Here is a 115,343-nt window from a genome sequence, read left to right as displayed (position 1 = left end):
GGCGACTTCCAGAAAACGTGCGCTGGAAAAGATCCAGCTCGATGAGATCAAACCGTCCAGCCGGAAGTACCCATATATTGATTTCCGCCCGAACCGTGAGATCGGAAACGAAGTCCTTTCCGTAGAGGGGCTTTCCAAGACGATCGACGGCGAAAAGATCCTCGACAACATCACTTTTACATTGAACCATGATGATAAAGTTGCTTTTGTCGGCGGAAACGAACTTGCCAAAACTGTGCTGTTCAAGATCCTGATCGGTGAGATGGAACCGGACGAGGGAACTTACAAATGGGGCATCACTACTTCTCAGGCATATTTTCCGAAAGATTTCGGCGGAGAATTTGACAACGACTATACGATCACCGAATGGCTGACCCAGTATTCCGAAAATAAAGACGCCACTTATGTGCGCGGTTTCCTCGGTCGGATGCTCTTCGGCGGCGAAGACGGAGTGAAACGTCTGACCGTACTTTCCGGTGGAGAAAAAGTACGTTGTCTTCTCTCCAAGATGATGATCTCCGGCGCCAATGTCCTGCTCTTTGACGAGCCGACCAACCACCTGGATATGGAATCGATCACGGCGCTGAACAACGGAATGATCAAATTCCCGGGTGTACTGCTGTTTACTTCCCGTGACCACCAGATCGTACAGACAACTGCCAACCGTATTATGGAGATCGTACCGGGCGGCAAACTGATCGACAAGATCACCACTTACGACGAATACCTCGAGAGTGATGAGATGGCAAGAAAGCGCCAGACATATACCGTCGAGACAGATGATGAAGATTAAATTTTAATTTCTATTAAAGAGCCAAAGGGGATTGCTGATCATTGCAATCCCCTTTTTGTATAATTTCCTTATCCTTCGGACTCCAACCGCTCTTTTCGTTTTAATACATCCGCCCACTGTCCGTCACTCAATAATTCAGGTTTCTTCATTTTCTCTAACACGGACAAGTCCATGTGAAGTTCTCTCTGTGCCATAACTGCCGCTTCATATAAAGAAAGATAGTCCTCCGTTGTCTGGGACATCACATTCTGATATGATCCAAATGTATGATCATGGTCGAACAACGGACAATATCCTATGATCTTTCCACTGGAATTTTCCATGAAAAATCCCCAATTCTGCTCATGCCTGTCATTATTATTCAGAATATAGTCTGCAATCTGCATCTTCAAATAGAACTCCCTGTCTATCTTTTTTGCTTCCTGATATGCATTCAATCCATAAAACTCACAAAAGATCTTAAATTCCTCGAATGTAACAAGCGAAGTCTCTTCTGATGTGAAAAGCTCTGAACAGACCATTTTCTCCCCGACACTTTCGATCCATTCACTCCGTTCTTTTGATAAATACAATGAAATATCGTCCTCTCTCGATACTTCATAAGAAATATGATCGATCTGAAGCGCCGTCAGAATCTCTGATGCCGGAATCTCATATTTTCCGACTTTATGGAGAAACATCCTCCCCTCTTTTCTGATCCAGCCTTTCGCACTCGTTCCCAGCGTCGTAAGCTCCGGTGTATGGATATTCCCCTGTTCTCTTGCTACGTTCTGGTGATAAATAGTCCGTCCCGATAAAGAAATTTCTGTCACAAACAATGACAGTGGATTTTGAAACAAATTAACCTCCGCCCAATTCTTTTCATCACCCTCGTCACAGATCCAATACGCATCCTCCAAGTTCAATCCCCGACAGGCTTTACAGACCGCATAACGATTACTCTGGGGAAGACGCATCGTGTTTAAAATCTCCTTTGCATAGCTTCGCCCGATCGATAACGTGCGGTTGGATGCCCATTCCATAAACTCAACAAACGTAACATTTTCCTTCCGCAGTGCAAAGGGAAGCCTGTCAAAATCCAAAATCCTGCATTCTCCGTTATCCCGGATCTGCAATACAGGTGCATCTTTCAATAACAGCAGCATCCTTTACTCCCCTTTCTGCTCCATCCTCTCATAAACTTCCCGGCGAAGTTCTTTATTCTGATGTGCAATAATTGTCGTACATACCGCATCGCCTGTAATATTCACCGCCGTCCTCGTCATATCCAAAATTCTGTCGATACCCATGATCAGCGCGATTCCCTCCACCGGAAGTCCCACCGAAGTAAATACCATAGACAATGTGATCAGACCGACACTCGGCACGCCCGCGGTTCCGATCGAAGCGATCGTTGCCGTTGCGATGACGGTCAGATAATCTGTCAATGTCAGAGGAATCCCGAATGCCTGGGATACAAATACAACCGCTACGCCCTGCATGATCGCAGTTCCATCCATATTGATCGTAGCACCAAGCGGAATTGTAAAGGAAGAGATCCGCTTTGACACTCCCATCTTTTTGTCCAGCGTCTCGATCGACAACGGGATCGTCGCATTTGAGGTCGCCGTAGAAAATGCAAATGCCATGACCGGGAAGAATTTCTTGATAAACTTGATCGGATTCAGTCCCGTCAGCAACTTCAATAAAATCTGGTATACTCCAAATCCCTGAAGCATCAATGCTAAGAAAACTGCCGCCATATATTTCAGCATCGGAAGAAATGCATCGAAACCAATCCCTGCAAATGTCTTTGCGATCAGGCAGAATACTCCGATCGGAGCCGCTTTCATCACAGCCATCGTCATATCCATCATCAGATCGTTAAACTGTGAGAAAAACTGAGCGACCGCCGCGCTTCTCTCTCCGCGCTTTGCAAGCAATATCCCGACGAAGATCGCGAAAAAGATGATCTGCAGCATATTTCCCTCTGCCAGTCCCTGAATCGGGTTTTTCGGGATAATATTCAGTAATGTATCCGCAAAACTTATATTCTCCGCCGCCTCTGCTACCTCCGCCGTCTCTAAACTGCTGACATCCATTCCCACACCCGGATCGATCAGATTTGCCACGCTTAAAGCAAGCGTGATCGCAAGCGCTGTCGTCACCAGATAAAATCCCATCGCTTTCACACCCACTTTTCCGAGTGTTTTTGTATCTCCGATTGACATACTTCCGCAGACGATCGAACAAAATACAAGCGGTACGACAAGCATCTGCATCGCACGCAAAAATCCGTTTCCTACCACATAAAATACGCCGTTGATGATCACCGTATCACGCACATATCCCTCCGGTATCCAGTAATGCAGAATGATTCCGAATCCGGCTCCCAGAAGAAGACTGATAAAAATCAACGTTGTCAACCCAAGTTTCTTTTTCTCCTGTTTTTTCTCCATCTCATTTCCTTTCTTTTTTCTCTTTACCGTTCCTGATCTTTTATATAATCCGCAAGCGCTTCTTTCCAGTCTTTCGGCTCTTCTATTTCACACATCCGAAGCATCATATTATCCAAAACCGTATAATCCGGTCCCTGTAATTTCGAATCCAGTTCCCGCAAAGCCGCCGGAATCAAAAGTGATTCGTCCTTTCCAAGCAAACGTACGATCTCTTTTGCGAGTTCATAGCGGCTGCACCGTACTCCGCCGCAGACTGCATGGTAAATTCCCTCCTGCTCTTTTTGGATCAGACGGATGATCACTTTGGAAAGTTCCGCCGCACTTGTCGGAAGCGCAAACTCATCATCCGGCACTTGGATCTGTTCCCCTTTTTTCGCTTTCTCTATGATCATATTGACAAAATTTGCTCCGCCTTTTCCATATACCCATGAACTGCGAATGATCAAATGCTTCGGCGCCAGTTCTTTCACAAAATTCTCACCGGCTAATTTTGACTTTCCATATACTGTCACCGGTTTTGGCGTGTCAAATTCATGAAATTTCCGGTCTTCGGAAGAACTGAACACATCATCCGTCGATAACTGGATGATCCTCGCATCCAATTTCCTCGCTACGGCGCTCAGATTTCTTGCACCAAGCGCATTAACCTTATAAGCTTCTTCCACGTTCCGTTCACAGAGTTCTGTATCCGTCAGTCCGGCACAGTTGATGATCGTATTCGGACGGTTACGAAGTCCGAACAACGTCACCTCCTCCGCCGACGTAATATCCAGATCTTCTTTATCTGTCTCAAACAGTTCCACATCCCGCATATCCAACATATTCCGGATCATACGTCCCACACGGCCGTTTGCTCCCGCCACCCATATCTTTCCGTAATCATAACTCATTTTCATTCCTCCTGCACATTTGTATACTGCCGCATTTTTACATCCTACTGCACGTTTTCTCTCTGCCGCCATAATCTCTGTTACAGCCTCTGATATAGTCTCCGCCATTCTCTCTGCCATTATAGCAGAACCCAAAATAAAAGTACAGAACGAGCTTGCAAACACTCGTTCTGTACTTGTTCTATCCATAGCGTCGGTGTACAAGGGGCAAAACGGTCGATGAAGAGCAAATCTAAGCCTCTTTGTTGTTACTTTCACTCCGCGTACGTCTCTGTACGCGTCGTTCAAGTGCCTAAAAGAGGCTTAGATTTGTCTCTTCTCGACTCACCGACCTCAACCGCAGATAATTCGGTGATTTTCAAGGCAGACGATTGAAGCGTACTGGACGTACGCTGATTGAGGATAACGCTGAAAATCACCGAAATTACGCGGTTTGAGGCGTGTTTCCCCTTGTACATCGACTCTATTCTGATTTTCTACTCTGCATCCGCGGCATCGTCATACTGATCGTCACTCTGCTTTGCCGTTACGCCCTGTTTCTCAAAATCGATCTTATTCCATACTTTCTTGTTTTCCGTGATCTCCGTCTCTTTTCTCCAATCTGCAAGAAGCGAATCATACTGTTCCTGTTTTCTCTGCGCAACGATATTCGTTTTCTCCGTATCCGTTGCTTCCCGATCCAGAAGACTCGTCAGTTTTCCGACATAGATTCCGTAGTCAGACTCGATCACATCGGTCACGTCGCCCTCCGTTGTCAGTGCATCCAATGCTTTGACAAGGTCTGCGTTCGGCGCTGTGGATTCACTGTCAAACGTCGTTGTTTTTACTTCATACCCGCTCTTTTGAGCCAGTGCATCGATATCTTTTGTCTCACTTGCTTTTAATGTATCCGCAAATGTCTGCGCCGTCTTTTTTAATTCTTTTTTCTCATCCTCGGTCAGATCTTTTGTATTTCCGTCCGCATCTGTCGTGCTGTACGGGAAATAGACATATTTCATACTTTTCTGTGCGGCTTCTTCATCCGACACATCCTCGTTCACGCCCTCTTTCATCTTTGGATCCATCCGGCTCTGGATCGTAACAAGTTCCAGATATTCTTCGATATATTTCTTATATCCGGACACGGCTTCTTTCTCTTCCAAAGCATTGTCTTCGTCGAATTTTTTTGCAACTTCCTCGATCGCTTTTGTATCCTCTTCCGTCAAGGCAACTTCGTATTCCTCCGCATGCTGTCTGATCAGATACAGATTTTCCAGATTCAGAAGAAGTGTTTCCTTTGTGCTTTCTTCATACGTCTTTCCCTCTTCCATCTCCTGCTGCCAGAGCGCCTCTCCCGTTGTGCCCATCATCGGCGCGTAATAAGTCTCATACTGCGCCTGCTGCATTCTCGCATAAAAGTTGGCAACCCCTGCCGGGATCTCTTCCTTTCCGACTGTTGCAACTGCATCATCATTATCAAAAGATGTACAGCCTGTCAGCGAAGTCAGTGCCAATGCTCCCGCCGCTATCAAAACTGCCATCCGTTTTACCGACTGTTTCATAACTCTTTTGTACGAAGCGTTTTCCTCCCCCGCTTCGTCTCTCCTTTCTTTTCCCGCTGTATCAAAAAATCAGCGCCTTGTTAATTTAACATTATAAGACGTTTCACTTATTCTAACAAGCTTTTTATATCATTTAATAGCTTTTTCACAAGTTCCAGAATATCCTCATCCTTTTCTTTTTTATTCCGGTATTTTTTCTCATAAAGGAAATATGGCGGATTTTCCATCTTAAAGACCAGGGAACCGCGATATGCCTCGATCAGCCCCGGAATCTTCTCCGGCTTCACCTTGGCTTTCTCATACATCTGGATCCGGAACGTATTCTCTTTCTGTTCCACCGACGTCACATATGCAGAATGCGCCAGCGCTTTTAATCCCGCAATATTCAAGAGCTGCTGTACTTTCCGCGGAATGTCTCCGAAACGGTCGATCAGCTCTTCCAGCATATCGTCCATCTCTTCTTCATTCTCAATTCCGGCGATCCGCTTGTAAATATCCAGTTTCTGATATTCATTCGGAATATAACTGTCCGGGATATACGCATCCAGATTCAAATCCATTGTCGTCGTGAAAATATCCTCATCCAGTTCGCCTTTTTCCTGACGCACCGCTTCCCCGAGCATCTTACAGTACAGATCATATCCGACAGCCTCCATATGACCGTGCTGTTCCGCACCAAGCAGATTTCCCGCGCCGCGTATCTCCAGATCCCGCATTGCGATCTTGATCCCCGAACCGAGATCGGTAAATTCCCGGATCGCTGCCAGCCGTTTTTCCGCCACTTCTTTTAACAGCTTATCTTTGCGGTACAATAAAAACGCGTACGCCATCCGGTTGGAGCGCCCTACCCGCCCGCGAAGCTGATACAACTGGGAAAGCCCCATCCGATCCGCATCGTGGATGATCATCGTATTTGCATTGGAAATATCAAGCCCCGTCTCTATGATCGTCGTCGATACCAGTACGTCAATATCTCCGTTGATAAAATCACACATGATATTTTCCAGCTGACGCTCGTTCATCTGCCCATGCGCATAGGAGACGACCGCATCCGGTACAAGCTGCTGTACCCTGCCTGCCACATCCGCAATGTCGTTGACCCGGTTGTACACATAATACACCTGACCGTCTCTGGAAAGTTCACGCTCGATCGCCTCACGCACCATTTCCTCATTGTATTCCATCACATACGTCTGGATCGGCATACGGTCGATCGGCGCTTCCTCCAATACACTCATATCCCGGATCCCGATCAGGCTCATATGCAGGGTCCGCGGGATCGGCGTCGCAGTAAGGGTCAGCACATCTACATTCTCTTTGAGTTTTTTGATCTTTTCTTTATGAGCGACACCGAAACGCTGCTCTTCATCTATGATCAGAAGTCCCAGATCTTTATATTCCACATCTTTGGACAACACGCGATGGGTTCCGATCACAACATCGACCAGCCCCTTTTTCAGATCTTCCACTGTCTTTTTCTGCTCTGCCGACGTCTTGAACCGGCACAGCAGATCGACCCGAACCGGAAAATCTTTCATCCGCTGCACAAACGTATTGTAATGCTGCTGTGCCAAAATCGTCGTCGGTACAAGGTAGACAACTTGTTTTCCCTCCTGCACCGCCTTAAACGCCGCGCGGATCGCGATCTCCGTCTTTCCGTATCCGACGTCTCCGCATACAAGCCGGTCCATGATCTTATGGCTTTCCATATCACGCTTTGTATCTTCGATCGCCTGTAATTGATCCTCCGTCTCCTCAAACGGAAACATTTCCTCAAATTCTTTCTGCCATACCGTATCCGGCTCATACATATATCCGTCTGCTTCCTGCCTTGCCGCATACAGTTCCACAAGATCTTTTGCGACCAGCTTGACCGCATGCTTCACCTGACTTTTCGTCTTCGTCCACTGGCTCGTGCCAAGCTTGTTGAGTTTTGGCTTTTTCGCATCGCTTCCCGCATATTTCTGGATCAGATCCAGCTGTGTCGCCAGAATGTAAAGCGCGCCGCCTCCGGCATAGCTGATCTTCATATAGTCTTTTGTCACTTTGTCGACCTGGATCTTTTCGATACCCTCATAAATACCGAGACCATGATTTTCATGGACTACATAATCTCCGACTTTTAATTCGCTGAAATCCTGTATTTTCTGTCCGCTGTATGTTTTATGCCGCTTTTTCTTTCTTTTTTTCCGACCGAAAATATCTGTCTCCGAAATGACCATGAATTTCAGCATCGGGTATTCGTACCCCTCTGTCACATGCCCGTAACTGACGAGGATCTCCCCGTCCTGAACTTCCCGGTCGGCATCTTCACTGTAAAAGCTGCTCAGATCATAATCCCGCAGATCTTCCGCAAGGCGCTTCGCCCGTGTCCTCGATCCGGAGAGCAGTACAACCCGGTAGCCGCTTCGTTTCAGACGCTTCAGATCTCTCGTAAGCATCTCGAAGCTGTTATTATACGGGTTGACGCTTTTCGTCTGGATCGAATACGTTTTCCGCAGATGAAAGTTCCCGCATTTGGATTCCAGCATCGTAAATGCGATTCCATACCTCTGATTGATCTTCGCCGTCACTTCTTCCACGGAAAAAACCTGCGAAAGCGCCGCGGTCTCCGCCTCCATCTCCATCGCTTCACGGTTCTTCAGGCTTTCCCGGTACTCTTCTTCCGCCTCATCCATCCGCTCTAAAAGCCGGATCGGCTCATCCAGAAACACCAGTGTTTCTTCTTTCGGAAAATAATCGAGAAACGATGCATGTTCTCCCTGTTCCAATTCCAGTTCCGCCGCCGGATAGATCACGGCGGACTGCAGATTCTCAATAGACCTTTGACTCTCCACATCGAAACTGCGGATCGAATCTACCTCATCTCCCCAGAGTTCCACACGGATCGGAAATTCCTCCGTCAGCGGATAAAGATCGAGAATCCCGCCCCGCACAGCAAACTGCCCGGGTCCCGCAATTTCCGCTTCCCGCTCGTACCCCATAGACACAAGCTCTTCCTGCAGTTCTGTAAAATCCAGTGTGTCACCGACAGCAATCTGTACTTTGTACTTTGCCAGTTTTTTCATCGGCGGAAGTCCGTCCAGCAGTGCATCCGCAGTTGTCAGAACGGTGATCTCCCGTCCCTCTTCCAGCTCCATCAGCGCGCGCACAACCTCCATCCGCTGACTGAGCAGATATTTGCCCTTGATGTCCGCATGATAAAACAGCAGATCTTTCGCCGGATAGTAATAAGTGTTTTCCTCCAGAAAACGATGCTCCTCATACGCCTGCTTTGCTTTTTCATCGGAAGAATAGATCCCCAGCCGAAAGCGGATTTCCTGACCAAGCGCATACATCAGATGTGTTTTCTGCGAATTCACACATCCCGTGATCTGCAATACCCCATATTCTTTTGTTCTTATCCGAATCATTTCCTGATAATCCGCCAGTTCGGTAAGCGGTACTGTCAATGCTTTCACGATCTTCCTACTTCCTTTTTGTCTGTTCTCTTTCTTTTTTATACTTCTTTCTTTTTCCGGTTATATTCGTTCATCGCCGCTGTGATCTCACCGTCTATGATCTGTTCTGCGGCGTGGAGCGCATGGTCATATCCCTCTTCCATCAATTCCTGCTCCGCTTTTGAAAAATGGCCGAGCACATAATCCGCCAGATCATAACGCGGCGGCTTTTCCCCTACGCCGACTTTGATCCGCGGGAAAACCTGTCCGTTCAGATGCGCAATGATATTTTTGATCCCGTTATGTCCGCCTGCGCTTCCTTTTGCACGGATCCGGATCTGCCCGTTTTCCATACTGATATCATCATAGATCACAAGCAATTCTTCAGTCTCGTCCACCTTATAATAATCCAAAAGACTTCGCACACTCTCCCCGCTCAGATTCATGTACGTCTGCGGTTTTGCAAGGATCACTTTTTGACCGCCGATCATCCCTTTTCCGATCAGAGCGCGGTGTTTTTTTCCATCCACAGCAATATTATATTTTTCTGCGATCCGGTCTATCACTTCAAATCCAACATTATGGCGTGTACCCTCATATTCCTTTCCCGGATTGCCCAAACCAACAATAATAAACAAATTCTTCACCTCATTTGATCTGTCGTTTTCATGACAGTTTTTCTGATCATTTTCATATAGCAATACGTTTCCATTGTACAGGAATCCCTCTGTTTTGTCACGAAAATCTTCTTCCGGTATATTTTCCGGTTCTGCATCATAGAATGATAAAAAACACATCGGGAGGTCTCTTTATGGGTTCCAAAACAAAAATTGTCGTTCTGCACATGAAAGAAATCATATATACTACGATTTTCGCCGCGCTCGGCATCCTGTTGATCCTTTTGCTTCTTTTTATGTTCCGTCCGGGGCGCGGAGATGCAAAATCCGCAGACAGGGAAAAATACACACCCGGCATCTACACTTCTACAATGACTCTCAACAACACCAATCTGGAAGTAGAAGTCACCGTGGACGAATCCCGCATCAATTCCATCCGCTTCTCCAATCTGGATGAAACAGTTACGACGATGTTTCCGCTCGTCCAGCCCGCTTTAGAAGAGATCGCGGATCAGATCTATGACTCGCAGTCCCTTGATCATATTGCGCTCTCGGATGAAACACCTTATACTTCTCAGGTGATCTTAAACGCTATCACCGAAGCCGTAGAAAAAGCCGCAGCTCAATAGGCCGCGGCTTTTCTTATTGCTCGCTCTCACATCCGCGTACGAGGGATAATCGCCCTTTGTACACCGATACGAAACGTTCCGAAGAACTTCCGTACTGCAATATGACTGTCCGGAATTATCTGCCGGATATACGTTATCCCTCTACGATCAGATACTGTCCGTTCGGCAGCGCGAATACTTCCGAAGCATCTTCCAGTTCTTCCTCGCTCATGGAATCCACATCGATGCCGTTCTCTTCAAAATATTCTCTTACTTCTCCAAGCGAATCGACAACAACCGCCATACAATCTTCCAAAAATGCTTCCGCCTCTTCCTGCGTCTCCGCAACCGGCTCGTCAAATAACTGTGACTGTTTCTCTAAGAAAGTCAACAGACACTCTTCACTGTACTCATTCATGTTTCTTAACCTCCTTATTCTTTGTCTTTTTTCAGCGTCAATGTAAAGGACAATGTCCCTTGTTCATCAATGCGAAAATCATCTCGGATCACATGCCATTGCAGCGATCTCTTCCGGTCTGTCGGCAATCCGTTCTGCTCCTGCAGCCCTCAGCGCTTCCCGGCTTCGAAATCCCCAGGTCACGCCGACCGTCTTCATATTTGCCGCATTGCCCGTAGCGACATCCACTTCCGAATCTCCCACATACAGAACTTCCTCCGGCTTCGCATGCAGGATTTCCGTGATCTGAAGAACCGCCGTCGGATCCGGTTTTCTCGGTATCCCCTCCTGCTGTCCCCGGATCTGCCGAAAATATCCGCTTCCAAAAATCGTCTCCACCACATGAACCGCCTGCTTATGCGGTTTATTGGAAAGCACTGCCAGTTCCACCCCGGCGTCTTTCAATGTATCGAGCATCTCCCGGATGCCCTCGTAAGGTATTACATGATATGTGCAGTTGGCATCAAATATACGTCCGTATACTTCCATCGCCTCTTCGATCCGTTCTTTGGGATCGGCTCCCGCTGCCGTCAATGCTTTTTCCATCAGCACCCGGGCGCCGTTCCCGACAAACATCCTGCACTGTTCTTCTGTGATCTTCGGAAGCTTCATCTCACAAAGTGATTCATTTACCGAAAAGGTCAGAGAATCCAGCGTATCTGTCAATGTCCCATCCAGATCAAATATACAAGCTTTATACATCGCTTCCCTTTACCTCCCTGTAAAATAAAAGATGTCAGAGTCAAAAAGCCCCAAAACCATACTGTCGTAAAACCGATCCTGCCGCTCCATGCCCCGCCTGTAATCTATAATAGTATGACCTTATGGAAATTTCAATATAAAAACGTTATTATTTTCCAAGCAGATAGCGGCGCATTGTTTTGAGCGCATTTTTTTCCAGTCTGCTGACCTGCGCCTGTGAGATCCGGATTTCCCTCGCCACTTCCATCTGTGTCTTTCCCTCAAAGAAACGAAGACGGATAATATACCTTTCCCGCTCATTCAGCCGTTCCATTGCAGCTTCCAGAGAAAGTTCTTCGATCCAGTTCTCCTCCCTGCTTTTCTTATCGCTGACCTGATCCATCACATACAGCGTGTCGCCGCCGTCGCTGTACACCGGTTCATAAAGACTGACCGGCGCCTGGATCGCATCCAGCGCATAGACGATATCTTCTTTCGAGATGCCGATCTCCTCCGCGATCTCCTGCACCGTAGGTTCTTTCATATGTTTCTTCATATACCCCTCTTTCGCATAAATCGCTTTATAGGCGGTATCCCGAAGAGAACGGCTGACCCGGATCGAATTATTATCCCTTAAATATCGGCGGATCTCACCGATGATCATCGGCACCGCATAAGTGGAGAATTTTACCTCTCTTCCCGGATCAAAATTATCCACAGCTTTCATAAGCCCCACACAACCGATCTGGAACAGATCGTCGGCATTTTCATTTCCCCCGGAAAATCGCTTGATCACGCTTAGCACAAGCCTCAGATTCCCTTTGATATATTCCTCCCGCGCTTCCTCGCTTCCCTCTTTGATACGCGCAAACAAAGCTTCCTTCTCTTCTTCTTTCAAGAGCGGAAGCTTTGCCGTATTTACCCCACATATTTCTACTTTGTTCAATGCCATAGCTCAAATCCTCCTGCCAGATGAATTTCCATCTAGTAGAATTCTTCTCACTATCACATTCTGTTATTCTGTCCGTGCCAAAATAAAAAAAGTTTTACTCCTTGACACTGATTTTATCTGTCCGCATTATCCGCGGGCAGCTTTTTCAAACTCGTCCAAAATTTCCTGCTGCGGCGGAGCCGTCAAAAGACTTACGACTACATTCAGCACGATCGCCACTAAAAATGCTGGAAGCAGTTCATAAATATCCCAGGCGCCTCCCATCGGACGTACAAGGTATTTCCACACAAAGATCATCACACCTCCGGAGATCATGCTCACGATCGCCCCATTTCGATTGGAACGTTTCCAGAACAGCGCCAGAAGCATAACCGGTCCGAATACTGCGCCGAATCCTGCCCATGCAAAGGATACGATCCCAAACACCGAGCTTTCCGGATCCATCGCCATAAATACACCGAGGATCGAAATCACAAGCACCGTCGCTCTTGCCGCCAGCAAAGAAGTCTTTTCTTTGATCTCCAAATGAAATACTTTCTTTAGCAAATCCTCGGAAATACTGGAGGATGCAGCCAGAAGCTGGGAATCTGCCGTTGACATCGTGCACGCCAGTATTCCGGACATGATCAGTCCCGCAACTAAAATTCCAAGGAATCCGCTTTTACTCATCAATGTTCCGAGCGTAATGATCAACTTTTCAGAATCGGATCCCTCCAATACCTGAAGCGCACCGTTTCGAGACAAATTATTTCCGACAATTCCGATGAAGATCGCCACACTCATAGAGATCACAACCCATACTGTCGCGATCCGTCTGGAAATCTTGATCTTCTTCTCATCTTCGATCGCCATAAACCGAAGCAAAATATGCGGCATTCCAAAATAACCAAGCCCCCATGCAAGCATAGACGCAATCTTGATCGCGCCATACTCTGTCGCTTCGCCGTTCATATAGGTCTGCGTCATCGACAGATACCCCGGAAGTTCCCCAGCCTGAGAGAGGATCACATCGGTTCCGCCCGCCGTTTTTACACCGAAAAGCACCACACAGATCAAAGCAAACGACATCACGATACTCTGGATCAGATCTGTCGTGCTCGCCGCGGAAAATCCGCCCAGCGCCGTATAAGCCACGATCACGATCGCACTGACGATCATCGCCGGAACGTAAGAGACGCCAAACAATGTGGAGAAGAGTTTTCCGCAGGCCGCGAATCCGGACGCCGTATACGGGATAAAGAAGATCACGATAAAAATCGCCGAAACCGCAACCAGGATCCGGCTCTTATCGTGATAACGGTTGGAAAAAAACTCCGGTATCGTGATCGAATTTCCTGCTACCACAGTATACCGACGCAGTCTTTTTGCCACGATCAGCCAGTTTAAGTAAGTTCCGATCGCCAGACCGATCGCCGTCCATGCCGCGTCTGCTACTCCGGTTAAATATGCAACTCCCGGAAGTCCCATCAAAAGCCAGCTGCTCATATCCGACGCCTCCGCACTCATCGCCGTTACGATCGGTCCCAGCTTACGTCCTCCAAGATAATAATCCCCCGTTGAGCTGTTTTTTTTCATATAATAGAGACCTACTGCGACCATCCCCAACAGATAAATGATGATGATCGCAAAGATCCCCCATGTCGTTCCATCCATTCGTATTCCTCACTTTTCTCTTATTCTTTTGTCTTTCCAGCAGGCGTCCGCCAATGATGTTCCGCTACAAGTGCCGGCAATCCAGACGGGTTCAGACAGAGCCGAAAACACTCTGTCTGAACCCGTCCTCTTTCCTTATGGCGATGAGAACTGATCTGTCATCCGTCAAATCGATCCCATCGATCCGCAAGATTGTTCACCTGAGATTCAAATTTTGCCTTATCCTTATTCGCAAGTCCCTGATTTCTGTAAATAACATCCAACAGACGTTTTCCTGCCGCCAGCAGGCGCTCAAATGCAGCATCTGCTTTCTTCTGTGCAGGTTTCTTCTCCTTGATCGGTATACGCGTTCCCTCGGATATGATCTCATTTGCCGCCAGATCCACACATCCGTCCGGGAATGGTGCAAATGCCGGACATCCGATCTCCGCTTCCACCGATGCTGCAAATTCTTCCGTCACCGTGTCTTCACCATGCACGACAAACACATGGGAGAGCGGCGTCCGGAAACCTTTCAGCCAATTTAAAAGTCCGTTCTTGTCCGCATGTCCGCTGATACCGTGAAGACTCTCGATCCTGGCATGTACTTCGATCGGCTCACCGAACAGTCTGACGTTCTTCTCGCCCTCCAAAAGTCTCCGTCCCAATGTTCCCACTGCCTGATATCCGACAAAGAGAACCGTACATTCCGCTCTCCAGAGATTGTGTTTCAAATGATGCCGGATCCGTCCTGCATCACACATCCCGGAAGCTGAGATGATGACTTTTGGTTTCTCGATAAAATTGATCATCTTCGAGTCGTCGCTTGTAGTCGATATTTTCAATCCCGGAAAGATCAGCGGATTCACCCCGGAATTGACAAGCTGAAGCGCTTCCTCGTCAAAGCATCCCTGCATATTTTTTGTAAAGACCCGTGTCGCTTCAATTGCAAGCGGGCTGTCCAGATATACTTCAAAATCCTGATACTCTTTTAAAAGTCCTTTTTCCTTGATCTCCCGGATAAAGTATAACAATTCCTGGGTACGTCCCACCGCAAATGACGGAATCACTACATTTCCGCCTTTATCAAAGGTCTCTCTCAGAATCCGTGTAAATTCGCCGACGTAATCCGGTCGCTGTTCCATATCATGGTAACGGTTTCCGTATGTAGACTCGATCACAACATAATCCGCAGACTCCGTTGTCTTCGGGTCTTTGATGATCGGCTGCTGTATATTTCCCACATCGCCGGAAAAGACGATCTTCTTACTGATCTCATCTTCTGTGATCCATACTTCAATGCTGGCAGATCCAAGCAGATGACCGATATCTGTAAAACGGATGTCGATTCCCTCACAGAGCTGAATCCTCACCCCGTAATCACAAGGCGCAAATAATTCGATCGCATCAAGAGCGTCCTGCATCACATACACCGGTTCAAATTCCGGCTGTCCGGCACGCCTGCCTTTCCTGTTGCGCCATTCCGCCTCAAACTCCTGAATGTGCGCACTGTCGCGAAGCATGATATTACACAGATCCGCCGTCGCAAATGTGGTTACGATCTCTCCTTTAAATCCGTTCTTCACCAACTTCGGAAGCATACCGGAGTGATCGATATGTGCATGTGTCAAAAGTACATAATCTACTTCATTTCCCGGGATCGGGAGTCCAAAATTCTCATACAGATCCGGTCCCTGCTCCATCCCGCAATCGATCAGGATGTTTTTCCCTGCAGCCTGGAGAAGATGGCAGCTTCCTGTCACTTCGTGCGCAGCCCCAACAAATGTCAATTTCATACTCTTCACCAACCTTTCGGCATATTCTGCACTACACAGAATCCTTCTTCTTTATTATAGCATTGCTTCACTTTTCCGTAAAGCAAAATGTTTCCTCTTACAGACCACTTACCGCCTTGCTATTCATAACGCACCATCTCCCGTTTCAGACGCTGCATGATCTTCTTCTCAAGGCGCGAAATATAAGACTGTGAGATCCCGAGATAATCTGCGACTTCCTTTTGCGTTTTCTCTTCTCCGTCCGGATGATCCAGCCCAAACCGCATTTTCACGATCAGTTTTTCTCTGCTGGAAAGCTGATTGATCGCCCGGTTCAACAGTCGGCGTTCCGCTTCGTTTTCCAGATCTTTATAAATGGTGTCTTCCTCAGTTCCTAAAATATCGGAAAGCAGCAATTCATTTCCATCCCAGTCCACATTCAGCGGTTCATCGATCGACACTTCCAATTTTGTCTTATTATTCCGCCGCAGATACATCAGAATTTCATTTTCAATACAACGTGACGCATACGTTGCCAGTTTGATCTTTTTGGTCGGATTAAACGTATTGATCGCCTTGATCAGACCGATCGTTCCGATGGAGATCAGATCTTCCACCCCGACGCCGGTATTGTCAAATTTTTTCGCTATGTATACAACCAGCCGGAGATTATGTTCGATCAAAATCTTTTTTGCTTCCTGATCATATTCTGTACCTATCTGCCGGATCACGTCCGCTTCCTGATCTGCTTCCAACGGAGCCGGAAGCACTTCCGATCCGCCGATATAATGGATTTCTCTTTGACTTGAAAAGAAAAAATTCCGAATATCCGGTACGATCTTCAATTTAAACTGTTCTGGCATTGCTACTTTTACAACCATCTTTCTTTCCTCCCACTATGTCCGGATTTAAAATCATCTGATAATCCTCCTCTTCCGAAAGTTTCCCTCTGCTGATCGCGAGCAGTGGATTTTCCACTTGTATCGTCTGCTTTTCTGTGATCTGCATCTGCCGGATCCTGATCACAGGCATCACGCCGTTTCCTCCGACTGACCGGAACGGAAGATAATGCAGTTTCAGACTTTCTTTGTCTATATTTTCCCCGAGAAATGCTGTGATCATCTGTGCATCCGCCACACAAACCGGTTCTTTTGTAACCGGATCCGTAAGCAGATTGCCCGTATCCAGCAATGCCCGCACCCTGCATTTTTTTTCATTCTGTATCAGAAGTACCTCGCAGATCCGCTTCTGTTCTCCCTGAATGTTTTCCCACAGGCTTTGTATTCCTTTCAGCACCGCATATGCGGCTGACGCAATTACAAAAAACAGACTCATCGTATCCATATACGGGCGGAACAGCTGCAGGATTCCACTCATCAGAAATGCAGAAATATACAAGAAAACAAATGCCTTTCTGTACATTCTGACCGGCTGCTTTCCAAAACCCACACGGATCATCACAAGCGCTGTCAAAATCCCTCCTGCAAAAAACCGTAAAAGCCCGGATAGCGGGAGTAAGACGATCAGGCAGGTCATCGTGCTCCCCACGATGCCACCCATAAAAATCCGCCCTTTTCCGACCGGACATTTCAGCATTTGCCTGACTGCAAACAAAAGCAGAGAATCCATCATAAAATTTGTCATCCAAAAAACATCTATGTATAATTCGTAGTACATATTTCACCTCTTTTAGCAGCTAAAAATGTACCCGGCTTTTCCAGCCAAAATCTATTATAGAAAATAACCTGTGGAAAGTTTGTCAGAAGTTGACGAGACGTCACAAATAAGTTTCGACAAAAAAAGCACCAGACGACATATTGTGACTGGTGCTCTGCTTATCATTCTTTTATTTACGGAAGAAATCCGGAATCTTAATGGACTGTTCTTTTACAGTGCCGGATGGTGTACGAGTCTGCTGCAATGACGGAATCGTGCCGCCTGCTTCTCTTGTCATCGTACTTCTCGGAGCCACACGGTCAGAAGCCATAGATGTTCTTCCCGTCATATCTCCGGATGGAAGAATCGATCCGACTTTCTGCTGTCCCTCCAGTCTTGCTTTAAGCTTCGATGAGCTTCCGCCCACATTATGCAGACCGGTTGCAATAACAGTGATCGTAGCTTCGTCTGATTTCGTATCATCGTACGTAGCACCGAAAATAATATTCGCATTCTCTCCGGCAAGTTCCTGTACATATTCTGCCGCATCGGAAGCATCCATAAGTGTGATGTCTCCGGATACATTGATGATAACATGGGAAGCGCCCTGGATCGTTGTTTCCAGAAGCGGACTGGCAACTGCCTGTTTGACTGCCTCAAGCGCCTTGTCGTCTCCGCGTCCGGCTCCGATACCGATATGAGCGATACCCTTGTCTTTCATAACAGTCTGTACATCCGCAAAGTCGAGGTTGATCAAAGACGGTACATTGATCAGGTCTGTAATACCCTGGATACCTTGCTGGAGCACTTCGTCAGCTTTCTTCAAAGCTTCCGGCATCGTTGTCCTTCTGTCTACTACTTCCAGAAGTTTATCATTCGGAATTACGATCAATGTGTCCACATTCTCTTTTAATTTGTCGATTCCCGCAAGAGCGTTCGCCATACGGGTTCTGGATTCAAAACGGAACGGCTTCGTAACAACGCCGACTGTCAGTGCGCCCTGTTCCTTTGCGATCCGTGCTACGACCGGTGTCGCACCGGTTCCTGTACCGCCACCCATTCCACAGGTAACGAATACCATGTCCGCACCTTTCAGTGCTGCGGAAATCTCCTCCGCGCTCTCTTCTGCTGCTTTCTCCCCTACCTCAGGCTGCGCTCCCGCACCCAGTCCCTTGGTCAGCTTTTCTCCGATCTGCATCAATGTCGGTGCCTTACATAACTGCAGTGCTTGTTTATCTGTATTAATCGCAATAAATTCTACACCTGCAATCTGCTCGTCGATCATCCGGTTCACAGCATTATTACCGCCGCCGCCGACTCCAATGACTATGATCCTTGCAGCTGCTTCTGATTCGTTGGTTTTAATTTCTAACAAGAGTATTTCCTCCTTTGTCATCCTATTAATTTTTTATACATCCCTTTAACATTGAATGATACACTCCAATGAATATATAATAAGGTTTTTCAATAAAATAATCAATAGATTTTTCTATATTTTCCTGTTTTTTTACACTTACAGTTCCCATTATCACTCTCTATTTTGCCGGAATCTTATGTTCCGCTCACTTCTGTCGGTATGGTCTGCTCCACGCCCCCGGCTTCCTCAGGCAGCGCTGTCTGTTCTGCTGTCCCGGTGTCCTCCGGCTGGTTCGTCTGATCCCCACTTTCCGTCCCCGACGGCGGCGCCGCACTGTCGGGTACGAACCGCACCGAAGCATCCGACGACGTATAATTCTCCAGATGAAGCACTCCCGGCTGATCGGCATACTGCTCCTGTAATTTTGCAAGGATCGGCGGAACCTGTGAAAGCTTGTCCGCAAAATTTCCGCTTCCCAGTTGTATACGGACATTGCCAAAATACAGGATCAGATTCTCTTCCTCACATGCAATCTTGTCCGGCGTAAGTTCTTTTTCATTCAAAACCTGCGTGATCTCACTGATTTCCTCGAAAATTTTCTTCTCTTTTACCGGAATGCTTTTTCCGATCTTTACTTTTTCTTTCTCAAGTTCGATTCCCTCAATATATGGCACACCTTCGATGTATTCCGTACTTTTCAGACATGCCGTTCCGCTTTCGTCAAAATACAGATAACCGCCGTCATAATCCATACATCCCTCAAATGTCTTCTCTTTCACTGTGACAACGACTTCCCATGGAGATTTCAAACTGACAGTTGTCCTTTCGATCGGAGGAAGCTGTTTTGTTTCTTTGCTTCCATATTTCCAGAGAATATAAAGGGAATTGGACGAATATTTGTCTTCCTGCACCCAATCCAGGACTTCCTGCTCGGAAGTATACACCGTGCCTTTGACTTCTATTTTCTTCACCTCAAACAGCAAGAGGATCAGATATCCCAGCAAAGCGGCCGCCAAGATCACTCCGATCATTCCCAATATCCATTTTACCGGGATCTTACGCTTTTTCTTTTTCGGTCCGGACCGCTTCTTTTTATATTTGATATTTTCCTGTCTCTGTCTTACCGATTCCTGCCGCCTTACCGTCTCCTGCGGTCTTGTTTGTCTTCCTGTTTTCCGCCTGACCGATTCTCTTTTGGATTGTTCTCTTTGAGTGGTCATGTGGGAATTTCTGTTCCGCTGTCGACTTTCCTCGACGCCGTTTGTCTGTCTCTGTTCCGGCAGCGTAACCTGACGCAAATAAACGCCCTCTCCCAGACGCGGAGTTTTCTGAGGCTGCCGTCCTTGATCCGGGCGGCTGCGCGCATTTGCTTCCGCTGCGCGCGAACGTGCTGCCGCCCGGGACCGCGCCGTCTGCTTTTGCTGACGATCGCGTTCATATGTATGATAACCTGTTTGGGCAGAACGTTTCTTCGGTGCCATTCAAGTTCCTCCTCGTATTTCTTCACTTCTTCCGGAAAAACCACGCGCCTGACACGCGCGTCCGTGGTACCGCCTTGACTTCAACCGGTCAAGCCGGAGCAGAAAGTTACGCGCCCAACACGCGCGTAACTTTCTTTCATTTTACCAGATTTGATACACTGAGCACAAGTCCCATTTCCAGAAGCAAAAACAAGACGGATGTTCCTCCGTAGCTGATAAACGGCAAAGTGATTCCTGTATTTGGGATCGAATTTGTCACGACCGCAATGTTTAAGATCACCTGGATCATCATATGCGCCATCGCCCCGGAAGCGATCAACGCGCCGAGCAGGTCTTTCGCGTGGACAGCGATCACAAAAAAGCGCCAGATCAGGATCAGAAACAACAGGATGATCAATCCAGCTCCGACAAGCCCCAATTCTTCACATACGATAGAAAAGATCATATCATTTTGCGCTTCCGGTAAAAATCCCAACTTCTGGACGCTTTCCCCCAAGCCTCTGCCGAACAATCCACCCGATCCAATCGCGTAAAGACCTTGAAGTGTCTGGTATCCTTTTTCATATTTTTCCGGATTTCTCCAAATTGCAAGACGCTCCAAACGATAGCTTTCCAATGCCAAAAAAATCGTCATAAATCCAACCGCCGCCACGCCCATCCAGATAAATTGTGCATACTTCGGACTCGCAACAAAGATCAGGACTGCGGCAATCCCCAAAATGATGATCGCTGTACTCAGATTACTTGCGCCTACAAGCGCAACGATCGGCAGCACCGGGATCATCACTTTTACAAGCGTGGACACTTTCCCCATTGCCTTTACATTTTTCGTCACAAGGCATGCCAGAAATAAGATCAACGCAACTTTCGCAAATTCAGACGGCTGAAAAGAAACCGGGCCCAAAGACAGCCATCTTTTAGACCCGTTGTATTCATCTCCCACCAGCATGACCGCAACCGACAATGCCACAGCTGTCAGATAACCGACATTTGCAAGCGGGACCCATGTATGATAATCGACCCTGGCTACCACGAACATTCCGACAAGTCCCAGCGCCGTCGCAAATCCCTGCTTTTTCAAATAATAATAGGGATCCTGAAATTTTACCATTCCATTATACGCACTGGTGCTGTATAAAAGGATCAGTCCGATCGTAACCAAAAGGAAAATAACAGTCAGCATTGTGTAATCATACCGCGGTTTCTTTGCGGAACGCTTCAATTCAAATCCACTCCTTATAACCGGTTTACAAGTTCTTTGAATTTATCTCCGCGTTCTTCATAATTTTTAAACATTCCCCAGCTCGCACAAGCCGGAGAAAGAAGTACCGCATCTCCCGGAACCGCTTCCTCCACACAGATCTGCACCGCCTCCTCAAAAGAATCGGCGAGTACCGTATCGTAAAAGCCTAATCGGTGCGCACACTCTGCGATCTTCTCCCGGGTCGCTCCGATCAGAACAAGTTTCTTCACTTTTCCGTCAAACGCCTCGATCCATTCCTCATATGTGGAATCTTTATCATATCCGCCGCCGATCAGATACGTCGGTCGGTTCATCGCCTGAATCCCCCGGATCGCCGCGTCCGGATTCGTTCCTTTGGAGTCGTTGTAATATGCGACGCCCCGTTTCTCCGCCACAAATTCGATCCGGTGTTCCACGCCGCCGAATGCTTTCACACTCCTGCGGATACTCTCCATCGGAACACCGAACGCTGCTGCCATCGCAACCGCCGCCATCACATTTTCATAATTGTGTGTTCCCAAAATCTGCAATTCGTCTACTTTGCAGACTTCCACCGGCTCTCCCACATGATAAATGATACTTCCGTCTTCCAGATAAATCCCTCTATCCAGTTTACGCTTGCTGCTGAAAAATAGAACCTGAGCTTTCGTTTCTTCTCCAAATGCACGCGTCACTTCATCTTCATAATTCAATACGCAGGTATCTTCTTCTGTCTGATTGACCGCTATATTTTTCTTCGCCGCAATATAAGCGTCCATCGTATGATGCCGGTTCAGATGATCCGGTGTAATATTGAGAAGCGCGCTTACTTTCGGACGAAATGTACGGATCGTCTCCAGCTGAAAACTGCTCATTTCCGCAACTGTGACTGAATCTTCCGGCATCTCTTCCACTACGCTTGTATATGGATTTCCGATATTTCCGACTACAAATGTATGCGGATGCCAGTCACCAATGATCTTGCCGAGCAGCGCCGTTGTCGTCGTCTTTCCATTTGTTCCGGTAATCGCAAGAACTTCCCCTTTTCCATATGTATAAGCAAGTTCGATCTCACCCCAGATCGGAAGATGTTTCGCCCGCATCGCTTCCACGATCGGGAGATCCGTAGGAACTCCCGGACTGATCACGACAAGAGTCAGCGTATCCAATACTTCATCCGGTAGTTCCCCGAGAAGTACCTGTACGTTTTCCGCATGTCTGCCCCCCGTAATATCCTGCAGGAGCTGTTCTTTGTCCAGTTTCGTGTTCCCGTCATACAGGATCACCCGGGCACCCTCCTGCAAAAGCAGACGTGCTGCCGCGATCCCACTGATCCCGGAACCGAATACCAATACGTGTTTTCCTTTTATATCCATCTTTTATACCCCCATCAGTGCGATCAGACACAAGATCGCAGTAGCGATCGAAAATACAGCCACAACTCGTGTCTCTGACCAGCCGCAAAGTTCAAAATGATGATGGATCGGAGCCATCTTAAAGAACCGCTTTCCACCTGTCACTTTAAAATAAGTCACCTGAATCATAACGGAGAGGACTTCCACCACATAGATCAGCCCGACGATGATCACAAACAACGGCATCTGCATCATATATGCGGCGCCGATCACAAATCCTCCAAGTGCGAGTGATCCGGTATCTCCCATAAATACACTTGCCGGATACACATTAAACAGAAGAAATCCCATCAATGCACCGACAACCGCACATGTGATCGGTTCGATCCCGCTCTTTGTTCCCACTGCGACCACGGTAAAAAACGTAGCGACCAGCACGGTAACGCTGGATGCAAGACCATCCAAACCATCGGTAAAATTCGTACCGTTGACTGTTCCGATCACGGCAACAAACAACAGCGGAACCGCAAAAATCCCAAGATCCAGATATTTCCCATCCGAGAACGGAATCAAAAGTGTCAGCGGGATTTTTGCAACCTTTACAATATAATATGCGAATATGGCGGTTACTACGATCTGCAGCCCCATTTTCTGTTTCGGATACAGACCGTCCGAACGTTTCATCACCACTTTCAGATAATCATCCAAAAATCCGATCAGACCGAATCCGACCGTCAAAAACAGAACCGGTATGATCTTCGGATTGTCTTTTACATAAAACAGGGAAGTAATGATCACACTTGCCAGAATGATCACCCCGCCCATTGTCGGTGTGCCTGCTTTCTTCAAATGGGACTGTACTCCCTCTACACGCTCCGTCTGTCCCATCTTCAATTTTCTCAAAAACGGAATCACAACTGGTCCCAGCACCAGACTGAGCACAAATGAAATCAACACCGGAATTACTACTTGATTCGCCATATTTACACCTCTTCATTTCTTTTGTCAACCAATACAGTATACCGCATACCTTACTCTTTTTCAAGTTGTGACGCGTCCAATTCACGCTCGATCCCGAGATACGGCAGCACATTGTCATAAATACTGCGCAGAACCGGCGCCGCGATCGTCCCGCCGTAATAGATTCCCTGCGGATCGTGGATCACAACCATCCCGATCACCTGCGGATCATCTGCCGGAGCAAATCCGATAAACGATGCGATATATCTGTTCGCACTTCTCGGCAGCGTCTGGGATGTCGCCGTCTTTCCGCCGATCCGGTATCCCTCTATATAAGCGTTGCTTCCCGATCCCTCTGCCACAACACTCTCCAAAAGTCCTCGCATGGTTGCTGACGTCTCTTCCGACACGATGCCGGATTTTTCTTCCCAGGAAAGCCGCTCCAACACCTCGCCGTCCCCATTCAGCACTTCCATCCCGAAATGCGGCGTCACCCTGCGTCCTCCGTTGATCATCGAACTGACCGTTGTGAGCATCTGGATCGGCGTGATCTGAAACGATTGTCCAAATGTCATCGTCGCCAGTTCCACGGTTCCGATATCTTCCCTTTTATGCATGATGGTCCCCGCTTCTCCCGGAAGATCCACGTTGGTCATCCCCAGCAGTCCGAATTGTGAAAAATAGTCGTAAAACCGATCTGCTCCAAGTCTCAGTCCTATCTCCATAAATACCGGATTGCAGGAATTCTGGATTCCCTGCACAAATGTTTCCGTTCCATGTCCGCCCACCTTATGACAGCGGATTTTCCGATCCTCGACGATTTTATATCCCGGACAGGAAAATGTATCGTTCAGTGTGACAACCCCCTCTTCCAGACAGGCTGCCGAGGTGATGATCTTAAAAGTCGATCCCGGCTCATAGGTATCATTGATACATCCGTTTCTCCACATTTGATTGAGAAGATCCTGCTTTTCCTCTTCATTTGCAGCATTCACGTCTTCCGGCAGGGTAAACGGATCATTTAAGTGAAACTCCGGTACATTGACCATCGCTAAGATTTCTCCATTCTGCGGATTCATCAACATCACCGAAACCGCATCCGCCTGCTTTTCTTCCATAACTTTCCATGCCGCCTGCTCGCAAAAAGACTGGATGTTATAATCCATCGTGATCTTCAGCGTGTTCCCCGCCACCGGTTCGATCCGATCTTCCGCCTTCCCCTCCAGTTCGATCCCCCGGGCGTCCGTCATCGTCAGGATCGTTCCGTTTGTCCCTTTCAAAACATCCTCATACTTTACTTCGAGACCGATGATCCCCTGATTATCCCCTCCGGTAAAACCGAGCACTTTCGATGCGATCTCATCATAAGGATAATATCTCCTGTAATCTTCATCTACTTTAACGCCTGCGAGATCATAGGCGCGGATCCGGTCTCCGACAGATTTTTCCACATTTGTTTTCACTTTTTCCATCGAGGAAACTTTTTCCACCCGTTTTCTCACTTCGCCCTCTTCCAGTTCCAACTCCCGGGCAAGTATCTCGATCACTTTCTCCGGATCTTTTACCTGGCTGTGGATCACAGAAATCGTACAGACTGTTTTATTTGTCGCAAGGACTGTCCCATTTCTGTCCACGATCTCGCCTCTTGCCGCTTTGATCTCCCTCTCCCTTTCGTGGAGCGCCTCCGCTTTTTTCTGATAATACTCGGCGTCAAACACCATAAGATAAACAAGACGCGCCGCCAGCCCCATGATCAGAATACACGCCGCCGAAAAAACAACGAGAATCTTTTTCTTATTATATGTTTTATTCTTCATATAAAAACCTTACAGAAGATATTTTTATAACATATTATATCTTCTGTAAGGTTATTCCAGCTATTTCTCCGATCGTTCTCCCCATCGGCAATCACTGCGTTATTCGGTCGGTGTTCCTGTTGCCCAGTCATCCAGATCCGGCGCATATGTTTCATCGATGTACGCACCATCCGGATTGTCGTATGTTTCTTCATATGCCTCATCATAATCGACATATTCTGCCGGCTGCCCAGCTGCCTGAGCTGCCGCCCCGGCTTCTTCATCCGCCGGAACCGGCATTGTCTCCGTCGGAACATAACCGTCCACCGTACTGATATTCAGATACGGGAACGCCTGCGCCATGATCTTCTGTGCCAGTTCCAGCACATAACGGCTGGTTGACTGGTCGGCAACATTCGGCTCATCGACTACGACATAGACGATCACCTCCGGATTTTCCTGTGGTGCATATCCGATATAGGATAGCAGATAATTTCCATTTCCCCGGGGAAGTTTTTCCGCCGTACCTGTCTTCGCTCCGATCTCATACCCGGGTATGTTCGCCGGGGTTCCCGTACCATATTCCATCGTGGCACGCATATATTCCTTGACCATCGCCGACGTTTCCGCTGAGATCGTCTTCCTAAGAAGCGTCGGGTCTTTCGTCTCGATGACACTGCCGTTCTCATCCTGGATCTGTTTTACTACATGAGGCTCGTAGTAATAACCGCCGTTAATCAGAGAGGCAAACGCCGCCACCATCTGCGTCATCGTCACATTGAAGTTCTGTCCGAATGAATTGGTTGCAAGATCCGTCTCCTGCATTGTTTCCGCGGTATAAAGAAGCGGAGCCGTAGATGCCTCTCCCGGCAGATCGATCCCGGTATATTCCCCGAAACCGAAAATATGCTGATAACGTGTAAAATTCTCGATCCCGATCGTCTCCGCCATATCCATCAAAGCCACATTGCAGGAATATGCGATTGCATCTTTGATCGTCTCCTGCCCATGTCCGGTACGGAGATGACAATAAATATCATAATCGCCTACATGTTTGTATCCTCCGCACACATACGTTTCATTTCCCGTAAGCGCTCCTGTTTCCAGACCGGCTGCCACCGTAAAAGGCTTCGCCGTAGATCCCGGTTCAAAGGCATCGCTCACGCAGAAATTTCTCCACAGCGTGTTCATCGCTTCCAGCTGCTCTTCTTCCGACATCGCTTTCCATTTTTCTTCTGTATACAGCGAGGACAAATCCCTCGGATCGTTCAAGTTAAAATTTGGATAGGATGCCTCCGCCAAAATTTCTCCGCTATTCGGATCCATAATGATCACTGCCGTATTTTTACTGCCGGGTTCTCCCTCCCGCACTTCTCCGGTATGAGCCTGATTAAATTCTAAAATACACTGCTCCACGATGCTCTGCAAGGTAACGTCAATCGTCGAGACAACCGTATTTCCGTTCTTCGCCTCCTTGACCGTCCGCTCCAGAGACGCATCTTCCGCGAAATATCCGTATTCTCTCCCATCCGTACCGTTCAGGATCTCATTGTAGGCACTTTCAATTCCGATCGCACCTACATTTCCGTCTGCCGAAAATCCGATCACATCGCTTGCCAGTGAATCATACGGATAGGTTCGCTTGTAGTCCTCTTCCAACCAGATTCCCTGCACATTTGCATAGTTCTTTTCGTCCTGCTCGATCTCGTCAAATTTCTTTTTCGTTTCATAAGGTACATTTGTTTTCAGGATCTCATATCTGCTTTCCGGACGTTCCTCAATAACTTTCTCAACTTCCTCCTCCGAAATCCCAAAACAATCTTCCAGCACTTCCATTGTCGGATCTTCATATTTTTCATCCGAAAGCATCACATATACATCCAAGATCACATTGTAGACTCGTTCACTCGTCGCCATCTTTGTCCCATTGCGGTCCACGATATCTCCCCGCTTATAAGGGATCACGCGGCTGTCATATGCCTGTTGATCCAGAACAATTTTTGTATATCCGCTTCCTTTTGATGCGTTGATATATGTGATTCTTCCGATAAGAACAACAAAAGCCAGTATAACTGCCATAAATAGCATTACCAGCTTTTTCTGCATTCGTTTTGGAAATTTTTTCGTTAAAAAATCAAATCTGTTTCTTTTCTTTCTTCTGCCTGCCATGATTCAATCCTTACTGATCTGCATCACCGGATTTCGCCAAAATGCCGCTCTCCGGTATTTCATTGTACTGCTTCACATAGTCTTCTGCCGGACTTTCATACTCCACTACGCTCCCCTGTGCCGCATATACCATGCCAAGATCATTGACTGCTCTGCGGCGTACTTCTTCCAGATCGACGGAATCTTCTGCCGCCTGGTATGCCGTATCATTCTCTTCCGTTAGTACATTCAGTTCTTCCTGAAGTGCCGTGACTGTCTCCGCACTGTTTACGATATCCGACTGAAGCCGTAAATAAAAAACACAAATAAAAACAGCTAAAACCGCTGCTGCACTCAGAAACACCGCGTAAGCCATATTGATCCCAAGCGCCCGGTTCCGGTTCTTTTTCACCTGACTGCTTGTCTGTTTCCATACCGGTCTTTCTTCTTTTCCTCTTTCCGGCAGTGCCTCCTGTTTCGGAACCGCACTTCCATACACATAAAACGAACTGCCCGCCATATTTCTGCCGGCTCGCGTCTGAGAATCTCTGCCTGTATATCTTCCGTGATCTGTTCTATATGATGCCGTGCGTCTTCCTGCCATGATTCATCTGCCCCTTTCTGTTCTGTCAGGCTCTCCCCTTCCTGACAGATCTATTTCTGACTCCCTTTTCCGTCCCCGCACCGCTCGAAAATCCGAAGTTTCGCGCTCTTGGAACGGCTGTTGTTTTCCAGTTCTTCCTCCCCTGGAAGAATTGGTTTTCTTGTGATTACTTTTCCTTTTGAAACATTTCCACAGACGCAGACCGGGAAATGACTCGGACAGGTACACGGATCTTCATTTTTCCGAAATGCGCTCTTCACGATCCTGTCCTCCAGAGAGTGAAATGTGATAATGCAGATCCTTCCTCCCGGATTCAGCATATCGATCATCTCATCCAACGATTCCCTCAAAACTTCCAGCTCCCGATTCAATTCAATCCGAATTGCCTGAAACGTCCTCTTCGACGGATGTCCTCCGTTCTTCTGGAACTTCATCGGAATCGCTCTCCTGATCACTTCATTCAGCTGTCCCGTAGTCTCAATGGGATTCTTTTCACGTTCCATCACAATATGCTTTGCAATGTTTTTCGCAAACTTGTCTTCCCCATAATCCCGGATCACCCGGTACAGCTCTGTTTCACTGTATGTGTTGACAATATCTTTTGCCGTTGTCTGCTGTCTCTGATCCATCCGCATATCCAAGGATGCATCTGCGCGATAGGAGAATCCCCGCTCTGCCGTATCCAACTGATAAGATGATACGCCCAGATCAAGCACGATCCCATCGACTTTCTCAACCCCTATGGAGCGAAGTACTGACTTCAGTTCACGATAATTGCTCCGGATTATCGTAACTTTCTCCCCGAAGTCTTTCAACCGTTCTCCCGCAGCTTCGATCGCCGCAGCATCCTGGTCTATCCCTATAAATCTCCCGTTGCCGTTTAAACGGCTGCACACTTCGAAAGCGTGTCCGCCTCCGCCAAGTGTTGCATCAACATAAATCCCGTCCGGCTTCACTGCCAGACCGTCAATCGTCTCTTCCAGTAATACTGATGTGTGCTGAAATGCCATATGTTCCTCCGTTCATGTTCTGCAAAAAATTCCGGAAATCTTTTTTGCTGCCGGATCAGATGCGAATACCGATCGCTTCCATACGTTCTGCAATTGCATCCAGATCTTCTTCGCTGACCATGCTCTTTTCTTCCCAAAGCTCTTTATCCCAGATTTCCACACGATCCTGAACTCCCACAAGGACAACGTCCTTTTCAAGATGTGCCGCTTTCCGAAGTGATGCCGGAACATTTACTCTCCCCTGTTTATCAAATGTTCCTTCTGAAGCGCTTCCAAAGAAATAACGTTTGAATATTCTGGCGTCTTTATTCATGCGTGGCAAGGTTTCCAGTTCTGCGACAAATTTGCTCCATTCTTCCTGGGAATACACAAACAAACAGCCCTCCAGTCCGTTACAGATCACGAAACTGTCTCCCAGATCGTCCCGTAACTTGGCTGGAATAATCAAACGGCCTTTTTCATCAATGCTGTGATTAAACTCCCCTAGTAACATTCAGAACTCCTTTGTAACAAGTGGGTCCCACTTTCTCCCCACTTTATTCCACAATTCACCACTTCCTACCACTTGAAACCATTGTACCCCACCTTTTTCCCTTTTTCAAGCACTTTTTCTCTGTTTTCAGAATTTTCACAGAAAAGTATTCACTTTCTTTTGTAAACGCAATGATTTCCCTATACAAAAAAAACGATACGTTCCCGGCAGGAGCATTTCCCACCGGTACGTATCGTTTTTATTTCTTCTATTTGTTATAATGGTCTCCGTGGACAAAGCACTCAGATCCTTTTTCCACTGACATTAACATCTTCTATTCTGCCAATCCGCCCAGATAAGTATTCAGCGCGTCATAGTTTACAGCCACTACTTCCCGCTCCTGGTTTGCAGTATAAGTATCATACGCCGAATATCCAAGCCATCCAACAAGCGCAAGCGCCGCAAGCGAGAGGACACATTTCCGCATCACATTCATGATACGCTGCTTTTTCATCGCCTGTTTCCGATTTGCTTTTTCTTTTTTATAACGTTCTACCTTTTCCTGACTCATCTTCTTTTCCTCCTAGATCACAACGATGATGCCGCCGTCATTGGCGTACATCGTACTGATTCCCGCCGTATCCACAATAAAGCTGGATTTCACTTCCATCTTTGCAAGAAGCTGCCGCTCGATATCCAATGCCCGCTCCCTGCAGTTACAATGTGCGATGGCAAGAATCTTGGTCTTTGTATTCTCGGCATCTGCCGCCACCTGTTCTACCATCCTTGCCAGTGCGCGCTTCATGCCTCTCGCCTGTCCGATCTGCCGGATCGTCCCCTCCGGAGTCGCTCCCATGACAGGTTTGATGTTCAGAGCCCCCGCAACCAGTGATTTGATGCCGGTAAGTCTTCCATTCTTCCGCAGCGTATCCAGATCTTCCAACACAAAATACGTATTCTGTGTTTCGATATATTCCTCCACGGTTTCAATGACTTTCTCAAACGACATTCCCGCCTCTTCACATTCCCGGATCTTCAATGCGATCAAGGTTTCCCCCACGGATGCGGATCTGGAATTAAAGATATATATGTCCTTATCTCCATACTCTTCCGCATACAAATTCTTCCCAAGCTCCGCACTGTTATAAGATCCGCTTAATTCCGCGGAAAGTGTAACGACGTAAACCCGCTTCGCATCTCCGGAATAACTCTCCATATATCGTTCCGGCGACGGACAGGAAGATTTCAGACATTCACTGCATGCCGCTACTTTTTTCAAAAAATCTGCCTGATCGAATCCGGCGTCATCCACGATCGTTTCCTCTCCCACCTGCATGCTGAGTGCAACAGATTCAAATATGCCTGTCGCTTTCATCTCCGGTGTCAATTCTCCGCAGCTGTCCAAAACGATTTTATATTCCATATCCTTACCTCCAAAACCATATATAATATAGTACACTTCTATTTCATGTAGTTTTTAATACCGCATACAAATATACCATACTTTTTTATTTCTGAAAAGAGTTTTTTTCCATGCCTTGGAGTTTGATCTTCCTCGATACACCCAATGCAATTCCCATCTCCGACATCAGAAACAAAATGGAAGTACCCCCATAACTGATAAACGGAAGTGTCACTCCCGTCGTTGGGATCAGGTTTGTCACAACCGAGATATTCAATACGACTTGAAGTGCAATATGGGCAAATATTCCGGTTGCCAAAAGCGATCCATACAGATCCGGAGCATTTCTTGCAATAAACATCAGACGATAAAGCAAAAGACCAAAAAGCAAAAGGATCACGATCGCTCCGAACACGCCTAATTCTTCACAGACGATCGAGAGGATCATATCATTTTGCACTTCGGGGATCACACCCAGCTTCTGGGTACTGTTTCCCAGACCCTTTCCGAAAAAACCGCCGGATCCGATCGCATACAGCCCCTGCATTACCTGAAATCCACCTGTGTCCGAATGATTTTCCGGATCCAGCCATGTAACGATACGTCGGATTCGGAAGTCATCACTGTTGAGCGCCGTCATCGCCAAAATCTGTACGCCGATCACAACCAGAACCGCTCCCGCCGCAATGATCGCCAAAAAAGGTTTCAGCTTCGGATGAACAACAAAATACAGCACACAGGTGATCGCCATAACGATCACCGCCGTACTTAAATTATCTGTCAGCACAAAAACACCGAGCGCCGCCATGATGCCAAACATAAAAATACGTATCGTACCGTCTTTCGTCTGTACTTTATTTCCCATACGGCATAATTCATAGGAGATAAACAGGATCACCGCGATCTTTGTGATCTCCGACGGCTGCAGTGTCATGTTAAACGGAAGCTGGATCCACCGCCTCGCCCCATAGATCGTCACTCCCAAAGGCGTCTGCACCAATCCCATCATGATCATTGCAAACACAAAAATTTCAAAGGAAAATGCTCCGTAAAAGTGATAATCGATCCGTGACACCAGAAGCATCACGCCGAAACTCACCACTCCGATAAACGCCTGTTTTGAAAAATAAAACATGTCATTGTTAAAATCTGCCTGTGCGCTGTAAGCACTTGTACTGTACAGCATGACAAGACCAAAACACATCAAAAAGATGATCACGAGCAGCAGGTCAAAATCAAAATATTGTGTATTTCCTCTGATAAATATTTTGTCCAGTCCCGATCTTTTCTTTCTCCGCTTCTTTTCCTCCCTGCCGTCTCTTTTATTTGCACGCCGCTGAATCGGCTGCACTGTTCTGCTTCTCATAGAATCTCCCCTGTCCGTTTGCCTACTTCACAGCCGCATTCGGATGTACCGGCTTTCCATGCCCGAAAAACCGGTCATACCATACAAGGAAGATATAGACTGCCCAGATCTTCCGGCTGTTGTCTGTTTTCTCATTGGAATTCTTCCCGTTTTTATGGTCATCAAGCATTTTCACAAGCAGCTCCGTATTAAAGTATTGCTTCGCCGCCTCCGATGTGAACATTTTTTTCACGATCTGATAATACTTTTCCTCCCGAAGCCATACACGGATCGGAATCGGAAATCCCAGCTTTTTCTTTTCCGCCGTTTTGCTTCGGATCACGCGCTCCGCAGCTCCCCGAAGCGCCACCTTCGTCTTCGGCGCGCGTACTTTATAGTCCAGCGGCAGTGTTTCCGCCAGTTCCAGTACTTTTTTATCCAGGAACGGCACGCGCACTTCCAGCGAATTGGCCATTCCCATCTTGTCGCCTTTCATCAGGATATCATGCACCAGCCAGAGATGCATATCCACATACTGCATCTTTGTCACCGGATCTTTCCCTTTTACCCGATCGTACAACGGCTTTGTCAGTTTTTGGATTCCCGGCTCACATCCTCTTTTCAGAATCCGGTTTGCCTCACGTTCCGTAAAAATATTCGTCGCATTTGCAAAATATCGTTCTTCCAATGTCTTACCGTGACGCATCAGGAAACCTCTGCCTTTCATCCCTCTCGGCAGACAGTATTCCGCAAACTTCCCGAGCATTCTCCGGATCCCCATCGGGATCTTATCAAATCCGGTATGCTGGAGCGGTTCACAGTAAATATTATAGCCGCCGAACAATTCATCCGAACCCTCTCCCGACAGCACGACTTTTACTTTCTTCGCCGCTTCCCTGCTCAAAAAATAAAGTGCGACCGCCGCCGGATCCGCCACCGGTTCATCCATATAATACTGTACATCCGACAGACTTGCCCAATATTCTTCCGGTGTGATCACTTTCGCATCATTCTGCATCCGGATACTCTCCGCAAATTCTTTCGCATCCTGTATCTCGCTATATTTTCCCTCTTCAAATCCCACAGTAAACGTATGATCGACCTGTCCTAAATATGTCAGATAACTGGAATCCACACCACTTGAAAGATAAGACGCAACTTCCACATCGCTGATCTTGTGCATCTCAACCGATTCTTTCATCACCTTTTCGATCTCGTCCACAACTTCCTCGAAACTTTTTGTACTATCCCCGGTAAACTCAGGCTCGAAATATCGCGTGATCTCCATTTTCCCGTTTTCATAGGTAAAATAATGTCCCGGCTGCAGGCAGAACACTCCCTTAAAAAATGTCTCATCAGACGGCACAAATTGAAACGAAAGATAATTCCCCAGCGCATCCTCATTAAAAATCTTATCAAATTTCGGATGCTCCAAAAAAGATTTAATCTCTGAACCAAACAGAAGCGTCTGGTTCATCTGCGCAAAATAAAGCGGTTTGATCCCGAAAATGTCCCGGGCTGCAAATAATTTTTTCTTTTTTATATCCCAGATCGCAAATGCATACATCCCACGCAAACGATCCACGAGTTTTTCGCCCCATTCTTCAAATCCGTGTACAAGCGTCTCGGAATCCGTATTGGACGCAAATACATGTCCCGCTTCCACAAGCTCTTTCCGAAGTTCCTGATAGTTATAAATCTCACCGTTGAACACAAGAACCAACGTTTTATCTTCATTATATAATGGCTGATCACCGACTTCCGAAAGATCAATAATACTCAGACGCCGAAATCCCAACGCTGCATCTTCATCCACATATCTCCCCTCACTGTCAGGTCCACGATGCACGATCGTATTCATCATATCTGTCAGCACCTGATTCCTGTTTTCAACTTCGCCGACAAATCCTGCAAATCCACACATAAAAAACTCCTTTTCCATATAATCAGTCGTTGTCATGTGCCCAGTATCTAATAATCCATCATTTCCACAGATACGAAAAGCACTTTTGTTGTACTAAAAAGGCAGGTTCTCTTCCCATAACATTCTCCGGGAAATAAAACCTGTCCTATATTATATCTGTTTTCCTGATTAAAAACAACGGTTTCGATGTATTTTAAATACGTCTGTTTTATTTCGTCCGTTTATCTGCAGACTATTTTGGCATGAATCGTTTGGTTTTCGGAAGCCAGAACTGTACAAGAGGTCCCGTCAAAAATACTGCCACGATCGTCCCAGCCCCGACAGTTCCGCCGAGGAAACAGCCGAGAAGAACAAAAAACAGGTCACATCCGACACGCACCCAACGGAATTCCACCGCCGGGATTTTATCCGATAAAATGATCGCGATCAGATCATTGGGACCGGTACCTGCATTACTGTTGATCACGATGGACATCCCGAGCGCCAAAACCACACAGCCGACCAGCATACTGCCGATCCGGATCGGCATTCCCGCATCCGCATTGATCCCCGCTCCCAGCATCCATGTAAACAGATCGATGATCGGTCCGCCTAAAAACGCACACACAACGGTTCCCGGCTTTACATATCCCTTGGTCGTCATCAACATGACTACCATCAAAATACAGAGAACGATCGCATGGACGGTCCCGACACTTAAATGCACCGTTCTGGAAAGCCCCTGTATAAAAACGGTAAATGTATCGGTTCCAAGATCGGACAATAAAAATAAAGTCACTCCCAAATGCGCCACTGCCAGTCCAAACAACAAAGCAAGAAGCGCCCTGATCCAGTCAGCCGCACTTCTTCCCGATGTATCCGCTGCAAATGTTTCCTTTTTACTTTCTTTATTCATATTTTGTCCGACTCCTTTTTTCTCGTACACTACCGCTATAATTTATTTTATTATAGTTGATAAAACAAAAAAAGAAAAGAGGACATCAGGAAATTGCTCGAAATTCAGGTTTACAGGTGATTTTCAATCGGGAACTTTACTTTTTCTGAAATGTCAGTTATAATGAATTCGTTATCGGGGTGTGGCTCAGTTTGGTTAGAGCGCACGGCTGGGGGCCGTGAGGTCGCAGGTTCGAATCCTGTCACCCCGATTTTCGGAAACTAAGAATAGCGTCGATGTGCAAGGGGAAACACGCCTCCTTGTACACCGACGCTAGAATATCTTTTTATCCTAAAGAAAAGGCATGCCTCATAGGAATTTGGCATGCCTTTTGCTATATTCTATCGGATTTTTTACTATTTATGCTGCGGGCAGTCACAGGTTTGGCGAATGTCAAATTCCGGGTTGATCGCATAGAAGTTTTTGCTGTCGAGATGCTCCTGTACGATTCTCAAACTTTCACCAAAACGCTGATAATGCACGATCTCACGTTTTCTAAGGAAGCGGATCGGATCACATATTTCAGGATCTTTCACAAGCCGCAGGATATTATCATAAGTGGTCCGGGCCTTTTGTTCCGCAGCCATATCTTCATGAAGATCTGTAATCGGATCTCCTTTGGATTGAAAATAGGTTGCCGTCCAAGGTGCACCGCTGGCAGCCTGTGGCCAGAGGGCAAGCGTATGGTCAACATAATATTTATCAAAACCGTATTTTTCGATTTCTTCCGGTGTCAGATTGCGTGTTAATTGATGAACGATCGCACATATCATTTCGAGGTGGGCTAATTCTTCCGTGCCGATATCGGTAAGTGTTCCGGTGACTTCGTTATATGGCATTGTATATCTTTGAGCCAGATAACGCATAGAGGCGGCAAGTTCGCCGTCAGGTCCGCCGAATTGCGTGATGATGATCTGCGCGATCTTTGGATTTGTCTGTGTGATTTTAACGGGATACTGTAAGCGTTTTTCATAATTCCACATAAATCAACATCCTCCTTCCTGCCACGGCCATGGTGCGTCAATCCAATCCCATTGTTCTTCACAGGACAGGGAGGCGGTATCGATTGTCAATGGTCCATAATGCTTTGCATATTCTTTTAAAGCTTCGTTACGAATACGGCTGTATTCCTGAAAATAAACCAATGCTTCATCATCCCAGGGATGAGTGTTGAGATATAGTTTTACATCATCAACGGCAAAACTGGCTTCGTTAATCTGATTTAACAATTCTTTTCTGCAAGGGCATTCACTCATCGATTGCATCCTCCTTTCCCATGGAACGGTTTATCCAGTTCACGGAAAATAGTTCCTCGTTGAAATCCGTCGCATACATCGTAGATTTCCTGCCATCTCTGCCAAGGAACATATGCCATAGCAAGAGGCATTTCCCATAATGGATCTTTGGAGCAGTGGCAGTGATGTTCTTTATGAACATGTACCTTACAATTTTCGGGAAGATGTTCCACACGATCGATACGTTCTCTGCAATCAGAGAAAGGACGTGTCACCTGAGATTCTTGCGGTCTTGGGCATTCCTGCTGAACCGGACGCGGATTCTGACGTACGGAACCACACGTATTACAGGTACTCCTCTGTGTATACATCGGAGTCTGGCGTCCATATCGCATAGGATTCTGACAATTTGCCATTCGATAAAAACTCCTTTCGGTATTGTTTACACTACTTATATTATGGAAAATATTGAGAAAGTGTTCCACTAAAAGCACCTCCCACACCCAAAAACAGGGCAGCCGACCGACTATCGGTCTGCTGCCCTGTTTTCTGTCCCACTTCTGCAAAATGGCTTTCTTTGTTTTTTTAACTTTTCACTACATTCTACTGAAATGTAGTCTTATCCGCATAATTCACTGCAATATAACTTTTACCACGGTTGATTGTTAATTCCTCTCCGTTCTCATCGTAGAATTTCAAACGGGAAGATTCTTTTCCTCCGTCTTTTTCCCAACTGATTTTCTGTACGGCGCCATTTGAAATATAATAACCTGTGGAATTTTTTCCGCCCATCACTTCAATTCTTTTATGCCCGATTTCATCCCTTACGGAAATTTCTGTTTCCAAAACAAATACATTTGTAAATGCAAGCTGATTCTGTGTATTGCCATCGACCTGCGCATTTCCATTGATCTGCTTCAGATATACATTTCTTTCCGGATCATATGTAAGCGTTGCGGTCTGTGCGCCAAAATTAATATCTACCTGATCACATGCTTCGCCATCCGGTTTTACCTGTTCATCCAAACCATGGAATTTGAATGCAGTATCTCGTTTATCTTCTTCGAGATCGGTTCGGATTCCGTTTTTCTGTACGACATCTGCAAACATCGTGCCGTCAAAGTATGCTGTATGCTCCAGGTCATATCCCGCATCCAAGCGAGCCTGATCTCTTCCGAACATTCCGTTTCCGTCAGACATTCCATCGAATTGATCCAGATCCAGCGTTTTCAAATAATCTCCGATACTGTCATCAATTCCCCAGTTTACATAAAATGCATCGAATCCCTCGGAAAATACCGGGAAATAATAACGACAACTCCGAACCGCACACACTTTCGGCACAGCAGTATAGTCGGCATACAACGCCATAAATCGTGTTACATCTCCCTCCACCGGGATTTCAAAGATCAGATCCGCTTCCTCCACACCATACTGCGGCATTGCCGGCATTACATTATTCACCATAACGGCTACCGGTCGTTTTCCGATCGCCGCATCTGACAAATCCGGGATTCCTGTCAAAAGGTTCTGATTCGCCGGAATCTCTTCCTCCGAAACCGGCTCGTCCTGTTTCGGCTCCTCTTTCGTCTCTTTCACTGCTTCTTGCTTCGTCTCCGGCTCGTTTGCAGGCTCTTCTTTTTTACATGCTGCGAGACTCAATGCTACGACCCCCAGCAGCACCAGTACTTTTAACTTCTTCATATTCTGCCTCCTCCTTGTACTCCAATACTACATTTATCGTATCACACCAAATTTTGAAATTCAATTCTTCACCGGAATTTTATTACAATTTTCCTACAATTTTGTTAAGGAATCCAAACACCTGAACTGTTCACATAACTTCCGTCAATCCATGTATCCGTCATCATCTTTCCGGATGCATCCATATAATAGCAGCTTCCGTCAATCCAATGCCAGCCCTTTGAAAGCATTGCTCCGCTTTCATTCAAATAGTACCATGCATCCCCGATAAATTTCCATCCGGTCTGCATCCAGCCGGATTCATCAAAATAATACCAGTCTCCGCCTATAATTTCCCACTGTGCTTTTGGAAATCCACCGGCATCGTACAGATACCACCATAAACTTCCTGACTGCATCCACTGTCCGATACTGTAATTGGGGATCCATATTCCCGATGCATTTACATAGGATTTCTCAATCCATGTATTAGCCGCCATCTGACCGGATCCATACATATAGTAACAGCTTCCATCGATCCAATACCAGCCATTCGAGAGCATTGCTCCGCTTTCGCTTAAGTAATACCAACTGTTATTTTGATTCAGCCATCCGGTCTGCATCCAGCCCGCCGCATCAAAATAATACCAACTTCCGTCGATCAGCCCCCATTCCGAAACCGGGTAGCTTCCGTCATCGTGACGATACCACCAGCTTCCGTTATCATTTACCCAATGTTTCGGTGCATATTCCGGTCTCCAAACGCCCGATTCATCCACATAAAAATCTCCGATCCATGTATCGGTGGCAAGCGCTCCGTGAAAATACATATAATAATAGTTTCCATCGATCTGATGCCATCCGCCAGGAAGCATCGCGCCGTCTTTTTCCATATAAAACCAACTGTCATCCACATAGATCCAGCCGGTTAAAATCTCTCCGCTCTTCCGGTCGGCATAATACCAATGTCCGTCTTGTAAAAACCATCCCTCCATTTGGATCCAACCGTTCTCATCCGCATAATATTTCTTATCATTTACCGTGATCCATTCCGATCGAACTGCACAGGAAGAATCGGAAAAATAGGCTTTCTTTTTATCATACCTCTCCGACCATCCCGTCATTTTTTCCGGAAATCCTTTCCGGTAATTGATAATTTCCCGCTTTTCCTGAAACCATGCCGGAACATTTATCTCTGCTGGAACATTATCCGAAAGCGCTTCATCCATAGAAATGACGATTGCATCCATATAAGGCTCATAAAGTGCCGTCGCATACATCGGAACACCATTTTGGCTTAATTCTTTCAAAATTGTATAAGTACTTCTTGTCCCGACAGTAGAAACCGCCTGAACGTTACCGGGAAGTATCAGAAGATCCGGACTCAGTGCGTCCATATATCCTGGTGTATTGGAACCATAAAATCCATGATGCCCCATACACAATAAATCCACATGACCTAACTGCCCTGCCAGTGTATTTTCAGCACCTAGTGTATTGTTAATATCTCCGGCAAGAAATGCCGTCTTTCCATTCGCGCTGACTTTTACTCCCAGACTCATATCATTCGCATTGGAGATCATCATATGACTGAAACCATAATTCATGATTTCCACCGTCATATCATTTCCCAGTGTAAACACAGGGGAATGAATGCCGGAAAGATCTTCTGTGGAAAAATCCTGAATCAATTCCGCGCCGACTTCCCTGGCAGCTGCCACTGCTCTGTCATAAATATATTGATTATCCATATATTGGATCGGACTCGAAATATATTGATCGCTATATTCCTGAAGATAAACCCTTTCCGGTCGGAATTCGCGGATCACTTCATCTGCTGTCCCGATATGATCGCTGTGTGCATGTGTTCCGATATAAAACTCGAAATTTTCTGTATTTACCCCGACCGAGTATAAATACGCAATCACATCGTCCTCCCATCCGTCTATCATTGAAATCCCCGGGTTCTGCGGATAATTTGGATCACTTCCGTCCGGATAATCACTGTCTTCACCGGAATCCACCATTCCAAATCTTCCGTTGCATTCGAGAAGTATCGCTGTCGTATTCTCCGGCAATGTCAAAAAATGAATTTTAGCATTCCCCCCTGCCGCCTGTACCGTTTGTGCGGCGCTATTCCACGCGAAAAAGCAAAATAATCCAATTAAAAAAATCCATTGGAAAAATTTATATTTCCGCCGTCTCTTTTGATTTTCTATTGCCAACGCATCTGCCACCTTTCTTTCAAATCGTATCTGTTTCTTTTCCCACTTTTCTTGAAAAGGAAAAAGGCAAGGCACTCCCGCCCTGCCTTTTTAATCTTTAATATACCCAGGCACCGCTGGAATTTACATAACATCCGTCAATCCATGTATCGACAGCCATATTCCCTGTGGAATCAAAATAATAACATTCTCCGTCAATCCATTTCCACATATTTTTTTGGATCACGCCGGCGTCATCTGCATAACACCAGGCGTCGCCTTTCCAGATCCAGCCGTACAAAGTTTCTCCGGACGGAGCCTGATAATAATCCGCATTGCCTACCGTGATCATTCCGGTCGCCATAGAGCCGTCCGAATACATGAAATACCACTTGTCACGAGCCCAAAGCCATCCCGTATACATCGCTCCGTTTCCGGACAAATAATACCAGCTGTTATTCTGATACAACCAACCGGTCTGCATTACGCCGCTGCCGTTCATATAATACCAGGTTCCGTTTTGATCCAGCCATCCTTTATACATGGAACCGTCATTCTGCATAAAATACCAACTGTGACCATCCAACACCCAGCCTACCTGCATTGCTCCGCTCTGCGAAAAATAGTACCACTGTCCGTTGATCCATCCCCAACCGGTCTGCATCGCTCCGTTTGGCTGCAGATAATACCAGGTACCATTTTGATTTACCCAGCCGGTTTGCATATAGCCGCGTTCATCAAACAGATACCATTTTCCTTTGATCATCTCCCATGTTCCTGCCGGATACGAGCCGTCGCTTCTTAACCACCACCAGCCGGAAGCGTCCTGGATCCACTGTCCGCTTTTTCCCAATTTGATCACCGTGATCGCATCACAAAATGCTCCCGGCGACACTTTACTTGTCAGATTACACATCCACGATTCTCCCGTATATGCATTGGATCCAAAGGAATGCCACCAACGGTTGGGAGACGCTTCGTCCACCCACGGATAAGCATGCGGCTGTCCGTCAAAATATGTGCCGATATAAATTCCGATATGATGATTCGGGCTGCTTCCCGCTGCGATTCCGGTGCCGGTCATACCTGCACTGTTGTCCCATAACCAGATCACATCCCCCGGCTCAATATACCCGTCATTTACAATATCCATCACAAACTGATCGAACTCCGCCGCCGTATTGTTATCTCCGTAATATGTCCGATATTCAACCTGATTATTCTGAAGATAACTGCCCCATGCTCCGGCTCCCATACCGCCAAGCGACGGGATTGTTGCATACGCGGTATCATGATCCATCCCACTCGCTTTGTACATCACATGCCAGACGAATCCTGTACAGTTCATCACAGCGCTTCCCGGTATATCTGTCTGTCCGTTCGCTCCCTGACAATCCCCTGCCGGATTTCGATTATCCCCGTCGTTCGGCGCCGCAACACTGTGGATCGTTCCAAGATAATAATTGTCATTGGTATGCTGTCCCAGCCATCCAAGCACTTCATTATATCCGGTTCCCCACAGATCTTCCAGATGATTTCCGCCCTCATTATATGTAACTCCGTAAGCCGCCTGTGCCACTGCTGCATCCATACCGGAAAACAGGCAAGCTGCTGCCATACCGATCACCGCACCGCCTGCAAACTTTAAACTTTTTCCTCTCATATTCTTTCCTGCACTCCATGTTTCTTATTTTTATACTTTTATTTTTCCGGAATCCAGAGTCCGTCTCCGCCGACATAGTATCCATCCGGAGTCCATCTGTCCGTATACATTGCTCCGTTGTCGCCGACATAATAATTGGAGATCCAGCAATTTTTCAGCATCGCCCCATTTTCCTGCAGATAGTACCAAGCTGCACCATCCCAGATCCAGCCGGTTTCCATATATCCCTGCGCATCAAAATGATACCAGTCATTTCCGATCATTTCCCAGCATGCTGCCGGATAACCGCCCGCAGGATAAGAATACCACCAGCCGTTTTCATTCAGATACCATGTACCGGGAACCTGCCATTTTCCGTCACTTTCCAGATAAAAACCATCTACCCATGTATCCGCTGCCATCGCACCGTTCGCATTCAAGTAATACCAGTCATTTCCAAGCTGTATCCAGCCGGTCGCCATACTTCCGTCCGCATTCAGATAATACCACTCACTTCCAAGCTGTACCCAACCGGTCGCCATGCTTCCGTCCGTTGTAAGATAATACCACTTTCCACCCAACTGCAGCCAAGTCAGACTCTCCATATATGTATCCGCTCCCACATAATACCATTTTCCGCTGTCTGATACCCATTGCGAAGTCAGAGCACGTCCATTCTGAAAATATTGCCATGACACACCGTCGTTATGCCATCCATCTGCAATATTGCCGCCTTCTCCGGCATTTTCATTTCCGGAGTGATTGCCCGAATTATTATTTTGATTATTATTTTGATCACTGTTTTCGGAATTTCCGTCTCCCGGATTTGACGGCTTGTCCTCTCCACCAAGCTGTGCTCCGTCTAAATAAACATATCCGATAAATGCTCCGGTACCTCCACGATCCGACTCCAATTCTTTCTGTGTCATTGTCTGGATGATCGTATATCCATGCTCTTTTCCTGCCGGTCCCCATCCGCCCTCGCTTATGGTGATCTCGTCTCCGTCAACCTGTTCCACAACAGCTACATGCCCCGTATAACATGCCAATGCTTTCGCATGCGGTTTCTGACCACGCGTATACCCATAATTGTCATACCATGTATGATACCAATTCATCCCGTCAAAAATCGGTGTATCGTTCCCCGTCAGCTCACTAGCCCGGGCTGATGCAAACCAGGCGCATCCCTCCGGTCCATACGCATAGCTTCCATAAGACTTCTTGGCGTAGTTCTTATAAACCGCTCCATGAATATCAATGGAAATCCCATTTGTTCCATTTCCCAAAATTCCTTTCGGCGCTTTTTCATCTTCTGTCTTTTCCGCCACAGCCTGCGGATCCGCCGCCATAACAATATTCATATTGGAAAATGTCAACGCACCTGCTGCCAACAGGCATACCATGCTTTTTCCGATTCGTTTATATTCCCACATTTTCTGCATTCGTTCCTCCTCGTGTACTTTTATCTTTCCACTTTCTGCAGCGTCAGCGTATAAATGGGAAAACAATCCATTGCATACTGACACCACTTGTCAAACATATCTATCATAACATAAAATGTTTTCTGCTTCAACAAATCAAATCAACACATCGCCGCTTGTCTTCCAGATTTGGATGTACATATAAATTCAATGTCAGATTTACCGAAGCATGCCCTAAAAGTTCACTCACTATTTTATAATCTGCTCCATTCTCAATACACCTTGTTGCAAACGTATGCCGCAGCGCATGAAATTTGATTGGTTTCACCTGATAACGTTCCATAAAATCCCGGTAATGCTTTCGATACAACCTCGGTTCGATATAGGTATCTTTTCCCGTCAACACATAACAATCCCCTCTTTTTTCTCCGATCTCGGAAAACAATCCAAACAAAATATTTGAGATCGGCACTTCTCGTATTGACTTTTCTGATTTTGGAGACGTGATGATCACCTTGGAAATCCCTCTTCCCGCATCTGTTTTCAGATAAATACGCTGCAGCGTCTTGTTGATCCGAATCATCCGGTTCTGCAGATCAATATCATTCCATTGAAGCGCGCACAGTTCTCCGATCCGTATTCCCGTACATAACGAAATCGCATATCCCAGTGTTTCATTCCCAAGATTTTCCCGGATCAGCCGCATCACAAAATCCTGCTGTTCTCTTGACCACACTTCAATCTCATTACTTCTGTTTTGTACCGGATATTTCACCGTTCTGCTTTTGCTGTCCAATTCGTAAAACTCTTCATAATCTTTCAGGCACATTTTTAAAATCACAACCATATCCTTGATCGTCTTTACTGCCAGTCCTCCGCACTGGTTTCTTCGACCGGATTTCGACCACATCAGTATTGTTTTTTGAATGACCCGATTTGAGATTTCTTCGATTTTCATTCCCTGAAATGCCGGAATAATGTGGTTCGCCATCGCCGTCAGATAATTCGCATATGTGGATTCCTTTACAAACTCTTTCTTGTAATTCAGCCAGATCGCTCCCCAATCTTCAAATTTTAACTCTTCCCTTTTCATTTTTCACACTCCTGTTTTTGCATTCCAGTATAACATCCCTGTACCCAATACATACAATGAGATCCGGCTGATTTTTTATGATAAAGATGAAACTTTCCGCATATACATATATATTATAATTAAGATTTCGCAGGAGGATCCTTATGGTTTTCAATAATTTTTATCACTATACACAGCGAGGCTGGACTGTTGTTATTTTACCGGATTTTCCAAAATGAGAGGGGAAAAATTTACAAAAGATAATGTAAGCAAAAGAATGCCGTTCCCGGCGTCAGTGTGCACCGACGTCAGGAACGGCTTTTCTCTCATAAAAATAAGCTTTACCTTTCAACTTGAACCTTACATTGTTTCTTATAACACGCAATTCCATATTTCAATATTTTCCGGATTCCGTTCTCCTTAAATCTCTCATCATACTTCTTAGACGAAATCTGTTCTATTGCTCTTTCACATGCAAAATCCAATTTTCCATCCCGGGCATATTTTATTTCAATAATAATCCCAGTCTCTCCATTTTCCGTTTCAATTACAATATCACCGTATCCCTCTCCCATCTCTTTATTCGACTCGACAATCCACTGATCTTTAACACCCAGAATTCCAAGAAGAATACCATGGTAAAAATTTTCTTTCATACCATTTTTAATGTAAGTGTCCCGAATACTGATCGTTTTTTTCAAATATTCCTCAAAGCAGGATTCAACAGTCATTGCATCTCCCTGCTCCAACGCCGCACAAAAACGTTGCAGAAGTATCCCGTCTTTTTGAATATTCTCTTTAAAATATTCCATAATCTGCGTTGCAAAAATTGCACCGATTTCTTTATTCGGTATTGCCAATTTATAACAATCTCCATCCCTTTTATCCCGCTGGGTCAGATAACCTGTTGTAAACAGCACGCTCCAAATATTTTCCATAGACTGATACATATTTTGATAAGTTAATTCCGGATGGATTTCTTTTACGATCACTTCGCCCTCTGTTAACTGTTCGATTTCTCGTTTAACCGTGTTATTTTCAGCTCCCTGTATAAATTTTCTTACAACATCATTACTGCTTGTATTGATCCAGTAATTTTCCGGCTGTGCATTTTTATCCTCCCTCAATTTGGCACAATAACAAACAACATCCCATGGACAATATACATCCACATTTCCAAATCTATAACCATCATACCATTCTTTTATTACATGGTATTTATCAGTACATCTATAATAAGAAAGAAGTTCTTGTACCTCTTCATCTGTAAACCCAAAGTATTCATCAAATTCAACATCGGAAACAGACAGCACCCGCAAATTGTTCAATCCTGTAAAGATGCTTTCTTTGGAAATACGCATACATCCGGTCAACACGGCAAACTTTAAATTTTCATTTCCTTTCAACACCTGATCAAATAAATTACGAATCAAAAAAACCATTTGCTCATAATAACCATTTTCATACGCTTTAGCCAATGGCACGTCATACTCGTCGATCAATAAAATCACAGGCATATCATAATGTCTGGAAAGCAGACGCGTCAATTTTTTCAAACTTCCAAACAACTCTGCTTCACTCATATCTTTCAATAACTTTTGATATTCATTTCTGTTGTACTCTGTAAGCTGTTCACTTTCCATAAGAAACTGCACCTTTTCGGCTGCTTCCGCAATAATCTGCGCAGTCAGTTGAAATGCACTCTCAAAAGAAGCTGCATTTACACTTTTTAAAGAGATCGAAATCACCGGATATTTTCCCATGTATTCTTCGCATAATGTTGTCTCTTTTGCAATCTTTAATCCATGAAATATATCCTGATTTTTTTCGATTGAAAAGAAATTTTCCAGCATACTCATATTCAATGATTTTCCAAATCGCCTCGGGCGTGTGAACAAATTCACTTCTCCCCAATTGTTCAGTAATTCTTTAATTAAACCTGTTTTATCTACATAATAAAAATCATTCAATCGTAACTTTTCAAAATTATCAATTCCAATTGGAAGTTTCTTTTTGTTTTGATGCAATGGGCTTCCCTCCTTTTTGATAAAAGTTTTATGTGTTTTATTCTGCCCCGATATAAATGTATCATAATACTTATAATAGCATACTTACACTTGATATTGGAATTTTTATTATTGGGATCAAGTGTTAATTTGGAATCGATCTATACAGGACAACGTGTCCCTATATATCAGTAACAGTATTATACAAGAATAATAATAAAAGCGAAAAGCTGATTTTATTCAAGCCTTTCGCCCATTTATTCATCTCATAAAAATTTTATTTTCTAACTTTTCTTTACAACCTCAAATAAAGAATTATTTGTTTTTATATTTTAAAATCCCATATATAAACAAAAGAACGAAGATAATGCAAAGTCCTCCCATTAATGCAGTATATAGTACAGATGCACCTAACATTCCATACATTTCTACAATCGGATTTGAAAATATAAAAGCTAAAATCGCAATAAGTACATACCCCCACATAATCCATTTTTGACAACGAATTATGGTGATAAATGCATTTAAAAGTCCTGAAAATCCTAAAAATCCACCACCTAATAACAAAATGATGAGCTCTGTTTTATATGGCGATAAATCTGTATTATACAACCAGGAAAGAACCGGTATTCCTAACAGATACGCTCCGCCAATACAGATTATTGTGATCACAAAAACAATTCCTGATTGCAGGATTGTCTGTGCAACAAATTTTTTTACTTTTCCAGAATCCCACAATTGAGTCATTTTATAAAGCATCGGATTAAAAATAAAACTATTTAACAACCCAATTACGAATACCGGCATAGCAATAAATCCATAACAAGCCTGTAATTCATCAGATAAAGTGGCATCAATTGCATATTTCGGTGCATTTCCAATATAGAAAGAAAGGAATGCACCTGCAAATAAAGGAAAACACAATTTCAAAAGCAATCTCACATTTTTTTTATTACATTTTACAGATGGACTATGGAATTCACCAATAGTCCATTTTGTAAAAATCAAAAAAAGAAACGCAGTTAAAATAGTTGATATTATCAGTGCTATTAACTGATTTTTAAAAAATATCAGTCCTAAACTAAAAACCAAAATTGTGCTGAGCATACGCAATGCAAGACATTTTGAAGCAATATCCAAGCGGTTTTCTTGTTGATAATATCCATGATATATATCTTCTGCCGCATCAACTATTTTAAAGAGACACATCCAGATTATGATTTGTGTCTTCTCAGCAGAATAGTCATTTTCATACGCTGTATATAACGTATATCCCACTGAGGTCAGAAGCATCGCTATAACAGTAATGATTCTTGAAATTTTATAATCAGCAAAAGAAAATTGTTTTTTCACATCAGACACTTGGAAATTACGCATTCCATATTTTCCAATGTTTAAAAATAAATTTGCATTGGCAAAAGCTATCGTAAAAATCCCCGCGTCTACAAGCCCCAATACTCTTGTTAGAATCATTAGCATAATGACAGACTGAAATGCCATTAACATGCTTCCGATCATGTTCCAGAGAAAACTATCACGGTCAATATGTTGATCATCCAAAAGAAATTCTTTTATTTTCATAAGTTCACTCGCTTTCTTTTGAAGTATCTATGAGTATAACCGTCGCTCACTTTTTTCTTACTTAAAATAAATAGTATTATTAAACCAAGAATACAAATTATTTCAATCAAACAATTTTTAAGTAAACCTACTATATACCCCCATATATAATATAAATATAACTTCTGGGAATCTAATCGATTTTGACAGTAATTTATGTCAATACGCTGCTGCGGATTTAAAACACAGTTTTCCCCCAATTCAATTAATAGTTTCGCTTTGAATTCCTTTCTTGATAATTCTTTATTTGAAAGTTCCGCTGTAGATATTTGAATTCCACTAAAATCATTTCCAAGAGCTTTCATGTTTGCAGAATATGAATGCATTACTTCTTTTGCAGAATAAGATGCTATTCCATACGCGCAATTCGTTTCAGAATAAATATTTCCGGTATTTATACAAAAAAGAATAGATCCATTAAAATTGTCGGCAATACCTCCAGCACGAACATTTCCATGTATGACTGCATTATTATAACAGTTAAAAATAACAGCATTTCCATCTGATGTCGCATGACTTGCAAAACTACCTACGCATTCCCCAGATATATTTCCACTCTCAATTTTTAAATTATGTATTTCACCTCCTAAAACTCCAAAAAGTGCACAATTATCCTCTCTATTGATATTTAAATTGGATATACTGTATCCTGCACCATCATAAATTCCATAAAAATATTTATCTGTTCCGAATATTCCAATAGGATCAAAATTTTCAATCGTACGTAGATCTAAATTACAGGTTTGCTCAAAATACTGCCCTTGAAAAGAAATTCCTGAATTTACCAAATCGCGAAATTCACAAAATTCCTCTTCCGAATTAATTAAATAAGGTTTTTTAACGGTGCCATCCCCTTCAAAAGGCATTGTATTTTCAGGTGTATTGTATTTGGCTCCCCAAGCTAAAAATATTAAAACTAAAATAATATATCCAACTCGCATTATTTTTACAGAATTTTTTCTTTGTCTCAAGTAGTTCCATAAGAAACAAATAGGAATGAAGACAATACACGTAATAAAAAAATATATAACTACTAAATAATTATTGAAATTATGCATGGGAACATATTCTATTCCCGTATAATAATTTAATACTTTATTAAGGAAAACAAATAGAATAGTATGACCTATATATACAATGATACTATGTTTTCCTAACATTTCTAATATATGGGTTATGCTTTTAACAGAATTTACTATTTTAAATGAAAGGCAACAAATTAACCAACACCAAAAGCAAGCATTCAAAACAAAAAACAACTGGCTTCTGCCAAATTTCATATCTGACACATTCACATATGTATCATTTTTTATAAATATTAGAGTACATAATATCAACGCATATACTAAATATTTTTGTACTCTATTTAAACTAAAATTAAATGATATATTATTGTTTCTAGCTTCAAAGCCTATGATAATAAATGCTAAGGCAATTAAAGAAGTATCTATTGGGAATGGAAAATGTTCTGGCTTGTAATGTAAACCACTTTCGCTCCACCATGTAGAAATATAAAACAATAATGCAGTACTAAAAGTTGAAAACAAAAGTCTGATTTTCGGAGTTGCAAATATTTTATAAATTTTGATATATCCCCAAAAAAGTAATCTTCCCAAAAATAAAGATGCAATAAACCATTCAGAGGGTTCAAGAAAAATTTTCAAGAGTTTTTGATTCAAGTTCATATTTTGAACATCACCAAATACTCCCGTCAACATATACAATATTCTGCAAGTTATAGCCATTAACAAAACGGATTTTATGCATTTTTTCAAATAATCAAAAAAAGATAATTCAAAGTTTTTACTATTGGTACAATAACCTGACACCAAGAAGAAAAATGGCATGTGAAAAGAAAATATCCATGACCATAAAAAATTGTCAAATGCAACTAGATGTCCTAGTACAACTAGCAATATTACTATTCCTCTTGCTACATCAATTTCTACAAAACGTTTCATTTATAAATTCTCCTACTTTTTCTGTTTTGGATAAACAGAAATATTTTAATTATTTGCTAAGAAGTTTTAATTCAAGTATCTCTAATGTCCAACCATTAAATGTTACAGGTTTATCCGAAATTATCTCGAAATTATCAAGATTCTCTTTCTCATCATATTCATAAGAATATGGATATCGGAAATAATAAAATGTCTTTTCTGTGTTTTCATACTCGTCAGAGTTTATAACTTCGTAAATATCTAAAAATTCTAATTTTATATTATCAGGATTATCCGTTATATTTTTTGTTTTTTCATCCCAATAAAACGTATCTCGATCCCCTCTTCCAAACATTGACAGAAGAGTATAATCTAAAGAATTTCCATATAAAGATGGAAAGATCACATTTTGTTTCCCATTATAGTTAATTTGTTCGAGTGCTTTTTCCGTAATTATTTCAAATCCCAATTGATCCTTATTATTCAATGTACTGTCAAAAAAAACTTGACTATATACATCAGAATCTTCTTTTCCCGTAAGTAGTTGTTGATTTTTGGAGATATATTTTTTAGTAGTAACAATATTTCGATTTCCAACATTAATAGTAGGGAATATCTTTTTGGAAACAGGGTCTAGGGTGTAAAATGATTGTAAGAAAAAACAAATACTGAGCAATAATGCTATACATATTTGCATGATCCTTTTGCTCACCAGCCAATGTATACAAGCTATAATAGCTAGTGAAAAATAAAAATTAAATAGCTGTAAATATCTGTAATGAGGGTAAGTAAAAAATAGTAAATTAAACATTAAAAATCCAATACTGCTCGAAACAACAGGTAAAAGTATTTTTTTCTGAACGTTGAAATCTAAATTATTTTTATTGACAATTTTATAAATTAATTTTATCATTCCAATCAAAAATAATAAACTTGCCATCCAGGAAAAATTTAAGAGAAACATTTCTTTAAGTTTATATAAAATAAAATCAAAATTAAATAATATTTTATTTTCTGCATTATTAGTTAAAATAGTAGAAAGACTGTTTTTTGCATTTTCTCCCCATCCTGATCCCCCATAAATTAATAGGAACAGAAAAAAAATTATTGCAATACCAGAAGTCCATCTATATGACAAAAAATATAATTTAATTTTTTGGAAAAAAGATTTATTCTTTTTGAGTAGAAAATATATAAAATCTCCAACAATATACATTCCTAAGACAACAACTCCAACTTCTTTGGAAAAGCATAATAAAAAAGCACAAAAATTCTTTAATATTTTTTTATCGTAGCAATCGCAACAAACAAACCAAACAAAAAAGCATGTCATAGGAAAGTCTGAATTGATTCCGTGCAGAATCCCTAAAAATAAAGGCGAAAAGGAAAAAATCGAAACACCTATATATTTAAAAATAGTTGGATATGAAGGGAAAAAATAGCATACCACTTTATAAAAACAAAATATAGTAATTGAAGCTAAGATTAAGTGAATAAATTTTATTCCAATAGTGTCAAATAATAATAGCCCTATATCACAAAAAACAGTATATCCAATTGTCAAATGTCCTGCCATCTGAAGTGGCGCAAGATTTAGCGTAAAATCCCATTCTCCTAATAATTTTTTTGCTCCGATATAATAACTATATGAATCCGGTGTAAATCCAGTAGTTAATATATGTAAATTAAGTATTATAAAAATTGTAATAAAAATAAAGATTTTCCAATTTTTTTCGATATATTTTTTTATTTTCCCAAATCTAAATTGTGCGAAAAAAAAGGTTAATATTAAATTTAAATTAATGCAAATTAAACTAATTAATAAAATTTTTGAGATTGGTCCGTAGTTATTTATTACCCAAACTCGATAAGCATATAAATCATAGAAAATCGCTAATAAAGTAAAAATAAAAAAAGCTTCTCTTATATAGGTAATACCATTTTTGAATTTTAAAATTATAACCCCCAATACTGTAATTACCCAAAAACTTACAAGGCATAGTTTACTGAGCGTATTCAAATTTAGAGAATTGAATACCATTCCAACAAGCATAAGAATCAAGCAAACAAAATAGATTATTTTGTTACTTATATTCGTAAATTTAGAAAAGACACATTTCATTTTTAATCTGTATATTGTTTTCAATGGTAAAACAACATTTTCCTCTCTGTATATTTTTATTTAAAAAGCTAATTGTAATTATCTCATAATCAACTGGAACCATTAAGTAAGGGAAACGATACACTTTATAAACAATCTACTTTTATTCTATCTGGATTGTTAATATTGTGAATTTCGTTTCCCATATTTTTACCTTAAGATATGTTTTATTGTATTGAGATATTTGAGTTACTGATCAAAATATTTAAATTTAGTCATTAAATGATAGCCAAACAAACCTAATTTCATCAAATGTAATTTTTCAAGCAACGTACAAAGACGAATGGCTTTCATGGGATATTCTCTCAAAACAATTTCTGAACTTTTTGAAAGGCACTGAGTTTGCCTATAATTTTTATCAAGACCGTTTATACATCTGTGTAATTGATTATAATATTTAATTTTATCTTTATAAGTTTCATTCTGAAATACAAATAAAATATAAAAGTAATATAATTTTAATCTTACCAGTTTTAATTCCTGAATATCCTCTTGTTTCTTTAAATTTGATTTTTCTAAATTGTCTATTATTTTCGTTACATGTTTCAACACTTCACAAAAAGTAGCTTGCACATATGTTTCATTAAAATTGATTTTTTTTCTGCCTTCAGAATCTGTATGAACCAACCAATAATATAACGTTTTATGTATAATAGATAATTTAGAACTATGTTGAGCAAAATCTACCGTTAAATATACATCATCTGGCATCTGTTTTATAAAAATATTGTTCTCTTTTAAAATATCAGTTTTATAAACACTTCCATGATGCAGATTCCACCCCCATTTTGTCTGATTGGAAGGAATATATTCAATTTGCAAAATATTGTTGTTTTGATCAATATGAGCTACCTGCGAAATTACTCTATCAGGTTTTTCAATCTCAATTTTTTGAGCCATTTCTGCAAGACAATCTTTACTCATCCAATCATCTGCATCACACAGCATTAAATATTTTCCTTTACAATTTTCTATTAATTTATTTTTATTTGCGACAAGTCCTTCATTTTTCTCAGCTACGATTAGTCTGACACAAATATCAGGATTTTCATCTATAAATTCATTAATCACTTGAAGAGAATTATCTGTTGAAAAATCATCCGAAATTAATATCTCATAATCCTTGAAAGTTTGTTCTTTTATAGAAGAAAGCAATCTTTTTATATAATTTGCATAATTATAAGATGCAATACCTATTGTAAATAATGGTTTTTCATTCATTTTTTTATAAAATGTAAAAAGTACATTTTTCCTTTCTCTACTATTTTTTAGATTAAAACAGAATTAATTATGCTTCCCACATAGGAATAATCATAATTTTTTCCAATTCCTCTCTTGGTAAAAATGGAGCTAAGTCTTCCAATGGCGGACTTACAAGTGTTCCATCTTCTAAGCGTTTTGTTGCACTCTTTGGTTCAAATTTCTGTTCTGTTGTCGCAAATATTTCACACATTGCATACCCTTCTGTATTAAGAGTATTTTCGATAGCAGATCCCAACTCTTTATTATTTGCTGCTGAACAGTATGGAATACCATACGCATTTGCAATCTTTTTCATATCCGGAAAACTTAGATCGCCACTTTCTGGTCCTACACCAATCTTTGTATATTCAGGGAAAAGATTTCCCTCTGTCTGTCTCATAGAATGGTATCCCTGATTATTTACAATGAAAATTTTAATTGGAAGCTTATGGAAAACAATAGTTTGTAATTCCTGTAAATTCATCTGAATACTTCCATCGCCGGTAAGACAAACTGTATTCTTTTTTCCAGTAGCAAAACATGCACCAATTGCCGCCGGAAGATCATATCCCATACTAGCTGCACCACTATTAGATATCAGTCTTGTATGTTCTTTTATAAAAATTGCATGAAGGCATGCTTCTACTGTTCCATTGCCAAGTACAATTAATTGATTCTCTGAAACTCTATGACTGATTTCATTTAAAAAACAATATGCATTGACCAAACCGGTTCCCGCGTAATGTTTTTCTGTTACAACCGGATATTTTTTCTTCCAATCCTGACAAATTCCAAGCCATTCTGTATGAGGTTCTAAATCATAGGATAATGCTTCATCTAATTTTTCTAAAAATTCTTTTGCATCTGCCTGAATTGGCATCTCTACATGGATACTCGGCTTCTGTAATTCATATTTATCAATATCAACCATAATGACAAAAGCTTCCCTTGCCCAGCTATGCACATTGTATCCAACTTGTCTGCAACTCAAGCGACATCCAATAGAAAGGACTAAATCTGCATTCTGTATTGCCCAGTTTCCTGACCGGTCTCCAAGTAATCCGCCCTGACCGACATAAAATTCATTCTCCGTAGGCATCAAGTCAGTTGCATCATATGCAACCGTTACGGGAATTTTTAATTTTTCTGCAACTTGTCTTGCCAGATCTACACAATCTGCGATATGAATACCATTACCGAAGATCAATACCGGTCGTTTTGCATCCTTTACTTTTTCAATAACAACCTCTATTTGTTCATCATTTACTTTAGGCGGAAGTTCTTGCTTAACTTCTTCAGGATCAAAAGAAATAAATTCCTCTGTATCGATATATCCTCCCTGAATATCTAATGGAACATCTAACCATACCGGTCCTGGTCTTCCATGAGTAGCTAAATATAATGCTTTTTCAATATGATATTTTACAGTTCTTGGATCGGTAATCATCTCTGCATACTTTGTCATATGTGCGACCATAGGAGTAATATCAAATTCCTGATCCCCCATTGCACGAACGGGTATACCTGCAGCACGGGCAGTTGTTGCATACCGAACCTGTCCACTTACGATAAGCATCGGAATACTATCCAACCAGGCACCTAACACTCCGGTTAATGTATTAGTTCCCCCTGGTCCGGTAGTACAGCATACAAGTGGTATTTCATTTGTAGCTCGGAAATACCCCTCAGCAGCAATTGCAGCGCTTTGTTCGTGCTGAACAAAAATATTTTCCAATCCTTCTTGATGTCCAAATGATACATTTAAATGCATCGCACCTCCACCTGGAACTGTAAAATTATGGCGGATTCCCTGTTTCACAAGAAATTCAGCAATCCAATCTGAAATTTTTACTCTCATATTCGTCCTCCTCACGACTAGCGATTACTATTTTTAGAATCATCCTCAAAATTAATTCTTTCCTCTTCAACTACCATAGGTCTTTTTGTAACCCGTGTTAAAATAGCACCGATGTACTCTCCAATCACTCCAATGAAAGCTAATTGTACCGATGCTAATAAAAACATTCCGATTAGAACCGGAGCAGTTCCCATAGAGAAAGAATCCCATTTCACTAATTTCATAACTAAATATACAATAGCTAAAAGAAAACTAATGGCAGACATTCCCATTCCGATCATTGTTGCTATTCTCAAAGGTTTTTTAGATACATGTGTTACTCCGGTAATCGCAAAATCAAAATAGCTATTAAAATTGTAACTAGATTTTCCATATTCTCGTTTATTTTGAGTATATTGTAAAAGATAAGTTTTATATCCAAGATCTGGAACCAATCCACGAATATACGGATCCGGATCGTCCATCCATCGCATAGTATCTAAAAATTCCTTATCAAATAATCCATATCCTGTTACCCCTTCATATTGAGGGGTTTCTGATAACCAATTGATAATTCGATAATAAAGTTTTCTTACTTGAAACATAATCGGATTTTCTTTACTTTTTAATTTTTGTCCCAAAACAACTTTATATCCCTCTTCCCATTTTTGAAGAAATTGAGGAATCATTTCCGGTGGATCCTGTAAATCGCATACAATACAGATCAAAGCATCTCCCGTTGCCTGAAGCATTCCATAACTCCCCGATCGATTTGGTCCAAAATTGCGTGCATTCAGAATCACTTTTACTTTTTTATCTTTTTGGGCTAATTCTCGTAAAATATCCCGTGATTTATCAGTGGAAAAATTATCTATAAAAATATGCTCATATGTGTATTGAGGTAAATTTTCAAACTGTTTCTTCACTTCATTGTATAGATTTAAAATATTATCTTCCTCGTTATAACAAGGAGTCATAACTGAAATATGTTTACACATTGTCATTGCTCCTATACCACTCTATTGTATTTTTTATTCCCTCTTCAAAAGATATAGTCGGCTTAAATCCTGTATCATTCGTAAGTTCTGTTATATCCGCCTCCAAATGCATAACTTGATTAGGATAATAATCTAGTTCTCCGATTCCAACTTCAAGTTCTGGATTAATTATGTTCCGGATAATCTGAATATAATCTCTTAAGAGTTTAGTTTCTCCTGATCCGATAGTATACGCTTTGCCATGTTTCCCATATTTTCCAATCAAATAAAATGCCCGTGAACAATCCCCACCATACAAATAATCCCAAATTTGATCACCTTTAGTAAATTGCATCCGTTCTCCGTTCAACATACGGATAATACTTGACATTACCATTGTGTACGTATTATCCCTTGGACCATAGGTGCTGACAATCCGCCCCCAGTTATGTCGAATGCCATATTGTTCACAAAGCAGTTTTCCCATTCTGCACGCATCTAATTTAGCAATTCCATATCCCGTCACAGGATTTTTAGGCAGTGCATCGGAAATTACGCCCTGAACATGTCCGAATTCTGCCTGTGAACCTGCTCCGATAAAAGATTTACACCCAATAAAATGAGCCAATTCAACAGCATCTAAAGTATCTTTCACATTGCATACTTGCAAACGAATATCATCTCTGCTGGCACCATATGTACCATTCCATGCGAAATGATAGAATGTATCATAATCTTTTGACAACACATTTTTCAAACTAAGAAGATTATCAATGTCGCACTCGATCACATGAAAATTTTCACTTTTCACTAAGTTTTTTGTTTTAGCTGATGATGGTCGGATAATTCCTGTCACTTCTATTCCATCTGCAAGCATCTGTTCGATCATGGTAGCTCCAACCATTCCTGTAGCACCTGTAACAATTACTTTTTTCATAACTTTCGTTCTCTCCATTAAGTATCAAATGTATTTAAACAAAATAAGCTGATATATCTTCTGCACTATCTACGCTTCCAATTGCAGGATATTGTTTCACATCATTCAGATTTTTAAATCCAAATCCATAAGTAACACCTAAAAAGTTCATCCCAATCTCATCTGCACCTATTGCATCGTTATCAGTGTCCCCTATCATCACCGCTTTTGAATAATCTGTAACCCCTAAATCTTCCATGCATTTAATAATAATGTCCTTTTTTTTGAGTTTATTAAAATTATCCGCGCCATACATAATGTCAGTATATTTATCAAACTGGAAATGCTTTAATAATTTGATCGCATAATCTTGACGTTTATAAGTAGCGACCGCTATTTTAATATCATTTTGATACAGAACATCTATTGCATCGAAAATTCCCGGATAAGGAACTGCCTTTAATAGATCAAAGTTTTTATATCTGTCTCTAAAGCATTCTGCTAACCTTTGATTTTCTTTTTCATTTAACTGATAATATTTTTGGAAAGAATCTTGTATCGGAGGACCTATAAATGTTTTTAGCTGTTCTTCTGATAAAGAAGGTAAATTATAATTTTTTATAGTGTAACGAACAGCCGATAAAACACCTTCTGTAGTGTCTAAAAGTGTTCCATCTACATCAAATACTGCAATATCATATTTTTTCATTATTCTTTTTCCTTATAGAGTGTAGTCGTTATAAAGCTGACTTTCATATCAGATTCAATGCTGTTTAGAAATTCTGTTACATATCGATTTAACAGAGCAGCATTTCGTTTTGCAAACCAATATTCCATATCCTTTGAAGCATAATTAGATTGTTCTTCACTATATCCATCTAATCCGGCACAAGTCACTTTGTTTACGCCGATACTTCTTAAAGCTTTTAAAAGCATCACAAATGAATAATCCATCACAACAGCATCTTTATCTAGTAAAGAACTATTATTTAACGTATAAGAAAATTTCCCCTTAGCCCTTGTTACATTTGATGTAGCAATAATCTCAACATTCCCATTTCTTTTTTCTTTTAAAGCATGCATCAAACGAATATAGCGGCGCGGATTACTTAAGAATACATAATCAACATCAAACTCATCTGGTATAAAGTTGATTGATAACAACAATGGTTTTTTTTCTTTGATGTACTGCGAAATTTTGGAAGATTCTGACTTGAGTGTACTTCCCGGTCCCAAAATCAAAATGTCTTTATCTTTTAATGCAGACACAAGTTTTCTTTTGTCCTCACTATCATCACATTGTTCTTTTTGATATTCGTAATACAATTCTTCAATATATTTTTGGTCAAAAAGTAATTTCTTTTCATCTTCAATTTTATCCAATATTTCATTGATAGATTTTATTGAAAGGGTGTGATGATCCATTAATGCTTGTACATAATTCGGATGACAATGGTTTGAGGCTGCAACATAATAGAACATACTGTAACCCCACGGTGTTTTTAGATGCCATTGCATAATATTTCCATCGATAGCTTCTAACATCTGACTAATATCGTAATTTTTCTCATATTGCTCATTTAAATGCATTGCAAGCAATTCAATCGGTGCATTTCCGGCACTTTTCCCCATACCATAAAGCGTCCCATCAACAATAACCGGTCGTTTTGTTTCATATCTAAGTACTTCCATGCAGTTAGAATAAGCTAGTTGGAAATTATTATGTGAATGATATCCGAGACCAATTCCTTCTTTTAAATGTTTATCTAATTGTATAAAATAGTGCATTAAGTTCTCCTTATAAAGAAGACCATAAGTATCCACCATAGACATTGCATATGGATCTAATTGATTTACCAATTCAACCAATTCCATAAGTTCTTCATCGTTATAACTCGTAATCGATACTGCCTGTGCAAAAACTTTATATCCGAGATTTTTCACTTGTTTACAAAATTCAATCGCTTCATGCATCAAATGTTTTTTAAAAATTACACGAATTCCATCCAAATAACTATCTTCACATTTCTCAAGTTGACCGATACTACATGTGCCATAATCGATCATACCAACGATGATCGCATTTTTCTTATCAACTTTCCCATAAATTTTCCTTGCTGATTCTGAATCTGGCATAATACTTCTATTGACATCAAACTCTCTCCGTTCATCAAGAAAACCGATTTCAATAATTTCTGTATTAGTATTTACTAAACGTTCAAAAGTGGAGATAAGATTAGAATGACCAAATTCCCAATCATTTAAATAACCTCCATCTCTAAGTGTACAATCTAATAATTTAATATCTTTCACGTAAATATTCCTCACTTTTAATTAAAGAATTCTTCGATCTGCCGATCCATGATTTCTGAAATATTTTCTCCAGCCGCCCAGGCTTTTGCCCACTCCACGGTATACCGGACAGCTTCTTCCACATGCCATCTCGGACTCCAGCCAAACACCTGCTTGATCTTGGAACAATCCAGTTTTAAGAAATTAGCTTCATGAGGTCCCCCCATAAAGCGGTTTTCCCAAGTCTGATCTTCTCCCCAGGCATTACAAAACAAATCTACTAATTCCCCGGTAGTCACGCAATCGCAGTCATCCGGACCCACATTATAAAATCCGGCATATTTAGGATCTTCATACTGCTCTTTTGCGATTTGCAGATAGACAACCAATGGTTCCAATACATGCTGATAAGGACGGGTCGAATGAGGATTTCGCACAATAATACGTTCTCCTTTGATCGCCGCCCTGATGCAGTCCGGTATGATCCGGTCATTTGCAAAATCTCCTCCGCCGATCACATTACCTGCTCTGGCTGTTGAAACCGCAATGCCGTTTTCTTTAAAAAATGAATTAATATAACTATGTGTCACCAACTCCGAGCAGGATTTACTGTTGGAATAAGGATCATATCCATCCAACGGATCGTTCTCCCGATATCCCCATTCCCACTCATTATTGTGATATACCTTATCTGTCGTTACATTCAGAAACGATTTTACACAAGGATTCAATCGCACACATTCACAAATATTTACCGTTCCCATCACATTTGTCTCATAAGTGTAAACCGGATCTTTATATGAATCCCGTACGATCGGCTGTGCTGCCAGATGAAGAACAATCTCCGGCTGTACTTCCGCAAACACCTGTTTCAAATGTTCCAGATCGCGGATATCGCCAATGATCGAATTAATCTCATTCTCAATTCCTGAAAGTTCAAATAAATTTGGATTTGTCGGAGCTTCTAATGAATAACCTGTTACCTTAGCTCCTGCATTCACAAGAATTTTACAAAGCCATGTACCTTTAAACCCAGTATGCCCTGTGACTAATATCTTTTTTCCTTTATAAAAACTCAATTCCCTCATAGATCAGTCCCACACTTTCCATGGAGCATTTCCGGAATTCCACAGTTCTTCTAATTTTTCTTTTTCACGCTGTGTATCCATACACTGCCAGTAGCCATTGTGTTTGTACGCATTCAATTGTCTGTCTCGTACAAGCTGTTCCAACGGCTCTTTCTCAAAAACTGTTTTATCTCCCTCGATATAATCGAACACTTCCGGTTCCAGCACCATATACCCGGCGCTGATACGGCTTCCGTCCGCGCTGGATTTTTCTCGGAACGCCCGGATATCCCTGCTTTCCCGATCAATATCAAGCACGCCGAATCTTTGTCCCACATGAACAGCCGTTAATGTAGCAAGCTGTCCCTTTTCCTGGTGAAACTTTACTAATTCGTTGATATCAATATCAGCCACTCCATCTCCGTATGTCATCAAGAACGGCTCGTTTCCGATATATTTCTGGATTCTTTTGATCCGTCCGCCGGTCATTGTATTCAGCCCTGTATCCACGAGGGTTACTTTCCAAGGCTCTGATACATTATTGTGAACGATCATTTTATTTTCATTTCCAAAATCAAATGTAACATCACCATTGTACAAATAATAATCTGCAAAATACTCTTTGATCATATGCTGCTTATATCCGCAGCAGATCACAAATTCATTGTAACCATAATGTGAATACTCTTTCATAATGTGCCAGAGTATCGGTTTATCTCCGATCTCGATCATCGGCTTTGGTTTCAGGTGACTTTCTTCGCTGATTCGGGTACCGAATCCACCTGCCAAAATAACAACCTTCATAACTTTTCCTCCTCATGTATTTTATTCCTCAAGTTGGAAACTTAAGGATTTCCCCTCCTTTCCTCTCGCTTCGCACAACAAAAAGCAGGGAAAAACACCAATTTATATTTTTTGGTATTTCTCCCTGCTTTACAGTTCTGTTCACAGTGTCAGTATACATTGACACTGTGGTCCTTTATTCACTTTTTCTTTATTTCCTTACTTCTCCGTCAACCGTCCATACAGCTTCGTCACTTTATGAATTTTTCTTACCAGCGCTTCATCCAACTGCCCTTTTTTCATCCTCCAAACCCAATTTCCGCCAAGAGTAGATGGCGTGTTGATCCGCGCTTCCGCTCCCAGACAGAGATAATCCTGCAATGGAATGATGCAAAGATCCGCTACGCTTCCCATTGCCATTGCAATGAAATCCCATGCCAGCTGATCCTCATCCAGAGCCGACTTGCAAAGATATTCTTTTGCAAAATCACGGCATTCCTTAGAAACGGTATGATACCAGTCTCTTGTCGTCGTATTATCATGTGTTCCCGTATAAACGACGCAGTTCTGCGTATAAGTATGCGGCAGATAGTTCGCAGCCTCCCGGGAATCAAACGCAAACTGTACCACTTTCATCCCCGGAAAACCGGTGTCTGAAAGCAGGTTCAACACTGTATCCGTCAAAAAGCCTAAATCTTCCGCAATGATATCCAGATGCCCCAATTTTTCCTCCACCGTGCGGAAAAATTCGATTCCCGGTCCCGGCATCCACGTTCCATTGACCGCAGTTTTTTCTCCATACGGAATCGCATAATATTCGTCAAACCCCCGAAAATGGTCAATACGCACGGCGTCGTATAATTGGAAACTATAAGCGATCCGCTTCATCCACCAGTCGTATCCTGTTTTCTTATGGTATTCCCAACGATAAAGCGGATTTCCCCACAACTGCCCTGTTGCGGAAAATCCATCCGGCGGGCATCCTGCCACGCCTGTCGGCAGATTATTTTCATCAAATTGGAACAATTCCGGATTCGCCCATGTATCCGCGCTGTCAAACGCAACATAGATCGGAATATCTCCGATGATCCGGATTCCATGTTCATTGGCATATCGGTGCAGCTTTTTCCACTGCTTGTCAAATTCATATTGTTGAAAACGGTAGAAACGGATTTCCTCCGCTAATTCAAGCCGTGCACATTTTAATGCCTGTTCTTCGCGGTCCCGCAATTCTTTTGACCACTCGATCCAACTGATCCCGCCCAGACTGTCTTTGATCGCCATATAGAGACAATAGTCTTCCAGCCAGTCCCGATTTGTCCTGACAAAGTTCTCGTAATCTTTTTCCTGTTTTTCTTTACTTTTTTCAAACCGCACAAATGCTTTTTTCAGCACATGAAACCGCTGTTTGTACAGTTTTTCATAATCAATCTCCTCTTTTTTTTCTCCGAAATCTGCCTGCGTACATTCTGTCTCCGTTAAGAGCCCCTCCTCAGCCAGCATTTCCAGATCGATAAAATATGGATTTCCCGCAAATGTCGAAAATGACTGATAGGGTGAATCTCCATATCCGGTCGGTCCAAGCGGTAAAATCTGCCATCTGCTCTGTCCTGCTTTTTCAAGCTGATCGACAAATTCATACGCTTCTTTTGAAAAACACCCGATTCCAAACCTGGACGGCAATGAAAATATCGGCAAAAGCACTCCGCTCTCTCTCATAACTTCCACTCCTTTGTTTTCTTTTTTGCTTTTCTAAATACCTGACTTCTCTAAATGCCAAATATCACGGTTATATTCTTCAATCGTACGATCCGATGAAAAATATCCGGCTTTCGCAATATTGATCAGCATCTTCTTCGCCCACGCCTTTTGATCTGTCCAGTCTGCAAATGCCTCTTCTTTTGCTTTTGTGTAGGCTTTCAGATCCAAAAGTGTCATAAACCAGTCTTTATTCAGCAATTCTGCCTGCAGACGCTTCAGATTTTCTTCCTGACCGACTGCGAGCATTTTCTCACTCGTAATAAAATCAACCGCCGCTTTGATTCTTTCATCTGCTTCATAAAATTCCTTTGACTTATAATCTGCCTTTTCATAATGTGCGATCACTTCATCGCTGGACGCACCGAATACATAAATATTCTCATCTCCGACAAGTTCATGGATCTCCACATTTGCACCGTCTTCCGTTCCGAGCGTTACTGCGCCGTTCAGCATGAATTTCATATTTCCTGTTCCGCTTGCTTCTTTCGATGCAAGAGAGATCTGTTCGGAAATGTCACACGCCGGAATCAGCTTCTCTGCTTTTGTCACATTATAGTTTTCCACCATTACAACTTTCAAATATGGACTTACTTCTGGATCATTGTTCACTATTTCCTGCAGACAGAGGATGAGATGAATAATATCCTTGGCGATCACATACGCCGGAGCGGCTTTCGCTCCGAAAAGAACCGTGATCGGCGTTTTCGGAATTTTTCCCGCTTTGATATCCAGATATTTTCCGATCACATACAGGGCGTTCATTTGCTGTCTCTTATATTCATGCAGACGTTTGATCTGTATATCAAAAATGGAATCCGGATCCACGTCAATCTGTTCCGTCTCTTTTAAATAAGTACATAATGCCCGTTTATTTTCTTTTTTGATCGACAGGATCCGCTCCAGGACCTGTTCGTCTTCCGCATGATCGAGCAGCTTCTCCAGTTTGGACGCATCTGTCCGGTAATCCTCTCCGATCACTTCATCCAATAATGCCGCAAGCTTCGGATTGCAGTGCAGAAGCCATCTGCGGAATGTGATTCCATTCGTCTTATTATTGAATTTTTCCGGATAAATCTTATAAAAATGATTCAGCTCGTTTTCTTTCAAAATCTCCGTGTGCAGTGACGCAACGCCATTGACGCTGAATCCGTAGTGGATATCGATATGCGCCATGTGCACAACATCGTTCCGGTCGATGATCGCCACACGCTCGTCCTCATATTTTCTGCGGACTTTATCATCCAGTATTTCGATGATCGGCATTAGCTGTGGAACTACTTTCTTTAAATAAGAAACCGGCCATTTTTCCAACGCTTCCGCAAGGATCGTGTGATTAGTGTAAGCGCAGGTTTTCGATACGACGTCGATCGCCTCGTCCATCTTCAATCCGCGCTCCGTCAGAAGACGGATCAGTTCCGGAATCACCATCGTCGGATGCGTATCATTGATCTGGATCACGGCATAGTCCGGAAGATCATACAGCGTACATCCTTTCGCCGTACATTCATCCAGAATCAGCTGCGCTGCATTGCTCACCATAAAATACTGCTGATAAATACGCAGCAGACACCCATTCTCATCACTGTCATCCGGATATAAGAACAACGTCAGATTTTTCCGGATTTCTTCTTTATCAAATGTGATCCCCTCTTCTACGATTTCCTCATCCACCGTCTCCACATCAAACAAATGCAGTTTATTCGTGCGGTTCCGGTATCCGGTCACCGCGATCTCATACATTCTGGATTTAAGCGTCATGCCGCGAAAAGAAACCGGATAAGACACATCCGTCCTGACAAGCCAGCTCTCCGGCTCGATCCACGGATTCGGCTCTTCTTTCTGCAAATGATCTTCAAATTTCTGACGGAACAGTCCAAGGTGATAGTTCAGTCCGATCCCCGCTCCGCAAAGCCCCAATGTTGCCATCGAATCCAAAAAACACGCCGCAAGTCTTCCGAGTCCGCCGTTTCCAAGCGACGGCTCCGGTTCGATCTCCTCGATCCGGCTCAGTTCTTTTCCGTTTTCAGCCAATACCTTACGCGTCTCTTCATAAAGACCGAGATTGATCAGGTTGTTGGATAATAATTTTCCGATCAAAAACTCTGCCGAAATATAATAAACTTTTTTCTTTGTCTCGTCCGCTTCTTTTTCTTTTGCAAGCCCCTGCACGATTTCAAGCAGCGCCACATAGATTTCTTCATCGCCTACCTGAGCAATTTCTTTTCCAAGCTTTTCCCGAAGCATTTCTTCCATTTTCATATTTCCAAAACTCCTCTTCCCATTCTTATGAAATTCATTCTTATTAAACTGTATTTTAATACACCTCTTGAGAATTTTCTTGCAGCATGATATTCTTTTATTGCACGATCCTATCATTTTTCATCTGTTTTAGAAAGGGAGATTTCCATGGACAATCTGGAATATCAACGATATCACGAAGCAAAAAACCACACATCCGCAGAATTCCCATACAATACTTATCTTTGTTCTATTCCGCGGGATTTCACCGAAGTTCCGCTTCACTGGCACGATGAAATGGAACTTGTCGTGATCCACAAGGGACGCGGACGCGTTTCGGTCAACTTTCAGACAGAAACTGTTTTTGCGGGTGATATTGTCATGATCCTCCCCGGACAGCTCCACAGTATTTCCGGTCTGGATACCTATGCTATGGAGTACGAAAATATTCTTTTTCTCCCCTCCATGCTGATTTCGGGAGCACCGGATCTGTGTGCCGAAAACTACATTCTTCCGCTGACAAAAGCAGAACTTTCCGCGGATACATTTCTGACGCCGGCACGCTCCTATTATCCGGAAATTTCTTCCTGTATCCGTGAAATAGACCATCTTTGCTCCGCCAGACCGACCGGTTATCAGCTTGCTGTCAAAGGATGGCTGTTTCAATTTCTTTTTCATCTTGTCTGTCATCAAAAAGAACAGACTTCTTTTACCAGATCGCAGACAAAGCATCTTGAAAAAATGAAACGCATCCTCTCTTATATAGAAGCGCATTTTTCCGAGCCGATCTCCGTGGAAAAAGTCGCAGAGCTGACTTATTACAGTAAATCGCATTTTATGAAATTTTTTAAAACCTATACCGGAAAAGGCTTTACCGAATATCTGAACGATTACCGGCTCGCCCGCGCAGCGGAAATGCTTCGTGCCACCGATCTTTCCCTGCTGGAAATTGCCGCCCGGTCCGGATTCGAGAATCTTTCTTATTTTAACCGCATGTTCAAACGGAAATACGGCATTTCCCCGGGAAAGTACCGGGATATCAAATCATCGTAAGTGCCAAAAGGCACATTCCGGGATTGTAAGCAGTCGCCAAGGTCTCGGGCAAGCCCGGACTTTGATAAAAATAAAAAAAACGGATGAGATCTGCCCCCCTATACCGATGCAGATCCATCCGCTGTTTTCATTTTTGCGTCTGCTTCTCATAAATCGCCATGTCCTGTATAATACAATTCGATCGGGTCGATCGGATCCACCGGATTTTCCAGATCCATTTTCGCATTGCGACCGTGCCGCCTCAGCAGTTCTCCTCCTTTATTATAGAGCCAGAAAGAATAGACAAGGATCTTGTTCACTTTTCCCATCCGTTCTTTCGTCGTCTTGTCGTAATAAGTTCCGCCGGTCTCAAACACCGTTTTCTTATGGATCATAGAAATAAGTTCCGTCTCACAGGTTACCGGTTCCGGCAGGATCGTATATGCTTTTCCGACACAATTCGTCTTATGCGAATCACTGCCTCCCACCGTCACTTTCCCATACTTCTTTGCGAGCCGCAGTGCTTTTTCATTAGCCGCAGCAGGCTCACAGCAGTTATATGCCTCCACAAAATCAAACCGTTTGATCAATTCCGGAGACTTATAAAACCTCTTTGTGTTGGCAAAACTCTGATATTTCTCCCCATAAGGATGTGCCGGTCCGATCACACCGCCGTTCCGGTGCACAAGATCGATCAACACCGACGCGCGCATTCCCCGCAGCTCCAACAGCCGCATCTTCACTCCCTCCGGCATGATCACAAGCATATGCCCCGCATCTCTTGTATCGTACTCGATTCCTTTCAGAACGACAAAATCCGTATGCCGCTTCCCTTTGATATGATCTTTCCAATACCGATACCCATTATAAGTATTGTGGTCTGTGATCACCATTCCCTGAAAACCTTTTTTCTTCAAAAGGGTAATGTACTCATCCACGCTGACCCTGCTGTCGATCGACCCTTCCTTTACATGGCAATGCATATCTATCTTCATATGCAGGCTCCTTTCCGCTCCAAGCATTTCTTCCTTTACAGACTCGCTGTCATTCTTCGATTTCTTCTTTTGATTCTTGTTCCAGCGCTTCCATCATTGCTCTTGCTTTTTCCACTTCATTCTCGGTGGAATACTTCTGCCGGATCTCCTCCGCTTTCTTTAAATGTATTCTTTTCCTTTTTCTTGATTCCAGTAAAAACTGTGCGACAATTCCAAGCACTGCAAATACGGCAGTCAGCGCCGGAGCCATCCATGCAGCTTCAAGTGAAGCAAAAAATGAAACCACATCTGCCAGCACAATCGCACCATACAGTCCGGTCATCACCATCGTCACCGGTTCCGCAAACCGGACAGCTATCACGCCGATCACAAGCCCGACTACGCCGCAAAGCACCGCATATAGGAAATTCTCCGGTCGGACAACTGTCAGACTGACCGAAATCCCTGCTGCCCACACGACGAGAAATACACCGACATGGTAAAGCCACGCCGACAAAACCGCCAGCAGGATACCGACCACACCGCCGATCACCAGACTGACTGTCATCGTAAGGTTCAACGCCATCGCCGCACCACATCCCAACACAAATCCCATAAAAAATCCGAGCAGTGCCGCCCATAGCCGCACCAGTTTCAATCCCAAAAAACACCACAGAAATCCGATCACTCCCGTCAAAAGAAAAAGGAATGTTACGGTTTCATTGCCTTGTGCAAGCTGTGTCTGTAATCGCTCCGCCTGATCCATGATCTGATCCGCTTCTAATAAAAACTCCATATTTATTTACCTGTTCCCTCTTTTGAATTTGTCCGGTCTTCTCCCCTCGGACAATCTTATTATACCAATTTTACACCGTACATACAAGTTTTTCACCGCTTTGTGAATGACGTTTCTGCCAGTGTTCCTTCCATCGTTTCTGCTATCACCGTAAAAGCATTTGACTTTTTGAATGCTTCTCTTTAAAATAGGAATATCTATGGATCAATACATAACTATCAAATCAAAAAGGAGTCTTACTATGGAACATTTAATCATCCCAGACGGCTATGCCTCTCCGCTGACGATCCGCGAGACAGAAGTTGCGATCAAGGAGATCAAAGATCATTTTGAGCGGTCACTTGCAAAATCATTGCACCTTACCCGTGTATCCGCTCCATTATTTGTCACCCCGAAGTCCGGTCTCAACGACAACTTAAATGGTGTGGAACGCCCTGTTTCTTTTGGTATCAAAGAACAGGAGGACGCACCTGCCGAGATCGTACACTCTCTCGCCAAATGGAAACGATACGCTCTGAAACACTACGGCTTCCACTCCGGCGAGGGACTTTACACCGATATGAGCGCGATCCGCCGGGATGAAGATACCGATAATATCCATTCTATTTATGTCGATCAATGGGATTGGGAAAAAGTAATCTCCAAAGAAGAACGGAATATGGAAACATTGGAATACACAGTCCGCAAAGTATTCAGTGCGCTGAAAGAGACCGAAGATTTCATCTCCAGAAGATACAACTACATCGAACCGCTTCTGCCCGATGATATTTTCTTCATTACTTCCCAGGAACTGGAAGAGCTCTTTCCGGAATGCACACCGAAAGAGCGGGAGTATCGTATCGCCAAATCCAAAGGCGCGGTATTCATTTCCCAGATCGGCAAGACACTCGCCTCCGGCAAACCGCATGACGGACGTGCGCCGGACTACGATGACTGGGAATTGAACGGTGATATCATCGTCTACTATCCGGTTCTCGATATTTCTCTGGAACTATCCTCCATGGGAATCCGTGTAGACGAAGATGCTCTCCGCCGTCAGTTAAAACTTGCCGGATGCGAAGATCGTGCCGAACTGGATTTCCAGAAAGCTCTCCTGAACTGTGAACTGCCTTACACAGTCGGCGGCGGAATCGGCCAGTCCCGTATCTGTATGTATTATTTACGCAAGGCTCACATCGGAGAAGTCCAGTCTTCTCTCTGGCCGGAAGATATTTTGACCTACGCGCGCGAACATGGTATTCATCTTCTTTAGATGTCAATATTGACCTAATTATTTGTCAAATACATATCTAAACTCTCGTAAAACTACGTGCTATTATAATACACGTAGCAAGGAAAACATAAAACATAAAGAAAACGAAAAGGAGAGATCGATATGTATACATTAACAATCAGACCGGAAGATGCAAAATATTTCATGGAAGCACAGGAAAAATTAGGTGAAGCTATCATCAACGCATTCAAAAAATACTGGAATGAAAATGGTGAAATGGTGATCAACGGACTTCTGGCTATGAGCGGTAATTTCTCAGCACTCCGCAAATAAGACCGGAGGTTCATACCGACCATGGAAACTGACAAAAGAAAAATAAAAAAAAGATAAGCAGCAGAATTTCATTTTACTTTTTCTGCTGCTTATTTTTTATCTGTAAACTTTTTATTTCATAAAGATCAGTTCATACTCTCTTGTCCCGAGACCGATCTTCTCCGCATGTGCAAGACACGTCTTATATTCGGAATTTGGCGTTGTATTTTCAAAATGATCGTGGTGATCACAGAAATGTTCCGCTGCCATCCGATCCGAAAGCTGACTGTTCGGAAGCGGAGTCATTTTCAGACAGGCATCCACACAGGCCTGATCCAGCGCGAGCGGGTCAAACGATGCAAACATTCCGATATTCGGGAGGATCGGCGCATCATTTTCCGGATGACAGTCGCAGTTCGGAGACACGTCCACCACAAGTGAAATATGGAAGTTCGGTCTTCCGTCGAGCACCGCTTTTGTGTACTCTGCCATTCTGCTGTTCAGTACTTTCGTCGCCGCACTGTCCTCAAAACTGATCGCATCGAAGTTACATGCTCCGATACAACGTCCGCACCCGACACAATTCTCAGCGTTCACTGTCATTTTTCGGCTCGCTTCATCGAAAGATAATCCATCATTTGCACATTCTCTCAGACACTGCTTACAGCCACTGCATGCTTCTGCGTCGATCGTCGGCTTTCCGTTGGCATGCTGATCTTTCTTTCCCGCACGGGAACCACATCCCATTCCGATGTTCTTGATCGCACCGCCGAATCCGGTCGCCTCATGTCCTTTGAAATGGGTCAGGCTGATGAAAATATCCGCGTCCATCACTGCACGTCCGATTTTCGCTTTTTCGATATACTCGCCGCCCTGCACCGGAACTTCAATATCATCGGTTCCTTTCAGACCGTCGCCGATCAGGATCGGACACCCAACTGTCATCGGGGTAAATCCGTTTTCCCATGCACAATACAAGTGTTCCAGCGCATTTTTCCGGCTTCCCGGATACAGCGTATTACAATCCGTCAGAAACGGCTTTCCGCCAAGTTCTTTCACAACGTCCGCCACCGCTTTCGCATAATTCGGACGCAGGAAGCTCAAATTGCCAAGCTCCCCGAAATGCATCTTGATCGCCACGAATTTATTCTCCATGTCGATTTCTGAGATCCCCGCTTTTTTCATCAGGCGCTGAAGCTTCGTCGGAAGCCCCTCCCCTAACTTTGCACGAAAATCGGTGTAATATACTTTTGCTTTTTCCATCTGAACCGCCTCCTTTTCTTTTGTTGATTCTGCATTTTTATTCTGCATCATTTGTCAAATGGAATTTGTCCAATATATAAAATGCAAGACTTAAGACCATACCGACTACACTGGCAAGCACCATACCTTTCAGTTCAATATCTCCGAACTTTACCGCAATTCCCGAAAGTCCCGTCACAAAAATAACCGAGGTCAGAGCTAAGTTTCTTGACTTTCCATAATCGACTTTAGAATCTACAAGAATACGGATTCCGGATGTTCCGATCATTCCGTAGAGCAGGAATGAAATTCCGCCGATCACAGGTCCCGGGATCGTACTGATCAGCGTAGACAATTTTCCCACGAATGAGCAGATGATCGAAAGCACCGCCGCGCCCGCAATGACACGCACACTGTATACGCCGGTCACTGCCATCACACCGATATTCTCTCCATATGTCGTTGTCGGAACCGATCCGATCATTCCCGAGAGCATCGTGGAAAAGTTGTCCGCAAACAACGTTCGGTGAAGTCCCGGATCTTTGATCAGATCCCGACCGACGATCTTGCTCGTCACGATCTGATGTCCGATGTGTTCCGAAGCAATGACCAGGATCACCGGGAGCATGATCAGAATCGCCTCCATACTGAACTTCGGCGATGAGAAGTTCGGAAGCGCAAAGAACGAAGCCGCCTTTACTTCCGTAAAATCAACAATTCCACACGCCAGCGCTGCCGCATATCCGGCGATCACGGCGATCAGGATCGGGATAACGGACAGAAACTTCCGAAACATGATCGAACCAAATACCGCAACTCCCAACGTCACAAAAAATACGATCGCATTTTCCGGCTGGATCTTTTCCTCCAGAAGTCCCGCATTGCTTGCCGCCGTACCGGATAATTCCAGTCCAATCAAAGCGACGACCGGTCCCATTGCAGCCGGAGGCAGTACCACGTCGATCCAGTCCGATCCGAACTTGTAAATAAGCAGCGCCAGAATACAGCCGCAGAAACCGACTGCCACAAAACTTCCCAGCGCATATTCATAACCAAATTTTGTGATCACAATTCCCGCAGGCGCTAAAAACGCAAAACTGGATCCCAGATATGCCGGAGCTTTTCCTTTCGTGATCAGGATAAACAGCAATGTACCGACGCCATTCATAAACAGTACGATCGCCGGATTGATCCCGAACACAAATGGAACGAGAACCGATGCCCCGAACATCGCAAACATATGCTGGATACTCAAAGGGATCAGCAGCTTTGCCGGCACCTTTTCCTCAACCTGAATGATTCTTTTTTCCATAATCTTCCTCTCATTTCTCCTGTATTTTTCTTTCTTACCTACTATATCATACAACGCCCCGGAGGTAAACCGGTTATGTTTTACACAGGCTTAACAAACACTTCACCCCGATTTGGTTGCATAAAAAAACCGGAAAATCTTTATAAGGATTCCTGCATCCGATAAGGATACCGATCCTGCATCTCAAGAAAGGAGTTTACATAAAATGCTTGAACTGAAAAAATCAGAAAATCATTTGGCGGAAAGACTATTTTAAACGGTATCGATCTTCAAATTGAAGATGGAGAGATCATTTCCATTCTCGGTCCATCCGGAAGCGGAAAGACCACATTGCTGAATCTGATTCTCGGCATCACCGAGATCGACAGCGGCAAACTGATCTTCAATGGAAAAGATCTCACCGATGTCCCGATGGAAAAGCGCGGATTCAACATCGTCTTTCAGGATTATGCGCTGTTTCCGAACTTAAACACTTACGAAAATATCGTTTACGGGCTGAAAAACAATCCGGATCGTTCCACAAAAGAAGAAGTTGGAGAAATGATACGGCTTTTGAATCTGGAAGAACATTTAGACAAGAAGATCGAGCAGCTTTCCGGAGGGCAAAAGCAGCGTGTTGCCCTTGCCAGAACCATGATCATGAAACCGAAAGTTCTTCTTATGGACGAACCTTTAAGCGCTTTGGACGGCGTGATCAAGGAGTCCATCAAAGAACGGATCAAAATGATCGCGAGAGAATTTCATCTGACAACGATCATCGTCACCCATGATCCGGAGGAAGCGCTCACATTATCCGACCGTGTCCTGATCATCAACAACGGAAAGATCTCACAGTTTGCCAGACCGGAAGAGATCATCCACCATCCGGACAATCCGGGAATTTATTTTAAACCAGCTTGAGATCAAACGAAGTAATATTTTCACCTTATTTCAAAGTGAGGTCCGCGCATGAAGAAAGAAGCTCTCCTCCCAAAGCTCAAACGTATGATCAGATCGCATATAGAACTGAAACTGATTTTTTTTGCGGTTCTGACGCTCTTTCTCTTTTTTCTTGCGGCGCCGATCGCCATGCTGCTTTTAAAATCGTTCCAAAGTTCCGGCGGCGCTTTCTGGACACATTATATTGAAGTATTTACCCGCAGCGGATTTTGGAGCGCCGTCGGAAACAGTTTTCTCGCTGCCGGAGGCAGCGCGCTGATCACGACAGTCCTCGCATTTTTGCTTGCGTACACGATCCATTACACGAACCTCCCTCACGGATTTCTGAAGATCATCCGCACCGGAGCCGTTCTCCCGATGCTGCTGCCGACGATCACATACGGTTTTGCTCTGATCTACACATTTGGAAAGCAGGGGCTGCTCACCCGCATCCTCGGGCATCAATTGTTTCCGATCTACGGACTTCCGGGACTGCTGATCGGCTATGTGATCTATACACTGCCGGTTGCATTTCTCCTGATCCACAACACGATGGGGTATATCGACAAGAAATTTATGGTCGTATCTGCTCTGATGGGAGACAAGAAAAGCGAAACCTTTTTTATCACAATCCTGCGTCCGCTGACCGGAACGCTTGCCGCCTCCTTTATCCAGAGTTTTTTCCTCGCCTTTACCGATTTCGGTATTCCGGCATCCGTCGGCGGGCAATACGAAGTGCTGGCATCTCTTCTCTATGATGAAATGCTTGGAAGCATTCCGGATTTCAACAAAGGCGCCGTGATCGCCATGGTGATGCTCGTACCATCCGTGCTCAGTATTTTACTCCTGCATTATCTGGAGCGGTACAATGTGCGATACAACAAGATCTCCGCTGTCGAAAATGAGAAAAACCGGATACGGGACGTCTTCTGCGGGATTTTCTGCGGCATACTCCTCGTTGTGATGCTTCTGATCTTCGCCGTCATTTTCCTTGTGCCTTTTGTGCAGGAATGGCCCTATCAGCTTACATTTACAACGGAACATGTGCGGGAAGTATTTCAGGACCGGGTTCTTGCAGACGTCTTTAAAAACTCGCTTCTCGTCGCATTTTTGACCGCATGTAAAACTCGCTTCTCGTCGCATTTTTGACCGCATGTGCCGGCTCTCTGACCGCATACGGCGCTGCGCTTGTCACGGCGCGGAGCAAGCTGCCGCAAAACATGAAGAATATACTCGAGAGCATTGCGCTTGTGACAAATACGGTTCCCAGAATGGTCATTGGTATCGCATTTCTCCTGACGTTCTCCGGAACTTCCCTGCAGAATACGTTTCTTCTGATGATCCTGTGCAACGTGGTGCATTATTTTTCCACGCCATATCTGATGATGAAAAGTTCGCTGGAAAAGATGAACGCCTCCTGGGAGACGACTGCGATGCTGATGGGCGACAACTGGATGAAAACGATCTTCCGGGTCGTAACTCCCAACGCCCTGCCAACGCTTCTGGAAGTGTTCAGCTACTACTTTATCAACGCAATGGTGACTGTCAGCGCCGTCATCTTTATTGCCGGAGCCAGGACAATGGTCATCACAACGAAGATCAAAGAACTGCAGCATTTTGCGGGATTCAATAAAATTTTCGTGTTGTCGCTCTGCATTCTTTTTACGAATCTTGCCGCCAAAGGAATCTTTTCCCTGATCACGGTCTGGAGAGAGAATGCAAAGAAGAAAAATACCGATTCAAAAAAGACCGGCGTCTTTATACGGCGCGCCGCACTTGCGGTCATGGCGCTGATCATCTGCTTTTTTGGCGTAAACGCGCTGTCCGGAAAATCCGAAGCCGAGCAGCCGGTCGTGATCTACTCCAATGCAGATGACGAAGCTGTCACCGCGATCAAACATGCACTGGACGAAAACGGATACAAAGACCAATATCTCTTCCAGACATTCGGTACATCCGAACTGGGCGGAAAACTGATGGCAGAGGGAACTGCGATCGAAGCCGATCTTGTCACTATGAGTTCTTTCTATCTCGACAGCGCCCAGAGCACCAACGAAATGTTTGCAGAACTGGATTTTTCTACGCCGACACTGGAACCGATGCCGTCCTATTATCGACCGCTCACTTCGCAGGAGGGCGCGATCTTTATCAACACAGAAGAAATGGATCGTCTTGGACTTCCGGTCCCGACATCGATCAAAGATCTTGCGGATCCGGTCTATGCAAATGAGATCTCTGTCACAGACATTAAGAGTTCTTCCACTGCATGGCTTCTGATCCAGGCTCTATTAGGCGCCTATGCAGAGGATGAGGCTCAGGAAATATTAAGCGGTATCTACAAAAATGCGGGACCTCATCTGGAAGATTCCGGATCCGGTCCGATCAAAAAAGTACGCTCCGGAGAAGTCGCCGTCGGTTTCGGTCTGCGCCATCAGGCTGTGGCAGATCAAAAAGACGGAATGCCGATCCTGGCGATCGATCCGGTCGAAGGGAATTATGCGCTGACCGAATCTGTTGCCGTGATTGACAAAAAGGAGAAAACAAACCCGCTCGCCATGGAAATGGCAGAATGCATCGTCAAATATGTGCGGGAAGAATTACAAGAGACCTATCCGAACCCACTCTACGAGGGTGAGACGGTAAATGAAGCTAACCAATCAGCCTATCCGAGCAAATTTCCGGAACCATTGACGACAGATCTGCTTACCGGACATCAGGAATTTTCGGAGCGCTGTAAAAAGAGAGATGATGGCTGACCACTGCACATGGGATGACGATTACAAACAGATCACCCAGAAGATCCGTGCAAAACTGCTGGAACTTGCCCATGTATCAGAGAAAGACTACACGGTAGTCTTGATGCAGGGCAGCGGAAGCTTCGGCGTGGAATCCATTCTGACCAGCGCCGTCGGAGAAGACGACACGCTGCTGATCATCGCCAACGGCGCATACGGAGAGCGTATGGCTGATATCGCCGAGCACGCAAAATTAAACTATCTGATGTACCGTGTGAAGTATGACCGGATCCCATCCGCCGATGAAGTTGCCCATCTCCTCTCCCAACACCCGGAGATCACTCATGTTGCGATGGTACACAGTGAAACAACTTCCGGTATTTTAAATGATATTGCGTCTGTAACAAACGTTGTAAAATCTGCCGAAAAAACAATGATCGTAGACGCTATGTCCAGTTTCGGCGGCGTGGACATCCCGGTAGGCGAACTTGGGATCGATTTCATCGTGAGCAGCGCCAATAAATGTATTCAAGGCGTTCCCGGCTTCTCGTTTATCATCTGTCGGCACGACAGTCTGGCTGCATGTGAGGGGAAAGCACGGAGTCTCTCCCTGGATCTCTACGACCAGTGGAAAACAATGGAAAAAGACGGCAAATGGAGATTCACTTCCCCGACCCACACCGTACTCGCATTTGCAAAAGCACTGGAGGAACTGGACGAAGAGGGAGGGATCCCAGCGCGCTCCAAACGCTACTATGACAACAACCGTCTTTTGATCTCTGAAATGAAAAAAATGGGGATCCGTCCGTATATCGATAACGAATATCAGGGACCGATCATCACGACATTTTTCTATCCGGAACATCACCAGTTCTCGTTTCAGGAAATGTACGAGTATATCAAAGACCGCGGCTATGCGATCTATCCGGGAAAAGTGACAGACGCCGATACATTCCGGATTGGAAATATCGGAGAGATCTACGAGGAGGACATTCTGAAACTGACAGCGATCCTCAAAGACTTCTTCGCGCAGATGAATGCCGACTGACAACCACACAAACCGCCCGCAGTTTGAACATAACTGGCCGGCAAAAAAAGACTTAGAAAGAGAGAACATTTTATGCAGACACATAATCATATTGAAGCTGTTATTTTTGACTGAGCCGGAACAACGGTAGATTACGGATGCTTTGCACCGGTTCAGGTATTTACCGAAGTATTTACAAACGCCGGAGTTGCCCCGACGCCGCAGGAAGTGCGCGAGCCGATGGGGATGCTGAAATGGGATCACATCCGCACGATGCTGGAAATGCCACGTATCAAACGGGAATGGATCCGTCTCTACGGGCAGACCCCCACTGACACAGACGCTGACAAATTGTATGCAAGTTATGAACCGGCGCTCTTACATATCCTCACACGATACGCCGATCCGAAACCATATGTAGTTGAGACCATCGAAAAGCTCCGTGCTCTTGGCATCAAAATCGGATCCACTACCGGATATACAGACATTATGATGGAGATTGTCGCTCCCCAGGCTGCCAAAGCCGGTTATGCACCGGACTGCTGGTTCAGCCCGGACTCCTGCAATAAGAAAGGAAGACCTTATCCGTATATGATCTTTAAAAATATGGAAGCTCTTCAGATCGATTCCGTATCGAAAGTGATCAAAGCCAGAGATACCGTCGCAGACATTCTGGAGGGAAAGAATGCCGGCGTATTCACGATCGGTATTCTCGACGGAAGTTCGGTCATCGGTCTGTCCGAGGCTGAATTTGAAGCATTGAGCGAAGACGAAAAAAATGCGCTCCGAAAACATGCAGAACAGAAATATCTGGATGCCGGAGCCGATGCGGTTGTCCAAGATATCCGCGGGATCCTGGAATATCTGTAATCACAAAAGAACAATCACCGGCGTCAGTGTACAAGAGGAAATGCGCTTTGTACGCTGACGCTAAAAATCTTATTTGCCAAAGGGATGTCGGTTCCGGTTCCGTCATCCCATTTTGCTGCTTTGCCCGAAAGAGGATTCCCTGATCATGCAATCTCACAGACCAGTCTGGTAACGGCATCCCGCTCCTCCTGTACGACCAACCCGTCAAACAGCGTATCTTCATAGCAATGCGCTCCCAGTACGATTTCCTGTGCCGATGCATACTGTACGAGCTGACGATACGTTTCCCCCAGATCTTTCCAATGTCCTTTATGGCACACAGTCAGATACTTTCCTTGCGGGCGTACTGTATACACACCACTTCTCGGCTTCTGATCCAACAATTGATAGCAGACGGAATACCGCTCATATTCTTCCTCTAAAATGTTCGCCGTCTCCTGCCGGTATCCGATGGAATATGCGCTTCGGATCTTATGTTCCTCACAGTAATCCCATAATTTTCCGACGGCTTCCGCCCATCCCCGCTCATCGGATTTCTCCGCCCGGATCATGACCATATACCGCTCCGGCTCCTCGGTCACCCGGATTACTCCCGTCTCTTCCGTAAGCGTTCTCCGGATGATACCGCTTTTCTTTTTGATCCACTCTTTCATATGCTTCAGACGTTTCATCTGCTGATCGATCAGCTTTTCTTCCTCTCCGAAAAGCAGAAGCAAATGCCTGGGGCTTCTCTTACTCATATAACTGCGTATCTCCTCCAGCGGCATGTCCAATTCCCGCAAAATCTGGATCACCTCAAACACTTCCAACTGGTCGAACGAATAAAACCGGTATCCGTTTTCCCTCTTGATCTCCGGGGAAAACAATCCGATCTTATCATAATAAAATAAAGTATGTTTTGTCACTCCGGACAATTTTGCAAACTCTCCGGTTGTAATGTACCGTTCCTGATTCACTTTTTTCAACTCCCTCTTGACTATCGAGTTACCCTATACTTTATGATAGCAGTTATGTAGAAAAATAGCAACAAATCAGGAGGCTCACAATGTCATATTCCATAGCAAAAGACTTTCGATTTTTTTCATTACTGAGGTTCGCACTGCCGACTATGATCATGATGGTATTCATGTCGCTCTACACGATCGTGGACGGAATCTTCATTTCCCGCCTTGTAGGAACCGACGCACTTTCCGCAACCAATATTGTATATCCGGTGCTGAACCTCGTGATCGCCATCGGCGTCATGCTCGCAACCGGAGGAAGTGCGATCATCGCGAAAAAGATGGGGGAGGGAAAGACGCAGGAAGCGCGGGAAGACTTCTCTTTCCTGATCGTTATCGGAATCATCCTCGGATTCCTTGTGATGTTTCTCGGAAACATATTTATAACTCCGCTCGTACGACTGCTCGGCGCAACCGATCTGATCCTGGATCATTGCATCGGATATTTAAGCGTATCCCTTTTTTTGGCGCCTGCCTGTATCTTACAACTGCTCTTTCAGGCATTTTTTGTCACTGCCGGAAAACCGACCATCGGACTGATCCTCACGATCAGCGGCGGCGTTGCCAATATGATCCTTGATTATCTGTTTATGGGACCGCTTGAAATGGGTGTCCGCGGCGCTGCACTTGCCACCGGGATCGGTCAGTTGATCCCTGCCGTTTTCGGGATACTGTACTTCCTTTTTGTAAGAAAGGAGCTTTACCTTGTCCGCCCGAAACATCATCCGGGCGTACTGCTCGGAAGCTGCTCCAACGGTTCCTCCGAGATGGTAACAAACCTCTCCACCGCGATCGTAACCTACCTGTTCAATATTATGATGTTAAAATATGTCGGTGAAGCAGGCGTCGCTGCCATCACGATCGTACTGTATGGACAATTTTTATTTAACGCAATGTACATGGGCTTTTCCATGGGCGTCGCTCCGGTGATCAGTTATAATCACGGGAGTAAGAATGTTGTGCTGCTCCGGCGTATTTTCAAAATCTGCGTCTGGTTTATCAGCATTTCCTCAGTTGTGATCACCGCATTTGCATTGATTTCTTCCCCGATCATCGTGGAAATATTTACCCCAAAGGGAACGGATACATATACGCTTGCACGGACCGGATTTTTCCTTTTTTCAATAAACTACATTTTTGCCGGAATCAATATTTTTGCATCCTCAATGTTTACTGCGTTCTCCGATGGAAAAACATCCGCGATCATTTCCTTTGTCCGGACCTTTGTGCTGATCGTCATCAATATCCTGCTGCTTCCTCTGCTGATCGGCGTCAACGGGATCTGGCTGTCCGTGCCGGTCGCGGAGGGGATGACACTGTTTCTGTCGATCTACTTTTTCTGGAAGAAAAAAGGTTATTATCATTATATAAAATTGAAAAAAACAATGTAAGGGTCATGTCCCCGGACAGAAAAATCGCCCAGATCGTAAGATCTGAGCGATTTTTGACATACTGAATCAACTCGGTATAAAATCTTATCTTTTTCTTCTCCGGAACATCCGCACAAGGACTGTCCCGCTCCCCAAAAGCAAAAGCAGTCGCACTGCCCCGGAATAACGATCCAGATAGATCAATATCTTCTCCCAGGATGCGCCGAGTGCTGCGCCCAGTGAAACAAGCAGTATATTCCACACGGTACTTCCAATCGTTGTATAAAAAAGAAATACACTCAACTTCATTTCCGCCATTCCTGCCGGAACAGAGACCAGACTTCGGATGATCGGAATACACCGCCCGAAAAGAACCGCTTTTTTCCCATGCTTGTCAAATGCGGCGATCGTCTTTTCCACATCCGACTTTTCAAAACCAAGCCTTTGAAACATCCGGCTTTCCATCACACGCCCCAGCCGTTCCCGGTTTAATTCCAACCCGACCCGATAGAGGATCAGCGCTCCGATCAGGGAACCGATCGTCGAAAATACGATCACCCCGGGAACCGTCAGCCTTGTATATGTAGTCATAAAACCCCCGAACGTCAGAATCACTTCCGACGGAATCGGGGGAAATATATTTTCAATCGCGATCAGAAAACAGACTCCGAGATACCCAAATGTATTCATCATGTAAGTCAGAACTTCCTGCATATCCGTTCTTCCTTTTGTCTCTTTCTGAAAGTATATGCAATTTACTTCAAAAAATGTCCTGCTGATTTTTTCTAGTAATTTTCCGCATGCACTTCAAAATAGCTCTGCGGATGTGCACAGGTCGGACATACTTCCGGCGCCACTGTTCCGACTACAATATGCCCGCAGTTTCTGCATTCCCAAACTTTTACATCGCTCTTTGCGAATACTTCCGCTGTCTCGACATTCTTTAACAATGCACGGTAACGTTCTTCATGATGTTTCTCGATCGCTGCCACAAGACGAAATTTCTCTGCCAGTTCCGGAAATCCCTCTTCCTCTGCTGTCTTGGCAAATCCCTCATACATATCAGTCCACTCGTAGTTCTCGCCGTCTGCCGCCGCTTTCAGATTCTGTGCGGTGTCTCCGATTCCGTTCAGTTCTTTGAACCACATCTTCGCATGCTCTTTTTCATTGTCTGCCGTCTTCTGGAACAATGCCGCAATCTGCTCATATCCGTCCTTTTTTGCTCTGGACGCAAAATAAGTGTATTTATTTCTCGCTTGGGATTCCCCTGAAAATGCCTCCAACAAATTTTTTTCTGTCTGTGTTCCTGCGTATTTGCTCATAAACGCACTCCTCCTTTTCATCATTTCATTTGTTTCTCTTTTATGTTAATACACTCTTGTATTGTAACATATCTTCATCTCCAAAACACTACAACTTAGGTCAAAAAACTTCCATAGCGTCGATGTACAAGGGGTAAAACGCTGAAACTCACCGAAATTACACAGTTTAAGGCGTATTTCCATTTATATACGAACGCTAACTGTAATCAGGAGTCATATAAAAACTGAACCGCATCATAAATCACTTTAAAATCTATTTCACACATTCCATCAAATATACCAACCGGCACAAAACTGTCAAATCCATACACCGTCGGTAATTCTTCTTGTTCCAGATCATAAACAACAACTTTTTTCTTTTCCGGATCGATCATCCAATATTCCCGCACGCCTGCCGCCGCATATTTTGCATGTTTCAAGTTCATATCCCGCCATCTGGTTGACGGATACAGAATCTCAATAATAAAATCCGGAGCCCCATATACGTGCGTCTTTAAAATTTTACTTCTGTCACATATAACGAACAGATCCGGCTGGATCATTGTCTTTTCATCACAATCCAGCTGCACATCCGTAGGCGCTGCTGCAACCTTGCATTGTCCATTTCTCTTTCGGATAAATGTATGAAGCTGCGCTACGATCTCCATGCTGATCTGTTGATGAAGATTATTCGGTGCAGCCATATCATAAATCACACCATCGATCAGTTCTGCCCGACGCCCATCCGGAAGCGCATAATAATCGTTCAGTGTACATTCCCCTTGCATTGTCCGTAACTGATATGCAGCAGACGACTCTTTTAACACCATAGAATCTTTCTTTTCTTCCTCATTACTTTTCTGTCCGGATTTCCTTTCTTCTTCCATCTTGTTTTCCATCCCCCTGCACGCTTTACACTTGTTCCAATTTTTCTTCCCGTATCTTCCAAAGAATCAATCCTACGACCAATCCGATCGCAGCCGGAGCGATCCATCCGAACCCGATCTTTGAGAATGGAAGTATGCGATCCGCCTCTTCCACGATCCATCCGGCATGCAGAAACGCTTTCGCAGCATCCGGTAATGCCCGGATAAAATCAGCGACTGCCGCGATCGCAGTAAATCCGGTCACACATCGATACACGATCGGATCATTTTGAAAGCACACTCCAAAGAGCGTCAATAAGATCAATGTGATCGCGAGCGGATATAAGAACATCAATACCGGAAGCGAATAAGCAATGATCACATTCAATCCTAAATTTGCGATCAAAAGAGACACCGCTGTAAACCCAATCGCCCAGACACGGTATGAAAATGCTTTCGGAAATATTTTTTCAAAGGTTTCTCCGCAGCTTGTGATCAAGCCGACCGCCGTTTTCAGACATGCCAATGTGACCGTGACCGCAAGGATCAGCGCTCCTGCTTTTCCAAAATAATGTTCCGCGATCTGTGCCAGCGCAATTCCTCCGTTTTCCGAGATCCCGATCACTGCCCGGCTCTGTGCTCCCACTACGGTCACCAACAGATAGATCACCGCCATCAAAATTGAACTGAACACTCCTGCTTTGACCGTATTTTTTGCCACATCCCCGGACTCTTCTACACCGAGTCCCCGAACGACCTGCACAACAATGATACCGAATGCCAGACCAGCCAGCGCATCCATTGTATTATACCCCTCCAGCACACCGGTAAAAAATGCCTGTGTTTCATACGCTCCGGTCGGTTCCAACGCCCCGATCGCTCCCATTGGAGACAGCAGTGCCCGCACGATCAAAATTGCTAAAAAACACAAAAATAACGGATTTAATATTTTACCAATCCAAACAAGTATCTTTCCCGGACGCAGTGAAAAAAACAAAACCACCGCAAAGAAAAGAACGGAAAATACGGCAAGCGCCATTGTATGGTCATTTTCCGGAAACATCTGCTCTACGCCTACTGAAAATGCAACCGTCGCACAGCGTGGGATCGCGAAAAAAGGTCCTATTGTCAAATATAAAACACTTGTAAAACAGATGCCGTAACGTTTTCCCACCTGACTGCTTACTTCCAACAGTCCGTCTTTACGGCTGATCCCCAGTGCTGCCACGCCTAATAACGGCAGTCCGACTCCCGTGATCAAAAATCCAACTGCCGCCAGCCACATACGCTCACCTGCAAGCTGTCCCATCGATGCAGGAAAAATCAGATTTCCTGCACCAAAGAACATTCCGAACAACATACTGGCAACAAAAATCGTTTTCTTTTAAAGTTAAATTCTTTTTCATAGATTTTGCAACACTTTCCATCAAGTCATTTTCTACAATAACATTCCGATCTGATATACGACAAATGCCGCAATCCAGGCGATCACACACTGTCCTACAACCATACCTGCCGCCATCTTACCGCCAAGTTCCCGTTTGACGGAAGCAATCGCAGCGACACATGGGGTATACAAAAGACAGAATACAAGCAGTGACGCCGCGCCTGCTGACGTCAGACCTGCCTGTAATGCCGCTGTGCTTCCGAACAAGACTGTCAGCGAAGACACCACGCTCTCTTTTGCCAAAAATCCGGAGATCAACGCCGTTACGATCCGCCAGTCGCCAAATCCCACAGGCAGGAAAATCGGCGCAAGCAATCCGGCCGCCATGGCAAGGATACTATTCTGGGAATCCGATACCATATTCAATCCCATGTCAAAATTCTGCAAAAACCAGATTACGATCGTCGCAAGAAAAATCACCGTAAAGGCACGCTGAAGAAAATCTTTCGCCTTGTCCCACAGAAGATGAACGACATTTTTTGCTCCCGGCATCCGGTAATTCGGAAGTTCCATCACAAATGGAACAGCCTCTCCTTTGAACGCCGTTTTCTTAAAGAACAGCGCCATCAAAATCCCCATTACGATTCCAAACACATAGAGACCGATCATCACAACCGCTCCATGCCCCGGGAAAAACGCCGCTGTAAAAAACGCATAGATCGGAAGTTTCGCAGTACAGCTCATAAACGGTGTCAAAAGGATCGTCATCTTTCTGTCACGCTCCGACGGCAGCGTCCGGCTTGCCATCACCCCCGGCACCGTACATCCGAATCCGATCAGCATCGGTACGATGCTCCGACCGGAAAGTCCGAGTTTCCGCAGCAGTTTATCCATAATAAATGCGACTCTCGCCATATAGCCGCTGTCCTCCAGAATCGACAGGAAAAAGAAGAGTGTCACGATGATCGGGAGGAAACTCAACACGCCGCCGACTCCGTTAAAAATCCCGTCGATCACAAGCGAGTGGACGACGCTGTTCACATGTGCCGCCGCCATGGCATGATCGACCAAATCTGTCACTGCTGTGATCCCGGATTCCAAAATTCCCTGCAAAAAAGCACCGATCACATTGAACGTCAGCCAGAATACGATTCCCATGATCCCGATAAACGCCGGAATCCCAGTATATTTTCCGGTCAGGAACTGATCCATCTTCCGGCTCCGGATCCGCTCCTTACTTTCCCGGGGCTTGATCACGGTTCCCCGACAGACATCTTCTATGTAATCAAAACGCATCTGAGCAACTGCTGCCGCCCGATCCATTCCGGTCTCCTCTTCCGTCTGTCTGGCGATCTCTTCCAGAATATTCTGTTCTTTCTCCGTCAGTTCCAGCTGGCTTACGATCTTCGCATCGCCCTCCATGATCTTGCTCGCCGCAAATCGTACCGGGATCTCCGCTCGTTTTGCATGATCTTCGATCAGGTGCATCACCGCATGGATTCCGCGGTGGATTCCCTCTTCTTTTTTACAAAAGTCACTGTCCAACGGACATTCCTGATATTTTGCCACATGGATCGCATGGCGGATCAGTTCTTCAATCCCCTCTCCTTTTGCCGCAGAAATCGGGATCACCGGAACTCCCAGCGCCTCTTCCATCTCATTCACCAACACAGAACCGCCGTTTACTCTCAGTTCGTCCATCATATTCAATGCGACGACCATCGGGAATCCCAATTCCAAAAGCTGCATCGTCAAATACAGGTTTCGTTCAATATTCGTAGCGTCAACGATATTGATGATCCCTTTCGGTTTCTCCTGGATCACAAATTCCCTTGTCACGATCTCCTCGCTACTGTATGGCGACATGGAATAAATCCCCGGCAAGTCCGTGATCAATGTGTTGTCATGTCCTCTGATCACTCCGTCTTTCCGGTCCACAGTGACCCCCGGGAAATTCCCGACATGCTGCTTCGATCCGGTCAGCTGATTAAACAGCGTTGTCTTCCCGCAGTTCTGGTTTCCGACAAGCGCAAACGTCAGCGTCTCGCTTTCCGGAAGCGGATTCTCTTCCTTGCGGTCATGGAATTTCCCTCCCTCACCATATCCCGGATGATGTTTCTCCGACCGCCCGTTCTTCTCCTGCATCTGTGCATGCTCTTTCGTCTCCTCATGCTTCGGTCTGTGAGGCTCACTGATCTCTATATTCTTTGCATCCTCCAGACGGATCGTCAGCTCATACCCGTGGATCCGCAGCTCGATCGGATCTCCCATCGGCGCATACTTGATCACGGTCACTTCCGTCCCCTGGATCAGACCCATATCCAAAAAATGCTGGCGCAGCGCTCCCGATCCGCCCACCGCTCTGATCGTTGCTGTGCTTCCTATTGATAACTCATTCAATCTCATGACTGTATCATTCCCCATTCTTCCCGGCATTTGCCGTCTTTTCTTCTGCATATTTCCTGCAAAACATTTTGTGTAAGTATACACTAACTCTTCTATATTCTAAAACCATTCCCCCAAAATGTCAACTCAAAGAACCGCAAAAGAAACTGCTCAAAAAATACCTACTTAAAGCCAGTCTATATGATCCCAATCACCGGAAGTTCCAAAAGGCACATTCCGGGATTGTAAGCAGTCTCCAAGGTCTCGGGCAAGCCCGGACTTTGGCTCGTCGCCTATACAAAAAAACAGATCTGAGGCTCTCATCTATAAGAGACACCCCAAACCTGTTTTGTTGCATTCCGTTCTTCTTTTTTCTAAAATTTTATGATTCCTTAGAAAGGCTTCCTTTTTTCGAACGTGTTTTGCTGTAAAGTACAAGCAGAACCGATCCGATCACACCGGCAGAAATCGCATTCATGATCGTAGCTACGATTCCCTGTGTGAAAACAAGATTTACAGGCTCTGCGTAAACAACGATATCAAGGATCGGTGCAACTACCGCCCAGGAAATTGCATTGGCTACGATCTGATATACGTTAAAACGGATAATGTCTTTTTTTCCAAACACGCCCTCTTCCACTCTCATTTTCGGATAAACAAATCCGATCAAAAAGCAGCTCAGACCGCTGGCGATCACCCAGCTCCACCATGCAGAACCGTACTGAATAGAATCAGAAAGCGCATGTCCGATGAACGCGATCAATCCTCCGGCGATCGGTCCGAACAATGCCGCAAAAAATGCGCCGATGCCGTATGCCGTCTGGATATCCGTCTCCGGGATTCCTGTCGGGATCTTCACATACATGAACAGCAGTGTAAATAATGCTGCTCCCAAACCTGTTGCGACGATTGTCTTTGTCTTGAACTCAAAAAGTTTTTTCTCCATTTTCTCTTCCTCCTTTGATAACTGCCGTTATACGAAATACTACCTTATGTATTCTACCTTATCAAGTACTATTTTGTAAACTCGATCGTCCACTCCGGACCGTAGCTTAAATTATATTTGTCGCAGAAGCTTCCCTGACTTACAGCCATTGCGACTTTCATCATCTCATTGTTGTAGATCATCGGATCACCTTTCTGCGCAAATCCAAAACTCTGATGGAACAGTACCTTTTCTTCAAATCCTTTCTCACCCTCATGTCTTACCGTCACATTAATGTGATCGCCATATGCGAATCCCGCTTCCTGGAATGCTTTCAACGGGATATTGGTCCACAGGTTTCCGAAGTTCGGATCGTTGATCTCAAAAATTCCCTGTGCTTTTCCCGGCTCTACAACCGGCTCGTGCATCTCATGTTCTACAATTTCTTCTACCGGGTACTCCGGTCCTACGCCCTCAAAATCAATGATTCCGCTTGCAAGACGTGCTGCAGTATATCCGAACAGGTCTCTTCCGTGGAAAATCGCAACATCCTCTGTTCCTTTTCCGCGCAGACGGTTTACGGATTCGTCGATCTCGCGAACCGCTTCGATTCCGATCAGACGTTTTACATGTGTCAGAGAACCGTTATCCGGTGTCACAATGTAGTATCCGTCCACTGTTTTCGCCACGCAGGCACGACGGCTTGTTCCGACTCCCGGATCAACTACGGATACATAGATCGTTCCCTCCGGCCAGAACTGAAGACTCTGATACAGACGGTAACTTGCACTCCATGTATCATACTGCGGCAGTTCATGGGTTCCGTCCATGATCTCCAACTCACGGTCTACCGTCTTTACCACTCCGTACATGGAGCTGACCGCACCCTCTTTGTAAGTAAAATCTGTCTGAAAAACTAAAATTGGTTTCATTTTATTTCCTCCTTATATTTTGTTTTCTATTTTCTTTATACAAATGGATTCCAGAATCTGGATCCGTTTACAAATATCGTCAGTGCAAGAGAACCTGCCAGCACGACTGCTCCAAAGAGCATCGAGAACCAGTCGCCTTTTTTCAGCGGCTTTGCAACGTACCATGTACGTTTTTTGTGCTTTCCGAAGCCACGAAGTTCCATCGCGTTACTGATCAGTTCGATCCGGTCAAGCGTGGAAAAAATAAGCGGAACACAGATGTTCATGATATTTTTTACGCGCACTCCCAGTTTTTCTTTCTTTGAAAGATCCAGACCACGGCTCTGCTGTGCAAGAGCAATATCCTGATAATCACGGATCATATCCGGGAAATAACGCAACGTCAGAGACAACGCATACGCTCCTTTGTAATTGATTCCCACACGGTTTAATGATGCTGCGAATTCACTCGGATTCGTTGTCAAAAGAAAGATCATTCCCATCGGGACAACCGATGCATATTTTGTGATCTTTGTCACCTGATAGAGCAGCTGCTCCAACGTCACCGTATACCGTCCGCTGAACCGGAACAATTCATGATTGGTTCCGTAAATCTCAATCCCATATTGCGGGCTGAACAAATAAGTCAGAAAAAAGTTCATTGCCAAAAAGATGATCACATAGATCGTCATTAGTTTGATCTGTTTGAATTGCAGCCCCGACATTTTAAAGAAGATAAGCGACAACAGCATCACCAGTAAAATATATCGGATATCATAGGAGAACATCACGGAAAATGTCATACAGATGAAACATACTAATTTTGTCAGACCGGACAAATTAAAAATAAAATTATCCCGGTCAATATAGTCAAATAATTTTGCTTTCATCAGCGGTATGTCCCCCTTTCATAATCAATAAAATTCTGTACAAATACAGACGGATCTTCGATTCCGATCTTCACTGCCAGATCATACAGCGATGTCGTCTTTAAGTTTGCTCTTCCCGCGATCTCCTCATTTGTAAGGATCTCAACCGCGCTCGCATCTCCGATCTTCTTTCCATCGGAAATTACGATCGCATGCGGTGTGTATTCCAGCATCAGATGCATATCATGTGTGATCATGATGATCGTAACGCCCTCTTCATTTAACTTTTTCAGAAATTCCATGATTTCCGTGTAATGGTGATAATCCTGTCCGGCAGTCGGCTCGTCAAGGATCAGTACTTTCGGATCCAGGGCAAGCATGGACGCGATCGTCACACGTTTCTTCTGTCCGAAACTCAATGCGGATACCGGCCACTTTTTAAACGGTGCAAGTCCGCAGATCTGCAGCGCCTTATCTACTTTCGGCTCGATCTCTTCCTCCGCAACGCCGCGGATACGAAGTCCCAGCGCCACCTCGTCGTAGATCATCGGTTTACAGATCATCTGGTTCGGGTTCTGCATCACAAATCCGATCAAATGAGAACGTTCTTTGATCGTCTGCCCTTTCAGATCCTGATCTTTATATAAGATCCGTCCCTCATCTTCGGTCACAAACCCACAGATTACTTTTGCAAGCGTACTTTTTCCCGCCCCATTGGTTCCGACGATGCTGACCATCTCTCCCTCGTGGATCTGAAAACTTACATCCTGCAAAATCTTTCTTTTTTTCGTATACTGAAAACTCAAATGCTCTGCTTCCAAAATCACCGGGCGCTCTGCCTTTGGCTCTTTTTTCGTCTGTTCCAGATTCCATTTCAAAAGCGGTTCTTTCACTTTTTCAATATCCAGCGTTGCCAGTCTTCCGGCATGCATATCCGGCGTCACCTGAATGCCGGCATATTTCATTGCCGTAACATGAAGCGGCTCACGGATTCCGAGTTTGGAAAGGATATCCGCCGACATCAGTTCATCCGGACTCATATCCGCCGCGATCCGCCCGTCGCTGACCACGATGATCCTGTCTACATCCCGGTACAATACGTCTTCCAGACGATGTTCAACGATCACAACCGTCTTTCTGGAATTTTTCCATACACGGTCGATCAGATCGATCGCCGTCTTCCCGGTTGCCGGATCCAGGTTAGCAAGCGGTTCGTCGAACAGCAGAATATCCACATCATCCACCATAACGCCTGCAAACGATACGCGCTGCTTCTGACCACCTGACAACTCAAACGGTGAGGATTTCAACAGTTTTCCCATATCGACAATTTCTGCAACTTTCTGCACCTGCGCTTTCATCTGCTCCTGTTTCACACAATCGTTTTCCAGAGCAAATGCCACGTCCTCTCCTACCGTCAGACCGATGAACTGTCCGTCGGCGTCCTGAAGAACGGTTCCGACTTTTTTGGAAAGTTCAAAAATGTTCATTTCTTTTGTTTCTTTTCCGCCGATTTTCAGGCTTCCTTTGATCTCGCCCTTATACGCAAACGGAATCAATCCGTTCAGACAGTTGCCAAGCGTACTTTTTCCGCTTCCGCTCGGTCCGACGAGCAATACTTTTTCGCCCTCATAAATCGTCAGATTAATATCATGCAGTGTCGGCTCTGCCTGACTGAAATACTGAAAGCTGAAATCTTTGAATTCGATCACAGGTTTTCGTTCTGTATAATTCATTGTCTCCTCCCGTTCCTACCATCTGAACTGGATCTGATATTTCCCGGAACAGAAATAATATTTGATCCTTGCATATGGTTTTTGTTTTTTATCAAAAAGCAACTGTTCAAAATGAAGCACCGGCGTTCCCGGCTCGATTTTCAAAAACGGAACGACCTGCTCGTCCGCCTCCATCAGCTGAACGCTCATCTCCGATCCGGCAGCCAGCCGATAAAGCCCCTTGTTCATAAATTCCAGTAACTGCTCTTCATTTCCCGTGTCGATCTGATTTTCCGCCAGCACATCCAACGGAATCTGCAGAAAACTCTGCCCGATCGGGTCGTTCTCTCCCACATAGACATTATTGCTTGCCAGAACTTCTTCCCCATCCGCCAGATGAAGTTTGATCTGTGCGATCTTTGTCGGAAGCCCCATATTATAATCTATCCGAATATCGGTAATCTTTTCCAACGCATCTTCCGAAAGGAAATTATAAATCTTATCCGCCTGCTTCTTCGCCCGATCATACGAAACAAAAGTCCCTTTTCCCTGCTTTTTATAAATATATCCATCCTGATTCAGGATCGTCAATGCCTGACGCAATGTATTTCTGCTCACATGATATTTCTCAGCAAGAAGATGTTCGGACGGAAGAAGGCTTCCTTTTTCATACACTCCGTTTACAATATCTTCATACAGCTGATTGTAAATCGGAATATACGACGGCATTCCTTTTTTATGCGGATTTACCTTCTCCGCTCCCGAATCTTTCTCCTGCTCTTTCTGCACATTTTCCTGCTGACCGCCATTTGCCGGCTTTGTCAATGTACCCCATTCTCCAATCTTCCGAAATCCGATCCGATGGTAGAGATTGTGTTCCTCACCCTGAATGCTGAACAGACATGGGGTCTTTCCTTTCGCAAGGATATCCCTGCACAGTTTGCTCACAACCTGTCCGCCGAGTCCCTGCCCTCTTGCTTCCGGAGCTGTCGACACACCGCCGATCATCGTCGTGGCTTCGCATTGTGCCGCACTGTTCGCATGTGCGATGATTTTCCCGTCTCTTCTTATTATATAGTGAACTCCGCAATTCTTCCCGATCCGGTCCGCGATCATCTGTTTCGATGTGTACAAATGCCGCAATTCGTCAATGCTCTGCAAAAATGCAAAAATATCATCCACATCTTCCATACCTGCCGCATGGATTTCCGGATTTTCCTTTTCCAGGCATGTCTCATCCGCAAATAAATACAAACCTCTCGACTCCAGGACATGCTCGGTTAAAATCCGTTGTACGATCTGTACAGTCTGCGTTTTTCCCATCACAACATCCGGGATATAGCTGGAAAATAACTGTTCCAGAAATGAGATATTCACTTCATTTTCCCGGCAGTACAAAAGAAAATTCTGGTAGAAGCAAAGATAAACACCTTTTATCTCTCCTTGCTCCTCATCCATATACACGGTCTGAAACGACTCTTCAAATCCGAAATCTTCAATGTCTGCCAGCAAAAATGTATTATATACCGCCTCTTCTTTTAAATATGCCAGAAGCCATTCTTTATCTTTCTCGGTACATTCTCTGACCATCGTGTTCCCTTTCTAATCTTCGTAAATAATCTTCGGCGCTTTGCGGATCGTGATCCTCCAGTTCGTTCCGGTGCCGATATTATAAGCACGCGCAAAACTTCCCTGGTTGATCGCCACTGCCATACAGTCCAGACTGTTGACATAGACAAGCGGCTCTCCTACATACACATCCGCAAAACTCTTTGCGTAAACCAGAATATTCTTGTAAAGCGTTCTGGTTTCATTTTCTATACTGATCTCCACTCTTCCGCCATGACCAACGCCGAGCTTTTTAAACAGTTCTCTGGAAATGTTCGTCCAGAGGCTTCCGAAACGTACGTCCAGTACGTCGATCGTACCGCTCACTTTTTCTCCGTCGTAAACCGGCTCTACGATCGGCAGCTCGATCACACTGTCCACATCAACCTCCGGTCCGACTTCCTCAAAGCTGATCACACCGGCTGCAAGCTTCGCTCCGGTATAAGCGTAGATGTCTCTTCCGTGGAACGTATAGCTCTCTCCGGAATTCGGCAGTCTGTTCACACTCTCGTCAATCACTCTTGCTCCGTCCAGCCCAATGATCCGTTTTACATGGGTCAGAGTTCCGTTGTCCGGAGATACGATATACTGTCCGCCTTTTGTCTTTACGACGATGCTCCGTCTTGTGGATCCGACTCCCGGATCTACCACGCTCACGAACACCGAACCCTCCGGCCAGTAGCTCACTGTCTGAATCAGCCGGTAAGATGCCTCCCAAATGTCATACTGCGGGATCTCATGTGTCAGATCAGAAATTCTCAGTTCCTGATCAACTCCATAGGCAACTCCGTACATTGCACTTACGGCTCCGTCTGCTGTTCCAAAATCCGATTGCAAAATAAGTGGTTTTTTCATAGTTTTCCTTTCCTTTTCGGCTAAGGGTTTTCGAAAATGCCCTTGCAAACACAGTATAGTTCGACAATGTTTCCACTGTCAATAGCAACTTGTTGAACAACTGGTTTTTGGATATGATATTATCTTATCTTTATTTATTAGTATTTTTAATAAACTGATTTTCTCTGTGTTTTTCCTGTGAGATATGGTATGATTTGATTAGTCTGAAATACAAGAAAACGATTGGAAAGGAATATAATTACCAATGCCTGATATTGAAACATTTGAAAAAATCTCAGATCTTTTTAAACAGTTGGGAGATCCCACAAGAATGCGGATTTTCTGGATTTTATGCCACCATGAAGAATGTGTGATCCATATTTCCGCCAGAATGGATATGAGCAGTCCCGCCGTCGCGCACCATCTCCGCCTGTTGAAAACAAGCGGTCTGGTCACTTCCAGACGGCAGGGAAAAGAAACCTATTACCGCGCCAGTGATTCCGACAAAACACAGGCGCTCCATCAGATGATCGAATATCTGATGGGACTCACCTGACAGCGCTTACCGACAGATCAGACGCTCTGCCCACTGCTGAAACTCTGTTTCGATTTCTCTCCAGTTTCGCTCCGATACGTCTGGTTCGGAATACAATTCTTGCGCTTCCATTTCCAGACTTCCCGTCATCAGATGGCGAAACTCGTAGACAAGAACCGCGTCATCAATTTCTTTCCAGGTTTGCTGTTCTTCCTCGGTCAGATTTTCCAGATGAAAGTGTTTCCAGATAACCGACATGATCTTCGCTTCGATTTCCAGATAATTGTTCAAGTGCTCTTTCACCGGTCGGATGATATCGGAAATATAAGCCTCGCTGGCATCGTGCAAAAGACAAGCCAGCTGCATCCTCTCCGGCAGTTCTCTCGCTTTCGCTTCTTTTGCACAGTTGATCGAATGCTGTGCAACCGAATAAAAATGCCGGATATGTCCGCCGCCCCTACATAAGAGACTTAACGCGCGGGCAATATCCTCCAGCGCAACATTTTCTTCCGTCATCCCCATCGGATCGAATGTTCTCCCGTAAAATGTGTTCATGACGCTCATTTTTCATTCCCCTGTCTATTTGATATACTCCTACAATAAAACGCTGAAAAAGTTATGTCAAATATTTTTCACTGCATCTTTCATTTCTTTTATATAGCTTCCGATGTATTGAGGCGCCGTTTTCCCATAGTTTTCCAACAATTTTACAATTGCAGAACCGACAATCACGCCATCCGCAACCCCTGCCATCTTTTTTGCCTGTTCCGGAGTAGAAATGCCAAATCCGATCGCACACGGGATTTTTGTGTACGTTCGGATAATCCGGACAATCGACTCCAGATCCGTATTGATCTCATTTCTCATTCCGGTAACTCCAAGGCTGGATACAAGATACAAAAATCCCTCTGCCTCTTTCGCGATCATTCCTATACGCTCCTCGGAAGTCGGAGCAATCAATGAAATCAAATCTACCTGATACTTTCTGCTTATTGGAAGAAATTCCTCTCTTTCTTCAAAAGGCAGATCCGGTAAAATAATCCCATCGACTCCGATTTCTCCACACAATGCGAAAAAACGATCTGCGCCATAAGTAAAAACAACATTTGCGTAAGTCATGAATACGAATGGTATCGTAATCTCTTTTCGCAATTCCCGTACCATATCAAACACCCGATCTGTCGTAATCCCTCCTGACAACGCTCTGATATTTGCTCCCTGAATCACAGGTCCTTCCGCCGTCGGATCCGAAAACGGAATACCAAGTTCGATCAGATCCGCCCCGTTTCTCACAGCTTCCCGAACTGCTTTTTTTGTTGTCTCAAGATCCGGATCCCCACATGTTATAAACGGAATAAACGCCTTTCCTTTTTGAAATGCCAGTTCGATCTTACTCATAAATATCCTCCCCCCTATATCGTGCGATCGCCACACAATCTTTGTCTCCTCGTCCGGAAATCGTTATCACAATACTTTGATCTTTTTTCATTCCCGGCGCCAGTTTCATCGCATATGCAACCGCATGAGCAGACTCGATTGCAGGAATGATCCCTTCGGTCTTGGCAAGATATTCAAATGCATCTACCGCCTCCTCATCTGTAACCGGAACATATTCTGCCCTTCCGATATCATAAAGATGTGCATGCTCCGGTCCGATCCCCGGATAATCTAAGCCTGCCGAAATCGAATAGACCGGTGCGATCTGTCCATATTCATCCTGACAAAAATAGGATTTCATCCCGTGAAATATCCCGACTTTTCCTGTATTTATCGTTGCCGCAGTTTCAAATGTTCCGATTCCTCTGCCTGCCGCCTCACATCCGATCAGCCGTACAGACGGAACATCGATAAAATGATAAAAACTTCCGATCGCGTTTGAACCTCCGCCGACACAGGCAATGACCGTATCCGGAAGTTTTCCTTCTTTTTCCAACATCTGCAAACGGATTTCTTTGGAGATCACTGACTGAAAATCACGCACGATCATCGGAAATGGGTGCGGTCCCATGACCGATCCCAAACAATAATGTGTATCACTGATTCGGGAAGTCCATTCTCTCATCGCCTCAGACACTGCGTCTTTCAACGTTGCCGTCCCCGATGTGACAGGAATAACTTTCGCCCCAAGAAGACGCATCCGATATACATTCAACGCCTGCCGGATCGTATCTTCTTCTCCCATAAATACAACGCATTCCATTCCGAACAATGCGGCAGCGGTCGCTGTTGCCACACCGTGCTGTCCGGCCCCGGTCTCCGCGATCAAACGTGTCTTTCCCATTTTCTTTGCCAAAAGCGCCTGTCCTAATACGTTGTTGATCTTATGTGCCCCCGTATGGTTTAAGTCTTCCCGTTTCAAATAAATCCTGGCTCCGCCCAGATCTTCTGTCATTTTTTTTGCAAAATACAATCTCGACGGTCTTCCCGCATATTCATTGAACAATCCTGTCAATTCTCTGTTAAATTCCGGATCTGCCTTATAGACATTATATGCATTCTCCAATTCGATCACCGCATTCATCAATGTCTCCGGAATATATTGTCCGCCATGGATTCCAAAACGTCCCTTTTGATTCGTCATATATTTACCTCCTTTTGTTGTCGTACCGCCCGGATAAACGCCTCTATTTTTTCCGGATCCTTTTTCCCGTCCGTCTCAATTCCCGAACTGACGTCTACCGCAAACGGATGCAGTTCCTTAATTGCCACGCCGACATTTTTTTCGTCCAATCCTCCTGCCAGAAAATAAGGTCTCCGTATTTCTGAAAGGATCTTCCAATCAAACGTCTTACCTGTTCCTGCCCCGGAATCTGCCATAATGTAATCTGCCGTGCTTTGTTCTGCCGCTTTCAACACCATTCGATCGACAGCACGAACCGCTTGGATCAACGGTTTTTTCGTCTTTTCTCTCAGCTTTTTCAAGTAAGAAGCATCTTCGTTTCCGTGGAGCTGTGCAAGATCGATCACCCCGGATTCCAACAGTGAAACGACCTTATCTGCATCCTCATTTACAAATACTCCGACCGCCCGAATCGCTGGATCCAAATTTCTTTTCAATAATGCCGCTGTTTCCGGATCAACGTATCTTTTACTTTCTCTTGCAAATACAAAGCCGATCATATCCGGTTTCCATTGATTGACTATTTTTATCTCTTCCACCTTTCTCAATCCGCACAATTTAATTTTTGTCACTTTGCCTCATTCTCCTCGCAGTTCTTTTAATTTTTCCTTTTTATTGCCGGCCCGCATCAAAGTTTCCCCTACGAGGACAGCGTCAGCACCTATTTGAAACAAGTCAGAAACATCTTTTGCACAACGAATCCCGCTTTCTGCCACGAATAATACATCCCCCGGTACTTGTCCGCGAAGTCTTTTGCTATTTGACGTATCCACCGTAAAATCTTTCAAATTCCTGTTGTTTACACCGATTACGCGACACCCCGACCGAAGCGCCCTTTCTATTTCCCGTTCATCATGTACTTCTACCAATGCCGAAAGACCAAGTTCTTCACATATTTCAAGATATTTTTTGATTTCTTTTTCTGTCAGCAAAGAACAAATAAGAAGAATCGCCGATGCTCCTAAAAGTTTTGCCTCATAGATCATATATTCATCCACGGTAAAATCTTTTCGCAGGCAAGGGATTTTCACCTGTTCTGCAATTTCTTTCAAATACTGATCCCGTCCCAAAAACCATTTCGGTTCTGTCAGTACAGAAATACAATCCGCACCTGCCGCTTCATAATCTTTTGCAATTTGTATATACGGGAAATCCGGTGCGATCACTCCTTTTGACGGCGACGCTTTCTTACACTCACAGATAAATGAAACTCCCGGATTTTTTAGGGCTTTTTCAAATGCAAATGTTCCTTTCGGCAGTTCATATGCCCTTTTTCTGATTTCTTCTGACGGCACTTTTCGTTTTGCCATATCCACTCTTTCTCTTGCAAAATCTGCCAGCTTTTTTAAAATATAGTCCTTTTCTTCCACTCCATCCTGCATGTTTCCCTCCTAATTCCACTATTCCTGACTAAACCGGATTAATTTTTCCAGGATCTCCATCGCTTTTCCGGAATCGATCAGCTCTGCTGCCAATCGGATACCGTCTTTCAAGTTCTCTGCTTTGCCGCCGATATAAAGCGACGCTCCTGCATTCATTAACACTGCATCCCGCTTCGGACCCTTTTCCCCTCTTAAGATTTTTCTTGTGATTTCTGCATTTTCTTCCGGCGTTCCCCCTTTCAATTCTTCTTTTCTGCAACGTTTCAGTCCAAACTCTTCCGGTGTGATCACAGTAGAACGAAACCATCCGTCACGGATTTCACATATTTTTGTCGGTGCACTTAAAGAGATCTCATCTAATTTATCCTGCCCATATACAACCATCCCCCGCCGGACACCAAGATTCACAAGAACTTGCGCAAGCGGCTCCACCAGATAATCATCGTAAACTCCTAAGAGCTGCATACGAGGTGATCCCGGATTCGTCAACGGTCCCAGAATATTAAATACTGTCCGAAATCCCAATTCTTTTCGAATGGATGCCACATATTTCATGGAGGTATGGTATTTCTGCGCAAAAAAGAAACACATTCCCACTTCTTCCAACAGTTCCCTGCATTTCTCCGGACTTTGCTGAATTTGAACCCCTAGTGCTTCCAGACAATCGGCAGTTCCGCATTTCGAAGACGCCGCACGATTTCCGTGTTTTGCAACTTTCATTCCTCCGGCGGCTGCAACCAATGCCGCCGTTGTTGAAATATTAAAGCTTTGCGCATTATCACCACCTGTCCCCACAATTTCAAACAATTCCATGTTTGTATCTACTTGTATCGCATGCTCACGCATTGCAGCCGCACAGCCTGCAATTTCATCGGTTGTCTCAGCTCTTGCACTTTTCGTTGACAGCGCTGCAAGAAATGCAGCATTCTGCGTCGAAGTCGTTTTCCCGCTCATGATTTCATTCATCACTTCATAAGCCTCTTCATACGTCAGATCTTGTTTATTGACAATTTTTACAATCGCTTCTTTGATCATCTCATTCACCTCTCCTTTTTCGTAGCAATAATTTATATACAAAAAACGCCCTTGACAGAAAATACCTATATTTTCTGTCAAGGGCGAATCTCATATACTTACATTGTATACCACTCATCCGCGGTGCCACCTTGATTCATGGGGAGTCCCCCATGCACTTAGCAAAGATACCAACATATCCCCGGCAACTAACGTATGCCTTCACGTTACAGAATACTCTGCTGCATATCACTTAAACTAATCTGATTTACAACATTTGACTGTACCCTCAGCAGTCCATTTGACAACTTGTTTCTCACCCGGCTCTCAGCTCCCCAGGCTCTCTGTAAAGGCATCATTGCCGTTATCTCTGCTTCATCGGTTTGATGTGTTAAATTATTAAATTAATTTAGACTGAATTATAGCACTCACTTTTTCATGTGTCAATGGTGTGATTTTAACCTGTTTTTATTTCCTCTTCTGTTTCTCACTCAATAAACATTTTCATTCTCCCGATAACTTCTCCAGACATTTTCAAAGAAATCATCCTCTTTCGGGATCGGTCTTACTTGCCTCCATTCAAACTGACAGTATGCTCCCTTATACTGTACTTCCTGAACCCATTCTCCTTTGCTTCCATCATCCATTTTAAAGGTAAATACATCCGGTAATTGCGCAAATGGTTTTGTTCCATTCGGATCCGTATATAATGCGCTTCCTCTGCTTTTTCCGCCATTGGAAATATAATCTAACATCGCAGATAAATATACAAACTGAGCGATCAACTCATCCCGCAATCGGAAAGCCCATTTCAGTTCTTTTACAGAGGAAATTTTCACACGGTCAGACAGACTTTCTATCACTTCCGGCAACTTTTTACAATAAGCTTCGATTTCCTCTTTATTCCGGATTGCAGCGCCGCACATGCTCATGTTTTTTGCGGCATGCATATGTAAATTTCTTACATTTGACTCCGTCGATTTCACATTCTCTGCAAACCGGTTCATTTGTACCAACGCTTTTTGGGCTATGTCTGAAAATAAAGTTTCCTCTTCCGGCATGCCTTTTCCAGTTTTTGCAATATACTGCGCCGCGCGCATGCTTCCAACCTGTCCCGCATTTAAAGCAGTCCCTCCCGGACGATATACCCCGTGACTTGCAGCGACTTCCCCTACTGCAAAAAAACCTTTTACATTTGTCTGCCACCAATGATCGATCGCAAGTCCGCCATTATTATGCTGAGCACAAAGAGAGATTTCAAGCGGTTCCGTTTCCAGATCAACACCTTTGTCCCGATAAAACTCAACAGCAGGAAGATTCATATGCTTTAACCGCTCGATCGGCGTTCCAAAACAAGCTCCGGCACTTTTCAGATATTCCTGCGCTTCCTTTTCCAGTTTCTCATAAGAAAAGCCTCCCCGAACCGGATTTTCTCGATAGTCCAAAAATACACGCCTTCCTTTACAAGTTTCCAGGTAAACCAGAATATCGATAATGGAACTTCCTGATGTCACTTTTCTCACATCAAACGGCCACTGATAACCTTTTAAAAATAGTTTGCTTAACATTTCCTCTGGATTTTCAAAAAAATCCATCAGGAATTCGCGCTCATCTGTTCCATCTTGATTTATGGAATACATACGTGGCAATACCTGCATATATGTCCCTGATACATTCCACCGTGGATTTAGGGAAGCCATACCATATTGCCACTCTGTAAGGTTTTTCCCTTTCGCACCTGCTTCCAATGCCACACCTGTTGCGCCGTATTGTGAACCCGGATATACACTGTTAGCATACATACCCGCTGGTCCCCCGGTTGCATACACAACATTTCTGCACTGAATCACTACAAACAGTTCCTCATTCACAACTGCTTCCGTATTCAAACATAACAAACCATACACTTTTTTCCCATCACTCAGAATCTGGATGACCTGCATATGATCCAGCATCGGGATTCCTTTACTCAGGACTGACCGTTCCAATTTTTCTGTCATCTGTTTACTGGTATACGGTCCTACACTGGTCGCACGGCGTCTTGGATCATGATCTGTCTTATATCCTACATATTCACCGTATCGATTTTTCGGAAACGGGACTCCTAATTCTACCAATCGCATAAAGCTCTGTACGGAAAGCGCAGCCTCACATAATGCCAGATCTCCATCTACACATTGTCCTGTAAAAAGATTTTCTGCCATCTCCATCACACTATCCGGAATTTCTCCTGATAACGTCAATTTATAATAAGTCTGCTTATCACTTCCTGTATTCCTGCTCGTCCCCGCCATACGATTTTCTGTTACAATTAAAATATCTTGCTGTCCTAACTCCCATAGCCGATCCGCTGCATTATATCCTGCGGCTCCGGTTCCGACGATCACCGTATTACAAGATAAAAGCCTCGCTGAAATTTCTTCTGTTTTTAAAATCTGCTCTCTCATACATCCTCCTATAAACGGCTGATGTGAAACCCTCCATCGACATCAATATAATTTCCTGTTGTATATTGAAATTTATCACTGCAGAATGCACTCACAACATTTGCCACATCTTCCGGTCTTCCCCAACGTGCGATCGGGAATGCCCCGTCTTGAATCAACTGGTCATATTTCTCTGTCACCGTGCTCGTCATATCTGTCGCGATCACTCCCGGACGCACCTCGTGTACCAGAATTCCCTCTGCTGCCAATCTGTCAGCATACAATGTTGTAAGCATAGATACTCCGGCTTTTGAAATACAATACTCTCCACGGCTTACACTTGACACTGCTGCGCTGCAACTGGATACATTCACAATAATACCTCTTCGCCCGTCGACCGGTTCCTGACTGATCATCTGCTTTGCAACAGCCTGAGTTAAAAACATGGTTCCTTTTGTATTCACGCTGATCACTCGATCAAAACTTTCCTCTGTCATATCAAGTAAATCTGCCCGAATCAAAGGCGCAACGCCTGCATTATTCACAAGGATATCAATCCTTTCAAATTTTTCTGCCGTTTCTCTTACGATTTTCAGTCTATCATCATGACTCCCAATATTGGCCTGCACATACATGCATTCAATGCCAAGTGACTCCAGTTCATCCAATGCCGCCTGATTTTTCCCCTGCGTACCAGTTGCCACCATTACAATCCGATTCCCGTCCAGCCCAAGCCGCCGTGCGATTGCGAATCCTATTCCACGACTTGAGCCGGTAATAATTGCTGTTTTTTTCATATATTTTCATACTCCTTTAATCATCCGATCTGCTTTTATGGTTTTACAATCACTTTTATACTATTGCTCTCTCTATCTAGCGCCGTATCTAAAGCTTCCTGAAGTCGATCGAGTGGAAATATATGCGTAATAAACTTTTCCAGTGGAATTTCTTTTGCAGCCGCAATTGCTACCGGAAAATCCCAACAATATCCTTGCGCCCCTTGAATTTTAATTTCATGGGTCACAAGACGACTTGCCATAAATTGAATCTGCGGGTGCTCATAAATTCCTACAATCGTAGCCACTCCATTGCGCTTCAATGTCATAATCGCCTGGTTGAAGCAACTTTCTCTTCCTACACATTCAAAACTTTTATCGACCCCTCTATGCTCCGTAAGCCGCATCACTTCTACTTCCAGATCTGTCTTTTTACTGTTGATCACTCTGGTCGCACCAACTTTCAGTGCCATTTCGAGCCGACTTTCGGAGAAATCAGCGACAATGACTTCTGCTGCTCCGCTTCTGCGGCACATAGCAGCTGTCATCATCCCAATTGCACCTGCTCCGATGATCAATACTTGTTCTCCCAACCTGACATCCGCTCTTCTGACCGCATGAGTCGCCACTGCCAACGGTTCGATCAACGCTCCGGTCTCATAAGAAAGATAATCCGGCAGTGAATACACATATGGTGATTTTACAACAACATAGTCAGCCATTGCGCCGTCTCCGTTTCGATATGTAAACGTAATATGTTCACAATATCCGTAATCCCCATGTCTGCATGCCTCACATTCTCCACAAACGATACACGGTTCTACCGTGACTCTCTCTCCAAGTCCTATATTATGAACATTCTTCCCAATTGCCACAACATCTCCTGAAAATTCATGTCCGATCGTAACCGGAAGTGGGGCAGACGGATGCATTCCTCTTGCAATATGCAGATCGCTCCCGCAGATTGCGCTCGCTCTTACTTTGATCAAGACCTCATCTTCCTGCAGCTTTTCTATCCTTTTTGTCAGAAAATGTACCTTAAAAGGCTCATAAACTTCTCCTACCCGATTCATAATCGGTTCCATAAAAGCCCCTCTTTCTATTCAATATTTTATTTTTTGAAATACGTTCTTAAATAAGTTAATCCAGCCGCTGCAAGTTCATCCGGTTCTTCATGTACTTGAATCCAGCTGCTGTCCAATCCTCCCAGTGCGAATGTTTCCATCGTAATATGTCCCGAATATTGATATTTCACTAAAAGATCCATAATTTCCTGCCATGGAAGCACTCCTTGTCCCGGTGCCCCCCTGTTATTTGCACATGCATGAAAATGTTCGACTTTTCCTGATTGTAATGCCAATTCCAACGATTCCAGAAGGTCTTTTTCTTCCAGACATGCGTGAAACGTATCATAATGGATCCCCACATTCGGCGCATCGATTTCTTTTATCATTTCTAACGCCTGCTCCACTGTATTTACAACACTAGTCCGATAACGATTTAACGGTTCCAATGCAAGTACAATCCCATATTCACCTGCACGAGAAGCCAATTCACGAATCCCCGTAACAGCCAATTCCCATTCCCGCTTCTTTTCGTCCGCTCCGAGCCAATGCCGTTTTCCCCCTCCTGCGTACAATGGTCCGCAAAAGATTTTAGCGTTCACTTCTGCTCCTGTCTGCAAACATTCTGTAAGATATTTCATCGTATCCTTTCTCACAGACGGATCAAAACTGGATAAGTCTCTTCCCTTTCCCATAGCTGCGCACAGACTGACCTGCAGTTTTGTATCACGGATCTCGTCTCTAAGCAATGACGGCAATGACGAGTTCGTCATTGGTATTTCCACTGCTGTAAATCCCATTTCTTTTATTTTCGTCGGAATCCCACAACATGCACTGTTTAACTCTTTGCACCAGTTCCATAAATTAATTCCTAATATATTCACCAAAGTTCCCCCTTTGGTTTCTTTTCTATCTTGTCGATCTTCTTAAAATCAAACTTGTTCCAAGCACACTATTTACCGGTGTCGGCAGTTCTCCACACCTGTCTTTATGCTGGATCTGCCGTATCAAACTTTTTGCCGCGGCACAACCAAGATCATATAACGGCTGTGAAACCGTTGTCAGCGGTGGTTCCACCATGGAAGACAATTCCACATTATCAAATCCTATCACTGCTATATCATTCGGGATATTCAGATTCATATCATGTAACGCATGCATGATCCGAAATGCGATCGGATCACTCAAGGCAAAAATCGCATCCGGGGGATCGCCTGCCGACATCAATTTTTTTGTCAATTGATAAAAACATTCCTGACTATATGTCTCGCGCATAACAAGCCCGTCATCATAAGAAATCCCTGCATCCTCCAATGCCTCCCGATAACCTCTGTAACGTTCACGATACAGATATAACTCCTCCGATCCACATCCCAGTGCAATCCTGCGATGTCCTGTCTGTATCAAATATCTTGTTGCGTCATACGCTGCCTGATAATTATCAACGCCTACCGTATCTACATTTTTTTCGTCTTCTTTATCAAAACGATTGACCATAACAACAGGAAATCCTTCTCCCCGCAAACGTTTAATATACTGGCTGGAATTTACCGCTGAGCATATAATAAATCCGTCAACCCAACGCGTCTTCATATTCTCGATATATTCTCTTTCAATCGCCTCGTCTTCATCTGTATTACAAAGCACTACGATATATCCGCTTTTTCTCGCTGTGTCTTCCACACCCTGTGTAATCTCCGCAAAAATAGGGTTCTGAATCGTAGACACAAGGAGACAAATCGTATTACTTTTTCCCATTTTCAGACTTTTTGATATGATATTGGGTCGATAATTTGTCTGCTCCACAGCATCCATGATCCTTTTTTTTGTTTCCTCATTCACACAGCTCTTACCGTTCAGTGCGCGTGAAACTGTACTGACTGAAACTCCTGCTATTTTTGCTACATCTTTTAAATTTGCTGTGGTTGTCATACCGCCACCCCCATGTCATTTTTTAGCGGGGTCTACTCTTTCTCCCAGTATACAGTTGCGCCACGATGTGCTGAAGTGCATTGTCTGCGATAAAGACTAAGCCATCCTTTTGCCGGTTTCACGATCGGCAAAAATTCTTTTTTTCTCCGCTCAAACTCTTCTTCTGACACATCTACTTCGAGTTTCCGCTCTTCAATATTAATATGTATTATATCATTATTTCGAATAAGTGCCAAGTTGCCGCCCTCATACGCTTCCGGACTTACATGCCCGATTGCAAGTCCGCCTGTTGCTCCGCTGAAACGTCCATCCGATACCAACGCGATTTTACTTCCCAGTCCCTTTCCGAGAACTGCTGCCATAAACGTTTCCATATGCGGCATTCCGGGACTTCCTTTTGGACCCTCGTATCGGATGATAACCACATCTCCTGCTACAATTTCATCTCGCAGAATCGCATGCCATGCATCATCCTGACTGTCATAACATTTTGCCGGACCCGAAAACTTCCAAGCTGCCGGATCTACTGCACTGAACTTGACAATCGCACTGTCTGTACCGATATTTCCATGCAATACTGCCAGTCCGCCTTGTTCATGGATCGGGTTTGATACCGGATGAATCACTTCCTTATTTTGATTCTTAGCCAACGCCGCTTTTTGTGCGATTGTTCCAAACATTCCCTTTGCAGATGCATCGATTTTCCCAGCTTTTTCCAGTTCCTTTACAACGGCCCCCAAACCTCCTGCCATTTCAAATTCTTCCATTGTATTCGTCGGATGGTTCGGATAGATCGTACTGATAACAGGAACCTCCCGACTGATTTCATCGAATGTCTCTGGTGTAATATCGATTCCGATCTGCCGGGCAATCGCAGGTATATGAAGAACACTGTTCGTACTTCCTCCTGTTGCCATCATATAACGTACAACATTTTCAAAACTACTTTTATTCAATATATCGCTTGGTCTTATTTCCTGTTTCCATGCTTCCATGATCTGACGTGCCGCCTGTCTTGCTAGTTCATGCCATTTTTCTGTCTGGCTTCTGCAGCTTGCTGCACCATGAGGAGAAAATCCAAGAATTTCTGCCATTGCACACATCGTATTCGCAGTTCCCATAAAAGGACATGCCCCCGGTGTTGGACATGCATTGCGCACAATGCCTTTGTAATCCTCTTCCGACATATCTCCGGCGATATACGCTGCATAAGCCTGTTTTGTGTGTGTCAATGTCAGCATTCTTCCCTGATAATGTCCTGCTGCCATATATCCTCCGGTCATCATAACCGTTGGTATATTCACACGCAGAGCTCCCATCAGCATTCCCGGAACCACCTTGTCGCAGGTTGCCATCATTACCATACCTTCCAACATGTTTAATTCCGCCACGGTCTCAACTTCGCTTGACACCATATCTCTTGCCGGCAACGTATAACGATCTCCCGGTGTATTGCTGCAAATCCCGTCGCAAATACCGGAGATCGGCAATTCCAAAGCCAATCCTCCAGCCTGATAGATTTCCTTCTTCATCTCAGCAATCAGTTCTTTATCAAATGGAAAATGCCCAGGATTCATCTCGTTCCACGTATTCAGGAGACCGATGATCGGACGTTTTGCATCTTCTTCGCTGATTCCCATTGCATAAAGCAGTGTATTTCTATGATCTAACGATTCTTCATTCCATTCTCGTATCATTTTCTATATTTCCTCCTGTCTTTTGCTTCTGCATTAAATGAATGGCAAATCCTCCGATTTCCTGTTCCGCATATAAAACAAGTATTCTGCCATCCGGAAGATATTTTGCAGTTTCATTTAAAAAACGAAATCCTCTTTTCTCCAGATATTCTCGTGCTCCCGGCAAATCCTCCGTTTCCAGTGCGATATGTCCATGTTTTCCACGCCCCGGCTTTTTCATCCATTCAATCTGTGTTCCCGTAAAGCAGGCATCTCCGCTCTCTTTTTCTATATTTTTCTTTAAATCAAACAGTTCCGCAAACTGTTCTGCACACTGAGCAGCGCAAATTTCATCCGGCAAATTTACACCGATATGCGCAATTTGAAAATCTGGAACAAAATCCATTTTATCACCCTCCTAAATACGCTTTTCTTATAGCGTCTGAGCAAAGCAGCTCCTCTCCGGAACCAGACAGATTGATTTTTCCATTTTCCAAAACATACGCATAATCACAAATTCCTAGTGCCTTTCTTGCATTTTGCTCTACCAGAAGAACTGTAATTCCGGAATCCCGAATTTGTTTGATCAGATCATAAATCTGATTTACAATAATTGGCGCAAGTCCCATGGAGGGTTCATCAAGTAAAAGTATCTTTGGTCGGCTCATCAATCCTCTTGCCACTGCAAGCATCTGCTGCTCTCCACCTGACAACGTTCCTGCAAACTGATTTTTCCTCTGTTCCAAAATCGGAAAACGATCATACTGTTCTTTTAAATCTTCCTCCAGCCTTTTCCCTTTGAACAAATATCCGCCTACCAGTAAATTATCCTGAATTGTCAGACCAGAAAAACACTTTCTTCCTTCCGGTACATGCACGACACCTTTTCCAACAATTTTACTTGGTTTTTTAGGCAGCACTTCTCCCTCAAATTCGACTCCTCCGGATTTTGGCTTTACCAATCCTGAAATCGTACGCAATAATGTACTTTTTCCGGCTCCATTCGCACCAATGATCGATACAATCTGTCCTTTTTTAACTTCGACGGAGACGCCCCGCAGTGCTTCGATATGACCATAGCTCACATAAAGGTCAGATACTTTCAGCATTGTTTCCATCTTTATTCCTCCTTACCCAGATAGGCTTCGATCACCGCAGGATTGTGCTGAACTTCTTCCGGGGTTCCTACTGCAATCGTCTCTCCAAAATTCTGAACATGAATCACATGTGAAATACTCATCACCAGTTCCAGACGATGTTCAATCAACATGATTCCAAATCCCAGTTCTTTCGAAATCCGTTGGATCAGTTCTGTCAGCTCTGCAACTTCTGTCGGATTCAATCCTGCTGCCGGTTCATCCAGTAATAAAATTTTAGGTTCACACATCAGTGCGCGTGCAATTTCAATTCGTCTCTGCATTCCATATGACAGATTTTCCGGTTTTTCTGTCAAATACTCTGCCATCCCAACAATATCCAGGTATTTTTTACATAATTCCCGTCCTCTTTTCTCTTCCCGCTTTCTTCCCGGTGTAGGAAGCAATCCCCCCAGAATGGAATAACTGCTTCTCGGGTCGAAAGCACACATTACATTTTCTTCCACCGTCAAACCTTTAAACAAACGGATATTCTGAAATGTCCTTCCCATTCCAAGATGTGTGATCTTATACTGTTCCATCTTTGTAATATCCTGTCCATTCAGAAATACACTTCCCTCATCCGCAGTATATACTCCGGAAATCGTATTAAAAATCGTTGTTTTTCCGGCTCCATTTGGTCCGATGATCCCATGAATCTCACCTGCATTCACTTCGATCGAGAAATTCTGAATGGCTTTTACTCCGCCAAAACTTTTATAGATGTTTTTTACTTCCAGCAATGCCATTTAGCGTTCCTCCTTCTTATTTTTCCTGCCGATCCTGCGAATAGATTTTTTAATATTTCCAATTGTCAGTTCCCATTCGCCCAACAGTCCTGACGGCTTAAAATTAATGATCAAAATTACAAGAACTGCGTAGATCACATAACGGTAATTCTGCAGATCTCTCAAAAACTGTGGGAGTGCGCTTAATATGAATGCTCCCAAAGTAGAGCCCGTCAAACTGTTTACTCCTCCGAAAAATACCATAATGACCCAATCCGCACTCTTCTTCCATCCAAATCCACTTGGATCCACATAAGACATATAAAAAGAATAAAGACAACCGGAATAGGAAGTCAGAGCAACACTCAAAATAAAAGCAATCATTTTAATTTTTGTCACATTGATTCCCATTGCTTTTGCAGCCAGTTCATCTCCCCGTAATGCAATACACTGTCTTCCATATTTACTTGTTTTAAAAAACGCAACCAATGCGATTGCTGCAACTGCCGAAATCGTCGCTACTTCCAGCCCAATACATCTTGGTATCCCTGTAAGACCTGACGCGCCGCCGGTCAATGTTGTCATACGGTTCAGCAATGCCGCGATCGCCTCTCCAAATCCAAGTGTCACAAGAGAAATATAATCCCGTCTTAACCGTACAACCGGATAGCCGATCAAATATCCCACTACCATTGCAAGGACAACTGCAATCAGGATCGCCACCGGTACCGGTATTCCCGCTTTAATCACAAGAAGTCCTGATGCATAAGATCCAATCGCCATGAATGCAGCCTGCCCAAGACTGAACATTCCGGTAAGACCCGTTAGCACATATACGCCGCAAACAGCAATTACCGTAATAAAAGCCTGCGTTAAAATATTTTGTAATAATGCCATTTTCGTTCCTCCTTATGCCTTTTCCTGAACATTACTTCCGGCAATTCCACGTGGGCGGAGCAATAAGAATACCAACATGATTGCAAATGTAGCAATTGTTGAATATCCCGATCCCATAATGCTCAGCAGCAATGTTTCCACAAGTCCCAACAAAACGGCTCCGATCACTGCGCCGGTCAGGCTTCCAAGACCACCTATCACAGAAGCAATGAATCCTTTAACAACCAGACTTCCAAGAGAGGGATATAATGTATATTTAATCCCAAGAAATACCCCTGCTAACCCAGCGATCACACCTGAAACTACAAACGTAAACTGTATAATTCTTGTAGAGTCAATTCCCATAAGCTGCGCAGTATCCCGATCAAATGAAACTGCACGCAGTGCACGTCCTATTCTTGTCTTCTGAATCACAAAAGCCAGAATTCCAAGTGCGACCGTACTAATGATCAACATCATTAAATCTGTGGTGGAAATAACTACTTTACCTAATTCTACCGTCGATTTTTCAAAAAACTGAGGGTAATTAAAAAAGTTAGATCCTACCTTTATTGTTACAAGACCTTCATATAACGTCCCAAGGGTAATGGAAGATACAAAAAAATATGTTGCAGATGAATGATTTTTTAAAATACGCCGAAATCCGATAAATTCACCGCAAAATGCTACCAAGCCTCCGGCAAGCGCGCCGATGATCAACGTCGGAACAATCCCGTATCCTTTCGCCGAAACGAGGAAATATGCTACAAATGCTGCGACTGTCATCGTTGCACCGTGTGAAAAATTTGAAAACTTTAATACATTAAATATTAATGCAAATCCAGTCGCTATCAACGCATATACAGCCCCTGTTGCCAAACCATTAATAAGTACCTGAATTGACATCCGAATTTTCTCCTTTCCTTTTCGCTCTTTTATAATCATGGCTCCCAATTATAAAATTGGGAGCCATGATTTTCACCGCTATGCCAAATCAGATCAGATTCCAAATTCTCCCAGCATAACCGGTGTCTGATTGTCATATGTATACATGAACATAGACATATCTTTAGGCATATGTGTCTCCGGATCCATTGTGATCGTACCTGTTAATCCTTTGTATCCATTTACATTTGCAATTGTATCGCGAAGTGCATCCGCATCTTCTAATCCTGCTTCTTCAATACATTCTTTGGCAATCATCACAACGTCATATCCAAGGAAATACTTATTTACTGCGCTCACATCATCCGCTACTTCATCTGACATTTCAATTGTTGTTGGATCATCCGTATTAATATTATTGATATAATATACATTTGAACAGTCACCGCCGTATGTTGTATTAAATGCCGGTGCCGCATCCAGACCACATACTAATTTTCCTTCGTATCCGAGCTCGTCGGCAGCCGTTTTGATCGCTACCAGTTGCTGTGTATAATTCGGACAATAGATCGCGTCTACACCTGCTGAAACCAATGGTTCCAGAAGGGTTTTATAATCAGCATCCGCTGCACCATACGCAACGATCAGATTTTCATCTACAGTAATATCATTTGCTTTCAGTTCATCCAAAAACGGATCCAAAAGGGAAACGGAATAAGAATTTTCCTGATTGTAAAGCACACCAAATGTTTTCAGTTCATTCTCCAGTGCAAATGCCGCCATAATCTGTCCCTGTGAAGTTGCACTTGGTTGGAAACAGAACATATTCTTATATGGGCTTCCATCTTCTTTCAACTGACATGTCGGATCGAGAGCAAATCCCATGACCGGAGTATCATATGATTCAGAAGTTTCTTTAATTGCATTCGCAATATTTGCAACCGGAGGTCCTACCACCAATGAAACCTCGTCTACGGTAACTGCTGTAATATACGCATTTACAGCCTCCGTAACATCCCCTTTTGTATCATACGTTTTTAATACAACATCTTTTCCATCAATACCACCATTCTCATTAATCTCATCTACTGCTGCCTGCGCACCTTTTTGTACAGAGATTCCAAGTCCTGATGTACTTCCCGTAATATCTTGGAGACATCCGATCACAATTTCATCTCCAGATGTTTCTTTTCCTCCTCCACTGTCTTCCTTTGTTTCCCCTGAATCACTGCCACATGCAGCTAATGAAAATGTCATTGCCATTGTCATAAGAATTGCTAATAACTTCTTCTTCATACTTCTTCTCCTTTTCACAACACTTTCAACACAGTTTTATTTGCAAACGTTTGCATACAAACACAAAAAAAATATAACTTATATTTTTGTGTTTTTTGTATATTTAAATATTATTCTATATGCTTTTTATTGTCAATATTGACTTTTATTTTTGGTAATTCCAACAATTTTACTTATGCAAACGTTTGTATATAGAATCATTTTTTGTTAATTTTTTACTAATCATATAATTTTTTTCTTATGAACTTTTCCGATTTTAAATTTCTGAAAATAAAAAACGCCCAAATGGACGTTTTTCATTTTCAGACTAAACCGGACAGATTCGATTTATCACTTTCTTTTTGATATTCCTTATAAAATGGTAAATATACTTCTGTATCCCGGATTACACATCCTGTCGGCTTGCCGCCGCGGATCAGATCACCACATTTTCCACAAGTAATGCAGGTTTTTTTGAGATCCATTCGTCCCTCTTTGATAATTTGATTTGCAAAATCCGGATTTGCAAACGACATTCTTCCGAATAACATTCCATCACACAGCCCTTCTTCTACCGCACCCGCTGTATAAAGATCTGCATATTGCCGCAAATAAGATGGACCTGATGCATAGATTTGCAGATTTGGAACAGATCTCTTTACAAGACCGATTCCATTGATCATGCGTGAAATTCCTTCCAGCGGATGTTCATCCGGAATATACTTTCCGATATCAAACGGTCTCGTCACATGCGCGCTTACATAAGGATTTCCCATAGTCAGATTAATCATAGAAAGATGCAATTCTTCTGAAAGTTTTTTCACTAATTCCACCGCTTCTTCCAAATGCGGGGTAAGTCCCTCTCCCTCTTTTACCCCAAATCCATACGGATACGCAAAACCATCATAAATCCCGATACGCGCAGTAACAAGAAATTGTTCATCTTCATATACTTTTGCTGCTTTGATCCCATTCCTCAAAAGACGAGTACGATTTTCCAGACTTCCGCCATATGCCCCGGGACGATTATATGCAGACAACAGTTCCGCCAGAAGATACCCATGACATGATTTAACATCAATTGCATCAAATCCTGCTTCTTTTGCCAGTTTTGCCGCTTCGCCAAACTTTTCTTCCAAGGATTTCAAATAATCATCACTTACGATACAAGAATCATCTGCTTTTCTGAGTTTTTCATACTCTGGATGACGATATGCGATAAGCGGAGCCGGTTTATTCCCCGGATTTGAATACCGCCCGCTATGATTTGCCTGCATAACTAAATATGGAATATATCCATTCGCCCGATAGCCTGCCTCTTTAACCTCAGCTGTAAACTTTTTATAAGCCTCCAAATTTTCTTTTGTCAGCATCAATTGGTGCGATCCGGAACATCCCTCCGGAACAATTGAGATTGCTTCAAACCAAATCAAAGCGCTTCCGCCGACCGCATCTCGAATATAACGGCGCTTTGTCAGTTCCGACGGAGAACCATCCGGCAGCGCATCTGCCCCCTCCATCGGTGCAATACCAAGCCTGTTATTTACTATTACATCTCCAAATTTTAATGGCTGTTTCAGCACTTTCGTATTTTCCGCAAAAGGAATGTGTATCCTCAATTCCTCCGCTTTTTGCTTAATTTCTTCTACATTTTTATACTTAAATTTCTCATGCTTCATTATCCGTACCTCCTATACAACTCCTTATTCTTCACTTAATCTCTTTTTTAGTTTAAGACTTTGACTTTTTTTCTAATCTCTTTTATAATTTCATATATTCTTTTATCTTTTTATACCTTTTGTTCGATAAATCAGATATTCACACAGTAAGAAATGAGGTTTTCCATGAATTACACACACTTACCATCCATCAGTTGTTATTATTCAGAACGCCCTATACCGTCTCATACCGACGCAGAAGCTCATTTTGAATATGAAATGCTTCTTATCACTGAAGGAGAAGCCACATTCTTCATCAATCATAAAAGTTATCAAATCCGAGAAAAATGCCTGGTATTCGTGAACCGTTTAGATCGTCACAGCTTGATCGTCACAAAAGAACCTTATAAACGCTATGTCACAACAATTTCAAGTGATCTTATCATGGCTAATATTAAAGAAATGGAATTGATTTCTATTTTTATACAGCGTCCTAAGAATTTCCAGCATGTAATTCCATTAGATACTACTACTTATCATGCCCTATTGCCGCTTTTTCAAAATCTGCAAAAAGAATACAGCAGTCGACTTCCTTTTTATGTTTCCAAAAGTATGACTTGTGTAATTTCCATTTTGATCGATCTATACCGTACCTGCCCGCAATATTTTCCCGCGCAAACCGGTAATATTTCTTCTGCCGTAGTTCATGTACAAAAATATGTCAACGATCATTATGATGAAAAAATCACACTTCATGAAATTGCAAATAAGCTTTTTATTAACAAACATGCCCTATCTCTCGCATTTAAAGAAATTGTAGGTATTTCATTCAAGGAATATCTTGTTTTATTTCGACTTACCGAAGCCAAAAAGCTGTTACTCTCCTCCGACTTATCAATTTCCGACATTGCAGAAAAAGTAGGTTACGTCAACGTGAACAACTTTATCCGTATTTTTAAAGAAAAAGAAAATATTACCCCCCTTCAATTCCGCAAACAATCTGGTTATTTGATTTGATTATAGCAAACCACGGATTTTCTTCCAGTTCCGATGAGAGTTAAAAATATACCTTTTGTTACTATCCTGTACATTTTTCACATAATAAAAGCACCTACCATTTCTGATAGGTGCTTCATGATAAAATTTATATTATATTAGTCCTGCAACATTTTCAAATACATATCTAATCGGGAATTAATGCTTGTTTTACCGTCATAAACATGTAGTATCCCTCCCAACTGGCATTTAGTATACCACTTTATCGGAACAATAACAACGATAGTGGAACAACGTGAATACTTTTAACGGAACAATATACAAAGTGTCATAACGAAATAATACTTTTTGTCGGAATAACGCAAACAATTATTTTTTTAATCCCTTGATTTCAAACCTTTTCAGCATATCTGCTTCTCGACTTTAGACATCAATACCACGCATTCAACGGTATTGCCAGATTCCAACAAAATTTATAGTTTCAACCTTTTTAATCTTTCTGCATATTTTCTATACCCAGCTACTGTATCTCGAAAATCTTTTTGAGCTTCTTGAGGTAAATCTTTAACAATCTAATATGTTTTATGGTTAATTCATCAAAATACCCCTGACTAAACAAATCCAAAAACGGATCTAACTCTACATTTACCATTTCCATAGAATCATGTATATTATTTAAAAAGGAAAGTTCATATTTCATAACTATTTACCTATCACTTTTCCTGCATCTTATTAATCCCATCTTCCAATTTCGGCAAAGTATTTAAACTTATCATCTCTAAGGTTTGCAATTGCTGCACTGCCAACTGTCGAAGTAATTCCATCCGCTCTTTCTGGTTCTTCCCTTGACTAATTAAAACTGCATTATAGCTTTCCAGATTTGCAAGTACCAGTAGTTGATTCAGTGTTGCTACATCTCGCATATTTCCTTTCACTGTTGGATTTTCATTTTTCCATTGTCTAGCCGTCTTTCCAAACAAAACAACATTCAATAGATCCGCTTCATTCGCATAGGTATATGCCACCTGTGCAGGCGTTAATTCTGGTGGAATCATTACCACCACTTCAAGTGGTGGTTTGAATTTGCCCTAATAAGGGCCGGTTACATGCTCGCCCAAAAGGGCGGGTATCGCAAGCATTGTTACTGGTCCGCTATAAAGCGGTACTTCTTAAA

The 115,343-nt window shown here is 43.7% G+C and carries 96 protein-coding genes, 1 tRNA gene and 5 pseudogenes (1 of these 102 running past the window's edge); 14 read left to right on the top strand and 88 right to left on the bottom strand.

The annotated features are described in order from the left end of the window. Positions 1 to 793, top strand: partial view of an ABC-F family ATP-binding cassette domain-containing protein gene (locus I2H87_RS04155; protein WP_009268354.1) — the 3' portion only. Its footprint begins 842 nt before the window's first position; only the last 793 of its 1,635 coding nucleotides appear in the window; its start codon lies off the left edge, out of view; it ends in the stop codon at positions 791 to 793. A 68-nt stretch (positions 794 to 861) separates the two neighbouring features. Here the strand turns inward: I2H87_RS04155 and I2H87_RS04150 are convergent, their stop codons facing one another. The 6 genes from I2H87_RS04150 to pth form a co-directional block, all read right to left on the bottom strand. Continuing rightward, entirely contained in the window at positions 862 to 1,938 is a 1,077-nt protein-coding gene (locus I2H87_RS04150) for a protein kinase family protein (RefSeq protein WP_195609401.1), read from the bottom strand. Between the two features lie 3 nt (positions 1,939 to 1,941). Then, on the bottom strand, positions 1,942 to 3,231 hold the full coding sequence (locus I2H87_RS04145; RefSeq protein WP_022150911.1) for a dicarboxylate/amino acid:cation symporter: 1,290 nt from the start codon (positions 3,229 to 3,231) through the stop codon (positions 1,942 to 1,944). A gap of 23 nt (positions 3,232 to 3,254) precedes the next feature. Beyond that, a complete protein-coding gene (rfbD, locus tag I2H87_RS04140; RefSeq protein WP_330611476.1) occupies positions 3,255 to 4,241 on the bottom strand; it encodes a dTDP-4-dehydrorhamnose reductase in 987 nt (328 codons plus the stop codon). 356 nt (positions 4,242 to 4,597) lie between these two features. Continuing rightward, entirely contained in the window at positions 4,598 to 5,662 is a 1,065-nt protein-coding gene (locus tag I2H87_RS04135; RefSeq protein ID WP_009268358.1) for a peptidylprolyl isomerase, read from the bottom strand. A gap of 107 nt (positions 5,663 to 5,769) precedes the next feature. Then, the gene (gene mfd, locus I2H87_RS04130; protein ID WP_117549290.1) at positions 5,770 to 9,123 is read right to left on the bottom strand and encodes a transcription-repair coupling factor; all 3,354 of its coding nucleotides are present in this window, start codon (positions 9,121 to 9,123) and stop codon (positions 5,770 to 5,772) included. A gap of 38 nt (positions 9,124 to 9,161) precedes the next feature. Then, positions 9,162 to 9,740, bottom strand: a complete 579-nt coding sequence (pth, locus tag I2H87_RS04125) for an aminoacyl-tRNA hydrolase (protein ID WP_044955074.1) — start codon at positions 9,738 to 9,740, stop codon at positions 9,162 to 9,164. Between the two features lie 173 nt (positions 9,741 to 9,913). Here pth and I2H87_RS04120 point away from each other — a divergent pair, with 173 nt between their 5' ends. Then, positions 9,914 to 10,348, top strand: a complete 435-nt coding sequence (locus I2H87_RS04120) for an FMN-binding protein (RefSeq protein WP_009268362.1) — start codon at positions 9,914 to 9,916, stop codon at positions 10,346 to 10,348. A 133-nt stretch (positions 10,349 to 10,481) separates the two neighbouring features. On the opposite strand, the gene I2H87_RS04115 is transcribed toward I2H87_RS04120, so the two are convergent. From I2H87_RS04115 to I2H87_RS04010, 22 genes are all read right to left on the bottom strand, one after another. Then, on the bottom strand, positions 10,482 to 10,745 hold the full coding sequence (locus I2H87_RS04115) for a hypothetical protein (RefSeq protein WP_009268363.1): 264 nt from the start codon (positions 10,743 to 10,745) through the stop codon (positions 10,482 to 10,484). A 78-nt stretch (positions 10,746 to 10,823) separates the two neighbouring features. After that, positions 10,824 to 11,486: an HAD family hydrolase gene (locus tag I2H87_RS04110; RefSeq protein WP_009268364.1), complete on the bottom strand. Its 663-nt coding sequence runs from the start codon at positions 11,484 to 11,486 to the stop codon at positions 10,824 to 10,826. Positions 11,487 to 11,634: 148 nt separating this feature from the next. Continuing rightward, complete coding sequence (gene sigG, locus I2H87_RS04105; RefSeq protein ID WP_009268365.1) at positions 11,635 to 12,417, bottom strand: RNA polymerase sporulation sigma factor SigG; 783 nt, start codon at positions 12,415 to 12,417, stop codon at positions 11,635 to 11,637. 126 nt (positions 12,418 to 12,543) lie between these two features. Next, positions 12,544 to 14,070, bottom strand: coding sequence for a sodium/proline symporter (locus tag I2H87_RS04100; protein WP_009268366.1), 1,527 nt, complete (start codon positions 14,068 to 14,070; stop codon positions 12,544 to 12,546). A gap of 158 nt (positions 14,071 to 14,228) precedes the next feature. Then, positions 14,229 to 15,845: an MBL fold metallo-hydrolase RNA specificity domain-containing protein gene (locus I2H87_RS04095; protein ID WP_009268367.1), complete on the bottom strand. Its 1,617-nt coding sequence runs from the start codon at positions 15,843 to 15,845 to the stop codon at positions 14,229 to 14,231. A 119-nt stretch (positions 15,846 to 15,964) separates the two neighbouring features. After that, entirely contained in the window at positions 15,965 to 16,705 is a 741-nt protein-coding gene (gene sigE, locus I2H87_RS04090; RefSeq protein WP_009268368.1) for an RNA polymerase sporulation sigma factor SigE, read from the bottom strand. Then, on the bottom strand, positions 16,671 to 17,501 hold the full coding sequence (locus I2H87_RS04085; RefSeq protein ID WP_009268369.1) for a sigma-E processing peptidase SpoIIGA: 831 nt from the start codon (positions 17,499 to 17,501) through the stop codon (positions 16,671 to 16,673). Before I2H87_RS04085 ends, sigE begins: the two co-directional genes overlap by 35 nt. Positions 17,502 to 17,670: 169 nt before the next feature. Further along, the gene (ftsZ, locus tag I2H87_RS04080; protein ID WP_009268370.1) at positions 17,671 to 18,855 is read right to left on the bottom strand and encodes a cell division protein FtsZ; all 1,185 of its coding nucleotides are present in this window, start codon (positions 18,853 to 18,855) and stop codon (positions 17,671 to 17,673) included. Between the two features lie 176 nt (positions 18,856 to 19,031). Continuing rightward, positions 19,032 to 20,318 carry a cell division protein FtsQ/DivIB gene (locus tag I2H87_RS04075; RefSeq protein ID WP_054705372.1) on the bottom strand — a complete coding sequence of 429 codons (1,287 nt, stop codon included), beginning with the start codon at positions 20,316 to 20,318 and terminating at the stop codon, positions 19,032 to 19,034. A 136-nt stretch (positions 20,319 to 20,454) separates the two neighbouring features. Next, positions 20,455 to 21,540, bottom strand: coding sequence for an FtsW/RodA/SpoVE family cell cycle protein (locus I2H87_RS04070; protein WP_009268373.1), 1,086 nt, complete (start codon positions 21,538 to 21,540; stop codon positions 20,455 to 20,457). Between the two features lie 14 nt (positions 21,541 to 21,554). Beyond that, positions 21,555 to 22,916, bottom strand: coding sequence for a UDP-N-acetylmuramoyl-L-alanine--D-glutamate ligase (gene murD, locus I2H87_RS04065; protein ID WP_044955028.1), 1,362 nt, complete (start codon positions 22,914 to 22,916; stop codon positions 21,555 to 21,557). Positions 22,917 to 22,919: 3 nt separating this feature from the next. Then, positions 22,920 to 23,876, bottom strand: a complete 957-nt coding sequence (gene mraY / locus I2H87_RS04060) for a phospho-N-acetylmuramoyl-pentapeptide-transferase (RefSeq protein ID WP_009268375.1) — start codon at positions 23,874 to 23,876, stop codon at positions 22,920 to 22,922. Positions 23,877 to 23,926: 50 nt separating this feature from the next. Continuing rightward, entirely contained in the window at positions 23,927 to 25,672 is a 1,746-nt protein-coding gene (locus tag I2H87_RS04055; RefSeq protein WP_009268376.1) for a peptidoglycan D,D-transpeptidase FtsI family protein, read from the bottom strand. 99 nt (positions 25,673 to 25,771) lie between these two features. Then, the gene (locus I2H87_RS04050) at positions 25,772 to 27,820 is read right to left on the bottom strand and encodes a peptidoglycan D,D-transpeptidase FtsI family protein (protein WP_195609400.1); all 2,049 of its coding nucleotides are present in this window, start codon (positions 27,818 to 27,820) and stop codon (positions 25,772 to 25,774) included. 10 nt (positions 27,821 to 27,830) lie between these two features. After that, positions 27,831 to 28,403, bottom strand: coding sequence for a DUF948 domain-containing protein (locus tag I2H87_RS04045; protein ID WP_195609399.1), 573 nt, complete (start codon positions 28,401 to 28,403; stop codon positions 27,831 to 27,833). Between the two features lie 50 nt (positions 28,404 to 28,453). Continuing rightward, positions 28,454 to 29,413: a 16S rRNA (cytosine(1402)-N(4))-methyltransferase RsmH gene (gene rsmH, locus I2H87_RS04040; RefSeq protein ID WP_009268379.1), complete on the bottom strand. Its 960-nt coding sequence runs from the start codon at positions 29,411 to 29,413 to the stop codon at positions 28,454 to 28,456. A 55-nt stretch (positions 29,414 to 29,468) separates the two neighbouring features. Next, entirely contained in the window at positions 29,469 to 29,906 is a 438-nt protein-coding gene (gene mraZ / locus I2H87_RS04035; RefSeq protein WP_009268380.1) for a division/cell wall cluster transcriptional repressor MraZ, read from the bottom strand. Positions 29,907 to 30,219: 313 nt separating this feature from the next. Then, entirely contained in the window at positions 30,220 to 30,456 is a 237-nt protein-coding gene (locus tag I2H87_RS04030) for a hypothetical protein (protein WP_009268381.1), read from the bottom strand. Between the two features lie 12 nt (positions 30,457 to 30,468). After that, entirely contained in the window at positions 30,469 to 31,308 is an 840-nt protein-coding gene (locus I2H87_RS04025) for a DegV family protein (RefSeq protein WP_009268382.1), read from the bottom strand. An 85-nt stretch (positions 31,309 to 31,393) separates the two neighbouring features. Next, positions 31,394 to 32,653, bottom strand: a complete 1,260-nt coding sequence (locus I2H87_RS04020; protein ID WP_022152493.1) for an FtsW/RodA/SpoVE family cell cycle protein — start codon at positions 32,651 to 32,653, stop codon at positions 31,394 to 31,396. Between the two features lie 22 nt (positions 32,654 to 32,675). Next, positions 32,676 to 34,556 (bottom strand): asparagine synthase (glutamine-hydrolyzing), encoded by a 1,881-nt coding sequence (asnB, locus tag I2H87_RS04015; protein ID WP_195609398.1) that lies wholly within the window; start codon positions 34,554 to 34,556, stop codon positions 32,676 to 32,678. Positions 34,557 to 34,788: 232 nt separating this feature from the next. Continuing rightward, complete coding sequence (locus I2H87_RS04010; RefSeq protein ID WP_195609397.1) at positions 34,789 to 35,451, bottom strand: YczE/YyaS/YitT family protein; 663 nt, start codon at positions 35,449 to 35,451, stop codon at positions 34,789 to 34,791. 175 nt (positions 35,452 to 35,626) lie between these two features. On the opposite strand from I2H87_RS04010, the gene I2H87_RS04005 reads away from it, so the two are divergent. Next, positions 35,627 to 35,701 (top strand) — tRNA-Pro (locus tag I2H87_RS04005). Between the two features lie 145 nt (positions 35,702 to 35,846). Here I2H87_RS04005 and I2H87_RS04000 read toward each other — a convergent pair. The 24 genes and pseudogenes from I2H87_RS04000 to I2H87_RS03895 all read right to left on the bottom strand — a co-directional run bounded on the left by I2H87_RS04000 (position 35,847) and on the right by I2H87_RS03895 (position 65,608). Next, positions 35,847 to 36,473, bottom strand: coding sequence for a manganese catalase family protein (locus I2H87_RS04000; protein WP_009268387.1), 627 nt, complete (start codon positions 36,471 to 36,473; stop codon positions 35,847 to 35,849). Between the two features lie 3 nt (positions 36,474 to 36,476). After that, positions 36,477 to 36,746, bottom strand: a complete 270-nt coding sequence (locus I2H87_RS03995) for a spore coat protein CotJB (RefSeq protein ID WP_009268388.1) — start codon at positions 36,744 to 36,746, stop codon at positions 36,477 to 36,479. Continuing rightward, positions 36,743 to 37,141 carry a spore coat associated protein CotJA gene (locus I2H87_RS13805; RefSeq protein WP_009268389.1) on the bottom strand — a complete coding sequence of 133 codons (399 nt, stop codon included), beginning with the start codon at positions 37,139 to 37,141 and terminating at the stop codon, positions 36,743 to 36,745. Before I2H87_RS13805 ends, I2H87_RS03995 begins: the two co-directional genes overlap by 4 nt. Positions 37,142 to 37,328: 187 nt before the next feature. Then, on the bottom strand, positions 37,329 to 38,429 hold the full coding sequence (locus I2H87_RS03985; protein ID WP_195609396.1) for a DUF3048 domain-containing protein: 1,101 nt from the start codon (positions 38,427 to 38,429) through the stop codon (positions 37,329 to 37,331). A gap of 104 nt (positions 38,430 to 38,533) precedes the next feature. Then, positions 38,534 to 40,633, bottom strand: a complete 2,100-nt coding sequence (locus I2H87_RS03980; protein ID WP_195609395.1) for a hypothetical protein — start codon at positions 40,631 to 40,633, stop codon at positions 38,534 to 38,536. 97 nt (positions 40,634 to 40,730) lie between these two features. Next, complete coding sequence (locus tag I2H87_RS03975) at positions 40,731 to 42,275, bottom strand: N-acetylmuramoyl-L-alanine amidase family protein (protein ID WP_195609394.1); 1,545 nt, start codon at positions 42,273 to 42,275, stop codon at positions 40,731 to 40,733. Between the two features lie 38 nt (positions 42,276 to 42,313). Then, positions 42,314 to 42,544 (bottom strand): annotated as a pseudogene (locus I2H87_RS14155) (CAP domain-containing protein); the annotation flags it as partial. A gap of 90 nt (positions 42,545 to 42,634) precedes the next feature. Continuing rightward, positions 42,635 to 42,877: pseudogene (locus tag I2H87_RS14150) on the bottom strand (choline-binding protein D); the annotation flags it as partial. Beyond that, a pseudogene (locus tag I2H87_RS14145) lies at positions 42,869 to 43,183 on the bottom strand (hypothetical protein); the annotation flags it as partial. The pseudogenes I2H87_RS14145 and I2H87_RS14150, both read right to left, overlap by 9 nt. A 640-nt stretch (positions 43,184 to 43,823) precedes the next feature. Beyond that, on the bottom strand, positions 43,824 to 44,768 hold the full coding sequence (locus tag I2H87_RS03965) for a site-specific integrase (protein ID WP_009268394.1): 945 nt from the start codon (positions 44,766 to 44,768) through the stop codon (positions 43,824 to 43,826). Between the two features lie 320 nt (positions 44,769 to 45,088). Continuing rightward, positions 45,089 to 46,774 carry an AAA family ATPase gene (locus I2H87_RS03960; protein ID WP_195609392.1) on the bottom strand — a complete coding sequence of 562 codons (1,686 nt, stop codon included), beginning with the start codon at positions 46,772 to 46,774 and terminating at the stop codon, positions 45,089 to 45,091. Positions 46,775 to 47,068: 294 nt separating this feature from the next. Further along, entirely contained in the window at positions 47,069 to 48,334 is a 1,266-nt protein-coding gene (locus tag I2H87_RS03955; RefSeq protein ID WP_195609391.1) for a lipopolysaccharide biosynthesis protein, read from the bottom strand. Next, positions 48,331 to 50,334: an acyltransferase family protein gene (locus tag I2H87_RS03950; RefSeq protein WP_195609390.1), complete on the bottom strand. Its 2,004-nt coding sequence runs from the start codon at positions 50,332 to 50,334 to the stop codon at positions 48,331 to 48,333. Before I2H87_RS03950 ends, I2H87_RS03955 begins: the two co-directional genes overlap by 4 nt. Before the next feature lie 49 nt (positions 50,335 to 50,383). Further along, positions 50,384 to 52,282 carry a hypothetical protein gene (locus tag I2H87_RS03945; RefSeq protein WP_195609389.1) on the bottom strand — a complete coding sequence of 633 codons (1,899 nt, stop codon included), beginning with the start codon at positions 52,280 to 52,282 and terminating at the stop codon, positions 50,384 to 50,386. Positions 52,283 to 52,663: 381 nt separating this feature from the next. Next, the gene (locus I2H87_RS03940; protein ID WP_195609388.1) at positions 52,664 to 53,695 is read right to left on the bottom strand and encodes a glycosyltransferase family 2 protein; all 1,032 of its coding nucleotides are present in this window, start codon (positions 53,693 to 53,695) and stop codon (positions 52,664 to 52,666) included. 67 nt (positions 53,696 to 53,762) lie between these two features. Further along, complete coding sequence (locus I2H87_RS03935) at positions 53,763 to 55,574, bottom strand: thiamine pyrophosphate-binding protein (RefSeq protein ID WP_195609387.1); 1,812 nt, start codon at positions 55,572 to 55,574, stop codon at positions 53,763 to 53,765. 17 nt (positions 55,575 to 55,591) lie between these two features. After that, positions 55,592 to 56,551, bottom strand: a complete 960-nt coding sequence (locus I2H87_RS03930) for a glycosyltransferase (protein WP_195609386.1) — start codon at positions 56,549 to 56,551, stop codon at positions 55,592 to 55,594. Continuing rightward, positions 56,544 to 57,467 carry an NAD-dependent epimerase/dehydratase family protein gene (locus I2H87_RS03925; RefSeq protein WP_195609385.1) on the bottom strand — a complete coding sequence of 308 codons (924 nt, stop codon included), beginning with the start codon at positions 57,465 to 57,467 and terminating at the stop codon, positions 56,544 to 56,546. Before I2H87_RS03925 ends, I2H87_RS03930 begins: the two co-directional genes overlap by 8 nt. A 34-nt stretch (positions 57,468 to 57,501) precedes the next feature. Further along, on the bottom strand, positions 57,502 to 58,155 hold the full coding sequence (locus I2H87_RS03920; RefSeq protein WP_195609384.1) for an HAD hydrolase-like protein: 654 nt from the start codon (positions 58,153 to 58,155) through the stop codon (positions 57,502 to 57,504). After that, entirely contained in the window at positions 58,155 to 59,759 is a 1,605-nt protein-coding gene (locus I2H87_RS03915) for an aldolase catalytic domain-containing protein (protein WP_195609383.1), read from the bottom strand. Before I2H87_RS03915 ends, I2H87_RS03920 begins: the two co-directional genes overlap by 1 nt. Before the next feature lie 17 nt (positions 59,760 to 59,776). Further along, complete coding sequence (gene rfbG / locus I2H87_RS03910) at positions 59,777 to 60,826, bottom strand: CDP-glucose 4,6-dehydratase (RefSeq protein WP_195609382.1); 1,050 nt, start codon at positions 60,824 to 60,826, stop codon at positions 59,777 to 59,779. A gap of 3 nt (positions 60,827 to 60,829) precedes the next feature. Next, positions 60,830 to 61,609 (bottom strand): glucose-1-phosphate cytidylyltransferase, encoded by a 780-nt coding sequence (gene rfbF / locus I2H87_RS03905; protein WP_195609381.1) that lies wholly within the window; start codon positions 61,607 to 61,609, stop codon positions 60,830 to 60,832. 198 nt (positions 61,610 to 61,807) lie between these two features. Continuing rightward, on the bottom strand, positions 61,808 to 63,307 hold the full coding sequence (gene malQ, locus I2H87_RS03900) for a 4-alpha-glucanotransferase (protein WP_054705553.1): 1,500 nt from the start codon (positions 63,305 to 63,307) through the stop codon (positions 61,808 to 61,810). 33 nt (positions 63,308 to 63,340) lie between these two features. After that, positions 63,341 to 65,608, bottom strand: coding sequence for a glycogen/starch/alpha-glucan phosphorylase (locus I2H87_RS03895; RefSeq protein ID WP_195609380.1), 2,268 nt, complete (start codon positions 65,606 to 65,608; stop codon positions 63,341 to 63,343). A 147-nt stretch (positions 65,609 to 65,755) separates the two neighbouring features. On the opposite strand from I2H87_RS03895, the gene I2H87_RS03890 reads away from it, so the two are divergent. Beyond that, complete coding sequence (locus I2H87_RS03890; RefSeq protein ID WP_009268419.1) at positions 65,756 to 66,640, top strand: helix-turn-helix transcriptional regulator; 885 nt, start codon at positions 65,756 to 65,758, stop codon at positions 66,638 to 66,640. A 146-nt stretch (positions 66,641 to 66,786) separates the two neighbouring features. Here the strand turns inward: I2H87_RS03890 and I2H87_RS03885 are convergent, their stop codons facing one another. Together I2H87_RS03885 and I2H87_RS03880 are read right to left on the bottom strand one after the other, a co-directional pair. Next, positions 66,787 to 67,614: a PHP-associated domain-containing protein gene (locus I2H87_RS03885; RefSeq protein ID WP_009268420.1), complete on the bottom strand. Its 828-nt coding sequence runs from the start codon at positions 67,612 to 67,614 to the stop codon at positions 66,787 to 66,789. Between the two features lie 49 nt (positions 67,615 to 67,663). Continuing rightward, positions 67,664 to 68,389, bottom strand: coding sequence for an ABC-2 transporter permease (locus I2H87_RS03880; protein ID WP_009268421.1), 726 nt, complete (start codon positions 68,387 to 68,389; stop codon positions 67,664 to 67,666). Positions 68,390 to 68,630: 241 nt separating this feature from the next. Between I2H87_RS03880 and asnA the strand changes: the two genes are divergently transcribed. Then, entirely contained in the window at positions 68,631 to 69,641 is a 1,011-nt protein-coding gene (asnA, locus tag I2H87_RS03875; RefSeq protein WP_009268422.1) for an aspartate--ammonia ligase, read from the top strand. Positions 69,642 to 69,764: 123 nt separating this feature from the next. After that, on the top strand, positions 69,765 to 69,935 hold the full coding sequence (locus I2H87_RS03870) for a hypothetical protein (protein ID WP_009268423.1): 171 nt from the start codon (positions 69,765 to 69,767) through the stop codon (positions 69,933 to 69,935). A gap of 111 nt (positions 69,936 to 70,046) precedes the next feature. On the opposite strand, the gene I2H87_RS03865 is transcribed toward I2H87_RS03870, so the two are convergent. Further along, positions 70,047 to 71,177, bottom strand: coding sequence for a DUF362 domain-containing protein (locus tag I2H87_RS03865; RefSeq protein WP_022152545.1), 1,131 nt, complete (start codon positions 71,175 to 71,177; stop codon positions 70,047 to 70,049). Between the two features lie 37 nt (positions 71,178 to 71,214). Beyond that, positions 71,215 to 72,471, bottom strand: a complete 1,257-nt coding sequence (gene uraA / locus I2H87_RS03860) for a uracil permease (RefSeq protein ID WP_195609467.1) — start codon at positions 72,469 to 72,471, stop codon at positions 71,215 to 71,217. 219 nt (positions 72,472 to 72,690) lie between these two features. Here uraA and I2H87_RS03855 point away from each other — a divergent pair. From I2H87_RS03855 to phnX, 5 genes and pseudogenes are all read left to right on the top strand, one after another. Next, positions 72,691 to 73,420 (top strand): annotated as a pseudogene (locus tag I2H87_RS03855) (ABC transporter ATP-binding protein). Continuing rightward, the gene (locus I2H87_RS14140; protein WP_330611473.1) at positions 73,417 to 74,535 is read left to right on the top strand and encodes an ABC transporter permease subunit; all 1,119 of its coding nucleotides are present in this window, start codon (positions 73,417 to 73,419) and stop codon (positions 74,533 to 74,535) included. Before I2H87_RS03855 ends, I2H87_RS14140 begins: the two are co-directional and overlap by 4 nt. A gap of 71 nt (positions 74,536 to 74,606) precedes the next feature. After that, positions 74,607 to 76,142: an ABC transporter substrate-binding protein gene (locus tag I2H87_RS14135; RefSeq protein ID WP_408631510.1), complete on the top strand. Its 1,536-nt coding sequence runs from the start codon at positions 74,607 to 74,609 to the stop codon at positions 76,140 to 76,142. After that, on the top strand, positions 76,135 to 77,169 hold the full coding sequence (gene phnW / locus I2H87_RS13800; RefSeq protein WP_022152539.1) for a 2-aminoethylphosphonate--pyruvate transaminase: 1,035 nt from the start codon (positions 76,135 to 76,137) through the stop codon (positions 77,167 to 77,169). The genes I2H87_RS14135 and phnW overlap by 8 nt, the downstream gene beginning before the upstream one ends. Before the next feature lie 174 nt (positions 77,170 to 77,343). Continuing rightward, positions 77,344 to 78,018: pseudogene (gene phnX / locus I2H87_RS13795) on the top strand (phosphonoacetaldehyde hydrolase); the annotation flags it as partial. Between the two features lie 143 nt (positions 78,019 to 78,161). Here phnX and I2H87_RS03840 read toward each other — a convergent pair. Beyond that, entirely contained in the window at positions 78,162 to 78,974 is an 813-nt protein-coding gene (locus I2H87_RS03840) for a MerR family transcriptional regulator (RefSeq protein WP_195609379.1), read from the bottom strand. Between the two features lie 89 nt (positions 78,975 to 79,063). On the opposite strand from I2H87_RS03840, the gene I2H87_RS03835 reads away from it, so the two are divergent. Beyond that, on the top strand, positions 79,064 to 80,410 hold the full coding sequence (locus tag I2H87_RS03835; protein ID WP_195609378.1) for an MATE family efflux transporter: 1,347 nt from the start codon (positions 79,064 to 79,066) through the stop codon (positions 80,408 to 80,410). Between the two features lie 84 nt (positions 80,411 to 80,494). Here the strand turns inward: I2H87_RS03835 and I2H87_RS03830 are convergent, their stop codons facing one another. The 11 genes from I2H87_RS03830 to I2H87_RS03780 form a co-directional block, all read right to left on the bottom strand. Next, entirely contained in the window at positions 80,495 to 81,103 is a 609-nt protein-coding gene (locus tag I2H87_RS03830; RefSeq protein ID WP_195609377.1) for a DedA family protein, read from the bottom strand. 71 nt (positions 81,104 to 81,174) lie between these two features. Next, positions 81,175 to 81,711 (bottom strand): rubrerythrin, encoded by a 537-nt coding sequence (gene rbr / locus I2H87_RS03825; protein ID WP_009268439.1) that lies wholly within the window; start codon positions 81,709 to 81,711, stop codon positions 81,175 to 81,177. A 206-nt stretch (positions 81,712 to 81,917) separates the two neighbouring features. Continuing rightward, positions 81,918 to 82,577 carry a Uma2 family endonuclease gene (locus I2H87_RS03820; protein ID WP_243273874.1) on the bottom strand — a complete coding sequence of 220 codons (660 nt, stop codon included), beginning with the start codon at positions 82,575 to 82,577 and terminating at the stop codon, positions 81,918 to 81,920. 25 nt (positions 82,578 to 82,602) lie between these two features. Next, positions 82,603 to 83,916 carry a branched-chain amino acid transport system II carrier protein gene (brnQ, locus tag I2H87_RS03815; protein ID WP_195609375.1) on the bottom strand — a complete coding sequence of 438 codons (1,314 nt, stop codon included), beginning with the start codon at positions 83,914 to 83,916 and terminating at the stop codon, positions 82,603 to 82,605. Positions 83,917 to 83,994: 78 nt separating this feature from the next. After that, positions 83,995 to 86,349, bottom strand: coding sequence for a ferrous iron transport protein B (gene feoB, locus I2H87_RS03810; RefSeq protein WP_195609374.1), 2,355 nt, complete (start codon positions 86,347 to 86,349; stop codon positions 83,995 to 83,997). A gap of 361 nt (positions 86,350 to 86,710) precedes the next feature. After that, the gene (locus I2H87_RS03805; protein ID WP_009268442.1) at positions 86,711 to 87,274 is read right to left on the bottom strand and encodes an ECF-type riboflavin transporter substrate-binding protein; all 564 of its coding nucleotides are present in this window, start codon (positions 87,272 to 87,274) and stop codon (positions 86,711 to 86,713) included. A 68-nt stretch (positions 87,275 to 87,342) separates the two neighbouring features. Further along, positions 87,343 to 88,185: an SAM hydrolase/SAM-dependent halogenase family protein gene (locus I2H87_RS03800; protein WP_195609373.1), complete on the bottom strand. Its 843-nt coding sequence runs from the start codon at positions 88,183 to 88,185 to the stop codon at positions 87,343 to 87,345. 35 nt (positions 88,186 to 88,220) lie between these two features. After that, positions 88,221 to 89,054, bottom strand: coding sequence for an energy-coupling factor transporter transmembrane component T family protein (locus I2H87_RS03795; RefSeq protein WP_195609372.1), 834 nt, complete (start codon positions 89,052 to 89,054; stop codon positions 88,221 to 88,223). Continuing rightward, positions 89,054 to 90,769, bottom strand: a complete 1,716-nt coding sequence (locus tag I2H87_RS03790) for an ABC transporter ATP-binding protein (RefSeq protein WP_009268445.1) — start codon at positions 90,767 to 90,769, stop codon at positions 89,054 to 89,056. Before I2H87_RS03790 ends, I2H87_RS03795 begins: the two co-directional genes overlap by 1 nt. A gap of 15 nt (positions 90,770 to 90,784) precedes the next feature. Beyond that, entirely contained in the window at positions 90,785 to 92,338 is a 1,554-nt protein-coding gene (locus I2H87_RS03785; RefSeq protein ID WP_195609371.1) for a GNAT family N-acetyltransferase, read from the bottom strand. A 12-nt stretch (positions 92,339 to 92,350) separates the two neighbouring features. Continuing rightward, positions 92,351 to 93,211 (bottom strand): SAM hydrolase/SAM-dependent halogenase family protein, encoded by an 861-nt coding sequence (locus I2H87_RS03780; RefSeq protein WP_009268447.1) that lies wholly within the window; start codon positions 93,209 to 93,211, stop codon positions 92,351 to 92,353. Between the two features lie 244 nt (positions 93,212 to 93,455). Between I2H87_RS03780 and I2H87_RS03775 the strand changes: the two genes are divergently transcribed. After that, on the top strand, positions 93,456 to 93,746 hold the full coding sequence (locus I2H87_RS03775) for an ArsR/SmtB family transcription factor (RefSeq protein WP_195609370.1): 291 nt from the start codon (positions 93,456 to 93,458) through the stop codon (positions 93,744 to 93,746). A gap of 6 nt (positions 93,747 to 93,752) precedes the next feature. Here the strand turns inward: I2H87_RS03775 and I2H87_RS03770 are convergent, their stop codons facing one another. The 19 genes from I2H87_RS03770 to I2H87_RS03680 all read right to left on the bottom strand — a co-directional run bounded on the left by I2H87_RS03770 (position 93,753) and on the right by I2H87_RS03680 (position 113,194). Beyond that, entirely contained in the window at positions 93,753 to 94,289 is a 537-nt protein-coding gene (locus I2H87_RS03770) for an HD domain-containing protein (protein ID WP_195609369.1), read from the bottom strand. Positions 94,290 to 94,346: 57 nt separating this feature from the next. After that, positions 94,347 to 95,123 carry a tryptophan synthase subunit alpha gene (gene trpA / locus I2H87_RS03765; RefSeq protein ID WP_195609368.1) on the bottom strand — a complete coding sequence of 259 codons (777 nt, stop codon included), beginning with the start codon at positions 95,121 to 95,123 and terminating at the stop codon, positions 94,347 to 94,349. Continuing rightward, positions 95,116 to 96,306 carry a tryptophan synthase subunit beta gene (trpB, locus tag I2H87_RS03760; RefSeq protein WP_195609367.1) on the bottom strand — a complete coding sequence of 397 codons (1,191 nt, stop codon included), beginning with the start codon at positions 96,304 to 96,306 and terminating at the stop codon, positions 95,116 to 95,118. The genes trpA and trpB overlap by 8 nt, the downstream gene beginning before the upstream one ends. Beyond that, a complete protein-coding gene (locus I2H87_RS03755; protein ID WP_195609366.1) occupies positions 96,303 to 96,917 on the bottom strand; it encodes a phosphoribosylanthranilate isomerase in 615 nt (204 codons plus the stop codon). The genes trpB and I2H87_RS03755 overlap by 4 nt, the downstream gene beginning before the upstream one ends. A 6-nt stretch (positions 96,918 to 96,923) precedes the next feature. Further along, entirely contained in the window at positions 96,924 to 97,727 is an 804-nt protein-coding gene (gene trpC / locus I2H87_RS03750; protein WP_195609365.1) for an indole-3-glycerol phosphate synthase TrpC, read from the bottom strand. Between the two features lie 18 nt (positions 97,728 to 97,745). Then, positions 97,746 to 98,762: an anthranilate phosphoribosyltransferase gene (gene trpD, locus I2H87_RS03745; protein WP_195609364.1), complete on the bottom strand. Its 1,017-nt coding sequence runs from the start codon at positions 98,760 to 98,762 to the stop codon at positions 97,746 to 97,748. A gap of 470 nt (positions 98,763 to 99,232) precedes the next feature. Next, positions 99,233 to 101,188, bottom strand: coding sequence for an FAD-dependent oxidoreductase (locus I2H87_RS03740; protein WP_195609363.1), 1,956 nt, complete (start codon positions 101,186 to 101,188; stop codon positions 99,233 to 99,235). Between the two features lie 8 nt (positions 101,189 to 101,196). Beyond that, positions 101,197 to 101,964 (bottom strand): 3-ketoacyl-ACP reductase, encoded by a 768-nt coding sequence (locus tag I2H87_RS03735; protein ID WP_117549209.1) that lies wholly within the window; start codon positions 101,962 to 101,964, stop codon positions 101,197 to 101,199. 35 nt (positions 101,965 to 101,999) lie between these two features. Then, positions 102,000 to 103,028, bottom strand: a complete 1,029-nt coding sequence (locus I2H87_RS03730; RefSeq protein ID WP_117549207.1) for a zinc-dependent alcohol dehydrogenase — start codon at positions 103,026 to 103,028, stop codon at positions 102,000 to 102,002. Between the two features lie 26 nt (positions 103,029 to 103,054). Then, entirely contained in the window at positions 103,055 to 103,891 is an 837-nt protein-coding gene (locus tag I2H87_RS03725; RefSeq protein WP_054705277.1) for a sugar phosphate isomerase/epimerase family protein, read from the bottom strand. A 25-nt stretch (positions 103,892 to 103,916) separates the two neighbouring features. After that, positions 103,917 to 104,939 (bottom strand): LacI family DNA-binding transcriptional regulator, encoded by a 1,023-nt coding sequence (locus I2H87_RS03720; protein ID WP_117549205.1) that lies wholly within the window; start codon positions 104,937 to 104,939, stop codon positions 103,917 to 103,919. 32 nt (positions 104,940 to 104,971) lie between these two features. After that, positions 104,972 to 106,636, bottom strand: a complete 1,665-nt coding sequence (ilvD, locus tag I2H87_RS03715; protein ID WP_117549203.1) for a dihydroxy-acid dehydratase — start codon at positions 106,634 to 106,636, stop codon at positions 104,972 to 104,974. Next, positions 106,617 to 107,021, bottom strand: a complete 405-nt coding sequence (locus I2H87_RS03710; RefSeq protein WP_117549201.1) for a VOC family protein — start codon at positions 107,019 to 107,021, stop codon at positions 106,617 to 106,619. Before I2H87_RS03710 ends, ilvD begins: the two co-directional genes overlap by 20 nt. Before the next feature lie 4 nt (positions 107,022 to 107,025). Continuing rightward, on the bottom strand, positions 107,026 to 107,733 hold the full coding sequence (locus I2H87_RS03705; protein WP_206380412.1) for an ABC transporter ATP-binding protein: 708 nt from the start codon (positions 107,731 to 107,733) through the stop codon (positions 107,026 to 107,028). 2 nt (positions 107,734 to 107,735) lie between these two features. After that, positions 107,736 to 108,500, bottom strand: coding sequence for an ABC transporter ATP-binding protein (locus tag I2H87_RS03700; RefSeq protein WP_054705271.1), 765 nt, complete (start codon positions 108,498 to 108,500; stop codon positions 107,736 to 107,738). Beyond that, entirely contained in the window at positions 108,501 to 109,376 is an 876-nt protein-coding gene (locus I2H87_RS03695) for a branched-chain amino acid ABC transporter permease (protein ID WP_054705268.1), read from the bottom strand. Positions 109,377 to 109,388: 12 nt separating this feature from the next. After that, on the bottom strand, positions 109,389 to 110,261 hold the full coding sequence (locus I2H87_RS03690; RefSeq protein WP_054705265.1) for a branched-chain amino acid ABC transporter permease: 873 nt from the start codon (positions 110,259 to 110,261) through the stop codon (positions 109,389 to 109,391). 93 nt (positions 110,262 to 110,354) lie between these two features. After that, positions 110,355 to 111,536: an ABC transporter substrate-binding protein gene (locus I2H87_RS03685; RefSeq protein WP_117549199.1), complete on the bottom strand. Its 1,182-nt coding sequence runs from the start codon at positions 111,534 to 111,536 to the stop codon at positions 110,355 to 110,357. 302 nt (positions 111,537 to 111,838) lie between these two features. Further along, a complete protein-coding gene (locus I2H87_RS03680; RefSeq protein ID WP_117549197.1) occupies positions 111,839 to 113,194 on the bottom strand; it encodes an oxidoreductase in 1,356 nt (451 codons plus the stop codon). Positions 113,195 to 113,359: 165 nt separating this feature from the next. Here I2H87_RS03680 and I2H87_RS03675 point away from each other — a divergent pair, with 165 nt between their 5' ends. Beyond that, a complete protein-coding gene (locus I2H87_RS03675) occupies positions 113,360 to 114,190 on the top strand; it encodes an AraC family transcriptional regulator (protein WP_165853429.1) in 831 nt (276 codons plus the stop codon). 692 nt (positions 114,191 to 114,882) lie between these two features. On the opposite strand, the gene I2H87_RS03670 is transcribed toward I2H87_RS03675, so the two are convergent. Next, a complete protein-coding gene (locus I2H87_RS03670; protein WP_330611470.1) occupies positions 114,883 to 115,224 on the bottom strand; it encodes a hypothetical protein in 342 nt (113 codons plus the stop codon). Positions 115,225 to 115,343: the final 119 nt, after the last annotated feature.

This window comes from Mediterraneibacter glycyrrhizinilyticus (assembly GCF_015560805.1).
GTDB lineage: Bacteria > Bacillota > Clostridia > Lachnospirales > Lachnospiraceae > Schaedlerella > Schaedlerella glycyrrhizinilytica_A.
The sequence above is the reverse complement of the archived record's forward strand: the minus strand, read 5'-3'. Positions and strand labels throughout refer to the sequence as shown.

What these genes read in the sequence shown, in the direction of transcription:
- I2H87_RS03940 (WP_195609388.1), bottom strand. Translation starts at nt 53,695, where the DNA reads ATGAATGAAAAACCATTATTTACAATAGGTATTGCATCTTATAATTAT.
- I2H87_RS03735 (WP_117549209.1), bottom strand. Translation starts at nt 101,964, where the DNA reads ATGAAAAAAACAGCAATTATTACCGGCTCAAGTCGTGGAATAGGATTC.
- I2H87_RS03705 (WP_206380412.1), bottom strand. Translation starts at nt 107,733, where the DNA reads ATGGAAACAATGCTGAAAGTATCTGACCTTTATGTGAGCTATGGTCAT.
- I2H87_RS03965 (WP_009268394.1), bottom strand. Translation starts at nt 44,768, where the DNA reads ATGAAAAGGGAAGAGTTAAAATTTGAAGATTGGGGAGCGATCTGGCTG.
- I2H87_RS04055 (WP_009268376.1), bottom strand. Translation starts at nt 25,672, where the DNA reads ATGAAGAATAAAACATATAATAAGAAAAAGATTCTCGTTGTTTTTTCG.
- I2H87_RS03775 (WP_195609370.1), top strand. Translation starts at nt 93,456, where the DNA reads ATGCCTGATATTGAAACATTTGAAAAAATCTCAGATCTTTTTAAACAG.
- I2H87_RS03740 (WP_195609363.1), bottom strand. Translation starts at nt 101,188, where the DNA reads ATGAGAGAGCAGATTTTAAAAACAGAAGAAATTTCAGCGAGGCTTTTA.
- malQ (WP_054705553.1), bottom strand. Translation starts at nt 63,307, where the DNA reads ATGAGAGAGAGCGGAGTGCTTTTGCCGATATTTTCATTGCCGTCCAGG.
- asnA (WP_009268422.1), top strand. Translation starts at nt 68,631, where the DNA reads ATGGAACATTTAATCATCCCAGACGGCTATGCCTCTCCGCTGACGATC.
- I2H87_RS03835 (WP_195609378.1), top strand. Translation starts at nt 79,064, where the DNA reads ATGTCATATTCCATAGCAAAAGACTTTCGATTTTTTTCATTACTGAGG.
- I2H87_RS03935 (WP_195609387.1), bottom strand. Translation starts at nt 55,574, where the DNA reads ATGAGAGTAAAAATTTCAGATTGGATTGCTGAATTTCTTGTGAAACAG.
- I2H87_RS04045 (WP_195609399.1), bottom strand. Translation starts at nt 28,403, where the DNA reads ATGGCAGGAAGACGCACGGCATCATATAGAACAGATCACGGAAGATAT.
- I2H87_RS04025 (WP_009268382.1), bottom strand. Translation starts at nt 31,308, where the DNA reads ATGGAATATAAAATCGTTTTGGACAGCTGCGGAGAATTGACACCGGAG.
- I2H87_RS04120 (WP_009268362.1), top strand. Translation starts at nt 9,914, where the DNA reads ATGGGTTCCAAAACAAAAATTGTCGTTCTGCACATGAAAGAAATCATA.
- sigE (WP_009268368.1), bottom strand. Translation starts at nt 16,705, where the DNA reads ATGGTTGTAAAAGTAGCAATGCCAGAACAGTTTAAATTGAAGATCGTA.
- I2H87_RS03680 (WP_117549197.1), bottom strand. Translation starts at nt 113,194, where the DNA reads ATGAAGCATGAGAAATTTAAGTATAAAAATGTAGAAGAAATTAAGCAA.
- I2H87_RS03925 (WP_195609385.1), bottom strand. Translation starts at nt 57,467, where the DNA reads ATGAAAAAAGTAATTGTTACAGGTGCTACAGGAATGGTTGGAGCTACC.
- I2H87_RS03685 (WP_117549199.1), bottom strand. Translation starts at nt 111,536, where the DNA reads ATGAAGAAGAAGTTATTAGCAATTCTTATGACAATGGCAATGACATTT.
- I2H87_RS03805 (WP_009268442.1), bottom strand. Translation starts at nt 87,274, where the DNA reads ATGGAGAAAAAACTTTTTGAGTTCAAGACAAAGACAATCGTCGCAACA.
- I2H87_RS03885 (WP_009268420.1), bottom strand. Translation starts at nt 67,614, where the DNA reads ATGAAGATAGATATGCATTGCCATGTAAAGGAAGGGTCGATCGACAGC.
- I2H87_RS04100 (WP_009268366.1), bottom strand. Translation starts at nt 14,070, where the DNA reads ATGGATGGAACGACATGGGGGATCTTTGCGATCATCATCATTTATCTG.
- brnQ (WP_195609375.1), bottom strand. Translation starts at nt 83,916, where the DNA reads ATGTTGTTCGGAATGTTCTTTGGTGCAGGAAATCTGATTTTTCCTGCA.
- rsmH (WP_009268379.1), bottom strand. Translation starts at nt 29,413, where the DNA reads ATGGCATTTCAGCACACATCAGTATTACTGGAAGAGACGATTGACGGT.
- I2H87_RS03670 (WP_330611470.1), bottom strand. Translation starts at nt 115,224, where the DNA reads ATGATTCCACCAGAATTAACGCCTGCACAGGTGGCATATACCTATGCG.
- rfbG (WP_195609382.1), bottom strand. Translation starts at nt 60,826, where the DNA reads ATGAGGGAATTGAGTTTTTATAAAGGAAAAAAGATATTAGTCACAGGG.
- I2H87_RS03995 (WP_009268388.1), bottom strand. Translation starts at nt 36,746, where the DNA reads ATGAGTGAATGCCCTTGCAGAAAAGAATTGTTAAATCAGATTAACGAA.
- I2H87_RS04010 (WP_195609397.1), bottom strand. Translation starts at nt 35,451, where the DNA reads ATGAATAAAGAAAGTAAAAAGGAAACATTTGCAGCGGATACATCGGGA.
- I2H87_RS03820 (WP_243273874.1), bottom strand. Translation starts at nt 82,577, where the DNA reads ATGGAAGAAGAAAGGAAATCCGGACAGAAAAGTAATGAGGAAGAAAAG.
- I2H87_RS03920 (WP_195609384.1), bottom strand. Translation starts at nt 58,155, where the DNA reads ATGAAAAAATATGATATTGCAGTATTTGATGTAGATGGAACACTTTTA.
- I2H87_RS04145 (WP_022150911.1), bottom strand. Translation starts at nt 3,231, where the DNA reads ATGGAGAAAAAACAGGAGAAAAAGAAACTTGGGTTGACAACGTTGATT.
- phnW (WP_022152539.1), top strand. Translation starts at nt 76,135, where the DNA reads ATGGCTGACCACTGCACATGGGATGACGATTACAAACAGATCACCCAG.
- I2H87_RS03830 (WP_195609377.1), bottom strand. Translation starts at nt 81,103, where the DNA reads ATGCAGGAAGTTCTGACTTACATGATGAATACATTTGGGTATCTCGGA.
- I2H87_RS04000 (WP_009268387.1), bottom strand. Translation starts at nt 36,473, where the DNA reads ATGTGGAATTATGAAAAACGCTTACAGTATCCCGTTAAAATCACACAG.
- I2H87_RS03785 (WP_195609371.1), bottom strand. Translation starts at nt 92,338, where the DNA reads ATGGTCAGAGAATGTACCGAGAAAGATAAAGAATGGCTTCTGGCATAT.
- trpB (WP_195609367.1), bottom strand. Translation starts at nt 96,306, where the DNA reads ATGACGAATCAAAAGGGACGTTTTGGAATCCATGGCGGACAATATATT.
- I2H87_RS03675 (WP_165853429.1), top strand. Translation starts at nt 113,360, where the DNA reads ATGAATTACACACACTTACCATCCATCAGTTGTTATTATTCAGAACGC.
- sigG (WP_009268365.1), bottom strand. Translation starts at nt 12,417, where the DNA reads ATGGCATTGAACAAAGTAGAAATATGTGGGGTAAATACGGCAAAGCTT.
- asnB (WP_195609398.1), bottom strand. Translation starts at nt 34,556, where the DNA reads ATGTGTGGATTTGCAGGATTTGTCGGCGAAGTTGAAAACAGGAATCAG.
- I2H87_RS03985 (WP_195609396.1), bottom strand. Translation starts at nt 38,429, where the DNA reads ATGAAGAAGTTAAAAGTACTGGTGCTGCTGGGGGTCGTAGCATTGAGT.
- I2H87_RS04030 (WP_009268381.1), bottom strand. Translation starts at nt 30,456, where the DNA reads ATGAGTCAGGAAAAGGTAGAACGTTATAAAAAAGAAAAAGCAAATCGG.
- mraZ (WP_009268380.1), bottom strand. Translation starts at nt 29,906, where the DNA reads ATGTTACTAGGGGAGTTTAATCACAGCATTGATGAAAAAGGCCGTTTG.
- feoB (WP_195609374.1), bottom strand. Translation starts at nt 86,349, where the DNA reads ATGAGATTGAATGAGTTATCAATAGGAAGCACAGCAACGATCAGAGCG.
- rfbD (WP_330611476.1), bottom strand. Translation starts at nt 4,241, where the DNA reads ATGGCAGAGAGAATGGCGGAGACTATATCAGAGGCTGTAACAGAGATT.
- trpC (WP_195609365.1), bottom strand. Translation starts at nt 97,727, where the DNA reads ATGCAGGATGGAGTGGAAGAAAAGGACTATATTTTAAAAAAGCTGGCA.
- trpA (WP_195609368.1), bottom strand. Translation starts at nt 95,123, where the DNA reads ATGAGTAAGATCGAACTGGCATTTCAAAAAGGAAAGGCGTTTATTCCG.
- I2H87_RS03865 (WP_022152545.1), bottom strand. Translation starts at nt 71,177, where the DNA reads ATGGAAAAAGCAAAAGTATATTACACCGATTTTCGTGCAAAGTTAGGG.
- I2H87_RS04050 (WP_195609400.1), bottom strand. Translation starts at nt 27,820, where the DNA reads ATGGCAGGCAGAAGAAAGAAAAGAAACAGATTTGATTTTTTAACGAAA.
- I2H87_RS03950 (WP_195609390.1), bottom strand. Translation starts at nt 50,334, where the DNA reads ATGAAACGTTTTGTAGAAATTGATGTAGCAAGAGGAATAGTAATATTG.
- I2H87_RS04150 (WP_195609401.1), bottom strand. Translation starts at nt 1,938, where the DNA reads ATGCTGCTGTTATTGAAAGATGCACCTGTATTGCAGATCCGGGATAAC.
- mraY (WP_009268375.1), bottom strand. Translation starts at nt 23,876, where the DNA reads ATGGCGAATCAAGTAGTAATTCCGGTGTTGATTTCATTTGTGCTCAGT.
- ilvD (WP_117549203.1), bottom strand. Translation starts at nt 106,636, where the DNA reads ATGATACGAGAATGGAATGAAGAATCGTTAGATCATAGAAATACACTG.
- I2H87_RS03955 (WP_195609391.1), bottom strand. Translation starts at nt 48,334, where the DNA reads ATGAAAATAAAAGAATTTCTTTTGGATGATCAACATATTGACCGTGAT.
- I2H87_RS03720 (WP_117549205.1), bottom strand. Translation starts at nt 104,939, where the DNA reads ATGACAACCACAGCAAATTTAAAAGATGTAGCAAAAATAGCAGGAGTT.
- I2H87_RS13805 (WP_009268389.1), bottom strand. Translation starts at nt 37,141, where the DNA reads ATGGCAAATTGTCAGAATCCTATGCGATATGGACGCCAGACTCCGATG.
- murD (WP_044955028.1), bottom strand. Translation starts at nt 22,916, where the DNA reads ATGGATATAAAAGGAAAACACGTATTGGTATTCGGTTCCGGGATCAGT.
- I2H87_RS03770 (WP_195609369.1), bottom strand. Translation starts at nt 94,289, where the DNA reads ATGAGCGTCATGAACACATTTTACGGGAGAACATTCGATCCGATGGGG.
- I2H87_RS03890 (WP_009268419.1), top strand. Translation starts at nt 65,756, where the DNA reads ATGGACAATCTGGAATATCAACGATATCACGAAGCAAAAAACCACACA.
- I2H87_RS03930 (WP_195609386.1), bottom strand. Translation starts at nt 56,551, where the DNA reads ATGTGTAAACATATTTCAGTTATGACTCCTTGTTATAACGAGGAAGAT.
- I2H87_RS14140 (WP_330611473.1), top strand. Translation starts at nt 73,417, where the DNA reads ATGAAGAAAGAAGCTCTCCTCCCAAAGCTCAAACGTATGATCAGATCG.
- I2H87_RS03795 (WP_195609372.1), bottom strand. Translation starts at nt 89,054, where the DNA reads ATGAAAGCAAAATTATTTGACTATATTGACCGGGATAATTTTATTTTT.
- rfbF (WP_195609381.1), bottom strand. Translation starts at nt 61,609, where the DNA reads ATGAAGGTTGTTATTTTGGCAGGTGGATTCGGTACCCGAATCAGCGAA.
- I2H87_RS04020 (WP_022152493.1), bottom strand. Translation starts at nt 32,653, where the DNA reads ATGAGAAGCAGAACAGTGCAGCCGATTCAGCGGCGTGCAAATAAAAGA.
- I2H87_RS03700 (WP_054705271.1), bottom strand. Translation starts at nt 108,500, where the DNA reads ATGGCATTGCTGGAAGTAAAAAACATCTATAAAAGTTTTGGCGGAGTA.
- I2H87_RS03870 (WP_009268423.1), top strand. Translation starts at nt 69,765, where the DNA reads ATGTATACATTAACAATCAGACCGGAAGATGCAAAATATTTCATGGAA.
- I2H87_RS04115 (WP_009268363.1), bottom strand. Translation starts at nt 10,745, where the DNA reads ATGAATGAGTACAGTGAAGAGTGTCTGTTGACTTTCTTAGAGAAACAG.
- I2H87_RS04095 (WP_009268367.1), bottom strand. Translation starts at nt 15,845, where the DNA reads ATGAAATTGACATTTGTTGGGGCTGCGCACGAAGTGACAGGAAGCTGC.
- I2H87_RS03690 (WP_054705265.1), bottom strand. Translation starts at nt 110,261, where the DNA reads ATGTCAATTCAGGTACTTATTAATGGTTTGGCAACAGGGGCTGTATAT.
- I2H87_RS03710 (WP_117549201.1), bottom strand. Translation starts at nt 107,021, where the DNA reads ATGGATTTTGTTCCAGATTTTCAAATTGCGCATATCGGTGTAAATTTG.
- I2H87_RS03800 (WP_195609373.1), bottom strand. Translation starts at nt 88,185, where the DNA reads ATGAAACCAATTTTAGTTTTTCAGACAGATTTTACTTACAAAGAGGGT.
- I2H87_RS03780 (WP_009268447.1), bottom strand. Translation starts at nt 93,211, where the DNA reads ATGAAAAAACCACTTATTTTGCAATCGGATTTTGGAACAGCAGACGGA.
- rbr (WP_009268439.1), bottom strand. Translation starts at nt 81,711, where the DNA reads ATGAGCAAATACGCAGGAACACAGACAGAAAAAAATTTGTTGGAGGCA.
- I2H87_RS14135 (WP_408631510.1), top strand. Translation starts at nt 74,607, where the DNA reads ATGAAGAATATACTCGAGAGCATTGCGCTTGTGACAAATACGGTTCCC.
- I2H87_RS03975 (WP_195609394.1), bottom strand. Translation starts at nt 42,275, where the DNA reads ATGAGAGGAAAAAGTTTAAAGTTTGCAGGCGGTGCGGTGATCGGTATG.
- I2H87_RS04075 (WP_054705372.1), bottom strand. Translation starts at nt 20,318, where the DNA reads ATGGCACCGAAGAAACGTTCTGCCCAAACAGGTTATCATACATATGAA.
- I2H87_RS03895 (WP_195609380.1), bottom strand. Translation starts at nt 65,608, where the DNA reads ATGAAAATGGAAGAAATGCTTCGGGAAAAGCTTGGAAAAGAAATTGCT.
- trpD (WP_195609364.1), bottom strand. Translation starts at nt 98,762, where the DNA reads ATGATCAAAGAAGCGATTGTAAAAATTGTCAATAAACAAGATCTGACG.
- I2H87_RS03790 (WP_009268445.1), bottom strand. Translation starts at nt 90,769, where the DNA reads ATGAATTATACAGAACGAAAACCTGTGATCGAATTCAAAGATTTCAGC.
- I2H87_RS04085 (WP_009268369.1), bottom strand. Translation starts at nt 17,501, where the DNA reads ATGTACTACGAATTATACATAGATGTTTTTTGGATGACAAATTTTATG.
- I2H87_RS04110 (WP_009268364.1), bottom strand. Translation starts at nt 11,486, where the DNA reads ATGTATAAAGCTTGTATATTTGATCTGGATGGGACATTGACAGATACG.
- I2H87_RS04135 (WP_009268358.1), bottom strand. Translation starts at nt 5,662, where the DNA reads ATGAAACAGTCGGTAAAACGGATGGCAGTTTTGATAGCGGCGGGAGCA.
- I2H87_RS03880 (WP_009268421.1), bottom strand. Translation starts at nt 68,389, where the DNA reads ATGGAGTTTTTATTAGAAGCGGATCAGATCATGGATCAGGCGGAGCGA.
- I2H87_RS03730 (WP_117549207.1), bottom strand. Translation starts at nt 103,028, where the DNA reads ATGGAACCGATTATGAATCGGGTAGGAGAAGTTTATGAGCCTTTTAAG.
- I2H87_RS03695 (WP_054705268.1), bottom strand. Translation starts at nt 109,376, where the DNA reads ATGGCATTATTACAAAATATTTTAACGCAGGCTTTTATTACGGTAATT.